Raw genomic sequence first — 115343 nt, forward strand, 5'->3', positions numbered from 1 at the left:
ACATGTCTTGCGGAAGTAGTTCAGTGGTAGAATACAACCTTGCCAAGGTTGGGGTCGCGGGTTCGAATCCCGTCTTCCGCTCCAATTTTCAATATGACATGCCGGGGTGGCGGAACAGGCAGACGCACAGGACTTAAAATCCTGCGGTGGGTGACCACCGTGCGGGTTCGACCCCCGCCCTCGGCACCATATGCGCCCGTAGCTCAATTGGATAGAGCGTTTGACTACGGATCAAGAGGTTAGGGGTTCGACTCCTCTCGGGCGCGCTTTTATTAACGGGAAGTGGCTCAGCTTGGTAGAGCACCTGGTTTGGGACCAGGGGGTCGCAGGTTCAAATCCTGTCTTCCCGATATTCCCAAAAAACATGGGGCCTTAGCTCAGCTGGGAGAGCGCCTGCCTTGCACGCAGGAGGTCAGCGGTTCGATCCCGCTAGGCTCCACTTTATTTAATATATGTCTCGGAGGTATACCCAAGTTCGGCTGAAGGGATCGGTCTTGAAAACCGACAGGCGGTGAGAATCGCGCGGGGGTTCGAATCCCTCTACCTCCTCCATTTTTTCTTTAATGGTTTAGACATATAATAAAATATTTTTTCCTTCATGGAGGTATACCCAAGTTCGGCTGAAGGGATCGGTCTTGAAAACCGACAGGCGGCGAGAGTCGCGCGGGGGTTCGAATCCCTCTACCTCCTCCATTTTTTAAAACTTTATATTGTCGTGGGGTGGAGCAGCACGGTAGCTCGTCGGGCTCATAACCCGAAGGTCGCAGGTTCAAATCCTGTCCCCGCAACCAAATGGTCCCGTGGTGTAGTGGTTAACATGCCTGCCTGTCACGCAGGAGATCGCCGGTTCGACCCCGGTCGGGACCGCCATTTATGTTGGCTCGGTAGCTCAGTCGGTAGAGCAGAGGACTGAAAATCCTCGTGTCGGCGGTTCGATTCCGTCCCGAGCCACCATTTTTTTATGCCGGCTTAGCTCAATTGNGGGGGTTCAAGTCCTCTAGCCGGCATCATTTAGGGGCATAGTTTAAAGGTAGAACTGAGGTCTCCAAAACCTCCAGTGTGGGTTCGATTCCTACTGCCCCTGTAAAGTATATGGGCCTATAGCTCAGCTGGTTAGAGCGCACGCCTGATAAGCGTGAGGTCGATGGTTCGAGTCCATTTAGGCCCACCATATATTATTCCGCAGTAGCTCAGTGGTAGAGCTATCGGCTGTTAACCGATCGGTCGTAGGTTCGAGTCCTACCTGCGGAGCCATGGCCCGTTGGTCAAGTGGTTAAGACACCGCCCTTTCACGGCGGTAACACGGGTTCGAATCCCGTACGGGTCATACAAAAAAGAGTCAGCATTATGCTGGCTCTTTTTTATTTTGTTAATCCTTTTTATTACGTTACTTTCCAGAAATAAATAAAGGGATTTTGGAAAAGCTATGGTATGTATAAAAAGGAGGAAATAAATAATGACACGAGTTAGAGACTTAATGAGTACCCATATTGTACATTGTACACCGCTAGACAATGTATATGAGGCAGCTGTTAAAATGAAGGAAGAATCAGTTGGATTAATCCCAGTTGTTGAAAATGAGCAAGTTGTTGGGCTTGTTACTGATCGAGATTTAGTCGTTCGAGGGATTGCTGAAAAACATCCTGGATCTAATAAAATTACAAATGTGATGACAACAAATATTATCTCAGTTTCTCCAAATGATTCTATTGAAAAAGCTACAGAGCTAATGGCACAGCATCAAATTAGACGATTACCAGTAGTTGATAGTGGTCAACTTATTGGCATGTTAGCACTAGGAGATTTAGCTATAAGGGAATCAGCAGATGATCAAGCTGGATTTGCCTTGAGCGAAATCTCAGAGCATACAGAGTAAATTGAAACTTTCATTAACCGAGAGTCTGATGGTCACTCATAAAGAGCTAAATTATATATAAAGTTCAGATACATTATTCTAGCATATATGGATTAAACTAATATGTTAGCGTGATGTATCTGAGACATTATATAATAAGTATGTGGTTAATAATTTCGACAGTTTTTTAAAATTTGTTATTCTTCATTTTTAATAAGAGAAAAGATGATATACTGATAGATATAAGTATTATGAGAGATTTTGAATATAACAATATTAATTTTTAGTGGCGCGATAATAAATTAATATTTCCTACATAGATGAAAAGGGAAGGGGAATTATATGAAGGCTGTACAGGGCGATCCAAATTGGAATTTGGTTACAGATACATATATAGAACCAAATAATTTCGCTGAATTATTTTCTTTGCTTGTACCTTGTCACCCAAAAGGTGAGGGGAAAGAACGAACTATATTAGTATGGAAAGAGAAAGAATTTTATAAAGAAGAAAATTTAGCGTCATTTATCGTATATGGCATGAATAAAGCAAAGAAATTACCGCAGTTTCATAAAGATGAAATTCCAACTTTAGTGCGTATTCTTCGCTTATGCCAAGAGATTGGTTGGTATGAAGAGGCAAATGATTTTATGATAGCGCAAGGATTAGCTGAGTTTGTTCATACTTCATTGGAATATGAAACATGGGATCTTTTGACGCAATCAGTTGCTTTAAATTATTTAATTATTAAATATCGTATAGGTGAATTGACAGATAGGGATATTGAAATTTGGGATAGAGTTAAATTTAATGAGAAGTGTATAACCGATTGTAAACATTTATTATCTCATAAAGAAGTATTGGAATTTACATTCTTTTATATGTGCAAGAGAGCGAAATCATTATCAAAAGAGCAATTAAATAGTGATATGATGAGTTTAGCGATGTATTGTAATACTTTTGTATATGATTTGTATACACATGATTTATTACGGAAATATCGTAAGTGTACAGATTTCCTATCATATTATGGACCTAGTCAGGCAGTTTTAGCATGTCAAAGAGCTGTATTATCTCAAATTTCCGATCGCTTAGACCCATTAAAGACAACGCATGTAGATGATTATTTATATGTGATGAAAGAAATGATGGAGCATATGACGATAGGAGTAATGGATCGATACGGTCATTTTATTGGAAAGCTACTATCTTATGTGCCATTTTTCGAAATGATACAAGTTCCACAGCATGCATATTATTGTGAAGAATTACTGTATATTTGTAAGGGCATTGAATATAAAGAAGAAATACTACGCAATTATATATTTATACAATTACATGATTGTTTACCATCATTCTTTAGGCTATTTCTTAAAAATAAGCGTTACGCAACGATTCATGATATTCTTTTCTATTGGTGCGATGACGAACAACGAATGAGTTTAGAGAAAAAATATAATCTGAGCTTTATTTATGAAAAATATGCTTGTGGATAAACAATATTTTCGATATGAAAAATTCATATAAATTAAAAAGGATCTCCAGTTTATGTGAGATCCTTTTTTGTTAGTAAAACAAGGAGAAAGTGATTAAGACAAGAAAAAGCATTCCATATAGGAGGAGTTGTGCAGTATAACTTCCTTGTATACCAAAAAAAGTATTGGTTTTCTTATACAAATTCAATATGTATTTTATTGGAGTATCTTTGAAAGATTGGTACACAGTGTCTCCTTTTTCTAAGCTTCTTGTTTTTGTTTTTGGTTATAAGGGACATTAATATATCTAGCTACAAATAATAAAACAGCCATAAAGAATACTGGAAATACAGTAGATAAATAAAAGCCATTACTAATTATATTTGTTATGAGAGCACTTAAAAGAAAAATAGCATTATAAATATGGGCAATTTTTTGTTTTAGTTGCACTTGAAATGATTCCATCATAATTTCTAATGCAACAAAAGCAATAATAATAGATAAAAATACAATGTTTGTATTGTAAATGATTAAACAACAGATTAAACCTAAAAAGGCTACGTATTCAATTATAAGAGGTATATTGCGTGGCATACAATTTACCTAACTAAATATGGCAGTGGATTTACTGCATTTGTTTTTTCAAAATTCCATTCTCCATTATGTAATTCAAAATGAAGATGTTGCCCGTATGAATGACCTGTGTTTCCCATATGACCTATTAATTGTCCAGTTTGTACTTGATCACCAGCTTGTACAGTGCGATCCTTCATATGAGCATAAACAGTTGTATATAATTTCCCATTGATTTGATGCGCAATGAAAACAACATTGCCATAGCTAGCTGAATAATAAGATTTCACAACTTTACCTGCAGCAGCAGCTTGGATAGAGACGTTTCCTGGAGCGGCAATATCTATACCATAATGCATTTGTTCCCAGCGTATATCAAAGGTTGAGCTAATTCTTCCTTGAGCGGGGAATTTGAAAGCAGCTGGAATTGATGAAGGCTGATCTGTTTTAGCTTGTGGTTGATTTTGTACTACATAGTGTTTTGCTACATATCCGTATCCTGTGCCAAAACGAATTTTATACCAAGTTCCTACAGTTTCTACTACTTGTACTTGTGTACCGTTTTGTAATGAACCGAGTAGAGCGCTACTTGTACTAGCGTTGCTACGTACATTTAGATTAGGTGTTGCAACGGTATATTTTGTATTATTTTGAACGGTGATTCCTTTTACTAAGGGTTGTGAACCATTAGAGATGAATGCTTTTTGTACGTAACCTGTTTGGCCATTATGTGAGATTTTATACCATTCGCCTTGATCTTCTTGAACGGTAATAAACTTGCCATTTGGTAATACATCTAAAATGGAAGATTCTAAATTAGGTTCAGAGCGAACGTTTAATGCATTAGCATTAACGATGTATTGATCATTAGATTGAAGTTTGTTTTTTAGTAAAATAGCATCTTTTTGTACATAACCTACTTTATTATGAACAGATACTTTATACCAACCATTAGTTGTTTCAAGGATGTTCACTTTTGTATTAAAGCGAATTGTATCAATTGATGTGCTTTTTACGTTATCTTCTGTATGTAATGCTACTTGATCGACTTTGACATACCCAGTTTTAATATTAGATAATTGTTCAGCGTTTGCTTTTTGTACATTTGTTTCACCCATAGAAGGAAGTAAAGAAGCAATCGCTACAGTAGTTGCTGTTAAAGCAGTAGCTTTCATATTCATGGAATAGAGACCTCCTCTAGTTGTATAGTTGTAATTTTATTATAGTATAAAGATATAATATAGTGGGTGTATTCACATAAATGTAATATGAAATCAATATAAAAATAAATTTTTTGAGGATAATGATTCCTTTTTATACAATTAATTGGTGTTTTATTTTCTAAAATAGAATGTATGTATTGTATAACTTTGATATTATGTTGATAATTAAGAAAATTAAAAAAGTTGATGATGTCTTATTACGGTGTTATACTGACAGTGATAATTTTATAGTTTGCTAGGAGAGCTGGTGTTGCCAGCTGAGAGTAAGACCTTAAGTCTTTGATCCTTTTTATTACCTGATCTAGATTATGCTAGCGTAGGGAAGCAATTCGGACACTAATAATGAGTCCCCGTTTCTTTGCGTATAGAAACGGGGCTTTTTTATTTGAAAATTTCATATTGAAACCACTAGGGGTGCTTGTTGTGCTGAGAGAGGAATAATCCTTAACCCTTATAACACCTGATCTAGGTAATACTAGCGAAGGGAAGTGGAACAACGAATAAATTATAATTTTATTGGCTGTAACCACTTCTTATATAGAGAAGTGGTTTTTTATTTATATACACATACTGGAAGGGGATAGAGAAATGAAATTTTGCGATAGATTATTAGAAACTGTACAACCAGTTTGGGAGATGAGTCATAATCATCCATTTGTAGTAGGTATGGGGGATGGTACGTTAGAAAAAGATAAGTTTCAGTATTACATTATTCAAGATTATTTATACTTGTTAGATTATGCAAAGTTATATGCTATCGGTGTTGTAAAGGCAACGAATCCACAAGTTATGGGGAAATTTGCTGAACAAATTGATGGAATATTAAATGGAGAAATGACAATCCATAAACAGTATGCAAAAAGACTTGGAATTTCTATAGAGGAGATAGAGTCTGCAAAGCCATCTGCTAAAAATTTAGCTTATACAAATTACATGATGTCTGTATCTCAAAATGGCACACTTGCAGAATTAATAGCAGCACTTCTTCCGTGTATGTGGAGCTATTGGGAGATTGGAAAGCGTTTAAATGATATTCCGGGAGCAAGGGATCATGAATTCTTTGGTGAGTGGATTCAAGGATATAGTTCTGAAGAATACGGCAAACTCTGTATTTGGTTAATAGATTTATTAAATGAAATGGCAGTTGGAAAGTCTGAAAAAGAGCTTGACCGATTAGAGGAGATTTTCCTATATTCCAGTCGATTTGAATATTTATTCTGGGATATGTCCTATCGTAAGGAGATGTGGGGATTTGAGGAGCAAGAACATACTACAATTTCATAATGTTTGTTTTCATTATGATGAGAAACCAATCATCAATGAATTAAATGCTTCTATACAAGATAAAGAGTTTGTAAGTATTATCGGACCGAGTGGATGTGGGAAAAGTACTTTATTTCGCCTTATTACAGGTTTAGAAGAAGTAAGTATTGGTCAGATAGAGCTGATAGAAACAAAGAGCCATCCTGTAGGGTATATGCCTCAAAAAGATATGCTCTTGCCGTGGAGAACGATTATTGAGAATGCTGCTTTGCCATTAGAATGCCAAGGCGTGCCGAAGAAAGAAGCACAAGTAAAGGCAAAGGAACTATTGCATAAATTTGGTTTACAAGGGTATGAGACAAAATATCCGAAAGATTTATCTGGGGGTATGAGACAACGTGTATCTTTTATTCGAACTTTATTAACAGGCGGGGAGATATTGTTATTAGATGAGCCGTTTAGCGCGTTGGATGCTTTAACGAAGGCATCTTTGCAAGAATGGCTGTTTGAACAATGGAAAGAGTGGGAAAAAACAATTTTATTTATTACTCATGATGTGGAAGAAGCATTGTTTCTTTCTAATCGAATTTTAGTAGTGGAGCAGCAGCCGATAACTACTTTGACTGAGCGGATAGTGCCGCTTGATCATAACAGAACACGAAAAGATTTATATAAACCGGAAGTATTGGCGCTGAAAGATGAGCTTCTTAGTATGTTACAAAGGCAGGTACTCGTATGATGAACCGGTTGAAGGAGCTATTACCTGCTCTTACACTTTCTAGTATCTTACTTGCCCTTTGGGAAGTAGGAGCAATAATTGTAGATGAAATGTACATTTTACCGTCACCGTCTGCAATTGTAATGAAGATATGGAAACTAAAAGATATATTATTTACGGTTCATTTGCCGGCAACATTATATGTCGTTTTAATAGGTGTGGCAATTTCTATCGTACTTGGGGTAGGGCTAGCGATGTTAATGAATGCGAGTACATGGATGGAGAGAGCATTTTATCCATTATTAGTCGCTTCACAAACGATTCCTATTACAGCGCTTGCTCCGCTCTTCGTTTTATGGTTTGGATATACGATTTGGAGTAAAGTCGTTGTTACGGTTTTAATTACGTTTTTCCCGATTGCGGTCAATACGTATGATGGACTACGCAGTACGAAAAAAGAATGGGAAGAGCTTTTAGTTACATACGGGGCAACGAAAAAAGATGTTTTTCTTAAATTAAAATTGCCGTCTGCTCTTCCTTATTTTTTCTCAGCTTTAAAAATCGCAGTTCCGCTTAGTGTAATTGGGGCAGCAATTGGTGAATGGCTCGGTGCACAAGCTGGGCTAGGATATTTCAGTAAAAGAATGATGACGCAGTTAGACGGAGCAGGTGTATTTGCACCCATTGTATTGTTATCGTTATTAGCTATTTTCTTCGTCATACTTATTTCGATATTAGAAAAGAAATTCATTAGTTGGAGGAAGCATTCATGAAATTATTAAAACGCATCTTTGTGTTTACATTATTAGTTGCAATGATTGCTGGATGTTCTAGTAATTCAGCATCAGATAAGAGTAAAAAAGAAAAAGAAAAAGAAATAACGGTCATGCTTGATTGGTACCCAAATGCGGTACATAGCTTTATTTATGCAGCAATTGAAAAAGGCTACTTTAAAGAAGAAGGTGTAAAGGTGAATATTAAATTCCCTTCCAATCCGACTGACCCATTAACTTTAGCAGCTACAGGAAAAGTAACGGTTGGCCTATATTATCAACCAGATGTTGTTATGGCAAAAGCAAACGAACAAATTCCAGTGAAATCAATTGGAGCTGTCGTACGTTCCCCATTAAATCATGTTGTATCACTGAAGTCAGCAGGCATTCAATCGCCAAAAGATTTAGAGGGGAAAACAGTGGGATATTCTGGAACACCTTTAAGTGAGATGTATTTAAAAACGATGGTAAAAGAAGCTGGTGGTAATCCAGATACAGTGAAAGTAGTCGATGTTGGCTTTGATTTAGTACCAGCATTAATTACGAAAAAAGTGGATGCGGTAACAGGGGCATACATTAACCATGAAGTACCTGTTATGCGTCATGAAGGTCATGAACCAGCGTACTTTAATCCAGCAGATTATGGTGTACCGAATTATCATGAGCTTGTATTTGTAACAGGTGATAAAACGTTGAAAAAAGATAAAGAAGCGTTGCAAGCCTTCTTACGTGGTACGAAAAAAGGCTATGATTTCATGAAGAAAAATCCAGATGAAGCATTAAATATTTTATTAAATCATCAAGAAAAAGAAAACTTCCCACTTGTGCCAGAAGTTGAAAAGGAAAGTATGAAAATTTTATTAGAGAAGATGGAAACGAAAGATGAGCCATTCTTATCAGATTCAAAAGAGTCTTGGGAGAAACAAAATAAGTGGCTGAAGGACAAAGGAATGACAAAAGAAACCGTCCCAGCCGATGAACTATTCGAAAATATTTTAAAGTAGGCGAATGAATATGAAAAATGAGCTCCACGTAATCTCAAATGGCCATATGCCATTCGAAGAGTTAGTGAATGTAGCGATGCAAATTGAGAGTGAGATTGATTATTTGCATATTCGTGAGCGTGAGAAGAGTACAAAGGAATTATATGAAGGTGTGGAAATTCTGTTAATGGAGGGCTTTCCGGCTTCTAAAATTGTCATAAACGATCGAATTGATATTGCAATTTTATTAAATATTCCTCGTGTTCAACTAGGATATCGAAGCACAGATGTAAAGTCAGTGAAAGAAAAGTTTTCTTATTTGCATGTCGGTTATTCTGTGCATTCGCTAGATGAAGCGATAGTAGCATTTAAAAATGGAGCGGATTCACTCGTTTATGGCCATGTATTTCCGACAGATTGTAAAAAAGGTGTGCCAGCGAGAGGGCTTGAAGAAATTTCGGACATTGCAAGGAGCTTATCGATACCAATTATAGCTATTGGAGGGATTACTCCTGAGAATACAAAGGATATTCTGGCAAGTGAAGTAAGTGGAATTGCTGTTATGTCTGGAATTTTAAGTAGTAGTAACCCGTATAGCAAAGCGAAGTCTTATAAGGAATCAATAAGAAAGTGGGCGGAAAAACATGTGTGAGAAGTATGATGTAGCGATTATTGGTGGTGGTGTAATTGGTAGTTCAGTTGCACATTTTCTAGCAGAAAGAGGACATAAAGTAGCGATTGTAGAAAAGCAAAGAATTGCATCGGAAGCTTCGAAAGCAGCTGCTGGTTTACTTGGTGTTCAAGCAGAATGGGATGCGTATGATCCGCTATTTGAACTTGCTAGAGAAAGCCGAGCTATATTTCCACAACTTGCAGCAGTTTTACGTGAAAAGACGGGTATTGATATTGGATATGAAGAAAAAGGAATTTATCGTATTGCTCAAAATGCAGATGAGAAGGAAAGAATTCTTCACATTATGGATTGGCAGCAGAAAACAGGTGAAGATTCTTATTTTCTAACGGGAGACCATGTGCGGGAAAAAGAGCCATATCTATCCGAATCTATTATAGGAGCAGTATATTATCCGAAAGACGGTCATGTTATTGCACCAGAGCTTACGAAAGCATTTGCACATTCTGCGACAATTTCCGGTGCGGATATATATGAGCAAACAGAAGTATTTGATATCCGTATTGAAAATAATAAAGTGACTGGAGTTATTACAAGTGAAGGTATTGTCACATGTGAGAAAGTCGTTATTGCAGGAGGTTCATGGAGTACGCAGTTACTCAGTTATTTTCACCGTGATTGGGGTACATATCCAGTTAAAGGAGAAGTGGTTGCGGTAAAAAGTAGAAAACAACTTTTAAAAGCACCTATTTTTCAAGAAAGATTTTACATTACTCCAAAGCGCGGTGGACGTTACGTAATTGGGGCAACAATGAAGCCACATACGTTCAATAAAACTGTGCAGCCAGAAAGTATAACTTCTATATTAGAGCGTGCTTATACAATATTGCCAGCTTTAAAAGAAGCAGAATGGGAAAGCACGTGGGCAGGATTACGACCACAATCGAATCATGAAGCTCCTTATATGGGAGAGCATGAAGAAATAAAAGGTTTATATGCTTGCACGGGCCATTATCGAAACGGTATTTTATTAAGTCCTGTTTCTGGCCAATATATGGCTGATTTAATAGAAGGAAAGCAAGAGAATTATTTGCTAGATTCATTGCTTTCTAAAACGGTTTAGAAAGGGGATGGAAGTTTGAATTTGAAAATTAATGGTAATCAAATTGAAGTGCCAGAGAGTGTAAAAACAGTAGCCGAGCTACTTATACATTTAGAGCTAGATAACAGAATTGTTGTAGTAGAGCGTAATAAAGATATTTTACAAAAAGATGATCATACAGATACATCTGTTTTTGATGGAGACCAAATTGAGATTGTAACTTTTGTAGGAGGCGGTTGATTATGTTAAACATTGGACCATTTTCATTTCATTCTAGACTTTTATTAGGAACAGGTAAATTCCCTGATTTTGACGTGCAGCAAAAGGCAATTGACGTTTCTGAAGCTGAAATTTTAACGTTTGCAGTACGTCGTATGGATATCTTTGATGCAAAGCAACCTAATTTATTAGAGAAACTTGATGTGAAAAAATATACGTTATTACCAAATACAGCAGGGGCAAAAAACGCTGAAGAGGCTGTTCGTATTGCAAAATTAGCAAAAGCCTCTGGGCTTTGTGACATGATAAAGGTAGAAGTTATTGGTGATGATAGAACGTTATTACCTGATCCGGTAGAAACGTTAAAGGCATCTGAAATGTTACTAGAAGAAGGATTTATCGTACTTCCGTATACATCTGATGATGTTGTATTAGCACGTAAATTACAAGAGCTTGGCGTGCATGCGATTATGCCAGGAGCATCACCAATCGGTTCAGGGCTTGGTATTGTAAATCCATTAAATTTGAGCTTCATTATTGAACAAGCGACAGTACCAGTTATCGTTGATGCCGGTATTGGTAGTCCAGCTGATGCGGCATTTGCAATGGAATTAGGAGCGGATGGTGTGTTATTAAATACGGCTGTGTCAGGAGCAAAAGATCCTATTAAAATGGCACAAGCAATGAAATTAAGTATTGAGGCAGGACGTTTAGGCTTTGAAGCAGGTCGTATTGCACGTAAGCGTTGTGCAACTGCAAGTAGTCCTTTAGAAGGAATGAGCGTAGTTGAATAATCGATATTCTCGCCAAGAACTATTTTCTCCAATTGGAGAAGAAGGACAGCAAAAGATAAGAGAAAAGCATGTGCTTATTATCGGTGCAGGTGCATTAGGTAGTGCAAATGCAGAGATGTTTGTAAGAGCAGGTGTTGGCAAGATAACAATTGTTGACCGTGATTATGTAGATTGGAGTAATTTACAAAGACAACAATTGTATGCAGAGAGCGACGTAAAGAATAATCTTCCAAAAGCTATAGCGGCTAAAAAACGTTTAGAAGAGATCAATAGTGATGTAACAATAGAAGCTCTCGTTCAAGATGTAACAGCTGAAGAGCTAGAAGAACTTGTTACAAATGTTGATGTAATTATTGATGCGACTGATAATTTTGAAACACGCTTTATTGTGAATGATATAGCACAAAAATATTCTATTCCATGGATTTACGGTGCATGTGTAGGTAGTTACGGTCTTTCTTACACAATCCTTCCTAGTAAAACACCATGTTTATCATGTTTATTACAGTCGATTCCGCTTGGCGGGGCAACATGTGATACAGCGGGTATTATATCACCTGCTGTATCTCTCGTCGTTTCTCATCAAGTAACAGAAGCTCTTAAACTGTTAGTAGAAGATTACGAATCACTGCGAGATGGACTTGTGTCATTTGATGTATGGAAGAATGAATATTCATGTATGAATGTGCAAAAGCTTCGTAAACACAATTGTCCTTCGTGCGGAGAGAATGCGATATACCCGTATTTAAATAAAGAAAACACATCGAAAACAGCAGTTTTATGCGGGAGAAATACAGTTCAAATTAGACCACCTCATAAAGAGGAAATAGATTTTGAAAGATATAAAGAGCTGCTGAATGATCGTGTGCAGGATTTAAATGTAAATCCATATTTATTATCATTTTCTGTGGAAGAAAAGAGATTAGTTGCTTTTAAAGATGGTCGTGTACTTGTACATGGAACGAAAGATATAAGCGAAGCAAAAACAATTTATCATCGCTATTTTGGATAGAAAAGGATGAGTGGGATGAAAATAAATAAAGCTGTAACAATTGCAGGATCTGATAGTGGCGGCGGTGCCGGCATTCAAGCAGATTTAAAAACATTCCAAGAGCTTGGTGTGTATGGAATGACGGCTATTACGGCAATTACTGCTCAAAACACGCTTGGCGTTCAAGGGGTATATCCAGTTTCGTTAGAAGGTATTACGGAACAGTTGAATTCAATTGGTACGGATTTAACACCAGATGCTGTGAAACTAGGAATGTTATTTAGCAGCGAAGTTATTCAAATTGTAGCAGAACATATTAATAAATTTGGCTGGAATAATATTGTACTAGATCCTGTTATGATTGCTAAGGGCGGTGCATCATTATTACAACAAGAAGCAGTGCAAGCATTAAAAGAATATTTATTACCAGTAGCAACTGTTATAACACCGAATGTCCCAGAAGCAGAAGTGTTAACTGGGATGGAGATTCATAATGTTGAAGATAGTAAGGAAGCTGCAAAAGTATTGCACGAATTAGGTGCTAAATATGTGCTTATGAAGGGCGGACATGCAGAATATCAAGGTAATGAAGTAATTGATTTCCTCTTTGATGGAGAAAAATTTATTGAGTTTAGAAGCGAGCGAATTCCTTCAAAGCAAACGCACGGAAGTGGGTGTACATTTGCTTCAGCGGTTACAGCAGGACTTGCGAAAGGATACTCAATTGAAGATGCTGTTCAAGAAGCAAAACGATTTATTAGTATAGCAATTGAAGAGCCATTGAATATTGGTAGTGGTCATGGACCGACGAATCATTTTGCATATAAAGTGAATAGAACGCGTGCATAGGTAAGTGAAAAGCCAGTTTTATAACTGGCTTTTTTTCTGTTTACTTTTTCAAAATACAGGAGTAATATATCAGCCAGAATACATTTTTTTGTAAACGCTGAGTCCAATTATATGGAGCGGAGGAACCAATTTGTGCAGTGTCACTCGGGGTGAATCTTTCAAGTTTGAAAGTAGGGCTACTCTCAAAGTCCGAATCCGACAGCTAACTTCGTAAGCGTCTTGAGAGAGGACGGTGCCATGATGGATACATCACTTCATCGATCAGATTAGTATAGGGGAATATCAATCTATGTTTGATTTCTTTTATACTAAGGAGGATGAGGTACATGGAACTAACACTTATTTGTGTTGGAGAAGAAAGTAAGGTAGATAGTTTAAGAGATCTAGTATCATTTCAACATGAGTTAATTATTTTTACAGCAAATGAAGAGATAGCGGCTGAAGTTAGGAATTGTGGGTTTGATTGGACTTATAGCTGCAGTAAGGAGCAGGACTTTACTAGTATTTTTGAGTGTATTAAGAAGGTGATTTTACTAGGGGATGAGCTTCCAATCGTTAGTTTTTTCACAGAACACATTCGCTTTTCTTTTCAAGCACCTATTACTGTTGTTACAAGGAATAAACGATATCCAGCGAGGCTCTATGAAACAATTGGAGCTAAGTTTGTCGTGTTTACAAATTGTGATAATATTTCTTTTTTATTTTTTGAATAGGGCGGGGGAAGAAATGATGAAGGTACTATTACTTGGAGATATAGCAAATCGTTGGGCAGTATCGGTAGAGCGAGTTCAAGAATTGGTTAAGATCGATCCCCTTTTTCCAGGGCCGTATATTATATTACCATCAAAAGATGCTTTGTATTTAGAGGTGGATATTACCGAGTATGAGCAGCTACATGCAGAATTGACACAAGTTTATATTCGTGGGAGAAATTTACGTGCATTTTTACGAGGAGAATAAAGGTTGAATAAAAAAGAGCGAATGCTGAGTGCAACAAGCTATGCACTTCATCTCATTCGCTCTTTTTATTTCATATTTAAAAGGTCATTTTTAAGAAAAGAGAAGAGAAATAAAGAAAATAGATGAAATAATAGTAATAATCTTCAATGTAAGCGTTTAAATGGATGTAAATATTATTATTTTCAGTAATTTAACCCTTTACAAGTGAAATATAGAGGAGTATATTTACTCTCATAAATCATTCATAAAATTTCCAAAAAAACCTAAAATCGCTGAGTTCCAGAAATGGAGCGGGGGAACCAATTTTGTGCATCGTCACTTGGGGTGAATCTTTCAGTTTTGAAAGTAGGGCTACTCTTTAGGCCCGAATCCGACAGCTAACCTCGTAAGCGTTTAGAGAGGAGGTTTACTTTTTGTTGTTCATTTTTTGAACACTGAGTAGAGCTCAGTGTTCTTTTTTAATATTAAAATGGTAAATTTTAACAAAAAGCAAAGCGAGGGATAGCTATGTTAGATGTTGTAATGGTCGGGATTTTTATTTTATTAGTTGCATCAATGGCAAGTCTTGCAAGTTGGTCAGATAAAGTTGTGAAAGAAGGAAAGCAATCATGATGATTGTCTTATCGGTTATTGTCGCAGCAATTACAGTGTATTTAGTGTATGCATTATTAAATCCAGAGAAGTTTTAATTAGGGGGAATCATTCATTATGATTTGGGTTGCAGTCATTATTACAATGCTCTTGTTTATTTTAGTAGCAAAGCCAATGGGGATTTATTTAGAAAAAGCTTTTCAAGGTAGCAAAATGCTAGATAAAGTATTCGGGCCTTTTGAAAAACTTATTTTTAAAATTACGGGTGTAAAAGAATACAATCAAACGTGGAAACAGTACGCATTATCATTAGTTTTACTCAACGGATTTATGATTGTTATTGTATATTTCATTTTCAGATTACAAGGTGTGTTGCCGCTAAATCCAGCGCATATTGAAGGGATGGAGCCTACGCTCGCTTTTAATACAGCGATTAGTTTTATGGCTGATACAAACTTACAGCATTATAGCGGTGAAAATGGTTTATCCTATTTATCACAATTAATCGGGATTACATTTTTAATGTTTGCGGCACCAGCAACGACATTGGCGCTCGTTATGGCTTTTATAAGAGGACTTGCTGGAAAAGAACTTGGTAACTTTTTCGTTGATTTTACGAGAGCGTTAACGAGAGTGTTTCTTCCTATCGCATTTATTGCGGCACTAGTTTTTGTCGCACTTGGCGTACCGCAAACGTTAGATGGAGCGGTTACAGCACAAACGATTGATGGGGCAAAACAAAGTATATTACGTGGACCTGTTGCATCATTCGTTTCCATTAAGGAACTTGGAAATAACGGCGGTGGATTTTTCGGAGCAAACTCTACGCATCCTTTTGAAAATCCAGGACAAATGAGTAATATTTTGCAAATGATGCTTATGATGTTATTACCAACAGCACTTCCATTTACGTACGGACGAATGGTAGGAAATAAAAAACAAGGTCGCATCCTTTTCGTTTCACTTTTTATGGTGTTTTTACTAGGATTTATAACAATTACGACATCTGAACTAAACGGGAATCCGGCATTAAATGGAATGGGTATCGAACATGTACAAGGAAGTACAGAAGGGAAAGAAGTACGATTTGGAACAGTATTTTCTTCACTATACGCAACGGTAACGACAGCTGCTGAAACAGGCGCCGTTAATACGATGCATGATACGTTAACACCAATTGGCGGTTTAGTTCCACTTGTAAATATGATGTTAAACACAGTATATGGCGGCGTTGGAGCAGGTTTTGTAAATATTATTATGTATGCAATTATTGCAGTGTTTATATCTGGGTTAATGGTTGGACGGACACCAGAGTTTTTAGGTAAAAAGATTGAAGGTAAGGAAATGAAATTAATTGCGGTCACGATTTTATTTCATCCATTGCTCATTTTAGGCTTTTCGGCATTAGCTCTTTCAACAAATTTAGGGACGGATGCTATTTCTCATTCCGGTTTCCACGGTTTAACGCAAGTTGTATATGAATATACATCGTCAGCTGCGAATAACGGATCTGGATTTGAAGGATTAGGAGATAATACACCGTTTTGGAATATTACGACTGGTTTAGTTATGTTTTTAGGACGTTACTTCAGTTTAATTACGATGCTAGCTGTGGCAGCTTCGTTGAAAGAAAAAACGGTAGTGCCAGAAACAGTCGGAACGTTCCGTACAGATAATAGTTTATTTGGTGGTATCTTTATCGGAACAATTGTAATTGTTGGTGCATTAACATTCTTCCCGATGTTAGTACTCGGACCAATTGCAGAATTTCTTACATTGAAGTAATGGAGGGTAAATGATGAGACCGGTAGTAGTAAAAGAAAAACAATTAAATGAGTCACAAATACATGCTGTAGAAGATGAAGTTAGACAAGCGAAAACGATGGATCGTGATATCGTAACACATGCGATGAAGCAATCCATTGCGAAATTGAATCCGAAAGTCATGATAAAGAATCCGATTATGTTCGTTGTGGAAATTGGATTTATCATTACGTTCATTTTATCTTTTCTTCCAAGTAGTTCTAGTAGTATACCAGGTTGGTTTAATATAACAGTTTCTCTCATTCTATTATTTACAGTTTTATTTGCGAATTTTGCAGAAGCATTAGCAGAAGGTCGTGGTAAAGCGCAAGCCGATTCTTTAAAGCAGTCGAAGAAAGATGTGTTTGCAAATGTTGTAAAAGAAAATGGAGACATTGTCCAAGTTTCAGCAACTGATCTTACAAAAGGTGACGTTGTTATCGTAAAACAAGGAGAAATGATTCCAAGTGATGGTGAAGTAATCAAAGGGTTAGCATCTGTAGATGAATCTGCAATTACAGGGGAATCAGCTCCTGTTATAAAAGAAGCAGGCGGTGATTTTTGTTCCGTAACAGGTGGAACGATGGTCGTAAGTGATGAAATTACAATTGTCATTACGAGTAATCCTGGTGAATCATTTATCGACAAAATGATTTCTTTAGTAGAAGGAGCTGCTCGTCAAAAAACGCCGAATGAGATTGCTTTAAATACAGTATTAACGAGCTTAACTCTTATTTTCTTGATCGTCGTTGTGACGTTGCCGATTTTTACAAATTATTTAGGTTTTCAAATTGATACTGCTGTGCTAGTTGCATTATTAGTTTGTTTAATTCCAACGACAATTGGTGGGCTATTATCGGCAATTGGTATTGCTGGGATGGACCGGGTAACAAAATTTAACGTGTTAGCGATGTCAGGGAAAGCAGTAGAAGCTGCGGGCGATATTAATACAATTATTTTAGATAAAACAGGTACGATTACTTTTGGGAACCGAATGGCTCATACATTATTACCTGTAGGAAATGAAACGATTGAGCAAGTTGGAAAGTGGGCTGCTATTAGTTCTGTTTTAGATGAAACACCAGAAGGCCGATCTGTTATCGAGTATGTGCAGGGAAAATCTATATCATATAATAGAGAACTTGCAGAACAAGGTGAGTTTGTTCCGTTTAAAGCAGAAACGAGAATGAGTGGTGTTGATTTACAAGACGGAACGAAAGTGAGAAAAGGTGCTGTAGGTGCCGTTATTGAATGGGTTGAGTCACAAGGCGGAACAATTCCGAAAGATGTAAATCAAAAAGCAGACTTAATTTCAAAAGAGGGCGGAACACCACTTGTAGTTGCAGTAGATAATCGTATTTATGGCTTAATTTATTTAAAGGATACAGTAAAACCGGGTATGCGTGATCGTTTTGAACAGTTGCGCCAAATGGGGATTAAAACGGTTATGTGTACAGGTGATAATCCGTTAACAGCAGCAACGATTGCAAAAGAAGCAGGAGTAGATGAATTCGTTGCCGAGTGTAAACCAGAAGATAAGATTGCTGTTATTAAAGCAGAGCAAGATAAAGGGAAACTTGTAGCGATGACAGGTGATGGTACAAATGATGCGCCGGCATTAGCACAGGCGGACGTTGGATTAGCGATGAATAGTGGTACGACAGCAGCGAAAGAAGCGGCGAACATGATTGATCTAGACTCGAATCCGACGAAAATTATTGAGGTTGTAGGAATCGGTAAGCAATTGTTAATGACGCGAGGTGCGTTAACGACGTTTAGTATTGCGAATGATATAGCGAAATATTTTGCAATCATTCCAGCAATGTTTACACTTGCGATTCCGCAAATGGAGGCATTGAACATTATGAAATTAACATCACCACTGTCAGCGATTTTATCAGCATTAATATTTAACGCTGTTATTATTCCATTACTCATTCCGTTAGCGATGAAAGGTATTGCATATAAACCGATGAGTTCTAATGCATTGCTTAGCCGAAACTTACTTATTTATGGGCTTGGCGGAGTTATCGTTCCGTTCATTGGAATTAAGGTAATTGATATGATTGTCGGCTTGTTTATATAAGGAAGAGGGGAAAAAGATGGAGAAGAAACAAAGTATACTATCACCAATTATCCGTATTACTTTTACATTTCTAGTGTTGTGTGGACTTGTATACCCACTTATTGTTACTGGTATTGCACAAGCAGTGATGAAGGATAATGCGGATGGAAGTCTAATATATAATGATAAAAATGAAGTGATTGGTTCTAAATTAATTGGTCAAAACTTCACGGATCCACGTTATTTTCAAGGGCGTGTTTCTAGTATTGAATATAAGGCTGAAGCATCTGGTTCAAATAACTATGCACCATCTAATCCAGATTTAGCAAAGCGAGTAGAGAAAAGTATTGAGGACTGGAAGGAAAAAAATCCAGCTGTTCCAGTTACAGAAGTACCGATAGATTTAGTGACAAATTCAGGTTCAGGGCTTGATCCTGATATTAGTCCAAAGGCGGCCTCGGTGCAAGTGGATCGCATCTCGAAATTAACGAATATTCCGAAAGAAAAACTTAATCAATTGATTAAAGATCAAACAGAAGGTGCTGCGTTTGGTTTATTTGGAGAAGATCGAGTGAACGTCTTAAAGCTAAATTTGGCATTACAGAAATTAATGAAATAGTAACAGTGCTACCTCAATCTAATGGATTGAGGTAGCGTTGTTTCGAATGAAAGGTAGTGTTTATTTTGTATGCAGATGATTATGAACCGAAGTTTCAAAGGCGAACGCCAGAGGAATATTTAGAATATATTCGTCAGCAAAATCGCGGAAAGTTAAAGCTATATGTAGGAGCAGCTCCAGGCGTAGGAAAAAGTTATAAAATGCTCTATGATGCTAGAGAGATGAAAAAGGATGGTACGGATATTGTAATTGGTTTAATTGAAACGCACGGGAGAAAAGAGACAGAAGACGCAATTGCTGATTTAGAACAAGTTTCTTTAAAAGAAATAGATTATAAAGGGAAAGTGTTTTATGAACTCGATGTGGAAGGAATTATAAAACGGGCACCGCAAGTCGTTGTTGTGGATGAACTTGCGCATAGTAATGTTCCTGGTTCTAAACATAAGAAACGTTATATGGATGTGCAGGAATTGTTAGAGGCTGGTATATCGGTATTATCAGCTTTTAATATTCAACATTTAGAAAGTGTTCATGATATTGTAGCTCAAATTACGAATGTAAAAGTAAGAGAACGAATTCCAGATTTTATTTTACAAAAAGCAAATGAAATTCAGCTCGTTGATGCAACGCCTGAGGTATTAAGGAAGAGACTAATAGACGGAAAGATATATAAAGAAGAAAAAATTCAGCAAAGCTTACAAAACTTCTTTACACTTAATAATTTAGGAGCACTTAGGGAATTATCACTTCGAGAAGTTGCCGATGATATGGACGAGAAAATTAGCCAAACAGTAATAGAACCAATTGGCGTAAAAGAAAAAATTCTCGTTTGTGTACAATACAGTTCAACAGCGGAGAAATTAATAAGACGGGGATGGCGCATGGCTGATCGGTTAAATGCTGAATTGTACGTATTAAACGTTGAGAGGGAAAATATAGATTCTATTTCAGCTGGAAAAAAGCAGACGATTGAAGAGTGGAAGTTGCTAACGAATCAATTTGATGCAAGCTTTGTATTAGAAGAAGCAAAAGGAAGAAAGCCAGCAGATGTTATTATTGAAGTGGCAAAAAGATTACAGGTGACGCAAATTTTACTTGGACAATCGGCAAGAACAAGGTGGGAAGAAATACGAAAAGGCTCTATTGTAAATGAAATTATGAGACAAACAAAATTTATTGATATTCATATTGTTGCGGATCAAAGAGGGTAAAATAGAGCTGACCTTTTTGGGGCCCTATTTTACTTTTTGTACAGCATGAAAGCGTAGCATTTTCATTGCATATAAGATTACAAGTAAAAACATAATTGCGCCTAGGAAGAAAATCCAAAAGTATTTTTGGTTAAATAAAAGAAATCCACCTATAAGTGGCCCTGTACCCATACCAAGATAGCGGATGAAGTTGTACATACCGATAGCTGTTGCGCGTTCTTGTACAAATTCTTCTGTTAATAAAGTAGTATGAGTTGGCATAGAAAGTCCCATACTAAAACCGTACAAAGATGTAACGATAATGATGAACGTGATATTGATGTTATATGTGAAAGAGAATAAAGTGACACATATAATATTGAAGAAACTTGTAATGAATAAAGCTTGCTTTGTTGTGAGGCGTTTTTGCAAAAACTTGTAGCAATAACTTCCTAGCATAATAGAAAGAGACATCGGTACAAACATAAGACCAATTTCACTTGCAGTTAAGTGAAATGAATTTGTTAAAATGCTCGGTAAAAAAACGAGGAAGCAAAAGTAAATACAAAATTGAATGAAGCTAATAAGAGTAATAGAAAATCCAGTTTTATTTTTTAAGATACGCCAGTAATTCTTTTTTGCTTGCGGTTGTTTACTTACAGTTGGTTTTGTTTCTGGAAGTAGTGAAATATTTATCGTTAATAAGAGAATGCCAAGTATAGATAAAAAGAGAAATACGGATACGTGGCCATTTATACTGCCTAGATAACCACCAATGAGAGGGCCGATCGCAGGTGCAAGAGCAAGTAACATTTGATACAGGCTCATTGCTTCTCCTCGTTCTTTTCCTTCAAATAAATCGCCGATAATCGTTGCTGCTACTACAGGTATAGCTGCTATTCCTATAGCTTGAACAGCTCTGAAAAATAGAAATACATATATGTTCGCTGAAAAAGCACATCCGATTGAACCAATTGTACTAATGATCAAACTAGGGATAAGGACAGATTTTCTCCCTTTTGTATCAATGAAAGGTCCATATATGAGCTGCATAATCGCAAGAACGAATGTGAAAAGGGAAACTGTTACATTTACAAGATAAAGAGAAGTGTGAAAAGAACCTTGAATCATGGGCAAGATAGGCGTGTAAATATTTTGAGCGAAGGAACCGAGTAAGGCACTCATACAGACGACATATAAAATGAAATGTATTTTGGATTTTTTCATTATGTTAACCTCCTTGTCATTTAGTTTCCTTGGAAACTAAATTTATTTTAACATGATTTTCTCACTTGTAAATATGAAAAAATGATTTTAAAATGGTATATAGTTAATTTGTTTCTTTAGAAACTCAGGAGGCGAACGGATTGGATTATGCAACGAAACAAATGGAAATACTTTCGGACATTCGTACACTTTTGCATAAAAAAGAAGAACATTTGAAAGGGCAAAATGAGAAATTTCTTCGTGAGACAGGTATAAGTGGTATGTCTTTATCTGAGTTACATGTGATCGAGTGTATCGGGAAAAATGGTTTGATGAATGTAACTGCTATTACGACAGAAATGGGAATGACGAAGGGTGCAATCTCTAAAATTTGTACAAAGTTGTTTCAAAAGAAATTCGTTGAGAAGATGCAAATGTTAGATAATCAAAAAGAAATCTTCTTCCGTTTAACGGAAAGCGGAAATGAAATATATAAAGCTCATGATAAATTACATAAACAAGCTGAAGAAAAGTGGCTGTTATTTTTAGATAGATATACGAAAGAAGAGCAAGATTTTATTCAAAGATTTATAAAGGATGTCTCCAACCATTTGGAAATATAATTGGAAGAAAAAACTCCTTTTTCTCAAGTCTTTTGAATATAATTTCTGAAAGAACTCATATATAATAGAAAAAGATACTTAACATGGTGAATAATTAAAGAGTCAATATATATAGAGGAGAGAGTAACATGCTTGAAAATACGGGGTTAGTATTAGAAGGCGGCGGTATGCGTGGTGTGTACACGGGCGGGATATTAGAATACTTTATGGAACAAGATTTATATTTTCCATATGTAATCGGTGTATCAGCTGGTGCTTGTCATGCAGCGTCGTATCTTTCCAGACAAAGAAATAGAAATAAAACAGTAAATATTGATTATGCATCACACCCAAAATACTTATCGTATAAAAATTTATGGAGAAAACGCCAGTTATTCGATATGGAGTTCATTTTTCATGAGATTCCAGAAAAGCATGTTCCGTTTGATTTTGAAACATACTTTAATAGCCAAGAGCGTTTCCTTGTAGGAACGACAGATTGTGAAACAGGACAGTCTATTTATTTTGAAAAAGAAGGAACGAATGATGATGCACTAAATTTATTACAAGCATCTAGTTCATTGCCTTTCATTGCACCTGTAGTAAATTACCGTGGTAAGCAATTATTAGATGGCGGGATTTCGGATCCAATTCCAGTTCGTAAAGCACAGGAAGATGGTTTTAAAAAATCAGTCGTTATTTTAACGAGAAATCATGGTTACGCGAAGAAAAAATCAAAGTTTGGATGGGTTGCAGCGAAAGCTTATAAAAAATATCCGAACCTTGTTAACACGATGCTGAATCGTTATGAAGTGTATAATGAAACACTTCACTACATTGAAAAAGAAGAACAAGCTGGGAATTTATTTGTTATTCGTCCAGAAGTGCCGCTTCAAGTAGATCGTATGGAAAAAGATACAGCAAAACTACAAAATCTATATGAGCAAGGCTATGAAGATGCAAAGAGACAGTTTGCAGATTTGCAGGCGTTTTTGCAAAAATAATAATTAGGCTGTGGAGATGGAGTTCTCTGCAGTCTTTTTATTATTGGTTTCAATACCGAATGTTGGTTATACACGTTTTTAGATTATGGTATAATATGGATAAAAGTATGTGAAGAGGTGATACATATGGAAAATGTATATAAAGGACTTAGACATACTGGATTTATTATGATGTTTATTTTTGGTAGCGTATTTTTACTTCGCTGGTTTATTCATGATGAAATGTTATTAGATCAACTTATTAGTTTTAGTGTGGGCATAGTAATGGTTATTTCATCAGTTTTCATTCAAAAGTATAGTAAAGAATTACAGGTAGAAGAGAAATATTAAAAGGTTATAAGCTCCTTCATATTTTGGAGGGACCGTTATAGTTTGAATGATTGTTATAAAAGAAAAGTAGAGCATCGGATTTCGATGCTCTACTTTTTTAATGTGGTAAGAATATTAATTGATAAGCAAACAAAATTCCAAATACATATACAAGTGGGTGAACAGCACGGAATTTACCTTTTGCTACTTTCATAAGTGGGTATGAAATAAATCCAAGTGCGATACCTGTTGCGATACTTGATGTAAGTGGCATGCTTAATATTACTAAGAATGCTGGGAATGCTTCATCAAATGCGTCCCAATCGATGTGGCGAACTGAACCCATCATAAGACTACCAACGATAATTAATGATGGGGCAGTAATAGCTGATACACCAGAAACGGCACTTACTAATGGTCCAAAGAATGCTGCTAGTGCGAATAGAACAGCTACTGTAACAGTTGTTAAACCAGTACGACCACCAGCTGCAACGCCAGCAGAAGATTCAATGTAAGCTGTTGATGGTGTTGTTCCGAACATAGAACCGATTGTTGCCGAGAATGAGTCAGATAGAAGAGCTCGTCCAGCTTTTGGAAGTTTCCCATCTTTCATAAATCCACCTTGTTGAGCTACCCCAAGTAATGTACCTGTTGTATCGAACAATGTAACAAGGAAGAATGAAAATACAACGCCGTACAATCCGTAGTTAATTACATCAGATACAGCAGTAATTGGATTTGAAACGATAATTCCTTCTGGTAATCCAGGCATTGATGTAACACCATTTGAGAATGTTAATTGTCCTGTGAAGAAAGCGATAATACCAGTTAATAGCATGCCGATAAATAGTGCGCCATTTACATTTAAAGACATAAGGATAATAGTAATTCCAAGTCCAGCTAATGCTAGTAGAACTGGAGCAGAGTGAAGATCACCAAGTCCAACTAAGTTTGCATCATTTTTTGTAACGATACCTGTTAAACGTAAACCGATAAAGGCGATAAATAGCCCGATACCAGCAGTAATTGCATGTTTTAAGTTTTCAGGAATTGCTTCCATTAATTTTGTACGGAAAGATGTAAATGATAGCAAAATTAAAATCATACCTGCTACGAATACAGCAGAGAATGCAATTGCGAAAGTCATGCCTTCATGTGCTTTTACAACAGAGTAAGAGAAGTAAGCATTTAATCCCATACCTGGCGCGATTGCGATTGGTAAGTTTGTAAAGATTGCCATAAATAATGTTCCGACAACAGCAGCAATAATTGTTGCTGTAAATGCTTGTTCAAATGGAACACCTGCATCCCCAAGGATGACAGGGTTTACGACAATGATATATGCCATTGTTAAGAAGGTAATAATACCTGCCATAATTTCAGTTTTAATAGAAGTTTTATGTTTTGAAAGGTTAAACATATAAACATCCTTTCTGTTTACGAATAATTTTCACAACAGTTATATATAATATTCGTTTTTTAACTATTTTGCAATAGTTTTGCATAAAAAGTTTACAACAATTCATATTTTGTGTCTTAAATTCGAATATTAATCGTAATATGATGTGCGAATTCCAGTTTTTATTATGCACATTATAAGAAAAAGGAGTTGAAAGAAGCTATGCCACAGCAAAAAAACTTTGTAACAATGCCGGCGCAACATCAAAATAAACAGCCTGGCATTGAATCATTAATGAATCCTCTACCGCAGTTTGAAGATCCCAATTATAAAGGAAGCGAAAAGTTAAAAGGAAAGAATGTATTAATTACAGGTGGAGATAGCGGAATTGGACGAGCTGTTTCCATCGCTTTTGCGAAAGAGGGAGCAAATATTGCGATTGCGTATTTAGATGAGGAGGGGGATGCTAATGAGACGAAGCAATATGTTGAGAAAGAAGGTGTAAAGTGTGTATTGTTGCCGGGTGATTTAAGTGATGAACAGCATTGTAAAGATGTTGTTCAAGAGACCGTCCAGCAGTTAGGTAGTTTACAGGTTTTGGTAAATAATGTCGCGCAGCAATATCCGCAGCAAGGCTTAGAGTATATTACAGCAGAACAGCTAGAGAAGACTTTTCGTATTAATATTTTTTCTTATTTTCACGTTGCGAAAGCCGCACTTTCTCATTTAAAGCAAGGTGATGTCATTATAAATACAGCGTCTATCGTTGCATACGAAGGAAATGAAACTTTAATTGATTATTCCGCAACGAAAGGGGCAATCGTAGCTTTTACAAGATCACTTTCCCAATCGTTAGTGCAAAAAGGGATTCGTGTAAATGGTGTTGCGCCAGGACCAATTTGGACACCACTTATTCCATCAAGCTTTGATGAGAAAAAAGTATCACAGTTTGGGAGCAATGTTCCGATGCAAAGACCTGGTCAACCATATGAATTAGCGCCAGCATATGTATATTTAGCGTCTAGTGATTCATCCTATGTTAGCGGACAAATGATACATGTAAATGGGGGAGTTATTGTAAATGGATAGTTTTCATTTATAAGAGCAAAGTAATGTTAATTCCACTTATTATAGTGAGCACTAGGGGGGATATAGCTGAAAAAGTCATGTTTCGTCATACTATTATTTTTCATCCTACCGGTTAGTGCTTTTGCTAATACAGATCATTTAATATTAGTAAATCTTGCGACAAACCAGTTGTCTTTTTTTGAAAATGGAAATTACACAAAAACATTTCCAGTAACGACTGGAAGAGAGCGTACACCTACGCCTGAAGGTAACTTTTGTATTATAACTAAATTTAAAAATAAAGAATACCATCGAAAAAAAATACCTGGGGGTGCACCGAATAACCCTCTCGGTACGAGGTGGCTGGGACTAGATAAGAATGAATATGCGATTCACGGGACAAATCGGGAATGGACGATTGGAAGTAGGGAATCAAATGGTTGTATTCGCATGCATGACAGGGATATACAATGGTTATATGACCGAGTACAATTACAAACAAAAGTAATCATTTCTCGTTTTCATACGAGTCCCGAATATGAAGCGAATAAGCTTGGTTATCGCGTTGTGAGCTGGAATGGTCGAAAAATAGAAGAAGAACAAATTGGAGTACTTACGCTAGTAGACCGCGCGGATATATATTGGCAAGAACCAAATGGACAGTTAACGAAAGTGAAAACGGTATTGCCAAATGAAAGATATCCAGTGTACTCAAAACGAAAAGATGGAATATATTATATAGGAAACAATTCGTATATTATAGATGAAACAGGAGAGAAAATTCGTTACGAGCAAATTCCTTCTTCGATTTTAAGTAATATATATAAACGGAAATACAATGTTCCGTAATGGCTACCGTATTATAGACGGTAGCTTATTTATACTTGGAGTTTAACTGCAACTATTGTATTTTGCTGAATATAATACAGTACAGATAGGGGGCGGTTATATTATGAAAAGTGAATTTGCGTTTAAAGTTTTCTTAGTAACGACCTGTTTATTTATCGTGTATTTATATGCGTTTCTCGTCTTTTCTTTTTATGTTCCATATGTTGATTTAATATTGTTCTTCGGATTTATTTGGGCGTTTGTGAAAGCAAGGGAAGGAGAGAAGAGTATATATCGGCGCATTACCCTATGCGGGACGGCCGTTCTCGTTATTTTGTACTTTTTTATTATGCATGATTTTTGGAGAGGAATGTAAAAAAAGCATACGATTAATCGTATGCTTTTATATCTGTTAATGATGGAAGAGAGGCAATTGCACCGTAATTTGTACATGTGATAGCGCCTACTTTATTTGCAAAGGAGATAAACGCTGTTAAGTCTTTGAAATGATACGAAAGTGTATGTTCACTTTGGGCAATCTGATATAACATTGCTCCAACGAAAGCATCACCAGCACCAGTTGTATCGACTTGTTGAATGGAAATAGAAGAGACAATGGTTTGACCTTCATTTGTCGCAAGAAGGGTACCGTCTTTTCCAAGTGTAATAGCTACTACTTTTGCGCCATAATTTAATAATTTGAGTGCAGCTTGTTGTAAATCACTTTCTTTAGAGAGCATAGTAGCTTCCTCTTGACTTACTTTTACGAAGTGTGCATGTTTTATAAAGGTTAGACAATCTTGAGAGAATTGTTCTGTATTTGTAATGAGTGCACTTCGATAATTTGGATCAAAAGAAATAAAATGGCCGTTATCTTTCGCATATTGTAACAACTGGAAATACGTTTCTTTTAATGGGCTTGATAGTAAAGCTGTCGCTGAACCGAAATGTATTAAATCATTTGTTTGTATTTTTGATAAATCAATGCTATTGAATTGATATTCACCATCTGCACCACGCATAAAAGTAAAATCACGTTCGCCATCTTGATCGATGGATACGAATGCAAGTGTTGTTTGTTTATCTTTTATGAGCATGGATGTATCGACTTGCGCACGCTGTAAAGTTTGTTCAAGAAACTCACCAAATGGGTCGTTTCCTACTTGCCCCATAAATGTAGCGTGTCCACCTAATTTTGTAATCGCAGCAGCAACGTTAGCGGGTGCTCCACCAGCTTTTTTTTCGAAATCTGAACCGTTTACTAAAGAAACGTTAGTATTTCGGCACACAAAATCAATTAATAGTTCACCTATACAAAAGACATTTCTCATACAATCCCTCTTTTCAGCTTATATTGTGTGATGGTAAAGTTTAGTTTTGCATCTGAAAAGATTGCGATATGATGTTTCATGTCTTTTCGAGGAAAAACTCGGGACGTAAAGACTGTTGAACCATCGTATAAGAAAATTTCCACGATGCTTTTATCTACAAATATTTGTAGTTCTATCGTATCTTGAATATCGATTTTTTTACAGCGTTCAAATCCATATTCTCCGCCAAATTGATGGTAGAAGTTGCCCCTGTCTATAGAAATAGTACCTTGTTCCCGATTAAATGTAATGGGGAAACATTCCTCCTCATTGTGGAAGAGAGAAAGCCCAAAACGCTTTGCATCTTCTGTTTTAAGTGTAACAATTAATTCATAGGAGCCTTCATCATCAAGCGTTGATAATACATTTAATCCAGCTGTTATATCTCCTGAAATGTCTTTTTTTGTTGTTCGTAGTTTTGTTAATTCTGAAACTGGTTTTTGTTTTATGATGTTATCTTCTAATGTTAATTCACGTGGAAGTGTTAGGCAATGAGCCCACATATAATCATCAGAAGGATATGTGATTTCACTTGATCCTGCCCAAGCAAATAATAGGCGACGACTAGTAGCGTCTTCTAAAGTTTGAGGGGCATAAAAATCGAATCCTTTATCAGCTTCGTAATAGGAATCAATATGGAAATATAAATTTTTAATATCGAAATGACCTATAGCATAAACGACATTGTATACATTGTGAAAGTTTTCTCCGTCTTTTTCAATTCCTTGCGGTGAAAAGAGAAGTACATCTTTCCCTGATAATTGGAAGTAATCGGGGCATTCCCACATAAATCCAAATTCTTTTAAATTTGTTGTAATTTCGCCTTGGAAATGCCAATTGTATAGGTCTTGTGATTTGTATAGTAATAGAGTTCCTGTTGTATTTTCACGTTGGGCACCGAGTAACATATAGTACATATCATTATGTTTCCAGACTTTTGGATCACGTACATGTTTTGTATATCCGTCAGGAATTATATCAATAACAGGATTATTACTATATTTCGTCATCGTATATTGTGAATCCATTGTTGCCATACATTGTTTTGCATCACGGGAATCATCAGGATTTTTTATATTCCCTGTATAAAGTAAATGAAGAAGGCCATCTTTTACGATAGCACTACCAGAATATGCACCGTGTGATTCATAGCTTTCAGTAGGGATGATGGCTACAGGCATACGCTCCCAGTTAATAAGGTCTTTTGACTTCACATGTCCCCAATGCTTCATTCCATGAATGGGACCAAATGGATACCATTGATAAAAAACGTGATATTCATCATTGTAGTATGATACACCGTTAGGATCATTCATTAATCCAAATGGTGGATGGATATGATAAATTGGTTTCCATGAATCTTGGTTTGCAATTTCATATAAAGAATGTAATTCGTCTTTATTAGATTGCAGTATTGTTTTATATTTTGACATAGGTTTTCACCCCGTTATTATTTACTTTCTTTATATAAAATGAATGTGGCAACAAAAGCAGTGATAACTGCAATAGCGAAGCCAATTATATAGTGAATCATGTTCATCATGCCAAGAGGTGCAACAATTGTAAGCATCGGAATACCTGTTAAACCGTATGCGTTAGCTGCTACTTGCATCCAAACAACGTAAGCGCCTCCAATTGCGCCGCCAATAGCTGCTGCAATAAATGGTTTACCTAGTTTTAAATTGACACCAAAAATAGCTGGTTCTGTAATTCCTAAAAATGCTGAAGCTGCTGCCGGAATTGCAATTTCTTTCGTTTTTTTGTTTTTTGTTTTGAAATAGACAGCTAAAGTAGCGCCGCCCTGTGCAACGTTCGCCATTGACCAAATAGGGAGTAAGAAATTGACACCGATATCTTTATTTGCGAGTAAGCCTGCTTCAATAGCATGGAAGCTATGATGTAAGCCAGTAAGAACAATTGTTGAATATAGACCACCGAATATAAGACCAGCTACTGGTCCTGCAAATTGATAAATTGTATTTAAAAGGTACGTAATACCGTCACCGATTTTATATCCAATTGGTCCAATAATAATAAGTGATAAAAAGCCAGTTATAATAATTGTTAAGAATGGTGTAACTAATAAATCTAAAGAGTTCGGAACACGTTTTCGAAGTTCTTTTTCAATTGTACTCATAACGTATACGCATAATAAAATAGGTAAAACAGTACCTTGATAGCCAATCATATCAATATCCATGCCAAGGAAATGTAAAACAGTTGGTTTTGCATTTGAAAGAGTCCAAGGATTTGTTAAGCTTGGGTGAGTTAATATACCACCAACAACTGCCCCTAAGAAAATATTTCCACCAAATTCTTTAGCGGCACTTACTCCAATTAAAATAGGTAAAATAATGAAAGCTGCACTTGAGAACATATCAAGTAATTGGATAAGTGAGTGATCTCCAGGAACTAATTTAAACGCTTTCAACATTCCGAGTAGACCCATAAGTAAACCGCTTGCGACGATAGCTGGAATAATTGGAACGAAAATATTGGATAGTGTCTTTGCTAGGCGGGCGATAGGATTCATTTTTTTCTTAGGTATATCGTTTGATGTTGTAGAATCTAGTTCTGCTATTCCAATTAGTTTTGAGAATTCATCATATACTTTGTTTACTATGCCAGTTCCAAAAATAATTTGATATTGCTCGGTCGTTGCGAAAGCACCTTTTACTCCATCGATGTTTTCGATTTCTGCAGCGTTTATTTTCGTATCATCCTTTAATATAAGACGAAGGCGAGTCGCGCAATGTGTGGCACGAACAATGTTTTCCTTTCCACCAATGTTCTGTAATACTTGATTTGCAATTTGTTTCATATCCATAAAAATTCCCCCTTACTATAAATTTCTCTTGTGGAACCGGTTCCGCAATAAGTTAAAATAAAAAACAGGGAAATGATGTTGAAAATCCTGTTTTTAAAATGTGGAACCGGTTTTAATTTTATTATAGAGCGCCTTTATATTTTGTCAACGCTTTCTTGGATTTTTAATGTATAACGAGAGTGTAATATTTTTGGTATAGTTTTGTTTTCAACAAGCTGTGAAAGAGAAGTGGCAGCAAGCTTTCCAGCATACTCATAGTCAAACGCAATTGTCGTTAAGCTAGGGTGTACCATTTCTGAAATATCATATCCACCGAATCCTGTTACAGAAATATCACCTGGTACAGAAAGGGAGTGGGAGTGAATCACTTTCATTGCGCCAAGAGCGATGTTATCTGTAGCACATACGATAAGAGTTGGGCGATTATTATCTAAAATATGTTGTACTTGTTTCATGGCATCTTCTATGCGGAAAGTTGTTTCGTAATATGAAACGTTGCAAGCCGGTTCTAAATTTTCAATTGCTTTTTGAAAACCATTTTTTCGATTTATTCCAACAGAAATATCATCTTTTTCTATCCCTAAATAGGCAATATGTCGATGACCTTGTGATAACACGTATGCCCCTAACTCATAAGCTGCATCATAATCATCGTGAACGAGGCAATATTGATCTTTATATTCTTGCCCGACGAATAAAATAGGGATGTTTGAATTAGCCATAATTTTTTGATGTTCATTCGTTAATGTTTTTGTTAATAAAATAATGCCAGCTACTCTTTGTTTTATAAAGTTTTCCATAGCTTGTATTTCAGTTTCGGTTGTTTGATTTGCATTTGCTACAAGCATTTGATAGTTATTTTCCTGTAATGTTTTATCAATCCCGATAAGTGTTTTCATTGTAGCGAAGGAGTCTAATCGGGGGATGATGACACCAATTAAATTTGTTGTTTTTGCTTTTAAACTTTGAGCAAATGTATTGGGAGAGAAATTTGTTTCCTGAATAATACCTTCGATTTTAAGTTTTGTTTTATCACTTACATATCCGCCGTTTAAGTAACGAGAGACTGTGCTTTTTGCAACTCCAGCCAATTTGGCGATATCTGCAATTGTTTTAGCCATAGTATTTCACCTTCGTATTCATAAAAATGTTAACTTTATTATAGGGAGAATTAGAGATGACGTAAACAAGAAGAGGGAAAGAAAAAACCACCTCACGTATATGAGGTGGAATAATTGTTAATATCTAGGCTTAAATGTATGACAACAAGTCTCTACACTCGTTGCTACAGAACTTTCTAGCGTCTCGTTTGTTAAAACAGCAGCTGTATATGAATCATTTTCAGTTTGACCAGTTTCATCTGCATCAGGCTGAACGATGATTGCACTTGCTTGACAAAAGTTACCTTGTCCCCAAAAAGAACAGTTGGAAACAGAACATCTTACTTCTGGCATAAAACCCCCTCCTTATACATTAGTTTGGGATTTTACGCCCATTTCATGTGTAGAAGGAGTTTCCTTTTCTCGTTACTTTTTCGTTTGCTCAAGCCATTCTTTTAATTTGTCTTTCGGCTGTTCACCGCTAATACGGCTCACTTCTTTGCCATCTTTAAAATGAATGATTGTTGGTGTACCTTGAATTTTATATTCATCCCAAGGAGCATCTAATTTTTCAATATCCATAACTTTCATATCAACGTTCAAGTCTTTAGCCATTGGTACTACGACAGGAGATAATTTTTGACAATGAACGCAAGATGTTTGATAAAAGTATACTGTTTCTTCTTTTTTCTCTTTTAAGTTCTTTTGAAGATCTGAAAGAGAAATTTTATTTGTGTAGTAGTCAGAACCGTTTGTCTTACTTTCAGTAGGATTATCAATTTTTTGGCTAGTAGCATTTTTTTCTTCCATTTGTGTTACTGCAAAAATTGCCACGAACAAGGCGATAATAATACCACCAAATATAAGCATTTTTTTCATTCTTTCATCTCCTTATTTGTTTTTGATGACAATAAAGCTACAAACAGCGATTGTAATAAAGCCGATAAGTGCTAAAAACGGGATTGTCACAAAGCCGAACCAGTTTATGTATTCTCCCGTACATGGTACACGTCCACAAGCTGCCCCAGCAGATGAAAATGCTGCGACTTTTTGAATTGCATAGTGATATAAAGAAATACAAGCGCCAATAGTTGCGATTGGTAAAGAATAACTTGCGATGCGATAGTCTTTTTTTGCTACAGCAATACCAAGCCATAAAACGAATGGATACATAAAAATGCGTTGATACCAACAAAGGACACAAGGCTCAAATTTCATGATTTCGGAAAAGTACAGACTTCCTAGTGTAGCAATAAAAGAAGCTCCCCATGCGGTAAGTAAAGCATATTCTTGCTTTTTTTCTCGTCCCATATTTTATACCTCTCTTATAATAGTTACATACTAAATTATAGTATGAAGTGGTATAGAAAAGAAAGAAAAAATATGTTTATCAATAAAAGTTTTATAAGAGGAAACATTTATTAGTATTAATATTTTAAAAAAGCGCCATTCTCTGGAAGAGAATAGCGCTATATTTTACATTTGAATTTGTTCTACTTCTTCTACATGCGACTTTTGGGATGCGTGGTCAATATATTGAAATAGGAGCTGCAATTGTTTATCAACTTCTGGCAGTTCTTTACTGTATTGATAAGCGTGTAAAAAATGCTCAATACGCTTAGAAAATAATTGATCGTTCGTTTGAACCATGAGAACGAGTAATTTATCCCAATTACAGCAATACGTGTAATAGAGAGCTTTATCATAGTCGTTGTATGTTTGCACTGTGTACCCTCCTTACCGAGAGTTATATATAGTGTGTGATAAGTAAGGGGAAATACACTTGAAAGAATTTGTTAAGAAAAAAAGTGAATGAAAAGAAAAAACGAGGAGTTTCCTCGTTTTTTAAGCTTTTGGCATTGGCGTAGGTGTTGGTTTGCCATAACCTTCTTTGTATTTATTATCGATATAGTTACGAATTTCAAGCGTTGATTTTCCTTTTTGTTTCATGGAAGCAGATTCAACTGCGATTTCTAGGCAATTGACGCAAGTCGTTGCGTGGGAATCCCAAACAACTTCACCATTCTTTTTAATTTCACGAATAAAGCAGTTTTTATTATTTTTATGTCCTACACTTTCACCGCAACCACAATAGCATGGAATCCAATCTAATAGCTCTGCATTTTGTCCAGCGACGGTGTAGATATCTTTCATTTGTGGATCAAGCTTATCTAGGAAGGCCGGAAGTGTGTCGACTCCTTTTGTTTTCTCTTGAATGTCAGCTTGCTGAGTGTGCGATGCATGGTCATGTTCTTCTTTTTTTGATTCAGAAGATTTTTGGTCATTTGTACCAGTACTTCCGCATCCAGCAAGAATTAAACTTAGTACTGCAAGTAAAGAAAATACATACTTTTTCATTCGCTTGTCCCCTTTACAAATGTATTAATCAAATTGTATCAGAGATTACGGTGTATCAGTTGAAGATTTTTTTGACTGATTTTTGAAGCGCCATCTTAGCGAATGAAATAGAAATAAAATTGGGATATAAGCGTATACAATATATAAACCAGCTTGAGATAGTATGGTATTTAATGTGTTGATACTTTCACGGTTTGTGAAAAGCAGAGAAGCTGAAAATATGATGAAAATAAAAAACGGTAATGTAAATTTAAATGAAATATGAAAGGAGCGCTTCATCGTTTGACATGATGACCAAATAGTTAAGCAAAGGTTTGGTAAAATAATTAAAAACCAAACGAAAATAATAATATATTCAAAACGCTGAATAAAAGGAACTTTAATTATTTTTAACATCGTTAAAGTAGGCCAAATAGTACGGTTTAATTGTCCCTCGCTATAATACATAAAAGATACGATAGCTAAAATTACATAAATTAAGGTGCTAAAAGCAATTCCAGCATGGGCCCATCTTTTTAAGGATTTTCCTTTTTTAATAAATGGATAGAAGATTAAGATTGTCTCGAAACCAAGAAACTCTAACGCAGAGTGTTTTGCTGATATAAGCATGTCAAAAGGTGAATGTGTAAAAATAGGTAAAATATTGCGGAAATGTGCATATTTCATTGGATAAATTAAAAAGAATACAACGAAAATAGGTAGAACGACTCCCCAAAAACATATTCCGGTTACAGAGCGAAATCCACCCTTTATAATATAGCAAGTCACTAATAAAAACATAAAGGTTAGTTTCCATAACTTAATGGTAGGGAAAATCCAAACTTGTATTACTTCCATATATGTACGAAGAACAGTAAGGCAAAATAATAAGCAATAAAGAGTGAAAATTACAGAAAATATAGAGCCAATCCATTTTCCAAAGGTGGTTGTATGAATGCTAATTAAATCTCCGTCTTTTTCAAGCATTTTTAACATACAAAACAGTACAATATGAGTTGCAATCCCCGCAATAATAAGAGAAATCCAAGCATCATAACCTGCATTTTTCAAAATTACACGTTGATAGCCGAGAATTCCTATGCCGATTTGGAGAGAATGCAATAAAATAAATGCAAAATATGGAGAGACAGTTTTTGTCTTATTCATTGTATTCATTGCTCATTTCACCTCACTATTCCCCGATTCCAGATTGTACAATATTAAGATCTAAATTTATATCCACCGCTACGTTTTTATACATATTTCGAATTTGTTTTATATTCCATTTTCTCGTATGGCTTCTAATTTCATCTCGTATTCCTAAAGGGTCAATTTCCTTTTCTTGAAATTGTTTTATTAAATCTTCACAGTCTTTTTTAACATTTTGTTCAATTTGTTTTTTTATATAATTGATATTTGTTTTTTTTCTTAGATCAATCCAATTAGGAGAGTTTTTAATTAATCCATTTAATTTTAAATGAATTTTTACTTTTGGTATGTCGCCAGTTTGATCTATATCATACTTATTTTCTCCAGCTAAGTTTTGTATAACAACCATACCTTTATGCTTATCCTTTTTTATTACTGCTTCGTAACGTCCATTTTTCGTAGGATTAATAAGTAATTTTGCTAAAACAGAATGTCTTTTATCTGTATACATGACTACTTTATCGCCTTTTAAAAAGGCAAGTCCTTTGACAGCGATAGAATGATTATCGTCCATTTTAATATAAGGAACATAGGCATCACATACAGAAGAGTAATAATTATATAAAAAAATGTTTAATGTGGTTTGTGGGATGTTCTCATTTCTTATATTTTGCTCGAGTAAATCAGCGATATATAAAGACCCATTTTTTTTTCCGTAATTTAAAAGCTCTTCAGCCGATCCATCTACAATTGCTAGTTGTACATCACGCCCGATATTTGGGTCACGTTGTAAGTTAGTAATAATCTCTCCCATTCCGCGTTCTCCTAGAGCCTTTCCAAATAGGACAACACGCATTTGACCTACAACAACATTGTGAGGAGATTTCGCATTCAATCGTGAAGCAATTGTTTCAAGTGAACGGGCAGATGTTGTTTGAGTCTCTGGCTTAGACTTTACACCATGTGTGTACTCTGGGAATAGAATAGTTCCTTGGAATCTTTTGTTTTTTGTGATATCAAATCCAGCAATATGAATAATACGCTGTGCATCTACTATATACGTTTGTGTACAGCCAGTTTGTAAAACGAAGAAGATAATGATAAGGTGCAATAAAATTTTCTTCATTCATTCTCACCATCATGTTTTTGCTTCGATTTGTTTGGATTATAGCGCCATTTTGATTTTGGTCTCAGAAAAGAAGGTCTTTGAGCCGTTTGGCTAAATGGTAATCGAAGAAAACCTTCTGCTGTACCTAAACCACGAAATGGATATAAAGGTAATAAATAAGGTGATCCAAGTGATTTTAATTTAATTAAATGAGCTAAAATAAATACAAATCCGACAATAAGGCCTAATCCTCCGAATGCACCGGCTAAAAGAATAAGCGGAAAGCGTAATAAACGGATAGTAGAAGACATCTTTACAGTCGGTGTTGTGAAAGATGCAAGTGCGGATAAAGCAACTGCAATTAATAAAATTGTACTTGTTAAAGCTGCTTCAACAGATGCTTGTCCAATTACAATCCCCCCAACAATCCCAATCGTTTGTCCGACTTTCGTTGGTAAACGTGCTCCTGCTTCACGAAGCAATTCAATTGTAATTTCTAAAAAGAGTGCTTCTAGAATAGGAGGGAAAGGTACGTTAGCTCTCGAGAAAATAATAGGACCTAGTAAATCAGCAGGAATCATTTGATAATGATATGTTAAAGCCGCTGTATAAATAGCGGAGGAAAAAAGAGAAAATATAGCTCCGAAAAAACGAATAACACGAAAAAAAGATCCAATCATCCACGGTAAATAATAATCTTCTGGTGAAATGAAAAAATCCAGTAACGTTGTTGGTCCTGATAAAGCATATGGAGAGCCATCTGTTAAAATTAAAACTTCTCCGTTAATTAATGCAAATACAGCTCGATCTAATCGTTCTGTAGGTAATAGAACGGGAAAAGGTGAATTGCTATTATCACTAATAAATTGCTCAATCATAGTTGCATCAAATGGGACATCAAAATCAATGTCTTCTAGCCGTTGTATTGCGGTGTTGATAAATTGTTCATTTGTAATTCCTTCTATATAAGCAACTGCTACTTTCGTTTTTGATATAGATCCGACGGTAACTTCTTTAAAAATGAGTTGCTCCGTTACGATATTTCGGCGCAATAAGTGGATATTTGTATCAAGGTTTTCAACGAAACCGATTTTAGGCCCGATTACACTATACTCATTTTCTGTATCGTTATATAATCGTTTTCCTAAAACAGTACTTTCGGCACGAATTAAAGCATATTGATCAGGATTCGCATTGTTTTTTAAGCGTATTAAAATATATCCACCTAATAATTTTTCACGAATATCATCAATAGAAGGGGAGGTAATAATGTCTTCAATAGAGATGATATTACATAAATCAGAGATGTTTTGGATTTGTTCCGATTCCTTTTTTATAGGAGTTAAAATGAATTGTTTAATAATAAGTGCTTCCACGACAGATTTATAATAAAACAAGCACAACGTTTCATCTTTAAGTATGTTATAAGAGACAAAATCGCTTGATTCTTTCATGGTTTGTATAAATTCTGGAATAGAACAAAGTGTTTTTGTATTAGTCTTTTTTGATTTCTTAGATGATAAACCGAACATTTTCTCACCCCTAACTTACATCATTTACTTGTGTTAGTTTTTGGGAAAGACGGGAATTTATACTTAAAAATTGAAAGTTCATAAAGAAAAGGAAGAGTAGTGAATGTCTCTTCCTTTTTAGCTGTTTAATTTGTTTTTTGTTCTTTAATAGACTTCACTAATTTCATCATTTCCGCTCGTATATCTTCTCTTTTTACATTTAATTTTTCGGCAATTTGTTTCATGTCCATTCCATCTTTTTTCATCTTTAACACATCATCAAGAGGGGTATTGCTTTTTTGAGAGATGATTGTTAACACAGTAAGATGACGCAATTTGATGTTATATTCTTTCATTTTTTGCTTTAGCTGATCCGGTGTGGATTTTTGCATAGTTGCTAACTGTTGTAGCAGCGCTTGCTTTGTTTCTTTATTTATATGATGCTTTTTCAGCTTACTTGGATCTACACCGAAATGCTCGGCTGTTTTCTCCCAAGATTTATTTTGCTTATAGTAAGCTAAAACATCTTTAATTTCTTTTTTACTCATTCTTGCAATGTGAGCAGCTTTCCAAATTTCATGTTTGTTATAGCCGAGTTTTTCGAGCGACTGCATTTCTTCTTCTGAAATTGGTTTATGTTGATGGAATGTTACTTCTTTTGGCGTGGCAGCGGAAGCGGGGAAAGTAGATATCCCACATAATAATGCTGTCATAGTCATGCTTAATGCAATTTTTTTGTACATATAAATTCCTCCTAGATGGATAATGTGGAAAACTGTACATATATCATTTCCATAAAATGTGAAATACTTGTGAACAAGTTAAGTTTTTTTATTCACAGTATGGAATGACGTTTTTAGAAGTTTTCCAACATAAAACATTGATTAATAGTAAAAAACTAAGGTATAATCGAAATTGAAAATCAATATCAATACTAACGATAAACTTATACATATAGATAAAAATAAGGGAGAGAAAAATATGACTACATATACTTCCATCGCAAATGTGATTAAAGAAAGACGCTCTGTTCGTACATTTACAGACAAAGCAGTAGAAAAAGATTTATTAATTGAACTATTAAACGATGCAACATGGGCACCTAATCATAAGCACCGTGAACCATGGAATTGTAAACTATACATCGGAGAAGGCCGCAAGAAATTAGTAGATGCAGTATTAAACTCTTTCACAGAAGAAGAAAGAGCGAAACGCGGTAAAATTTTATCAGATCGTTTCTTAAGCACACCTGCACAAATCGTTGTGTATATAAATGAAGATCCACGTCAAATTCAGCGTGATGAAGATTACGCTGCAACATGTGCATTTATGCAAAATTTCCAACTTCTTGCTTGGGAACGCGGATTAGGATGTGTTTGGAAATCAGGCGGATTAAACTATAATCCATTATTTATAGAAGGAATCGGTTTAACAAGAGGCCAACGTATCGTTGGAATTCTTCATATCGGTTATTTTGATAAAGCGCCTGAAGGAAAAGCGCGTACTCCGATTACGGAGAAGATGGAGATTATTGAAGGTTAATAGATGAGACATTCTCGTTTTTGCGGGGGTGTCTTTTTATTATGCAATCAATCCTCATGAAAGCTTGTTCTCCATCATACACTTTCTTAAGGGAAAGTGTAAGGAGGGAAAATAATGAGAGCAAGTGACGATAAAGCACTGCAATATGCGATTGCGGAAATTACGGAAATTGCGACTGGATTTGGGCTTGATTTTTATCCGATGCGTTATGAAATATGTCCAGCGGAAATTATTTATACATTTGGTGCATATGGGATGCCAACAAGGTTTTCACATTGGAGTTTTGGAAAACAATTTTTCAGAATGAAATTACAATACGATTTAGGACTTAGTAAAATATACGAACTCGTTATTAACTCTGATCCATGTTACGCCTTTTTATTAGATACGAACTCGTTAATTCAAAACAAATTAATTGTAGCGCACGTTTTAGCACACTGTGATTTCTTCAAAAATAATATTCGTTTTTCAAATACGAAGCGGGATATGGTAGAAAGTATGTCGGCGACAGCTGAACGGGTGAAAGCATATGAGCATAAGTACGGAAAAGAAGAGGTAGAAACATTTTTAGATGCCGTACTTGCCATTCAAGAGCATATTGATCCCTCGCTTATGCGTCCGAAACTCACATGGAGTATCGATGATTTAGAAGAGGAAGAAATAGAAAAGAAAAAGGTGTCGCAATACGATGACTTATGGAATTTAGATAATCGCAATAAAAAACAGGAACGTTCCAATGTGCGTAAAAAGAAGAAAATCCCACCAAAGCCAGAGAAAGATTTACTTCTCTTTATTGAAGAATATAGCCGTGAGTTAGAAGATTGGCAGCGAGACATATTAACGATGATGCGTGAAGAAATGTTATATTTCTGGCCGCAGCTTGAAACAAAGATCATGAACGAAGGCTGGGCGTCCTTCTGGCATCAACGCATACTTCGCGAAATGGACTTAACATCTGATGAAGCCATCGAATTTGCGAAATTAAATGCAGGTGTTGTACAGCCATCAAAAACGAGCATTAATCCATACTACCTCGGTATTAAAATGTTTGAAGATATTGAAGAACGCTACAACAACCCGACAGAAGAAATGAAACGAAGAGGCGTCAAACCAGGATCTGGTCGTGACAAAATCTTTGAAGTGCGCGAAATCGAATGGGACGTATCGTTCTTAAGAAACTACTTAAATAAAGATCTCGTAATGAGAGAAGATATGTACTTATTCCAGCGCCAAGGAAAAGAATATAAAGTAATAGATAAAGAGTGGGAACATGTACGTGATCAGCTCGTAAATATGCGTACAAATGGCGGCTTCCCGTACTTAGTAGTAGAAGATGGAGACTACTTAAAGAACGGGGAATTATACATTAAACATAGTTACGAAGGAATCGAGCTTGATTTAAAATACTTAGAAAAGGTATTACCATACCTTCATCAGCTGTGGGGAAGAACAGTGCATATGGAGTCGATTGTGGAGAGTAAGGGCGTTGTGTTTTCTTATGATGGGAAGATGGTGCATCGGAAGTATGTGTGATGGAAAGAACGGACATAGGATACTGTGTCCGTTCTGTTTATTTGTTTCAAATTTGTGAAAGAAAGCCATATATATTGAAATTAGTTTTTTTATATTCTATTATATACCCATACAGGTATAGGTTATTTGTGATGTGTTAGAAAATTAAATAATCAATAAGATGGAGGTTTGAAATATGTTCAGAAAAATAGTTGTAGTAGGCGGAGTTGCAGGCGGGGCATCAGTAGCTGCAAGGCTTCGTCGTTTAAGTGAGGAAGATGAAATTATTATGGTTGAGCGCGGTGAATACATTTCATTTGCAAACTGTGGATTGCCATATTATATTGGCGGTGTCATTACAGAAAGACAAAAGTTATTAGTACAAACTGTTGAAAGGATGTCAAAGCGTTTTAATTTAGATATACGTGTATTGAGTGAAGTGGTAAAGGTTAATAAAGAAGAGAAAACAATTACGATAAAGAATGTAACTACAAATGAAACATATAACGAGGAATATGATGTTTTGATTCTTTCACCAGGGGCGAAACCAATTGTTCCACCTATTCCGGGCATTGAAGAAGCGAAGGCGTTGTTTACGTTACGAAATGTACCTGATACAGATCGTATAAAAGCGTATATTGATGAGAAGAAACCACGTCATGCGACGGTTATTGGTGGAGGATTTATTGGAGTGGAAATGGTTGAGAATTTAAGAGAACGCGGGATTGAGGTTACTCTTGTAGAGATGGCAAATCAAGTGATGCCACCAATTGATTACGAAATGGCGGCATATGTACATGAGCATATGAAGGTGCACAATGTTGAGCTTGTTTTTGAAGATGGTGTAGATGCGTTAGAGGAGAATGGGACTGTTGTACGTTTAAAAAGTGGCTCAGTTATAAAAACAGATATGATTATTTTAGCAATTGGTGTACAACCAGAGAGTAGTTTAGCGAAAGATGCAGGATTAGCATTAGGAGTTAGAGGAACGATAAAGGTAAATGAGAAATTTCAAACATCTGACCCATATGTATATGCAATTGGTGATGCGATTGAAGTGAAAGATTTTGTTATAGAAACAGAAACGATGATTCCTTTAGCTTGGCCAGCTAATCGTCAAGGTCGCATGTTAGCAGATATTATTCATGGTCATACAGATTCTTTATATAAAGGTACGATGGGAACTTCTGTGGCTAAAGTTTTTGATTTAACAGTTGCTTCGACTGGAGTAAATGAGAAAATATTAAAACGATTAAATATACCCTATGAGGTAGTACATGTACAGGCAAATTCTCATGCAGGATACTATCCAAATGCTACGCCAGTGCTAATAAAATTAATTTTTAATAAAGATAGCGGAAAAATTTACGGAGCACAGGCTTTAGGACGTGACGGGGTAGATAAGCGTATAGATGTTATCGCGACGGCAATGAAGGCAAACTTAACAGTAATCGATTTACCGGATTTAGAATTATCATATGCCCCGCCGTATTCTTCTGCAAAAGATCCAGTAAACATGGTGGGGTATGCTGCAAGTAATATAGTAGATGGTTTTGTGGACACAGTGCAATGGCATGAAATAGATCACATTGTTGAAAATGGTGGGTACCTTATTGATGTTCGAGAGCCTAATGAACTAAAACAGGGAATGATTAAAGGCACTATTAATATTCCATTAGATGAATTACGTGATCGATTGGATGAAGTGCCAATGGACAAAGAAATATATATCACTTGTCAACTTGGTATGAGAGGGTATGTTGCAGCGCGTATGTTAATGGAAAAAGGATATAAGGTAAAGAATGTAGATGGTGGTTTTAAATTGTATGGGACAGTATTGCCAGAACGTGTTGTATATTGATATTTTTCATTTTCTACTTCAAGATTTAGTGGAAGATGAAAACCTATAGATTAAGGTTTTACTTTTTGTTTTGTGAACATATAAGGTGAAAATTAAAAATAGGGTTTACAAAATACCCTATAGGGTATAATATATTGTCATAGGTTATGAATAGTGACATAATGGTAATGAGGTGATTATACAATGGAATATAATCAAGACATGAAAAATAGATTAAAACGTATTGAAGGGCAAGTTCGCGGTGTGCTTCGTATGATGGAAGAAGGAAAAGATTGCCGAGAGGTTATTACACAGTTAACGGCATCTCGTTCTGCACTTGATCGTACAATTGGACTTGTTGTTGGGACAAATTTAGAGCAATGTTTGCGTGAGCAGTTTGAAAGCGGTAATGGTTCAAATGAAGAATTAATTAAAGAAGCTGTTCAATTACTTGTAAAAAGCCGATAATCTGTCAAACATAATTGTTGACAGATTTTCAAAAACACTTTAATATACCCGTACGGGTATATGTATGTAAATTATGGAGGAATCGACTATGAGTATAAAAGTGGATATGAATCTAGATTGTAAAGGTTTGGCTTGTCCGACGCCGATTGTAAAGACGAAGAAGGCGATGGAAGGATTGACGTCAGGGCAAGTGATTGAGGTTCAGGCAACAGATAAAGGGTCTATTGTGGATATACAAAGTTGGGCGAGTAAAGTAGGTCATCAATATATCGGGACGAAACATGAAGGTGATGTATTGATGCATTACGTTAGAAAAGCAAATGAGCATGAAATGAATGAAATAGTGAAATATCCTCATACAATTACGAATTCGGAAGTGGAAGAGATAGTATTAAGTGGTGAAGAGTGTATTGTAGTAGATGTTCGTGAAGCGGCGGAATTCGCTTTTGGTCATATTCCATCGGCTGTTTCCATACCGTTAGGAGAATTAGACGGTGCAGTGTTAGATCAAACGAAGCAAATTTATGTTGTTTGCCGAACTGGCAACCGTAGTGATGTAGCTTGCCACATGTTGAAAGAGAAAGGTTATGCAAATGTGAAAAATGTCATTCCAGGCATGTTAGAGTGGCAAGGGAATGTGGAAAAATAAAGTGAAACTTTAATCAGTGGGGTCTTACTGCCCATTAAAGCGGGATAAAATTTTTTAAACAAAAACATACCTATGGGGGTAATTAGATGAGTGTTAAAGCATTACAAGCAAAAGATGTTGCAGAGAAAGTTTTATTCGGGGAGTTGTTTATTTTAGATGTTCGTAATGAGACGGATTATGAAGATTGGAAAATTGAAGGAAAAGAAGTTACTTCAATAAATGTACCGTACTTTGATTTATTAGAGGGGGTAGATCATATTATCGGTGAACTACCTAAAGATAAAGATGTTTTAGTAGTATGTGCAAAAGAAGGGTCTTCTATATTTGTGGCAGAGCAATTAACAGAGGCTGGATTAGAAAATATTTATTATTTAGCTGGTGGCATGAAGGCTTGGAGTGAATATGTAAAGCCTATAAAAGTGGGAGATTTAAAAAATGGTGGAAGTATGTATCAGTTTAACCGCCTTGGAAAAGGCTGTTTATCTTATATGGTCGTTTCAAATGGTGAAGCAGCAGTTATTGATGCAGTAAGAACAGCCGAGGCATATGAAGAATTTGCGAAAGAGCATGGCGTTACGATTACGACTGTAATGGATACACATTTACATGCAGACCATATTTCCGGAGGACGTAAGTTAGCGGAAAAGGTAGGTGGTACGTATTGGTTACCACCAAAAGATGCAGAGGAAGTTGTTTTCTCATACGAACCGCTTGTTGAAGGATCTGTTATTACGGTGGGGGGTACTAAAATTGTAATTGACGCATTATACTCACCAGGGCATACGATTGGAAGTACGTCATTCATTGTAGATGATTCTTATTTATTATCAGGCGATATTTTATTTGTAGATTCAATTGGGCGTCCTGATCTTGCTGGTAAGGCTGAAGATTGGGTGAGTGATTTACGTAATACTTTGTATAGCCGATATAAAGAGCTATCTCAAAATTTAGTTGTGTTACCGGCTCATTATTCAAAAATAAGTGAAATGAACGAAAGTGGTATTGTTAGTGCAAAATTAAAAGATTTATTTGAGCATAATGCAGGATTAAATATTGAGGATGAGGGGGAGTTCCGTAAAGTTGTAACAGAAAACTTACCACCTCAGCCAAATGCATATGAAGAAATTCGTCAAACCAATATGGGTAAAATTCACCCAAGTGTGGATAAAGAGCGTGAAATGGAGATTGGTCCAAATCGTTGTGCAGTGCATGAATAATGAAATAAATAAAAAATGGAGGAATTGATGATGAATATAAAACAAGTGTTAGATGCGAAAGGTTTAGCATGTCCAATGCCGATTGTAAGAACGAAGAAAGCGATGGATACTTTACAAACTGGAGAAGTGTTAGAAATACAGGTAACGGATAAAGGATCAGTGAAAGATATTCCAGCGTGGGCAAATAAATGTGGCCATGACATCGTAAAGCTTGAAGAAGAAGGCGATGTGCTGAAGTTTTGGATTATGAAGGCGTAGTGAAGCAATAGTTTTGTAAATATAGAGAGGTTGGTTATATGAACACAATATTAAGTACACTTTTCATTGTACTTGCTGCATGGTTTGTTATTTCACGATTTTTACCAGTGAAAGGTGTTCAAAATATAAATGGCAAAGAATTGAAAAGTATAGTGGGGAAAAAGGGGAAGTATTTTATTGATGTCCGTACAGTAGGTGAATATAGAGGGAATCATATGAAAGGCTTTCAAAATATCCCCCTAAATGATCTGGCAAGTAAGGCGAATCAATTAGATAAGAATAAGGAAGTAATCGTTATTTGCCAAAGTGGAATGAGAAGTAAGCAAGCAGCAAAGATATTGAAAAAACTAGGGTTTCAGCAAGTAATAAACGTTTCAGGTGGTATGAATAGTTTGTGAGGAGGGACTTTAAAATGAAAGAAATGACTACAAAAGAATTAGAAGAAAAATTGTTGTGTAAAGAAGTGGTAAATATTGTGGACGTACGTGAAGTAGAAGAAGTAGCTGAAGGGAAAATTCCAGAAGCATGTAATATTCCACTAGGACTATTAGAGTTTCGTATGCATGAATTAAATAAAAATCAGGAATATATTATCGTTTGTCGTTCAGGCGGGAGAAGTGCAAGAGCTGTTCAATTTTTAGAAAGTTACGGTTTTCGAGTAATCAATATGGTAGGCGGTATGTTAGCTTGGGAAGGAAAAGTAGAATAGGGAGAAACAATTTTTTATAAATAAAAAAATACCCCTATAGGTAATTGAAGGGAGAACAATATGGAACAACAGAAGAAAACGACAATCGTGTTATTTAGCGGAGATTACGATAAAGCAATGGCTGCTTATATTATTGCAAATGGTGCAGCGGCGTATGATCAAGAGGTAACTATTTTTCATACTTTCTGGGGATTAAATGCTTTAAGGAAAGATGAACATGTGAATGTAAAGAAAACATTTATAGAAAAAGTATTTGGAAAAATGATGCCACGCGGTGCTGATAAGATGGGGTTATCTAAAATGAATTTTGCTGGTATGGGACCAAAGATGATTAAAGGCATTATGAAAAAACATAATGCAATGCCTTTGCCAGATTTAATTGATTTGGCAAAGGAACAGGGGATTAAACTTGTAGCTTGTCAAATGACAGTAGATTTATTAGGGTTAAAAGAGGAAGAGATTATGGAAGGGGTAGAGTTTGCAGGTGTAGGGGCATATTTAGCAGATGCTTCGGATGGGAATGTGAACTTATTCATTTAAATCACCTTCTTTTTAGAAGGAGGGGGATGTAAGGTGAGTTTAGTATTATTACTTTTTATAATTGGGTTTATAGGATCGTTTATATCAGGAATGGTTGGAATTGGCGGTGCAATTATTAACTATCCAATGATTTTATACATTCCAGTACTGTTAGGATTTACTGGCTATACGTCTCATGAAGTGAGCGGTATTACAGCGGTACAAGTATTCTTTGCAACTTTTGCAGGTGCGTGGGCATATCGGAAAAGTACTGATATGAATAAAACGTTAGTTGTGTATATGGGAGCTAGTATATTAATAGGAAGTTTTATAGGAAGTTTTAGTGCAAATCTATTAGATGAACATGCTGTAAATGTTGTTTATACAGTATTAGCGACCATTGCAGCTATGATGATGTTTGTACCGAAGAAAAATAATAGCGGAGCAATTAATTATAATAAATGGTTAGCAAGTGTGTTAGCGTTTATTGTAGGAGGTGTTTCGGGCATTATTGGAGCTGGCGGTGCATTTCTTTTAGTTCCTATTATGCTAGTTATTTTAAAATTACCATTGCGCATGACGATAGCAACATCTATCGCTATTACGTTTATTTCTTCAGTAGGGATTACGACTGGAAAAATGATTACTGGACAAGTAGTTGTGATTCCAGCTCTAATTATTGCGGTTGCAAGTATATTTGCTGCGCCACTTGGAGCACGAGTCGGGAAGAGGATAAATCAAAAAGCACTACAATATATGTTATCGATTTTAATTGTAGGCACCGCTGTTAAAATGTGGGTCGATATGCTATCAAAATAAAAGGATGGTGCTGCTTACAGCCCATCCTTTTATTTATTACCCGTAAACCCCACGGATTATAGTTTTAATTTATGCCCAAATAACTTTCATTAAGTTTTTATACTCGTCATTTGCTAATTTATATAGCATTCTTGTATGTTCAAAGACAAGTGCTGGATTAAAATTTGGTTCTGAGAATGCAAGAGATGTTGAAATATCAATTGCATTTTGCTTGTTTAATGTGAATTTTGCAAAGCGATAAGATGTATTTAATTCATTGATGACATGTAAAATATCATTTGTTGATGTTGCATCAGGCACGTGAGCAACATTGAAGCAGTATATATCCACCGTAGGATGTTCGTTTTGGAAAGCAGCGATAAGTTGAATTTTTGCGCCAGCTTCAGTCTCTAATCCTACTGAAAAATGAACAGAGCCATCATTTTCATCTATATTTTCTTCCATGTATATATCGTTGGATTTTAAGTAGTCTTTAAAATCTGAGATGTTATGTTTTACTGCAGCTTTCATATGTATGAGCCCCCTGATAATTGGAATAGATTGCTACTATTTATTATAATTTAAAAATATTAAAAAAGATAGTTAGAAAGTTCTGATTTTTGTATTTGGAAGAATAAAAAGAAGCGGTTCTCTACCTCCATAGAGAACCGCTTCTATATTATTCATTGTCATTAGACGATGTTTCTGTACCTTCACTACTATTTTCATTTTTGCTTGATTTGTGCTCGTTCTTATTTTCAGACTTAGATTCTTTTGTCTTTTTCGAATCAGAGTCTGAGTCAGACTTTGTATATGCAGGTAGTCCAAGATGAGTACGAAGTTCATTTGTAACATTAGCTAATTCTTTTTTATCTGGATTGTAATAGTAAGTTCGACCACCACCAGCAGATTTGCTACAAGTATCGTCACCTTTTGCCATATAGCAATCATCACCTTGGATTTGTAATTTCTCAATTTCCGAATCCGATCCATATTTATAGAATGAAAGCATATCATCAAATGTTAAGTTTGTAACGAATTGTCCGTTAATATCATCAATGATGCTGCCAACTTTTGTTACAGAACCAACACTTGTTAGTTTCTTTAAAATAGCCTCGATAACGAGTTGTTGACGTTGTCCACGCATTGCATCACTATCGATGTGTCTTGTTCTAGCAAGAGCAAGAGCTTCTTCGCCATTTAACTTTTGAACACCTTTTTCTAGGTGAATTGCCTCAGCATTATCATTGCTATCTTGCTCAGTAAATTCAACTGGTACATCAACTTCAACACCGCCCAAGTCATCGACGATTTTTATAAATGATTTAAAGTTAAATTTCACAAAATAATCAACAGGAACATTCATTAATTTTTCAACTGCATCAATGCTTGCTTGTGGTCCACCATTTTTTCCATTTTTAGCAGAACCGAATGCATGAGCGTGTGTAATTTTATCTTTTTTCTTTTCTATTGGAATATAAGTATATGTGTCACGTGGGATACTTAATAGTTTAACAGTTTTGCTATCTTTATTAAATGTTGCAAGTAAAAGCGCGTCTGTTCTTATAGCTTCACCATATTCTTTTCCACGGACATCGCTTTCATCAACACCCATTATTAAAACAGAGACATTGTTTGTAATAGGTTTTACAGCCTTATCACGTAAATCAGATTTATCACCGCGTGCTAAATCGTGTGCGGCATTTCGAACAGCAGAAGATGCTTTATTTACTAAAAACCAAGTATAACCGCCGCCTATTAATAAAACGAATAGTATAGCGCTTATAATAATTTTTATTTTTTTCTTATTTTTTTTCGGTTTATTGCGTGTATTTTCTTGCAAAGATGGGTTTTGCTCCATTTCCTGTACTCCTTCATTTGGATTGAAATACGACACTCATATCCACTTATTATAATGAAATTTAGCGAAAAAAAACATTACAAATCATTTACATTTCGTAAAAATTCAATTTATTTATAAAAAGTCAGATTTTCTATATGTTATTTTTTAGATGTAGAATAAGTATAAGGGCTTTTAGTAGAAATGAAAATATATATTATGAGAAAGTGATAGGGAAGTAAGATTTGTTGAAATATAGCCAAGAAGAAATGAGTAAGCTTACTTATTTCTTCTATATAATAAAGAAGAATTTGACGGATAAAGGAGAGAGCATAATGAATCATACATCATTCCGAGCAATCATTGTGAACGAAAAGGAAAATCATCAGTTTGTAAGAAAAGTTGTTGAGAGAGAAGTAAGTAGTTTACCTGAGGGAGACGTATTCATACAAGTTCATTATTCTTCATTAAATTATAAAGATGCTCTTTCAGCTACTGGTAATAAAGGTGTTACGAGAACATATCCTCATACGCCAGGAATTGATGCAGCAGGAGTGGTTGTAAGTAGTAAAGATGCTACCATTAAGGCAGGAGATCAAGTCATTGTAACGGGATATGATTTAGGGATGAATACTTCTGGTGGTTTCGGAGAGTATATTCGCGTGCCATCATCTTGGATTGTCCCTTTACCAGAGGGAATGTCATTAAAGGAAAGTATGATGTACGGAACAGCAGGTTTTACAGCGGCTTTATCAGTATATAAGCTTATGAGAGCAGGTATAACCCCTAGTATGGGGGATGTTTTAGTAACGGGTGCTACAGGCGGCGTAGGGAGTGTAGCTGTAAGCATTTTAAGTAAGTTAGGGTTTAACGTAGTAGGAGCGACAGGGAAAATGGAAGAGGAAGATATGCTACTACGTCTAGGCGCGAAAAAAGTGATTCATCGCGCGGAATTGAATGATGAATCAGGAAGACCAATGTTAAAAGGGATATACGCGGGGGTTATCGATACTGTAGGTGGACGTATGTTAGAAACAGCTTTAAAAACAGTAAAGTATGGTGGTTGTGTAACGACATGCGGTAATGTGGCAGGTCAGCAATTACAAACAACGGTATATCCGTTTATTTTACGAGGCATAAGCCTTTTAGGGATAGATTCTGTGCAATGTCCAGCAGATGTGAGAAGTGATGTGTGGACGCTTTTAGCGAATGAATGGGGAAATAAAGAGTTACTATCTTATACAGAGGAATGTACATTAGAAGAACTAGAGAAGAAGTTTGCAATTATATTGCAAGGAAAGTTAAAAGGAAGAACAGTTGTTAAAATATAATGAAAAAAGAGACGCTTAAGTTAGCGTCTCTTTCTTATCATAATGATTGTTTTAAATTGATTTTACCTTGTTCACCTAAAACACCATCAGCAATATTTACAGCGTGATCACCAATGCGCTCTAAGTTACTTACCATATCAACGAAGATGATACTTGCATCACCTGAACAGCTACGTTCGTTCAGACGTAATACGTGACGTTTACGAAGAACACGTTCCATTTGATCGATTTTACGTTCTTTTGCAATAACAGTTTGAGCTAGTTCAGTATCGAAGTTTGTTAAAGCTTCAACTGAGTCTTGCAGTGTTGAAATAGTTAATTCTAGCATTTCGTTTAATTCAGCTAATGCTTCATCTGATAGTGAAACACGGTTTGAAATTTGGAAATCTACAAGTTCTACAAGGTTTTCTACATGATCACCCACACGTTCAATATCTCCAACAACACCTGCTAAAACGGAATGTTTTTCAGAATCCGTAGGTGAAAGTGGCTTTTCTGATAGTAAAACTAAATACTCGGTAATTTTTTTATCTAAATTGTTAATAGCTCCTTCTAATTGAGTAGCCATGTCAGCGTGTTTTTTATCTTGTGTGTTCAAAAATTGGTTTGCTTCTTTTAATCCATGTAATGAAAACTCAGCCATACGAATAATCTCTTTTTGTGCTTCTGTTAATGCGATAGCAGGAGATTGTTCAATAAAGATTGGATTTAAATGTTGCGGTTTGAAGTCAATAGCTGCATCTTCCCCGCGAATAATTTTTGTTACAATCCATGCTAATACTGCAATAAACGGAAATTGAATAATAGTATTCGTTACGTTAAACGTTCCATGTGCAAATGCAATTGTCATTTCTGGATTCAAGTTTAATGACGTTTGGAAGTATAGAATTAAATTTGTAAAAGGTATTAATAAAATTGTAAAGATGATTGTACCGACGATATTAAAGATAACGTGAACTAATGCTGCGCGTCTTGCAGCAATTGAAGTACCGATTGCTGCTAATACAGCTGTAATTGTTGTACCGATGTTATCACCAAACAATACAGGAAGGGCAGCTTGTAAATCGATTGCACCTTGACCGAATAGTTCTTGTAAAATACCGATTGTTGCACTTGAACTTTGTACAATTAAAGTAAAGACTGTACCAACAACAATACCTAAAATTGGATTATCACTCATGCTAACTGTTAATTCTTGGAATGATTCTAAAGAGCGAAGAGGTTTCATGCCTGTGCTCATTAATTCTAAACCGAAGAATAACATACCAAAACCGAATATAACTTGACCTAAAGAATGTACTTTTTTATTTTTAAAGAAGAATAGTAAGATTGCTCCAACTGCCATAATTGGAAGAGCATATTCTCCGATTTTAATTCCGATAATAAATGCAGTAACCGTCGTACCGATGTTTGCACCCATAATAACACCGATTGCTTGTCTTAATGTCATAAATCCGGCACTTACAAGTCCGACTGTTAAAGCGGTTGTTCCTGAACTGGATTGGATTAATACAGTAACTAACATACCAGCTAGTACACCCATTAGTGGGTTTGTTGTAAAGCGATCTAGAATATCGCGAAGACGATCTCCAGCTGCTTGTTGCAGTCCATCGCCCATGTATTTAATCCCGAATAAGAAAATACCTAATCCACCAATGAACTGGAAGATCATATCTTGAACATTATATTCCACGCATTCCACTCCTTAAATTTCATGTACGATGTAATTATTAACTGAACCTTGAGTTACTGTAAACGGTTTGCTAGTAAAATTTACACTAAATTTACAAAGAGAAGAAAAGTTTACAATCCCTTAAAGAAACAGCTGTATTTTATTGGTTTACATCTTATTTAAATCTTAATTTTGTAAAGAAATCACACTTTTTAGAATAATATTGTTCAGTCGAATATCAAGGAAAGCGTCTGCGAGTTCATCGTATATTTTTTGAGGAAAGTTAAAAAAATATGTAGGAAAATGCATGTAGTTTTATAATAGCAAAGCGAGGAAAAACAATTTTTTTAACACGATAAAAAAGCCACTGAATTATCCAGCAGCTTTTTCCGTGTTTTTATCGCCATGCTTTTGTTTTCTTATGCTTGTAATGTAAATGAAGAGAAAAGCAATAAGTAATAGAGAGGAGTAACGATATACAGTTGCATAGTTTGTAAAGTGAGCAATAAATCCAAATATAATTGCTCCAGCGCCTATTCCAAGGTCAAATGCGGAGAAAAATGTAGCAGTTGCTACGCCGCGTCGATGGGGTGCTACGCCGTCAATCATCCATGCTTGTAGTGCAGGTTGGATCGCTCCAAAACCACTTCCGTAACATGCTGCAGCAATAATTAAGCTCGGAATTGTCGTCGTATACGACAATAAAATAATGCCTGTAAACGTTATAATAACTCCCGGAATGATGACGAATGTATGCCCTTTCGCATCATATAGCTTTCCAGAGAATGGACGAGTCACAGCGATTGCTAGTGCGTTACATAAAAAGAAGAGACTAATATCAGCTATGCCGACTTCTGTAGCAAATAGTGTGATAAAACTTCCGATTCCTCCGTACATTAATGTAATACATAATATTAATAATGAAGGAAGTAAAGCTTTACGCTCAATAAATCCATCGAGAAAAGTACTAGATGATTGTTGTGGCGGCTGTTTCGTTTTTTGGATTTGAAGTAGCTTCGTTAATATTAATGAAACAATTGTGCACGATAATGCACATAAAAAAAGAATTGTGAAATTATATGTTTGCATAAGCCATAGTCCGATAAGTGGACCGAGGGCCATTGCAATTGTTCCAGAAAGGCCAAAATATCCCATGCCTTCTCCGCGGCGAGCTGAGGGAATTAAATCAGAAACGACAGTTCCATATGTAGTCGTTGTAATACCGAAACCAGCTCCGTGTAAAATACGAACAGCAAGCAAGAGAAAGATTGTTGAGGCGAAAAGGTAACTGCCCATAGCGAGTAAACAAATAGCAGTACCGATCATTAAAATGATTTTTTTATTAAATTTTTGCAAGGCGTTCCCAGTTAGCGGTCTAACAAAAAGTGCCGCAACGGTAAACATGCCGACAACAAATCCGATATTGGAACTTGTGCCACCAATTTCTTTCACATAAACAGGTAAGGTTGGAATTAACATTTGAAACCCTAAAAACATACATAAGTTTGCAAAAATTAAAGCAACAAACTCTTTTGTCCATAACGGCTCTCGTTTTACGAGTATTGCTTCTCCCATATATTCATCCCCTATATAAAATTTTTCCGCTATTAACGGGCAGTAAAACTCCCACCTCAAAATCGGACTGGAGCAAAGAAGTTAGGTGGGAGATCAACTGCCCGTAAAAGCCCGATTGGTTCAACTAATAATCAGTGGGGGATGAACACCCCCCTCACTGATTAAAGTTTCACTTTATCTCTTTTCTTTCGAGTATATGTATTGGCCAATGAAACAGTCAAGGAAGGTGTCTTGAAAACGGATAACAATTTTTAAGATGAAAAACTGACAAATTTGTGTAAAAGCTACACAACTAAGAAAAAAAGATGTAAAGTATAGATGTATAGACTTGTAGGTGTTAAGAACGATAGAAATTATTTTTTCTTTAAAGAAAGCGGATTCAAAAGAGTAGTGAACAAGAAGGGGATATATACTTTTTCACTACATATATTTGAAAAGGTTTACAATATGATGAAGAAAGAGGCGTGTACATATGAGACGATTAGGTATTTCTATTTATCCAGAACATTCAACAGTAGAGAAAGATAAGGAGTATTTAACATTAGCAAGTAAATATGGATTTACACGTGTGTTCACATGTTTATTATCTGTGGATGGAGAAAAAGAGAAAATTATAGAAGAATTTAAAGAAACGATCTCTCATGCGAATGCATTAGGGTTCCAAGTATTAGTTGATATTAGTCCATCTGTTTTTGAACAATTAGGTATTTCGTATAATGATTTATCATTCTTCCATGAATTAGGTGCGTACGGTATTCGTTTAGATGTCGGTTTCTCAGGATTAGAAGAATCAATTATGACTTATAATGCATATGGTTTGAAAATTGAGATTAATATGAGTAATGGTACGAAGTATGTAGATAACATTATGAGTCATAGACCAAATCGTGAAAATTTAATTGGTTGTCATAATTTTTATCCGCATCGTTATTCAGGGTTATCATACGATCATTTCATTAAATGCTCGAAACAATTTAAAGATTACGGTATGAGAACGGCTGCTTTTATTTCATCATTTGATGCAACATACGGACCTTGGCCAGTAACAGAAGGGTTATGTACATTAGAGCAGCATCGTGAATTACCGATGACAACACAGGCGAAGCATTTATTCGCGACGGAATTAATTGATGATGTTATTATTGCAAACGCATATGCGTCAGAAGAAGAATTACAAGCACTAGGTGCATTAAATAAAGAAAAACAAGCATTTGATATAGAACTATATGATACAACGACAGAACTAGAAAGAATTATCGTATTAGACGAACCACATTTTTATCGAGGAGATGTATCTGAATATATGATTCGTTCTACACAAAGTCGTGTGAAATATAAAAAAGAAGAGTTTAAACCTCATAATACGCGCGAAATTAAGCGTGGAGATTTATTAATTGACAATGAGCAATATGGCCAGTATAAAGGTGAATTACAAATTGCATTAAAAGATATGGTGAATACAGGAAAAACAAATGTAGTTGGTCGAATTGTAGAAGAAGAGATTTTCTTACTAGACTATTTACAAGCATGGGATAAATTCGGATTCACATTAAAGAAATAGAGAGAATATAAAGGGGAAAAACTACTGATTTCAGCAGCGTTTCCCCCTTTATATATAAAGAGCGAGAGGAAGAGCTATGACAAAGGTGCATCAGCGATTAATTTCTATTTTAGAGGAATTTTTAGAAGAGAAATCGATGTTAAATCGAGCTTTTTTAGCGGGCCGTTTACATGTATCAACGAAGACGATTCAAAAGGATATAAAATTATTAAATGATATATTGGAAGAAAACGGAGCGAAAATCGAATCGCAAAGAGGGAATGGGTACGAATTAGAAATTATACAAAAGAAGAAATTTGAAGACTTTTGTGTGAGTCTATTTCAAAAACAGACGGAAAAGATCCCAACTTCTTATGAAGAAAGAATAGCGTACATTCTGCAGCGTGTTTTAATGACAGAGGAATATGTGAAGCTTTCAGAATTAGCGGAAGAGATGTATGTGAGCAAATCAACGGTCAATTTAATTATGAAAGATGTTACAGATATATGTGGTCGCTATAAATTACAAATTGAGAAGAGACCGTATTATGGTATACGTATTGTTGGAGAGGAATTTAATATTCGTTCTTGTTTATCACAATATGGTTTCCCGCGTTATGACCATACTCCGTTTCATGAGCAATTTGAGCAGACGGAGACATATTTATCGCTACCTCATATATCACTCATTCGTTCAATTATATTAAAGTATATTGAAGGCGGAACAATATATTTATCTGATATAGAAATTGATAATTTAGTCATTCATATTGCAATTGCATTAAAGCGTTGTCAAAGTCAACATTATATGAAAGGACTACATGCGGAGCAATCAGAACTTATAATAAAGAAAGAATATACAATTGCGAAGCAGATTTTAGGAGATTTAGAGAAAGAGTTAAAATTTTCATTTCCAGAAGAAGAAGTATTATATGTGACGATGCATTTATTAAGTACTGCTGTTACAACGAGAGGTCGCTATGAAAATGTAGAAGAGCTATTAGGGAAAGATATATATGCATTTATGCAACATATTCTTTTTAAAGTAGCGGAAGAACGGAATCTTATTTTTTATTATGATGAAGAATTATTATTTGGATTTGGTATTCATTTAAAAACGTTATTAAATCGTTTGAAGTATAAGTTAAATACGAGGAATCCTCTTTTGGCAGAAGTGAAAAAGAATTATCCGTATGCTTTTGAAGTTGCGGTTCTTGTTGGAGATATCATTGGTGAATATATGGGTGAATCGATTCCTGAAAGTGAAATTGGTTATATTGCAATTCACTTCGGCGGAGCGATGAGCCGTTTGCAGGAGCAGAATCAAAAGAAAAGATGCTTATTAGTTTGTGCGACTGGTCAAGGAAGTGCACAACTATTAAAATATAAAATTTTATCACAGTTCCGAGATAAATTAGAGATTGTAGGTATTACAGGCTATTATCAATTGAAAGTAGAAGATCTTTATAAAGAAAAAATAGATTGTATTATTAGTACGATTCATATACCGAGTGGCTTGCCTGTTCCAGTTATAAAAGTGAATTCAATATTTGATGATAAAGAGATTAAATCGATTGGTCAGCGATTGTTTACGCATGTGAATACTAGTGTGCAGCCTTATATTAAGGAAGATTTAATCTTTTTAAATCATAGTGCTTCTACGAAAGAGGATGTTATTCAGTTTTTATGTGAGAAAGCTGCTGAGAAACGCTATGTACCAAAAAACTTTTATGCTTCTGTTATGGAAAGAGAAAATACGTCTCCGACAGCGGTTGGGAATTCAGTTGCAATCCCGCATCCGATGCAGTTATTAAGTGAGGAAACTTTTTTGATGTTTTGCACACTTGAAAAGGCTGTTGATTGGGGAGATAAAAAAGTACAAGTAATTATTTTATTTAGTGTAAAGCGCAATAATAATGAAGATTTGCAAAGGCTTTATGATTTTTTATATGATATTATGTCTAGTCAAACTACGATAGAGAAACTTACTCAGACCGAGTTAATTGAAGATTTTCAAGAGATTTTATTATCATTTTGAAAAAGTATATAAAAACTTCCGTTACATAACGGAAGTTTTTTATGTTTAATTGTATGCGTTTTCATAATAAGATAAAAACATAGAAAACATATAGCTTGGGGGAATTTAAAATGGCTGATATGCAAACTCCATTTGCATTAATTTTACATGGTGGCAATGCGAGAAGTGCGGCGCTTGAAGCAATTGCTTTTGCAAGACAAGGAGATTTCGGGAATGCCAGTGAAAAGATGAAACTTGCTAGTGAGGAAATTTCATCAGCTCATCGCATTCAAACGGATTTAATTCAAGAAGAGGCAAGAGGAAATCATGCAGAAATCAGTTTACTGTTAGTGCATGCGCAAGATCATTTAATGAATGCAATTACAGTAAAAGAACTGGCTGAAGAATTTATTGCTCTTCATAAACGAGTAGAAGAGAAAGTGACAGTATAAGATGTACATTTTATTATGTTGTGCAGCAGGTATGTCAACGAGTATGGTCGTAAGAAAAATGCAAGAAGAGGCAAAGAAACAGGGGAAGAATTATAAAATTAAGGCAGTTGATTCAGAACTAGTGAAGCTTGAAATTAAGGAAGCCGATGTCGTTTTAATTGGCCCACAGGTGAAATATTTATTTCCAGCTGTAGAGTTTCTTGCAAATTCATACAATATACCAGTTGCGATCATAGACCAACGAGATTATGGAATGTGTGATGGTTTGAAAGTGCTTAAGCAAGCGGAACAATTAGTTTTAGCATAATTATATCTTTTTAAATATAAACATTATAATGTTATAAAGTTTATTTCATTCTTTTATAGTAGAGAGGAAGAGGAGGGCTATTGATGAATGGGTTTATGAGTTTTATGGAACAAAAGATTATGCCAACAACGCAAAAAATTGCAGGACAACGACATTTATTAGCAATTCGAAATGGGGTTATTTCTACATTACCGTTAACGATCGTCGGATCATTTTTCGTCATCTTTTTAAATTTACCGATTGATGCATATATGGAATGGATCGCACCGTTTCGCCATATTTTAGATATTCCATTCCGATTTACAGTAGGACTAATGGCATTATACGCAGCGTTTGGTGTAGGGGCTTCGCTCGCGAACTTTTATCAGCTCAATCAGTTAAGTGCAGGGTTATTATCTGTACTCGCCTTTTTACTAGCATCAGTTGAACCAATTCAAATTACGAAAGCTGTACCAGGTGTTATTGATGCAGGTAGATACATTTCAATAGGAACATTAAGTGCAACGTCTTTATTCGGCGCAATCGTTACAGCTTTAATTGCAGTAGAAATTTATCATTTTATGATTAAGCATAATATCTCGATTAAATTACCAGATAGTGTACCACCAGCAGTTTCAAATTCGTTTGCAGCATTAATTCCAACATTAGTAGTTATTCTTTTATTCTGGGGCATTCGCTACGGTTTGAAATTTGATGTAAATACAACAATTACATATTTAATCGCACCATTAAAATCAGTATTAGTAGGAAATAATTTATTCGGCGGTTTATTAACAGTATTCTTAATCGTGTTCTTCTGGTCATTCGGTATACATGGCCCTGCGATTTTAGGACCGATTATTCGTCCAATGTGGGATTCAGCAATTCTTGAAAATATGGAAGTGTTCACGGCTACAGGAAATGCACATCAGTTACCAAACTTATTTACAGAGCAATTCATTCAATGGTTCGTATGGATTGGCGGATCAGGTTCAACGTTAGCTTTAGTCATTATGTTTATGTTCTCTAAATCTAAGTTCCTAAAAGAGTTAGGGAGATTATCATTCGTACCAGGTTTATTCAATATTAACGAACCAATTATTTTCGGGGCACCAATTGTAATGAACCCAATCTTAATTATTCCGTTCGTTATTACACCGTTAGTGACAACGACAGTATCATATTTCGCAGTTGTTTCAGGTATGATTCCACTTATGATGGCGAAACTGCCATTTACGATGTTAGCACCGATTGCAGCGGTGATTAGTACGGACTGGACAATTATGGCTGGTGTACTTGTACTTGTTAACTTTGTTATCTCATTCGTTATTTACTATCCATTCTTCAAAATGTATGAGAAACAACAATTAGCAGGAGAGGAGAAAACAGAATGCTCGGAGCAATTATCATCTTAATTACATTCGTGGTCGGACAGTGTATTGCCCATTATTCGAAATGGGTACAAAGTAAATCTTTATTAGTGTTACTACTCGTATCAGTTTTATTTATCGGTTGTTCAATGGGTGCATATGTAATGTTAGGATTGCAATCACCGTACGTAATTATTGTACCAACGATTTTATGTGCAACTTGTTTATCTGCAAAATATAGATTTACGAGCATAGCATTAATACAACGTGTGAAGGAGATGCAAAAGCATGGAGCGTAAATTAGGAATTTCACTTTATCCAGAACATTCAACGAAAGAAAAAGATATGGCTTATATTTCCGTAGCGGCACGACATGGTTTTTCAAGAATATTTACTTGTTTGTTATCTGTGAATCGTCCGAAAGAAGAAATTATAGCTGAATTTAAAGAGATTATTAATCACGCAAAAGATAACAATATGGAAGTTATTTTAGATGTAGCTCCGGCGGTATTTGATCAACTTGGTATTAGTTATAGCGATCTATCATTCTTCGCAGAGTTAGGTGCAGACGGTATTCGATTAGATTTAGGTTTTGACGGACTAACTGAAGCGAAAATGACGAATAATCCGTACGGTTTAAAAATCGAGTTAAATGTAAGTAACGATATTGCTTACTTAGAAAATATTCTTTCGCATCAAGCGAATAAATCAACTTTAATTGGTTGCCATAACTTTTATCCGCAAAAATTTACTGGTCTTCCGTATGATTATTTCATTCGCTGTAGTGAACGCTTTAAAAAACACGGTATTCGCACGGCAGCATTTATTACGTCACATGCAGCTAACATCGGTCCATGGGATATTAATGACGGATTATGTACGCTAGAAGAGCATCGTAACTTGCCGATTGAAGTACAAGCGAAACACTTATGGGCGACAGGGCTTATTGATGACGTTATTATCGGAAATACCTATGCGAGTGAAGAAGAGTTAGAGAAACTAGGAAACTTAAATCGTTACATGTTACAGCTAAAGGTAAACTTTGTAGACGAAGCGACTGAAGTAGAGAAGAAAGCGACACTGCAAGAATTACATGTAAGACGCGGCGACATAACAGAATATATGGTGCGTTCTACAGAAGTACGTAAAAAGTATAAAGACTATGACTTCCCAGTGCGAGAAAGTGTATTACAGGAAAGAGGGCAAGTTGTAATTGGAAACAACTCATTTGGTAAGTATAAAGGTGAACTTCAAATCATTCTAAAAGAAATGCCGATAGATGAACGGAAAAATATTGTCGGTACAATTGCAGAAGAAGAGTTATTCTTACTAGATTATGTAGGAGCTTGGACACAGTTTACTTGTGTGGAATAGGGTAGGGCAGGAGAGGATGCTATGACATCCTCTTTTTTCTGTTGAAATAGTAATCTATCGTATATAGAATGCAAAGAGATAGATTTAATTTGGACGGGAGAGAAGGAGATGGAAGGGTATATAGATGATTTATTAAGGCGGATGGCTATAGATATATGGCATCGTGCGTATGATGAAGCAAAAGCGTTAAATGACTTATTAATTTTTCCTTATTTACAGGGGAAGTTAAGCAAAGCAAAAAAGGTATCTATGAAGAAAGATATTTATTATTTAATGACGAAACTTGCTATTAATACGAAAGAAATTTGTATTGCAGATTATCTTATAGATTGTTTGGAATATGAAGACAGTCCGACTTTGTTAAGTGAATTGCTTAGTAATATTTATACATTACCAGTAGTAAGTAGTACAAATAAAATTATTCCTTATATTTATCATAAAAACGATAGTGTTCGTTTTTTACATAAGTTTGTTGATCGTGAAGAAGTTTTAAAGACATTTGATAAAGTGTACAAAAAACGAGGGAATTTATTTATGTCAGAGCGAAAGTGGCTTCGAGACAACATTGCTTACTTTCAAGAGAAAGATAGAATGTGAGAATCATAAAAAAAGAGTCAGCCTCAATAATAAGACTGACTCTTTTTTATATGCTAACTAGTTTAATACTTTAACTGTAACTGTTTTACGTCCCCAGTTACTAGATGTGCCTTTATCTGGCATTAAAACATCGATTTTATTTCCTTTAATAGCTCCACCAGTATCACCAGCGATTGCTACTCCGTAACCTTCAACCCATACTTTTGAACCTAATGGAATGACACTTGGGTCAACTGCAATAAGTTTCATGTTTGGATTAGCTGTTAAGTTGTGACCTAAAGCTGATTTTACTTGGTCGCCTGCTTTATAACCATTTTCAAGTGGATCTGCTGTGTAAGCAGTTGCTACAACGCGTAGTTCACGAGAAGATGATGGTGCACTTGTTTCAGTTTCTTTTGCAACAGGTTGTTGTGTAGCAGGTTTTTGAGCTTTAGCCGCTTCACGAGCTTTAGTTGCCTCTTGAGCTTTAGCTGCCTCACGAGCTTCAGCTGCTTCTTGAGCTTTAGCTGCTTCACGAGCTTTAGCTGCCTCTTGAGCTTTAGCCGCTGCTTGAGCTTCAGCTGCTTCTTGAGCTTTAGCTGCTTCACGAGCTTTAGCTGCTTCTTGAGCTTTAGCTTCTGCTTGAGCTTCAGCTGCTGCCTGAGCTTTAGCTGCTTCTTGAGCTTTAGCTGCTTCACGAGCTTTAGCTGCTTCTTGAGCCTTAGCTTCTGCTTGAGCTTCTGCCGCTTCACGAGCTTTAGTTGCTTCTACTGCTTTAGCTTTTGCTTGAGTTTCAGCTACTTCCTGAGCTTTAACTGCTTCACGAACTTTAGCTGTATCTTGAACTTGAGTTGTTTTTTCAACTTTAGCTACTGGTTGAACTTTAACTGGTGCTTTACCTGTTAAGTAAGGAACATGAACATAAGCTGTTTTTCCGTTATATTCAAATTGAATCCAATCATTTTGTACTTGGTGTGTTGTTTCAATTACATCATCTTTTTTCAACTTACCAAGAATCTCTGAGTCTGTGTTTGCTCCAGCACGTACGTTTAATACGTTTGCTGTTACGTAGTAAGTGTCTTTTGTATAGTCAGCGCTTATGAAAGCTTCTTTACCGCTATTCAATTGAACTTTTGACCAACCATTTTCTGTATGTAAAACATTTACTTTATATCCATCTAATAATTTTCCTACAACTTTTGATTCAGTAGTTGGGTTTTCTCGTACGTTTAGTACGTCAGTCGTTACGATTGTTTCTGCTTTAGCAGATGTTGTGAAAATCCCAAGACCAAAAACCGCTGCTGTTGCTATACCCATAAATTTTTTCATAATAGCCTCCATTGCATTTGTTTTCGTTGACCTCATTATAGCAACCATTATTTTCTTATTTGCGAAAAACATAAAATTACAAAGCTTTCGTAACGGGGCATTAATATTCTGTAACAATTCCATAAATATCCTGATAGCGCTTCCTTGTTGTTTTTTGGCGTATTAAGGCATATGAAACACAAAATGAGTAGCATTTCAATTACTGTAACGTTAATAATGTTACAGTAATATTTCTTGATGATATCTATGGTGTTACAAAAGTAGCGTATTTTACTGTTTGAATGGAAATTTAGTTATGAAACGATAATCTTTTTAGGCATGAAAATATATAAATGAGGTGAAATTTAATAAAATATCGATATAATTGTTACAAAATCAGTCGAAGTATGGAAAAAATTACGCCTTGATTTTCGTCTGTTACATAGTATTTTTGCAATAATAGAATTAGATAATAGCCTTAGTATCTATAAATAATGAAGAGTATTAGAATGATAGTTGTAACGTGAAACATATATAATAGAAGAAACTCAATTTAGTAGATGAATAAAAAACGCAGGAGTGTAAACTCCTACGTTTTTTATTCATATCGTAAACATTCAATTGGATCCAGTTTTGCAGCTTTGTTAGCTGGTAGTAGACCGAATATAATACCAATTAACATAGAGATACCTACTGCAAGAAGTCCAAGTTCTTTTGAGACAACGAGTGGCCATCCGGCAAAGATGGAGACGATCCAAGCGAAGAAGATGCCGAGCGTGAATCCGATGAAACCACCTAGTCCTGTTAAAATACAAGATTCAATTAAGAATTGTGTTAATACTTTACCACGCGTTGCACCAAGTGCTTTACGAATACCAATTTCACGTGTACGTTCTGTTACAGATACAAGCATGATGTTCATTACACCGATACCACCAACAAGTAAGGAGATAGCAGCAATACCACCGAATACCATTTTCATCATACCGATAGATTCGTCTAATTGCTTCGTAAATTCACCTAAGTCCTGTGCTTTGAATTTATTTTCAAATTTAGGAGATTTCATTTCGTTTAAAACAGAAACGGCTTGTTTTTCTACACTTTTACGCTCTGTTGGGGAGGTCATTGTTAATTTTACAGAGTCATACTCAGTTACTCCTGAAATGACAGGGACATTTTCAAGTGACGTATACCCTTCAGCCATAGCCATTCCGAATTCATTTTTCGTTTCGTACACACCGACTACCTTATACGGCTTTCCTTTTATATCAGTGTATAAATTTGATTCCCAACCATTAAATAATTTATTGAAAGCTTCTTCATTTAATATAACAGCAGGAATTGCTTGTGTTAATTCGCTGTCGTTTAATTCGCGACCGTGAACTAATTTTATTTTCGAATCTGTCATGAAGTCGCCTGTTCCACCTATTAAATCAAGCGAGACATCTTTTGAACCAGAAGCTGCTTTTACTTTCATACGTACATCTGGATACACATCCTTAACGCCTGGAACAGTTTGAAGACGTTTTAGCATATCAGCTGTAATTTTGGCAATATCTGTTCCATAGTCAGAGTTATCGTAGTAAATCGTTATTTCATTATCTTTTCCTTGGCCTAATTCTTTTTTAAACTTTGCGTTTGTACCATCACCCATTGAAATGATAGTAATGATAGCGCTAATACCGATAATAATACCTAACATCGTTAAGATAGAACGCATTTTATGAGCAAAGATAGAGGAAAGGGCCATGCGTATATTTTCACTCGTGTTCAAAATTAACCTCTCCAATCTTGGACGATATTTCCGTCACGAATTACAATTTGACGTGCTGCAGCTTCTCCAATTTCACGATCGTGGGTAATCATAATGATTGTTGAGCCTTGTTTGTTTAATTCGTAAAAGAGGTCCATAATTTGTGTACTCGTTTTCGTATCAAGTGCTCCCGTCGGTTCATCGGCTAAAATGAACTTTGGATTATTTACGATTGCACGTGCAACTGCGACACGCTGTTTTTGTCCACCTGATAATTCGTTCGGTAAGTGAGTAGCACGATCAGCTAAACCTACTTTTGTTAAAGCTGCTAGTGAGCGTTCACGTCGCTCTTTTTTATCAACACCTGCATAAATAAGAGGCAATTCAACATTTTGCATTGCTGTAAGTCTCGGTAATAACATAAAGTTTTGGAATACGAATCCGATTTCTTTATTACGGACATGTGCAAGTTCTGTTTCAGACATGTTTGAAATGTTTTGTCCAGCCAGCTCGTACGTACCTGTCGTCGGTTTATCTAAGCAACCGATAATGTTCATTAATGTTGATTTACCAGAACCAGAAGGTCCCATAATAGAAGTGAATTCTCCTTGGTTCAGTGTTACGTCAATTCCATGTAATATTTGAACGGATTCTGTACCATTTTGGAAGGATTTCGTGATGCCTTTTAAGTTAATCACTGGGCGACAACCTCCATACCATCTTTTAAGTCTTTTTCAGGTTTAGAGATAATTTCCTCGCCTTTTTTCACTCCAGAAACTTTTGCTTCGCTATCAGTTTCGAATTCAACAGTAACTGCTTGTTCTTTCGCTTTACCGTCTTTTACAACGAAGACAACATTTTTATCACCTTTTTTCACGATACTGCTTTTCGGAACAATTGTACCAGTTGCTTCGCCAGATTTACTTGTTACGTAAACGTGGAAGCCGTTTTGTAGTTCGTCACTATTATCTAATGTGACAGTGAATTGATAGTTAGAAACAGTTTTATTTTCATCCATGCTCTTTAAAGGTGTAGAACCGATTTCTGTTACTTTTCCTGTCCAAGTCTTACCAGCGACAGTTTTTGATGAAACAGTTACTTCTTGCCCAACTTTCATACTAGCAAGCTCATATTCAGAAAGTTGACCTTTTACTTTAAATTGACCAGCGTGACGAAGAGTAATTCCGCTCATACCTGTTTTTTCGTCAGCAGTTTTTACGATATCATCAATTACGCCATCAGCAGGACTTGTTACAGAAAGAGTGTTTACTTTCTCTTTTGCTGCTTTAATCATTTCATCAGCTTTTTCAACTTCAAACTTTTTCATTTCAAGTTGTGATTCTAATTGCCCAACTTCAACTTCTGATGCTTTTAATGCTTCAGCAGGAAGGCCTGCATTTTTATCTTTTTGTAATTTTTGTTTCGCTGCATCAATTTGTTTTTGGAACAATGTTACTTCTTTTTGTGCGATTTTCTTTTGCATTTCTGCTTCTGTTATACCTTGTTTCGCAGTCGGATCATTGTATTTAAATAGAAGCTGACCCTTTTTCACTTCATCGCCTTTTTTAACAGCTAATTCATATGTTCCTTTTGTTGGATCGAATGAAATAGTTTCAATTCCATTTGGAATAACTTCGCCACCAAATTTTTGCGCGTTTTGGATTTGTTTTTCAGTTACTTTATATCCGCTATATGCCATTGCTACTTCTGAACCGCCACCAGCAAATGCAAAGTATGATCCAGCTGCAATTCCGATTGCTACTACACTAGTAATTAACACTTTATTTTTCTTCTTCATCTATTTATCACCTTTTCGTTCGTTTTAGTATCTACATTAAGTATAGAAGAGGTAAAGAATCTGACAAATCGTTTTAGCTTACAATAACCTTACAGTTTTGTAAGGTATGAATATGTAAATGTAAGGTAGAGGTTGTCCTAGTGTAAGCAAATGAATTGACTCGTCGTTTCTTTCTTACAATAATATTGTATGGAGGAAAGGAGGAAGGAAGATGGAAGCTTATTTTAGCGCGCATCCATTAAAACCGTTTATTCCCTATTCAAGGCAACATGCCATTATATTATTTATTATGTTGGTGGGGATATTTTTCCTATATCAATACCAAGATGTATTACGTCAAAATGAGTGGAATATAACGGTTCGATATGCGATTGCATTTCTATTTATAGGGAGTGAAATTGGACTGCATATGTGGGAGTGGAAAGCAGGGATTTTTGAGCTAGCCACTTCATTACCATTCGAGTTATGTACGATTAGTTTGTTGTTAGCATCGATTATGATTGTAACGAAAAGTTACCGTATATATGAGATTGTATTTTTTACGGGAATTATTGGTGCATCACAAGCCATTTTAACACCAAATTTGCAATATGCTTTTCCGCATTTTCGTTTCATTGAATATTTTATCGCGCATGTATTGCTCATTTGGGCACCACTCTTTATGACTTGGGTGGAAGGCTATAGACCGACCTTGCAATCTATTAAGCGTACGATGATATTTTTAAACATATTAATTCCGCTTGTTTCGTTTGTAAATTACAAAACAGGCGGTAATTATATGTTTTTAGCTCATAAGCCAGAGACTGCTTCATTACTCGATATGTTAGGACCGCATCCTTACTATATTATTTCATTAGAGCTTGCAGCGCTTATTGGATGTTTCATTTTATATATGCCGTTTGCGAAAAGAGAAGGGCATACGCATAAAGAATCACTAGGATCATAGCCTAGTGATTTTTCGTCTTTAAAATATTTACAATTCAGAAAATTAAGAATAGAATTAAGGGGTAAATTATATATAGAGAGAAGGGAAAACGTGGTCAAAAAAGTTTTTCTAAATGGAATGGAAGTGACGATTCAATTTCTTATTTCGATTTTGGGGATTATTATGTTAGGGGCTCTGCCGAAATTGTTTTATGGATTTAAGCTGGATGTATCAAAGTACATACAGAGTTTAAAAGAAGTGTTTGTGAACTTAATGGATATTTCCAATTTGCAATATGTGAGAGGTAAATTTTTATTTCCGCAGCTGTTCGTCCATTATAAAGAAACGATTATTATTTTTTTAGCTGCTTTTTTTATTTCATTATTTGTAGCATTTTGTATTGTTTATGTAATTATGAATAGTTCACCGCGTATACAACATCGAATTAAATCATTTCTTATCTTCCTAGAATCCATTCCAGATATCCTTCTTATTTTAGTATCACAAATTTTAGTTGTATGGTTTTTTAAACAAACAGGTTTTTTACCTTTTCAAATTGCTTCAATTGGAGGCGAGTCGATTAGGGGGTTGCCAATACTTTGTTTGAGCATTCCGACTACGATTATGTTTGTAAAAATGGTCGTGCTTCGTTTTGAAAATGAACTAGAAAAAGATTATGTACTATTTGCTAAGGCGAAAGGGCTGGGGCGCTTTCATATTTTAAATCGTCATATTTTACGAAATGTGTTGCTTAGTACATTATTCTTTGCGAAAACGAACATCTTTTTTATGTTATCTAATTTATATATTATAGAATGGATTTTTAATACGGGTGGTATTTTTATGTTTTTGAAATCGTATTTCGGTATTAGAGTTGAGGTTTTCATCGTTAGTGTGCTTCTTATATATATTCCGATTTTTATTTTATTTAAATTGTTTCATTATCTCATTCCGGCTGCGATGAAGGAGAGATTATAATATGTGGACGTATATAAAACGTGATAAAAGATTTTGGATAAGCATTGGGTTTCTTCTCTTATTAGTTCTTTTGAGCATCGGAAATACGTTATGGAATGATGGACATATTAGACAAGTTACATTGCAATATGATGCGGATGAAAATCCACAAGTGCCACCGTTTCCACCTTCATTACAATTTTTACTCGGGACAGACCGGAAAGGGTATGACCTGTTACATTTAGTCATTGAGGGCGCGAAGTGGACGATTGGTATATCTATTTTAATTGCGGCACTTAGAATGGTAATAGGTGTGTTTTTCGGTGTCGTACTCGGAACGTATATAAAAAGAGGATTTTCAAAAATTGAGGCTTTCTTTGATAGTTTTACAGTTATTCCGACAGTTATGATTGCGTATTTTTTTCTTCAATCTGCAAATTCATTTGGAAGCGGAGAGGAGACAACAACCTTTTTTGAAAGGGCTTCGTTTCAAGTGGTATTACTTGTACTGCTTGTAATGCCAGTTATTGCACTGTATGTTGCGAAGGAAGTTCGTAAATTGCGAACGGAAGAATTTGTTGATGCCGCGCGCATATTAGGTGGATCGAGAAGACATATTGTTATAAAACATATTTTTCCGCATCTCTATATGCCATTTATACTCGTATTTCTTCAGCAGTTTACGCAGACTCTTACTATTTTACTGCACTTAGGATTACTTGAAGTGTTCTTTGGTGGGACTGTTACGTTTGGTGGACCTATAAAAGAGGTGGAATCTTATACGCATGAATGGTCAGGTTTAATTGGAGTATACTTTAGATCATTAACAGTGCATCCATGGATTCCTCTCGTCCCAATTACATTTTTCGGGCTTACTATTTTTTCAGGAAATATGATTGTAAAAAGTATAGAAGAGGCGATGTTGAAGGTAAGGTTAGGAGGAGAGCTAAAGAAGGATGTTGTAGAAGAGGAACAATCTGTTGTGCAGTCGAAAGAAGAGTTATTTACTTTTAAGCATACGATGTGAAAATAAAGAAAAGAAGCAAGCATGAAATACATGCTTGCTTCTTTTCTTTATTTTGTAGAAACTTCGCCTTCAGCTTCTGTTTGCGGAATAAAGTATCCAATTATACCACCGATGATTGCTGGAACGATCCAGCCGATCCCTAAGTTATAAAAAGGAATCGTGTGTACGATATTAGCGATAAAACTTGGTATCATTCCCACATTATCAAGTGCATGAATACAGCTAATAATAAATGCTGCGATCATCGCTCCGATGTAGACAGAAGGTTTACGTTTCGTATATTTATCGATAAATGATACGAAAATTAAAATGATTGTAATTGGGTACAAAATAATTAATACAGGTAGTGTGATTTTAATTAATAAGCTTAATCCTAAGTTTGAAATAACGAAGCTAAAGATACAAACGTATAGTACAAGCTTTTTGTATGAAACATTTGTTAGCACTGTTGTGAAGTAATTTGCAAATGCACTTACAACACCAATTGCCGTTGTTAAACAAGCGAAGATAATGGCGATACTTAATAAAATATTACCGCTTGTCCCAAAGAATTGATACATAACAGTAGCTAATAGTTGACCACCGTTTTCGAATTGCCCTAAGTTTCCGTTTGAAGCTCCGATATAACCGAGTAAGAAGTAAACAATTGTTAAGAATAGAGCAGCGATGCTTCCGCAAATGATTGTATATTTTGCGATAGATTTCTTCTCTTGTATACCGTTTTGACGAATTGCATTTACAACAATTGTTGATAGAACGAGAGCGCCAATTGCATCTAACGTTAAAAATCCTTCAAGAAATCCTTTGAAAAACGGGATGTCTTTATAGTCACCGATAGGCTCTGCAAACGTTCCTGGTGAAAGAATCGCTTTTGTTGCCATAATTGCAATAATTACAAGTAAAATTGGCGTTAATATTTTACCGATATGATCTACTAGCTTGGATGGATTTAATGATAAGAAGTAAACGACTGTAAAGAAAATCGCACTAAAAACTAACATAGAATACCATTGATCTGTGAAAAGTGGTACAATCCCAATTTCATAAGATACAGATCCAGTTCGTGGAATAACAAATAGTGGGCCGATTGAAAGATAAATAATGATAGCGAATACTGCTGCGAATTTTGGATGAACACGGCTCGCTAAAGTGTTAAAACTACCACCAGCAAGGGCAACAGCAACGATAGCAAGTAAAGATAAACCGACGTCTGTAATAATAAATCCTGTAATGGAAACCCACATATTTTCTCCGGAAGAAAGACCAAGAAGGGGTGGGAAAATCATATTACCAGCACCGAAGAAAACTGCGAATAGTAATAAACTAATCGAAAGTATTTGCGCTGGTTTCAAAGTTGTACGCATATAAAGAAAATCCTCCTAATGAGTATTTTTGTCGAAAATTCAAATAATTTGTCGAGTAACTGTTATTATTTTAAAGGTCTGATGACTAGAAAGCAATAGGGAATTTTGAAAAAATTAAAAAATAATGCATTAAATCGAATAAATATACTATTTGTATGTTTAATAGGAAGGATTTAACTTTTAACGTGAAAAAAACACATATCGCTAGGATACGTGTATTAAAAATATATTTTTCTATCGCGTTCTTCTTTTAAAATTTCAACGGCTTCTCGGAAGCGTTGGGAATGGACAATTTCTCGTTCGCGTAAAAAGCGTAAGCTGTCATTTATGTCGGGATCGTCAGATTGGTTGATAAGCCACTGATATGTGGCACGCGCTTTTTCTTCAGCTGCAATATCTTCGTATAGGTCGGCAATTGGATCACCTTTAGCTTGTATATAGGTTGCAGTAAATGGAACACCAGCTGCGTTATGGTAATGAAGTGCGCTGTCATGATCGACGTAATGAGGGTCGAGACCAGCTGCCTTCATCTGTTCAGGAGTCGCATCTTTTGTCAGCTTATAAACCATCGTAGCAATCATTTCAAGATGCGCAAATTCTTCTGTACCAATATCGGTAAGGAGGCCAATGACTTTATCAGGAATGGTATAACGCTGGTTTAAGTAACGTAGTGCAGCAGCTAATTCTCCATCTGCACCACCGTATTGCTCAATTAATAATTTGGCAAGTGCTGGATTACAAGTTCCTACTTTAACAGGGTATTGTAATTTTTTTTCATAAATCCACATAGTTTCTCTCCTTTATATTTGCCATGGCCAAGGACCTTTACTCCATTCCCAAGGGGCATTAGAATAGCTATTTCCATACTGTTGAAGCGGTCCATATTTTTCTTCCATCTGTTGTTTTAATACTCTTCGTTTATAGGAAAAATCATTAAATTGGTTAATAGCTGCTGTATCGTCTGGGTGGGTGTCTAAGTAAAGAGTTAGTTCAACTAATACAAAGTCTAATTCTTGGAGATTCTCTAAAAGTCGATAATACTCTTCTGGTAGTGGTTGATTCACGTCAGTAGTCACCGCCCTTTTTTATAAGGATTTTCGTAATAATCATAAAAAACAGGCCATAAAGTTCCTTTTTGTAGTGCTTCTTTCGGTGAGAATTGTGGTAAATTTGGCGGTTGAAAACCTAAATATAAATTAGGAGGGGTAGAGTAATATTTTTTCCCAATAGGAGGGCAAGGATCTTGAGGGCTATGATATGGCACATATGATTTCATGTATTTATCCATTAATAAACCTCCCTATATCTTCATCACTACGTATTGTATTCAGACATAATGAGCATTTATGACACATATAAAAAAGTAATAAGTACAGGGGGAATGAATGTGGAGAATGTAAAGAATTTAATCGTGTTAGAAGTAAAAAACTTAAAGGAAACTCTGTATTTTTACGAAGGGATTTTAGGAATAACACCTAGTTCATTGAGGCCGCAATTAGATGTTACAGGGGTTTGGTATGATATCGATTCAACGAGAATTAGTTTTGTTATGAATCGCATGTTAGGAGGAAGAGAAAAGAGTGTTACGAATTTATGCGAGGTTATAACATTTTCAATTTCTAACATAGAGAAGTTAAAAAAGAAGCTAACGTTTTATGAAATTTTATATATAGAAAACAAAAGTGAGAAGAGTATTGTAGTACAAGACCCAGATGGATATAAACTTCAAGTGATAGAGAAGGATGAATAAACGGAGGGGATTTAGTGGAGAGAAGTTATGAAGAAAGTGCGTTGTTTGAGCATCAATTTTGGCTAAAGGTACTTACTGATCATGCACAATTTTTACTGGATGCATTAGCTCCGAAGGAAAAAGAGGATATAAAGAAAGCTACTTACTTTGTTGAAACATTTACGAATCTGTTAAATAAAGTTCGCAATGTGAATCTGATGGTATTCTCCAAAGAGGCAGAACAAGCCGCTAAGGAGATTCGGGCGTTTAAATTAGATACTATACAGAAACAGCTGGAAGGGAAAATTACTATTCATTTTACGCCAACTTTTATTAATCATATGGTAAACGAAGTGGAAGAGTATATAACGGTTTTAGAGTTTTTGAAGAAAGGGGAAGTTCCGCCTGTTTTTCATGAATTACATTATCATCTCGTTTGGTTAACAGATGCGGCTGGTCATGCAGGTTCTATTTCTGGTGGGCTAGATCTTGTTGAAAAAAAATTGAAAGAGAAAAGCGAAGAATTTACGAAGCATTTTGAACAATTTTACTTAAAGGCAGTTGAGATGACTGGATATTTACGAACGGAGCTTCATCATTTTCCAGCATTAAAGAAGTTTACGAAAGATGTTTCACTTGAATTGAAATTATTTTCGCATTTTTTACATGAAGTGGAAGAGCTCGAGTTATCGAATGAAGTATTAAGTGTATTATCAGCTAGAATGGCAGATCATATGGCAAGAGAGGAATGTTACTACTTATTAAAACTAGCTCAATCGTCTGGACTTGAAATGCCAAAATGTAATCCGCTTTAAAGACAAAGAGGCCAATTTTATTTGGCCTCTTTGTCTGTTTTATTGTCTCTTTTTATTTTTGCTTGTTCAATGCTTGCCTGTAATGTCTCCATAATATTAATGATGTTCGGAGCTGGAGAGATTGTTTCAGTTTTTTCCTGTTGTTCAATTTTATTCTCGATTAATTCGGTAAGGGCTTCTTTATATTCATCTGTATACATTTCTTGTTCAAAAGGATTTGTAAGATGGTGGATTAAATTAATTGCTGCGGTGAGTTCTTGTTTTTGTATAGGATAATTTTCGTTACTTGGTAAGTTAGGTGTATTTGTTATTTCGCGAATTTCATTAGGGTAGTGGATGGTTTGTAACATTAGCCCATCTTCAAAGTTACGGATAATAGCTAAATGTTGTTTTTTTCTAATAGAAATATGAATAAGCCCAAGTTTATTTGTACGTTCAAGAGCTTCTTTTAATAATAAATAGGATTTTTCATGTCCTGGGGTAGGACCTATAAAATAAGAACGGTCATAAAGAACAGAATCGATTTCGTTATTTTGGACAAAAGATATAATCCGAATGGATCGTGGTTCGTGAGCTTTTTGCAACTCAGCTAATTCTTTTTCATCCATAATAATGTATTTATGAGGTGCATATTCATAGGCTTTTACAATATCTGTATCATCAATTTCTTCATCCGTACAATCAGGAGCAAATTTTTTATATTTAATAGGTGTTAAGCATTCTTTATGGAGACTTAAAAATTTTATATCGTTTTCTTCTACGGCACTGTATAGTTTAATTCCTATATTTAATAGTCCAAGTGAAAGTGCACCTTTCCAGACGGTATGCAAATGAAACATCTCCTTTCGTTCAAAAATGGTTATGTATATTATGAGATAGTAAGAAATTTCCTATACGTTTTTTGTTTTTTACGGAAGGGATTGGGATATAAAATATATTGACAAGCTCTCTGAAATATTTTAATGTGATTGTATAAAATTGTGTATAAAGGGGAGTAACTTATTACAGTAAAGTCGTCATTACAGGGAGAAACCCTCGGCTTTATTGGCAACGTTTCGTTGTTAGTGAGACCTTTACCAGCAATGGTAAAGGCCCCTTATTGTCTTTTTGAGGACCCTTACCATATTTGGTAGGGTCCTTTTCGTATACAAAGAGAGGAGAAATAAAAATGAAAAAACTTATTAGTAGATTAAGAGTTGTATTTCATGTTCGCCGATTTGTTCCATTCCTATTTGACTTTTTCACTTCAAAAGAGGTTTCAATAAAGAAGAAAATTTTATCTATCGCTTTTTTAGTTGGTTATGTAGCGATGCCGCTTGATTTAATTCCAGACTTTTTACCGTTTATCGGTATTTTAGATGATATTGGAATTGTGTTATTTATTTTGAACCGAATTGTAAAAATGGCGCCAGTTCAATTACAAGAAAAGCATAACGTAAACGTAGGATAGGAGTTAAAAATATGGAGCAAATGATTTTAGATATAATCGAGTTTTTAAAGCAGTTTTCTTATTTTGGAGTTGTGTTAGCATTAACGTTTGAATTTATTCCAGCAGAAGTAGTTTTGCCCATGGTTGGGTATTGGGTGTACGAGGGAGATATGAATTTTTGGCTCGCTGTATTAGCTGGAACACTGGGCGGAACGACAGGACCTTTAACGTTATATGCACTCGGTTATTACGGCGGTCGTCCTCTATTAATAAAATACGGGAAATACTTCTTTATTAAAGAAGAACAAATTCAAAAAGCGGATGATTTCTTTGAGAAATATGGACCAGTTGTAGCATTTGTTGGACGCTTTGTACCGGGAGTTAGAACGCTTATTTCGGTTCCGTGTGGTATGGCGAAAATGAATATATGGAAATTTAGCATATATACATTTATAGCAATGTTCCCGTTAACGACTTTGTATGTTTATTTTGGAATGAAATTAGGTCCGCATTGGGAAAAAGCAGCAGATGTTGTTGGGCAATATATGCTACCGATATTAGGGGGCGTTATTCTTATCGTTGCTAGTATCTTTGTCTATAAATATATGAAGAAAAGAAACAAAACGGAATCTATCTAGTCATTTGAATATTTTTTGAAAATAGATGAATAGTACAGGCAAAAGACTCTGAGGGACATACACATATAGGGAATATAAAAGAGAGAGGGGAAACAACTATGTCTTGTGAGTGCTCAGGGTCAGCATTAACTTGTTGTCCAGATAAAAATTATGTGCAAGATAAAGTGTGTAGTCCGTGGTCTGCTACTGTAGTTGCAACAGCAATTGATAATGTTCTCTATACAAATAATATTAACCAAAACGTAATTGGTACTGGTTTTGTTAAATATGATGTTGGACCAGGCCCAATTACTGTAGAGGTACTTGATTCTGCTGGTACTGTAATAGATACACAAACATTAAATCCAGGAACGAGTATCGGGTTTACGTATCGTCGTTTTGATATTATACAAGTTGTGTTACCTGCAACACCTGCTGGAACGTATCAGGGAGAATTTTGTATTACAACACGTTATCCACTTTCATAGCAGAATAGGAGAGGATCGAAATGGGAATGAGAAGTTCCAGTTTGTCTTGTTGTTCTAATAAAACACTTGTGCAAGATCAAGTATGTACAGACTGGTCTATTACAGGTGCTGGTACTCAAATTGTATATACAAATAATATCACGCAAGAAGTATATGGTTCAGGTTATGTGAAATATGATGTAGGTGCCAACCCGATTACAGTTGATTTTTTAGTAGGTGCAACAGTAGTTGATACAATTACTGTACAACCACAAAGTAGTGGTACTTTCACTGTCCGATATTTTACTACTGTCCGAATTACTACGACAGGAACGACTGTTAATCAAGGAGAGTTTTGTATTACAGTACGTTATCCAATCTCATAAAAAGCATACCGTGAACGGTATGCTTTTTATATTAAGGAAATAATGAAATTGGTATTCTATAAGCAACATGTAAATTCGCAACAGTACTTGCCTTCTAAATATAGTGAAAGATTACTTGTTATATTGATAATATTGATCGACTGTAGGTCTTTTCCTGTGTACGATATTGTATTACCAGGAAACACAGTGAAAATATTGGTTACTGTTCCAATGATTTGAATTGTAATTGCTTCGGTGCTGCTAGTACTATTGTAAACCGAGACAGTACCTGATATAAGTAGTATCCCATCACTTTGCCATAGTATCATTGATTGTGATGCATCTTTGGCAGAGGGGATGGTGTTATTAGTTATGAGGAAATTCCCTGCAAATTCATTTTTTACTCGCTCGCAATTTGGATTTGGAGGAGGGGACGGTGGACAAGGGTCTGGACAAATAATAGATAAAGGAGCGAAACAGCCAATATTTTTTTTATTCTTCAATACAACCCCTCCTTTTAAGTTGTCTTTTACTACTATTAAATGTAAAAGTATGGCCGATGTGTTAAAAAAAGAAGGAAATATTAAAAATTAAGATTGTCTAATAGGCTTAAACCTTAACTTATCATTAGTGTTATAGAAAAGATTATATGTGAATAGTCATAGGAAAAGAATGATCAGACTCTTTTAGACAAAAGGTGGTTGTATACAATGGTACGAGGGATGTTGGACTTGATTTATAATTAACTGTATATTTACAAAAATCTAATAAAGTTCATTTGTTATTTAAACAACATTAACATGTATTAGATAAAATAGCCCTTGTAATGAATCAATTATTATGAGGAGGATTCACGTGGAAAGAATTGCTTTACGAAAAGTAAAAGGTCTTATTGGATTATTGGTGGTTTTTGTATTAGCGTTTGTATCATTTCCGTGGAGTACATCAGTCAAAGCGGAAGAGAAAAAGCAAGAAAAGGAATCAAGTGAGAAGAAAATCGTTTTCCCGGTTGTAAGTGATGTGCATATTAAAGATAATAAAACGGATGATATGTTCCGCTGGAAACGAGCGATTGAGCAATTTAATTCAATTGCACCAAAGCAAGATGCTTTTGTTATTGTAGGTGATTTTACTGATTCAGGGTCTGTGCAGCAATATGATCGTTTCATGCAAGTGTATAATGACAATGCAAATAAAGATGCGGTACGAATGAATTCTCTAGGTAACCATGATTATTGGAACGGTTTATCCGTAGAGGGAGCACAGAAGCGTTTCTTAGAAAAAACAGGTATGGAATCAATTTATTATCATAAAGTGGTGAAAGGATATCACTTCCTTGTTATGTCGCCAGAAAATGGGACAACACATGGATATTATTCAGATAAACAAATTAATTGGTTAAAAGAAGAGATGGCAAAGGCGCAAAAAGATGACCCGGAAAAACCGATTTTCGTATTTTTACATCAACATATTAAAGATACAGTGTACGGTAGCCAAGAATGGGGAACGAAGGATAGTGCAAAAATTAATGCAGTATTAAAAGAATACCCACAAGTCATTACGTTTTCAGGTCATTCACATTATCCATTAGATGATCCAAGGTCGATTCATCAAAAAGACTTTACATCTGTTGGTACGTCTTCTGTAAGCTATATGGAGGTAGAGGGCGGTAAAGTGCAAGGGAATATTCCTTTAGAATCGCGTGCATTAAGCCAAGGTTTATTAGTAGAAGTAGACGATAAAGAAGTAACGATTAATCGTCGTGATTTCCATACAAATTCTTGGACAGGTGAGCCTTGGAAAATTAAATTACCAGCAAAGAAAGAAACTTTTACACATGTAGAAGATCGTGATAAAGAAAAACCATCTTTTTCGACAGATGCGAAGTTATCAGTATCAAATGTAACAGAAAATGCAGCAACAGTAACATTCCCACAAGCATTGGACAACCTTCTCGTTCATTCGTATCGCGTACAAGCGAAGGATAAACAAACGGGAGAGATTAAAAACAAGTTATTAGCATTCTCAGAGTTTTATCGTGATCCAGTACCAAAAGATCTTACGTTTACGCTTGCTGGGTTAGAGGATGGGAAAACATATACACTTGAAGTAGTTGCGATTGATTCATTTGGCAATGAAACCGCGCAGCCGTTAACAGCAGAAATTACTACAAAAAAAGATAATATTGACCCGAATGTGAAAGTACCAAAAGCGGATGTTTTTGATGTAAACTTTGCAGATGGTACATTTAAAGACAATTCACCATTTGGTACAAAAGGTGAATTGAAGGGTAATGTGACTATTGAATATGATAAAGCATTGAAAAAGAATGCTATGAAGTTAAACGGAAAAGCAAATACATTTGGATATCTTCCATTTTCAGCAGCACAAAAAGAGAAAATAGCAAATACGTTTACGTTAGAAACTGTGTTTTCAATGAATGAAATTCGCGGGCAAGGTATTTTGCAAAATACAGAGAGCGGCGGAATTGGTTTTGAGTCTACAGGAAGTGGATATGTTGAATTATGGGCTCACATTGGCGGTAGCTACAAACGTGTTGGCGCTCAATTGGAAGCGAACAAAACGTATCATTTAACAGGAACATATAATGGAAGCGAAGTGGCAATTTACGTAGATGGTAAAAAAGTAAATAGTCAGTCAGCTCAAGGAAAAGTTTATAACCCGAACGTACCATTTGCATTTGGAGCGGATCCTGATAGTAACGGAAATGGTGGTATTCCGTTAAATGGACAAATCGCGCTTGCGAAATTATATAGTAAAGCGTTAAGTTCTTCAGAAGTATTAGCAGCGTACAATGAGTTTTCTAACCGTACGAAGTTAGAGCAAGTAAATGCGCTATTTGAAGAGCTTGGAAAAGTAAAAGAAGTGTTAGCTGGTACGTATGAGTTTGGTGACAAGCCAGGTCAATATTCAAAAGAAGCATTTCAAGAATTAGAGAAAAGCTTTAACATAGCAAAGCAAGCATTTGAAAATGTAGGGAGTACGGGAGAGCAAATCGTTCAAACGTATAACGAATTAAAAACAGCTAATGTAACATTTGTACAATCTAAAGTAGTAGAACAACCGAAAACACCGAAAGAAAAATTACAAATTAATATTGAATCTGCAAAAGCAGTAGTGAAAAAAGCGCAAGCTGCAAATGTAACGGACGGTTCAATGAAATCATTGAGCCAAAAAATTACAGTGGCAGAATCTGTGTTAAAAGATGCGAAAGTAAAAGATACACAAGTAGAAACGATGAATCGTACGATGGAATATGCGATTTCACTCGTTGAAAAAAGTATGAACAAATAAGAGAGAAGAAAAGAAGCTTATCATGATAGGCTTCTTTTTTGTTATACTAAAAGTAGCATAGAAAGAAGGAGCGAATAATTTGGAACAGAAAAAGCTAAAAAGAATTCTTGAATATGTATGGATCGCGGTTGTGCTCCTTGTAGGATATTATTTATTAAAAGATAAAAGTATTTGGGTTTTATTCTTAATGACGTTTTTATTAGCAGGATTAGGAACGTTATTTATTAACTTCTTCTTTGATAGTTTGAATGCCTGGAAGAAGAAAAAGAAGGGGACGAAGTAAAGGAGGGAATATATGCAAAAGTGGAAGCTCATATATCAGGTGATTATTTTCTTAGTGCTTGTGGGTATTGGAATGGTCAAATATTCGACACCAATAGGAAATTGGGCATGGTTTACAGCTTGCATCGGCATATTTTTCATTTTACAATCGTTAACGAAAAAATATAATAGTACAGAAAGATAGCTCGCCGTTTTATCGGCGAGCTATTTTGTTATGCTTTTTTCTGTTCATCATCTGTTTTTTCGTTAGCTAAATGACTATGTTTCCTAGAGTAGAAGAAATAGAAGCATAAGCCGACTATAAGCCAAACTGCAAAGCTAATCCATGTTTTTTTAGACAAATTGATCATTAAATATAAGCAGCAAAGAATCGCGACAACTGGTAGTACAGGTACGAAAGGTGTACGGAATCCACGTTTTAAGTCAGGATGTGTTTTTCGTAAAATAAGTACAGCGCAGCAAACGAATGTAAAGGCTGTTAATGTACCGATATTTACTAAATTCGCTAGCAAATGTAAGTCTAAAAGGCCTGCTAATAAAGCGGCAATGACGCCAGTAATCCATGTATTTAATAAAGGGATTTTTACTCTTTTATTTACACGTGCTAACGCTTTTGGAAGTAGACCGTCACGGCTCATCGCATATGAAACGCGAACTTGTCCATACATCACGACTAGGAGGACGGTCGTCATTCCAGTCATCGCTCCAACAGCGAGTAGTCCTGCAATTGCATCTTCACCAACGAAGTGCAATGCAAATGCAACTGGATCAGAAACGTCTAATTGTGTATAAGGAACCATACCTGTTAAAACGAAAGATACAATCATATATAAAATAGTACAAATAAGAAGGGAACCAATAATACCAATTGGTAAATCACGCTGTGGTTTTTTCGTTTCTTCCGCAGCGGTTGCGATTGCATCAAAACCTAAAAAGGCGAAAAACACAGTGGCAGCGCCAGTAATAATACCGTCGTATCCGAATGGAATGAACGGTGTCCAGTTTTCAGGTTTTACATATTTTGCGCCTGCTACGATAAAAGCGATAATAACGGCTAACTTGATAAGAACCATAATATTATTAATGCGTGCGCTTTCGCGTATACCAAAACTTAAAAGGGCAGTAATGATGAGTAAAATACAAACAGCTGGTAAATCGATGAGACCACCTTTTCCTACGCCGGGGGCTGAGGCGATTATGGCGGGCAGGTGTATATTGAACCCTTGTAGTAAAGATTGCAAATAACCAGACCAACCGACAGCTACTGCTGCAACGGCAAGTAAATATTCGAGCATTAAACACCATCCGACGATGAAGGCGACAACTTCTCCGACTGTCATGTATGCGTAAGTATACACACTTCCTGAGACAGGAATAGAAGAAGCAAATTCAGCATAACAAAAGGCTACACAAGCACAAGTAAATGCAGCAATAAGGAATGATAGCATAATACCAGGACCAGAATGTTTTGCTGCAACAATACCTGTTAATACAAAGATCCCTGTCCCAATTACGGCGCCGATTCCTAAAAATGTTAAATCGAGTGCAGTTAATGTTCTATCTAGCTGCTTTGGTGATTCAGTACTAAGCGCTTTTTTTCGTAATAATGACTTCACTTTGGACTCTCCCCCCATTTTTTTATTTCCATAACTGCGACTATAGTATGAGCCCATTAAAAAAGAGTAAGTAAGGAAGTGGAGGTGCAGTTATGGTATGTAGTTTTTTTTAAAATTGCTGGATTAATCTTAATATAATTCAGAATATTTTGTCAAATAAAAATATGACAAATAAAATGCGGATCAATAGGGGAAACTACTTGCAGAAATGGACGGGGATTAATAATCTACTTGGATGGAGAACCCCACTGATTAAAGTTAAAGTAGGAGCAGATGCTATGTTATTTTATTTTGAACTTGTCGTCATTTTACTTTGTACGAAATTAGCTGGTGACATTAGTGTGAGACTTGGTCAGCCTTCTGTACTTGGTAAGTTAATTGTCGGTATTATTATCGGTCCGGCTGTACTTGGTATTATTAATAGTTCTGAACTGATCGATGAACTGAGTGAGATTGGTGTTTTGTTACTTATGTTTATGGCGGGACTTGAAACAGATTTAGAAGAGTTAAATCGGAATTTGAAATCGTCGTTTGCAGTAGCGGCCGGTGGAATTATTTTTCCTTTCATCGGTGGTTATGTAACAGGATTGCTGTTTGGATTAATACAGTCCCATGCCATTTTTTTAGGGTTATTACTTTGCGCAACATCGGTTAGTATTACGGTCCAGACGCTACGTGATCTAGGAAAAATGAATACGAGAGAAAGTACAACAATTTTAGGTGCTGCCGTATTTGATGATGTCATTGTCGTTATTTTATTGGCATTTGTAATGAGTTTTTTAGGAACACAAGATGTGAATATAACACTTGTCATTGTAAAGAAAATTATTTTCTTTGTAAGTATTGTTTTTATTGCTTGGAAAGTCGTTCCTTGGATTATGAAAATGCTTGTACCGCTTCGTGTAACAGAAGCGTTAATTAGCGCGGCTCTTATTATTTGTTTCTCTTTTTCTTATTACAGTGAAATGATGGGAATTGCAGGTATTATTGGAGCGTTTGCAGCGGGAATTGCTATTTCTCAAACAGAGTATAAGCATGAAGTGGAACATAAAATTGAACCGATTGCTTATGCAATATTTGTTCCAGTATTCTTCGTAAGTATCGGAATGGAAATTACATTTCAAGGTATTGGAAGCCAGCTTTGGTTCATTATTATTATGACTCTCATTGCGATTTTCACAAAGTTAATCGGATCAGGTTTAGGAGCAAGGCTGACAGGATTTAATCTCCAATCTTCTATTAGTATTGGCGCGGGGATGGTATCACGTGGTGAAGTAGCGCTTATCATCGCTGCAAATGGACTTACGGCGAATTTATTAGCGAAAGAAAATTTCACAGCGATTGTTATTGTTGTTATATTGACGACGATTATTACACCGCCACTTTTGAAGAAATATTTTGTATAGAGAGGAAGGGCTTATCTGATGTAGGTAAGCTCTTTTTTTATTCCCAAAAGCAATGATCATATAGCATGAAGGGTTTGTAATTATGGTAAAATCTATGTATGTGATATGACAAGGAGAGGGAAGTGTGAAGATTACGAAGGAGAAGGTTATTGGTGTAATCGTACTTATTGCAGTATGTATACCATTTACTGCATGGAAAGAATCAAAAGTGAAAGATTTTCCGGTTTCTATTTTTTCGGAAGAAGCAGATGGTGAGTACGGTCAGAAGCTGAAATATACTGCTTTTTTACCTGATGTTGCGATTTGGATGAACGGTTGGGAAAAGAAGTGGACAGAAGGGGAAAGAACTGTTTATCAAAAAGGGAATCGCATTGTAAATGTGTTTCATCCTCCTGGCGATGATGGTTATTACCTTCTTGAAGCAAGAGAAAATAAGTGAACGCAACCGTAAGAAGTGGAGGTTAAATAGTGAAAGCTTCAACATTACTATTTAAAATTGAAAGTAATATGGATCAATTTTCACCAGCTGAGAAGAAGGTTGCCATGTACATAATGGAGAATGCAGAGATTGTACCGAATTTAACGACGAAAGAAGTGTCAACGAATGCAGGCGCAAGTGAAGCGAGTGTCGTTCGCTTTTGTAAATCGATTGGAATCGGAAGTTTTAAAGCATTTAAGATAGCACTCGTTCGTGAATTAACGATTGCTGATTATAATATTAACGATTTTTCAGTGATGAATACAGAAGATGGACCGTATGATTTACTTAATAAAGTTACTTATGTGAATAAAGCTGCAATTGAGGCGAGCGTGACGGCGATAGATAAAAAAGAACTTGAAAAAGCTGCAGATCGTATTGTAAATGCCGATAAAATTATCTTTTATGGAGTAGGCGGATCAGCTACTCCGGCGATGGACGGAGCTTATAAATTTACAAGGCTTGGATTTACAGCGATGATGCTATCTGATTTTCATATGATGTTGCCGCTTGTGACGAATTTAAAAGAAGGCGATATATTTGTTGCGATTTCAACATCTGGTCGAACGAAAGATGTGCTTGAAATGGCGCAGTATGCAAAGAGACAAGGTGCAACTGTTATTGGAATTACGAAACTAGATCAATCATCACCGTTATATAAAGAAGCGGATATTCGCCTTTGTATGCCAGATGTAGAACAAGATCATCGTATTGCGAGTATTGCTTCGAGAATGACGCAATTGAATATGATCGATGCTTTATATGTGATTACTTTCAATCGAATTGGTAATAAAGTATTGAATCAATTTATGGAGACACGAGAAGAAGCGTTGCGGTTACGGAAGTTAAAGTAGAAGAAAAGATGAGGAGACTCATCTTTTTTTATCCCCCTATTTGCCGGGCAGTAAGATCCTCACTTCAAAATTCAGCGGAAGCAAAGAAAGTTAGGTGGGGATCAACTGCCCGTAAATGCCCGATTGGTGCGGGCTAATAATCAGTGGGGATGAACAAAACCCACACTGATTAAAGTTTCACTTTATTATCTTTGACAAAAATATGTCATGTCGTGAAATTTTATTTCATAAAATAAGAAAGAGTAATTAATTTTTAGTTTCTTAAAGTTATAATAAAAGTGTGAAATATAATTTCAAAGAGGGTGGCAATATGTTAGAAAATTTATCGACAGAACATCGTAATGAGAAAACAATGAATTTGGATGAGATGAGCATAAAAGAAGTGTTGCAAAGTATGAATGAAGAAGATCGAACTGTTGCGTTAGCAGTTGAAAAAGAGATAGAACAAATTGAAAAGGTTGTACAGACTGTTATTAAATCTTTTGAAGAAGAGGGACGTTTAATTTACATTGGTGCTGGTACGAGTGGTCGTTTAGGTATTCTAGATGCAGTGGAATGTCCGCCGACATTTGGCACGGATGATAAAATGGTGCAAGGATTTATAGCAGGTGGATTGAAAGCGTTTACTAAAGCGGTGGAAGGTGCCGAAGATCGCGAAGAGTTAGCAGAAGAAGATTTAAAAAGTATTGGATTAAATGAGAAAGATACAGTGATTGGAATTGCTGCAAGTGGCAGAACTCCTTACGTAATTGGCGGCTTGAAATACGCACAGAGCGTAGGAGCGAGTACAGCGAGTATTTCTTGTAATAAAAATGCTGAAATAAGTAAATATGCAAAGTTAAATGTGGAAGTAGAGACAGGTGCAGAAATATTAACAGGATCAACACGTTTAAAAGCTGGTACAGCACAAAAATTAGTGTTGAATATGATTTCAACAGCTTCGATGATTGGTGTAGGAAAAGTATATAAAAACTTAATGGTAGATGTTCAATCCACAAATGAAAAGTTAGTAGAACGGTCAAAACGAATTATTGTGGAAGCAACAGGCGCTAGTTATGAAGTAGCGGCAGAGTATTATGAAAAAGCAGAACGTAACGTAAAAGCTGCCATTGTTATGGTGTTGTTGCAGTGTGAGTATGGGGAAGCACTGGAGAAACTAAAATGCGCAAAAGGGTTTGTGAAGAAAGCACTATAAAATAATAGGGAGGGGGATTCTATTATGAAGAAAGAAGAGAGAATGGCCAAGGAAATTTCGGAGCAACTTGGAGGAATAAAAAATATTCGTAGTATTGCTCATTGTATGACGAGACTACGTTTAACGCTTCATGATGAAAGTAAAGTAAACATGGACCTTTTGAAAAAAGTTGAAGGTGTTATGGGTGTTATAGAAGATGAGACGCTTCAAGTTGTCGTTGGTCCAGGAACAGTAAATAAAGTAGCAGCTGAAATGGAAGGCTTAACAGGACTACGAATTGGTGAGGTAGCAGATCATCACCTTGAAGATATTGGGCAAGAGATGAAATCAGAGATTAAGAAGAAAAATAATACACCGGTGAAAAACTTTTTACGAAAAATAGGAAGTATTTTCATTCCGTTAATTCCAGGACTTGTTGCGTCAGGAATTATAAACGGGGTTGCTAACTTTGCGAAAAATGCTGGTGCTGATCCAAATGCAACGTGGTTACAAATGTTACTACTCATTGGCGGCGGTATCTTTACATTCTTAGGAATTTTAGTTGGTTGGAATACAGCGAAAGAGTTCGGCGGGACACCGGTTCTTGGGGCAATTGCTGGTATTTTAATTTTCAACCCAGCGATGGCAAACGTAAAATTGTTTGGTGAAGCATTAGTGCCCGGACGGGGCGGATTATTCGCAGTTATTTTTGCAGCATGGCTTATGGTTGTAGTGGAAAGACAAGTTCGAAAAGCAGTGCCGAATGCAGTTGATATTATCGTGACACCACTCATTACTGTATTAGTTGTAAGTATCGTAACGATGTTAGCCATTCAGCCATTAGCAGGTTTCTTATCAGATGGTATTACGAGCGGAATTAATGCTATTTTAAATATTGGCGGAGCATTTGCTGGCGCAGTACTTGCGGGAACATTTTTACCTCTCGTTATGGTCGGATTGCATCACGGTTTAACACCAATTCATATGGAATTTATTAATCAAACACACGTAACACCTTTATTACCAGTACTCGCAATGGCTGGTGCTGGCCAAGTGGGCGCAGCAATTGCGATTTATGTGAAAACAAAAAACAAACGACTTCGAAATGTAATTAAAGGTGGATTGCCAGTTGGCTTTTTAGGAATTGGTGAGCCGTTATTATACGGGGTTACATTACCACTTGGGAAACCGTTTATTACTGCTTGTTTAGGAGCGGCTGTCGGTGGTGCATTCCAAGCAGTTATGCAAACGGCTTCACTTGGAATTGGCGTATCAGGGCTATCTTTAATTCCGTTAATTGCTGACAATAAATATTTACTATATTTCTTAGGTTTAGTAATTGCATATACTTTCGGATTTATCTTTACGTACTTCTTCGGATTTAAAGAAGAAATGGCAGAAAACATATAGAGAAAGGGATTCCTTTCTCTTTTTCTATTAATAGAAAGGGAGATTTATATGATCGGAGTTTCCATTTATCTTTCAAAAGAACGAGTAGAGAAACAAGAAGAGTGGCTAAAAGTGGCGAAGGAAAATGGATTTTTGTCTATTTTTACATCACTTCATATACCAGAGGATGATCCTGGTACGTATAAAGAGTTAATTCAGATACTTGGGAAGCAGGCTCTTGAAAATGAAATGGAGTTAATGGTTGATGTTTCTCCAAAATCGTTACACCATTTAGGGCTAACATATGAAAATGTGGAAGAGTTATTGAACTGGGGCATTACCGGTTTAAGAATGGACTATGGCATCACGCCAAAAGAAATCGCCCGCGTATCTCACAAGATGAAAGTAGCTTTAAATGCGAGTACGATTACAAAGTCATTTTGGAAAGAGTTACTTGCAGAACATATAAGAGTAGAGAATGTAGAAGCGTGGCATAATTTTTACCCACGTCCAGAGACGGGACTAGCAAAGTCCTTCTTACAAAAACAAAATCAATATTTACAGAAGTGCGGAATAAAGACGATGGCATTTATTCCAGGAGATGCGGAAAAACGTGGTCCGTTATATGAGGGGTTACCAACGTTAGAAAAACATCGCAATATGCGCCCGCTTGAAGCGTACTTAGAACTTGTTCAAGATTGTGGTGTTGATAAAGTATTGATTGGAGATATAAGCGCAAGTTTGGAAAGTATGCAAGAAGTAGCTAGTGCGAGTAGAGGGATTATTCCATTGCGTTACAAATCATTTATAACTGATAAAGAAGTATTAAAAGTGGTGGAGCAAGTGCATACAAATAGACTAGATCCGGCTCGTGATGTTATTCGATCTGTAGAATCAAGGGAAGGAAATAGAGTGGTGATAAAGCCGATGCATACAATTGTAAGAAAGAAAGGCAGCATTACAATTGATAATGAATTGTACGGTAGATATGCAGGAGAGATGCAAGTTGCCACACATGATTTACCTGTAGATGAGAAAGTGAATGTTGTTGGAATGGTTGTAGAAGAGGATATTTCTTTATTGCCGTATGTTGGCGCTGGAAAAATGTTTCAACTTTTTTGTGCGATAGAGTAAAAGCTTGAATTAGCGCTATTTTGTAAGAAAACATTATCCGTAAAAGGGATAATGTTTTTTGTTTTCTTTAAAAAAGTATTTGACGAATGAATTGAAATACCGTATTGTTTTGACTTGTAAATAAAAGTTCACTATAACAAAACGAAAAGGAGAGTTCAAAATGAACCAATATATTGGGAATTTAATTATTCGTATCGTGTTAGGAGTAACGTTCTTTGCGCACGGTTTAGCGAAGTTTCAATCAGGTATCGATAACGTAGCAGGATGGTTTACAAGCATCGGCTTACCAGGTGGCCTTGCATACGGCGTAGCAACAGTTGAATTAGTTGGTGGTATATTATTAATTATCGGTTTAGGTGTACGATATGTAGGATTGTTATTCGCTCTTATTTTAGCTGGAGCTATCGTAAAGGTAAATGGAGCAGCAGGTTTATTAGGAGATGGAAAGAATCCAGGATATGAATTAGATCTTGCATTATTATCAATGGGTGCGTATTTATTCGTAGTAAAAGCAGAAGGATACGTAGATCGTTTCTTAAAAGAGAAAGTAATGAAAACGAAGTAAATTTTATTTATAAATGTTGACTTGAAGAAATATTGTAACTATAATGATTACAACTAATGAATTACGAATGAAACAATTTAAATATTTTTTTACACAAGATGTAACTACATTGGTTACGTCTTGTGTGAAAATAAATAAACGGGAGGAAGTAATATGCCTAAATCAAATTTAGAAATTATTAAAAGCACGTATGAAGGATCAGCTTCTTCAAATGCAAAGCATTTAGCAGAAGCCTTCTCTGAAAAAGTGGAATGGACAGAGGCAGAAGGGTTCCCGTATGGCGGAACATATAAAGGCGTAGAAGCTATAATGGAAAATGTATTTAGCCGTTTAGGATCAGAATGGGATGATTATAAAGCAAGTGTAAATACGTATCATGAAGTAAACGGAAAAGATGTAATTATTGCTGAAGGTGTTTATTCAGGAATTTATAAAGAAACGGGAAAATCATTTGAAGCAGAATTTGTTCATGTATGGCAACTTGAGAACGGAAAAATTGTGAAGTTTAAGCAATATGTAGATAGTCATATTGTTAGGGAAGCGATGAAGAGATAATGCTTTTTAAATGGATCGTAGGTATATGCATTACAATTATAGTAATTTTCTCGTCTATAGTTGGCGGAAAGAAATTGCTTGCATATGTGGAAAAAGAAAATAAAAATATTCAAATCGAGCGAGCGGCAAACGAAAAAGAGAAAAAAGCTGCAGAAGAAGCTCCGCAAATTAGTGAAGGTGAAATTATTTCTACTATGCATAAAATGGTGCACCAAAAGGTAAAATCCTCTGAAAAATGGGGATTTGTAGAGATGACAAAAAAGGAGATTTCTAATGTAAAAAGAGATATTGAAAATAGTACAGGTTTTCAATATAAAATGAAGTTATTTTCTATTATAAATAGATGGGAAAAAGGAGATTTTTCTCAAACTGTTGAGGAGCATAACTTTTTATGGAGCCTTCAAGGTGGAGATACTGGCAAGGCGACGGAACGTTTATCGCCAGAAGAGGAAAAGCAGTATATAAAAGAAATGAAGAGTAAATAAAAACATCGCCAACCCAGATGACGATGTTTTTTCATTAAGAATGTTTTCGTATTAAAGGTCTAGTTGGCTGAACGGCAACAGTTTTGAAATGAGAAAATAAATAACATCCTGTTACAACGACAATTGTCCCTAAAATTTGTATCCACGTTAATTCTTCTCCGAGGAATATGAATGCTAAAATGGCTGTGAAAATTGGATTGAAGTTTAGAAAAATACCTGATGTAGTTGCGCCTAATTTTTGTACACCAATATTCCAAAATACCATACAAAGAACTGTCGAAATAAGCCCAGTATATAAAAGTGATGTGATGAAAGAAGTATTTATATTTGAAACAGTGAAGCTACCTATGTTAAACGGTAGTAATAAAATAACGCCGAAAATACCAGAGTACAACGTTGCCATAAGTGGTGTAGTTGTTTTTGTTGCCCATTTACTACAAACAGAATAGATTCCCCAAATACAAACTGCTGCAATCATCCATAAATCGCCACTATTAAAATGTAGTGAAAATAAAAGCGAGAAATCACCTTTTAATAGGACGAGGATAACCCCGAAGAATGAAAGAATCATGGATAGGATTTGGAGTGTATTTACTTTTTCTTTTAGAAATAATACTGAAAATAATGCGATTGAAATTGCATTCAAAGTAGAGATAAGACCTACATTTGTAGCGGATGTTTTTTCTAATGCTAAAAATTGAAAGATGTTAAAAAGAGCGACCCCTGAAATTCCCATCAATATTAACGGAAGTATTGCGGTACGTGGTGGAAGGATTTTCTTTTCTTTAAACCATACCATTGGTAATAAACAAACAATCGCAATCATCCATCTTAAATTTGTCAGTGTCATCGGCGATGCATGATCGACGAGTGATTTTCCAACGACAAAATTTCCTCCCCATAATAAGCTCGTTAGTAATAGTAAAAAGACGTAAAAATAAGGCATGCTAAAATCCCCTTTTTTGTAATCAATACGAATTGTAAATAATTTTAGCATTTTTCTTTATTGTGTAATATATTCTTTTGTATAATGGTTAAAACTCGATAAAATATTTAGTTATGAATGATATTTACGGAATAATATTCAGTTTTGTGTAAGGTATAAGGTATTTTTTCGAATAATCATCGGTAAGAAAAAAGGGGGAATTGTAATGGAGTCGTCTGTTATTAAAGTGTTGGATGATTTGGATGTACAAATTTTAGATATATTGCAGAAGGAGTCACAAGTAAGTAATGCAGAGCTGGCACGTCGCGTTAATTTATCACCGGCTGCGATGCATGCAAGAATAAAAAGATTGGATGGGGAAGGTTTCATCGATAAGCAAGTTGCGATTTTAAATCAAGAAAAGCTTGGATTTGATTTATTATGTTTTATTTTTATGAGTACAAATATTCATCAATTTGACAAGCTGGAAGTGTTGGAGAAAGAATTAGAATCGATGCCGGAAGTGTTAGAATGTCACTGTTTAACAGGAGAGTACGATTATTTATTAAAGGTTGCAAATCGTGATCGTAAAGAACTGGAGCAGTTTATTAGAAAGCTGAATAAGCTTGGTATTACACGTATACAGACAAGTTTAGCCCTTCGTGAAATTAAATATTCAACAGTATTGCCGATACGAGATGAGGAACCGAGCATCGATTAGATTGCTTGGTTTTTTGTTTGCATAAAGTGATTGACGAGGAGAAAAGAGAGAGGTATTATTATATAAAATTATGAATTAAAATTCATTTTAAGTTATAAATATTAATATTGAGGGGCAAGGGGATGTAATATGAAAATCTGTAATGCGGTGACGAGTGATGTGAAAGAAATTTATAGTCTTATTGAGGTTTATGCAAAAGAGGGAGTTGTTTTACCACGTTCTCTTTTGTCTCTTTATCAATATTTGCAATGTTTATATGTTATGAAAGAAGACGAGAGAATTGTTGGAGTTGCTGGATTGCATGTATTAGGAGAAGATCTTGCAGAAATACGATCGTTAGTAGTTTCGCATACATATGCAGGGAAAGGGATAGGGCGTATGCTCGTAAATCATGTAATGGAGGAAGCTACGAAAATAAATGTAAGAAGAGTAATTTCCTTAACATATGAAACAGTATTTTTTCAAAAGTGTGGATTTGATTTTGTGAATAGAGATGCGCTACCAGAGAAAGTATGGGTTGATTGTAGACATTGTCCAAAGGTTGATTATTGTGATGAGGTGGCGATGATTCGATATGTTGGATGAAATAAAAGGAAAAAAGAGCAGCTAGCAAAAGCTAACTGCTCCATTCAAGGGATCTCTCCAAGGGGGAGTGGAGAAAATATTATGTTACTAGCAGTATTGACAGATTATTAAGAAATATACAAATCAGATGAAAGAAATTTTAAATAAACTTTCGGCATTGACAGTTTTTAAAATGTTCATGTACAATATATATGAATGACATTCAGTCATTTTCATGTGACAGGATGCAGTTAGCTTAGAAATGGAACAAATACAATGGTAAATGAGGATGATAGTTGTTTTTATATAGTATTGATGAAAGAGTATATTTTTTTAAAACAAAAATGACTGATAGTCAGTCATAAGAGGTGAGAGGTATGAAAAATAAAGCTTGGTTATATGTCATATTAACATGTATCTTTGAAATTTTTTGGGTGTTTGGTTTTAATACAGCCAATACTTGGTGGCATTGGATTATTATTTTAGGAGTTATCGCTGTTGATTTTCACTTCCTTTCTAAAGCGTGTGAACATCTTGCAACAGGAACTGTATATGCTGTTTTCGCCGGAGCTGGTACGGTAGGTACTTTCTTAATGGATGTATTTCTTTTCGGTGGAAGTTTCAGCGCAGGCAAACTATTCTTCATTCTTATGGTAGTAGCAGGCGTTATCGGTTTAAAGTTAGCTGACAATAAAGAAGAAACTGTGGAAGGAGCTGCTTAAAAATGGGGTGGTTTTTCGTATTGTGTGCTGCAATTAGTGAAATAGTCGGTGTGATAGGACTTAAAATGTATAGTAAAGATAAGACATTAGCCAATGGTGCGATTTATATAGGTGGGTTTGCTACATCCTTCGCATTCTTGTATACATCTTTCTTATTCTTACAAGTAAGTGTCGCGTATGCGGTTTGGATTGGTATTGGAACAGCGGGAGCCGTTTTATTAAACATGTTCTTGTTTGGTGAGTCGAAAAGTAAAGCACGTATCATTAGTGTGGCTCTTATTGTATGCGGAGTGACAGGATTAAAGGCACTTTCTTAAAGATATATTGTATTTTTATCTCCTAATTGTTTATTAGGAGATTTTATTATAAAAAAATGACTTCCTCTTAGAGTTCACTATCATTGACAGTACAATCGATTATCTTATAAAATGAGTGACAGTCATTCAATATGCGTGTGAAAGGGTTTAGATGATGAATAAAAAAGAGAAAATTGTCTATGCAGCTATTGAAGTGTTTCAGGAGAAGGGCGTCGAAAAAACGAAGATTTCTGATATCGTGAAATTAGCTGGCATTGCGCAAGGAACTTTCTATTTATATTTTCCTTCTAAGCTATCTGTTATGCCTGCAATAGCAGAAGTGATGGTTGAAAAGATGATACTTGCAGTGAAAGAAAAAGTACAAAAAGATGTACCTTTTTCAAGTAAAGTGGCCCAAGTAATTGATGCGGTGTTTCACTTTATAGAGGAATACCGTGAAATACAAGCTTTAATGTATGCGGGTCTTGCATCTACTGAACATATAAAAGAGTGGGAAGCTGTATATGAGCCTCTTTATATGTGGTTAAGCGAATTTTTAAGTGAGGCGAAAGAAGCCGGTGAAATTCGTGATTCGGTTCACGCAGAACGAACAGCGAAGTTATTTATCGCTCTTGTTGAATCAGCAGCGGAACAAGTGTATTTATATGATCATAAAGATGATGAGCAGGTGGATTTGCAAAAGGCAGAAGTACTAGATTTTTTAACACATGCACTACATATAAAGAAATAGTGAGATGAACCTGTCTGAAAAGGTAGGTTCATTTTTGAGGAAAACTGAATGATAGTCATTCACCTAATGCGTATGTATGTGTGGAAGGATAGTGTGAAATTCTAACGAGTAGGGGGCATCTCTACTCATGATTAGCCCACAAATAGCAGGATAAAGAAAAAGCTTCTTGGGCATTATTTTTTGAGAGGAGCTTACGGGAAGAGGTGTTAAAAGTGAAGAAACCGATAAAAGAACAAAAGATGGTACTGGTCATTCTTTTGAGTAATATATTTATCGCTTTTCTAGGGATTGGATTAATCATTCCGGTTATGCCGTCCTTTATGAATGACATGCATTTAACAGGGAAGACGATGGGGTATCTCGTTGCAGTGTTTGCAATGGCTCAGCTTATTGCTTCACCTATTACAGGCCGGTGGGTTGATCTTTACGGTAGGAAGAAAATGATAATCATTGGATTATTTATTTTTGGTGTTTCAGAGCTTCTTTTTGGATTAGGAAAAGATGTGTGGATGCTTTATGTAGCGAGGGTGTTAGGCGGAATTAGTGCTGCTTTTATTATGCCTGGTGTTACGGCATATGTTGCGGATATTACATCTATTCAGGAACGTCCAAAGGCGATGGGATACTTATCTGCGGCTATTAGTACTGGATTCATTATAGGGCCTGGAATCGGCGGATTTATTGCAGAATACGGTATACGTGTGCCGTTTTTTGTTGCAGCAGCAATTGCCTTTATAGCATGTGTGATTTCGATATTTATTTTAAAAGAACCGTTAACGAAAGAAGAGCTTGCAGAGATTTCTTCTAATACGAAAGAATCAAGCTTTATTGGTGATTTAAAGAAATCATTACATCCAATGTATGCAATTGCATTTATTATCGTATTTGTACTCGCATTCGGATTATCAGCATATGAAACTGTGTTTAGTCTGTTCTCTGATCATAAATTTGGATTCACACCGAAAGATATCGCAGCAATTATTACAATTAGTTCAATCTTTGGGGTAGTTGTGCAAGTATTTATGTTTGGCAAATTGGTAGACATGTTCGGTGAGAAAGTATTAATTCAAATATGTTTAATTGTAGGTGCAGTGTTAGCATTCGTCTCAACTGTAGTCTTTAATTATTGGATTGTACTTCTCGTTACGTGCTTTATTTTCCTTGCATTTGATTTACTTCGTCCAGCTTTAACGACGTTTTTATCAAAAGCAGCTGGAAAAGAGCAAGGATTCGTTGCTGGGATGAACTCGACTTATACGAGTTTAGGAAATATCGCAGGACCAGCGATGGGCGGAATATTATTTGATATGAATATTCATTATCCATATGCATTTTCAGGCGTTGTTTTAATAGTTGGTCTCGGCATTACATTTATGTGGAGAGAGAAACAGTTGGCTGAAAGTTTTGCGAAGTAATGAGAATAAAGAATGATTGGAAAGCCCCTTTTTGTAAGGGGCTTTTTTGCATGTTAATACATGGATGGCTGTATCCATAACTTCGCAAAATTTGCCCAGCCGAATGAATCAATTGTTACGTTTTTTAAAGAAGAAGGGTATGTTTTTCTTTTTAAAACGTGATAGTTAAATAAAATGATGTGCTCTACTTGTAAAAATTCTTCGATTTCATACATGAGCTCATAGCGTTCTTCTTTATTTGCCTCTAATAAAAATGTATCAAGTAAACAGTTAATTTGTTTTTCATAGTGCGGATCCATGAACCGATTTACGAAGCAACTTTTATTTTTAAACACATTTAAGAATGCGAGTTCATGGTCAGCAGCAAATACTTCTCCCATGAAAATAATATCGGCATGTGTATCGATAGAACGATCCATATAATCTGAAACGAGAAATGGGTGAAGTTCTACATGTATGCCTAATTGTTCGCAACGTTCTTTTAGGAAATATGCGTCATTTGCACTGTCTTTAAATGCGAAGAAATAAATATGAATCGTTTCTCCGTTATAGGTGCTCTTTTTTAAATACTCTTTCGCTTTTTCTAAAGAGTAGGACCTTTTAGTAGCTTGGCGGCTTCTATCAGGGAAGAAGCTTGATGCAGCAATTGTTCGTCTACCCTCTATGTTACGAAGTATCATTTCAACATCATATAGTTCTCTCCAAGCTTTTCGAAAGTAAATGTCGTGATGAGGACCAGGTTTTGTAAAGTTGAAGCCAGCATAAATACAGCCTATTTCTTCTATTTGTATATCATGCCTTTCATTTTCCTCTTCGTTTGGTAGTTCATAATCAGCATCTATTTGCACATGGTCAGGAATACCCCAAAATTCAATACGGTCTAATAACGCGCGCTCTTTAAAATAATGGGTGAACGCTTCGAGTACGATATTATCTTCAGAGTAATGAGCAAGTTTGAAAGGTCCAGTACCTATATAATGATTATTTTGAATACTAGCATCACGCGGTAAAATTGCGAGCTGCATTGAACTTACATAGTGTAAGAAAAATAGATTTGGTTTTGCTAAATGGAATTGAATTTGCAGTGGTGATGGTGTTTCAATTTGAATAATTTCTTCTGTTAACCATTCGAAAGGGGATTGAACTTGTTTTAGTCTTTCAAATGAAAATTGTACATCTTTAGAAGTTAAAATTGTTTCGTTATGAAAATATATATCTTTTCGTAAATAAAAGGTCCACGTAAGTCCATCTTCACTTAATTCCCACGTATGCGCAATGTGTGGTTCCATTTTTTCAGTAACATCGTTATAAACGACTAACGTATCAAAAATTTGACTCGTAAGATGGCTTTCTGTAGTTACAGCTACAAAAGCTGGATCTAATGGAAATATCTTTCTCGATATAGGAATCTTTAATATGTCGTACATATCATTTGAAGGTTCGTATCCAAAATGATGATGTAGTTTATTTTCTATCTTTTTTTGAAGTGCAAGGGGGAGGGGGCCTTTTAAAAGAAGAAAAACGTCTTTTAATTTTTCTTTCGCTAACAGTTCATCTGTATAGGACTCAATCGCTTCTACGAAATTATGTATAAATAGAATTTCCGTTTTATTTCCGCGGCCTCGCCCTGGAGTCCAGCTAATTAATTGCTCCTCGCTCATTTTCTTTAATAAAATCTTTACGTTTTTCGTACTGCAATATAAAACATCTGCTAATTCTTGTAAGCTATTTCGTATATGTTGTTGATCTTGTGCATGTAATCTTAATCGAATGTAATAGTCCATAATTTTCATATATACACTTCCTTCTATCATAAAAGGGGAAACTCTTTAGAATATTCTAACCTTTTTCTTCCTTTTTTTCAAAGTAAAATAAGTAAGCATAAGGAGGGGAAACAATGGGATTTTGGAGTATGCATCGAAATATAAAAATTAGAATTATAACATCATTTTTAACACGTACTGTGTCCACGATGATTTTTCCATTTATGGCGATTTATTTTTCAATAAAGTTAGGTAGTGCGATTGCTGGTGCGTTACTACTCATTAATGTCATAGCTTCATTAGTAATTGGTTTATACGGTGGATATGTTGGAGACCGGCTTGGGCGTAAAAAGGTTATGATTATCGGTCAAAGTATACAAGTCATTTCCATTGCTTGTATGGGAGTTGCGAATTCGGATTACATTGACTCACCATGGCTAACATTTGTGTTTATGTTAGTGAATAGTTTAGGGTCTGGACTTATGAATCCTGCGACAGAGGCGATGTTAATTGATGTGAGTACACCTGAAAATCGAAAAGTGATGTACAGCATTAGTTACTGGGCCATTAATTTATCGATTGCCATTGGAGCGATATTTGGAGGATTACTATTTGAAAACTATAGACTACAATTGTTTATCGTATTAACGCTTGTTGCCATTATGACTTTATATGTGATGGCTGTGTATATGGAAGAAGTGTATGTAGCACGAAAAACGGTGGAGAAGAAAAATGTATTAAAAGATATGGTAGATAGTTATAAAGTCGTGATGAAAGATAAAGCATTTTTAATTTTTTGTGCAGCGAGTATATGTACATTATCGTTAGAGTTTCAAATTAATAATTATTTAGGGGTACGTTTGCAGAAGGAATTTGAAACGGTGCACTTTTTATTCGGGGATGGTTTTACGTTTGATTTAACAGGTATTCGCATGTTGAGCTGGATTTCTGCAGAGAATACAATTTTAGTTGTGTTATGTTCAGCACTTCTTATTAAAATGCTGAAAAGCTTCAATGATTTGAAAATCTTATATGTAGGCTTATTCATTTACACGATTGGATTTACAATACTCGGAACAAGCAATAGTTTATGGATTTTATTAATTGCAGGGCTGTTCCAAACGGTAGGCGAGATGATGTATGTGCCAGTACGTCAATCTATTATGGCAGATATGGTGCCAAATGAGGCAAGAGGCTCATACATGGCGATTAACGGAATGGTCTTTCAAGTGGCAAAAATGAACGGAGCATTAGGTGTTATGCTAGGTTCATTTCTTGCATCTTGGGGCATGAGTGCTCTGTACTTTATCGTGGGTATGAGCAGTATTTTATTATTTATGAAGGCGATTGGGAGAGAGAAGTATGAGGGGGAGGCTTCTCAGATTGGATAAAATGATATGAAAAGCGATGCTAGAAATCGCTTTTCACATGGCTTTTAAAACGGATCAACTTCAGCTAAATCAGGATTGCTATTTGGGTTCGTTAATAAGACTTTCAGCTCACCTACTTCAGAGAGAGCGACGAGGATATAACCACTAATAAGGACGACGAGTCTGATGACTCTTAATGTTTGCAGTGTAATGTCACGGCTATTGTTTTCGGAGTTGTCTTGGGGCGTTGAAGGGGGATTGTTGTTCATAGTTAGGCTCCCATCTCTTGTATTTATATATGTGTAAAATCATTATTTAACTTATGGATAGGAATCGTATAGTCATTTTCACTATATGAGAAATGCCTATGAAAAGTGATTAGAAATTTTGGGACAAAGAAAGGGGGAATTCGCAGGCCATTAAAAATGACATTCCTTTTTATTTTTCATACAAATAAAAAGGTTAACCAAAGTAGCTAAACAGCTATTTTGGTTAACCTATAATAACTATCCTAATATACGCAATGATTCTTCAATAAACGCCGGTATATCTTCTGGTTGTCTACTTGTGACTAGCTGGTTTTGGCATACGACAACCTCTGTGTCATGAAAGTTTCCGCCGGCGTTTTTTAAATCGACTTCAATAGATTTATATCCAGTGACATCACGTCCTTCAAGTGTTTGTGCAGTGATGAGTAGCTGAGGTCCGTGACAAATAGCGAAAACAGGTTTTTTTGCATCCATAAATGCTTTACTAAAGCGAACGAAACGCTCATCTGCACGAAGTATATCTGGAGAAAATCCGCCGGGTATGAAGAGTGCATCAAAGTTTTCTGGAGAAACACCATCAATATTTTTATCAATTACGACTTCGCTTTTTTCTTGTTTACCGTGTACCGTTTTACCTTTTTCCATTTCAATAGTTGTTAATTCATATCCCTTCTGTTTAAAAGCTTCTACTGGCTCTGTGTATTCTGTGTCCTCGAAATAATCCGTTATTAAAATAGCAATTTTTTTACTCATTCTAATCCGCTCCTTACATTATATTATCGGTTCCAGAATCGTCCTTGGGCAATGCCTTCTATAAATGACTCAATTGAAGTGTTTGTTAAGTTGTAAACTCCTGCTCCATCCAGTTTCACCTTACTATGGTCTAAAGCATGAGGGTCACTAAGGACATGAGCTATCGGTTTAAAATGTTTAAAAGTAGTTTCTGCAAATTCTAAAACAGGGGGTTGAATGACAGATTTACTACTAAACACTAATACTGCATCAAAAAGTGAGGAGTCTGCTGTTGTATAAGTATCCGTTACTTTAATGGAATTATTGAAATGATAAATTTTATTATCTATGATGCTATAGTTAATTCGATGCTGTGCAAAAGCTTGAATCCATTCGGACAGAAGAGAGATGCTTGGGTCACCATTTAATAGAATTGCAACATTTTTGGAATCAGCTTTAAAAATAGTATTGGACATGCTGAGTGCAGGTGATTTTGCATCTGAATTTACTTCGTGATTTTCCTTAGGTAAAGGAGCTCCAATAATGTTAGCGACTTCTTGTGCTAATTGACGATCGACGTGGTTTAAAAGAGCAATTACATTTGCCTTCACCATGTCTGATTTGCACTTCCCAACTTCAAAGCAAAAAGCTTCTTTTATATGTTGCTTTTCAATAGGGCTCATACTATTATAGAAAAGTTTAGCCTGAGAATAAAAGTTAAGGAAGCTTTTACTGCGCCCTCTAATTTTATATCCATCAATCTTTTCTTGATAATGCTCATATCCTCCTTGTTCTGCTTGGACGGTTGCGGGTTGATTGTCATTTAAGCCATTAGGATGATAGCTTGTTTGACCACGATGAATTTGCATTTGATGCATACCATCACGTTGATTATTATGAAAAGGACATACAGGCTGATTAATAGGGATTTGATGGAAATTAGGTCCTCCTAAACGAGATAATTGTGTATCTGTATAGGAGAATAATCTTCCTTGCAGAAGAGGGTCATTTGAAAAATCAATACCTGGTACGACATGACCAGGGTGGAAAGCTACCTGCTCCGTTTCCGCAAAGAAGTTATCAACATTTTTGTTCAATGTCATTTTACCAACTATTTTTACAGGAACTTCTTCTTCCGGCCATAATTTCGTTGGATCTAAAATATCAAAATCAAATGCATGCTCATCTTCTTCTGTAATTAACTGTAATCCAAGCTCCCATTCCGGATAATCGCCTTTTTCAATTGCTTCGTATAAATCTTGACGATGGAAATCAGGATTTTTCCCAGCAATCTTTTGAGCTTCATCCCATACTAATGAATGAACCCCAAGGGCAGGTTTCCAGTGAAACTTTACGAAATGGGCTTTTCCTTCTGCGTTAATGAGTCGAAATGTGTGAACTCCAAAACCTTCCATCATTCGTAAACTACGCGGAATAGCACGGTCGCTCATTTGCCACATGACCATATGCGTGGACTCAGGGTTATGTGCAACAAAATCCCAAAAGGTATCATGAGCGCTAGCTCCTTGAGGAATATCATTATGTGGTTCTGGTTTAACTGCATGGACAAAATCAGGGAATTTAATAGCATCTTGGATAAAGAATACTGGCATATTATTGCCTACTAAATCATAGTTTCCTTCATCTGTATAAAATTTTGTAGCGAATCCGCGTACATCTCTTACTGTGTCGTTGGATCCTTTAGAACCTTGAACGGTTGAGAAACGTACAAATACAGGTGTTTTCTTTGAAGGATTTGTAAGAAAATCAGCTCTCGTATATGCTTCTAAAGATTCATAAAGTTGAAAATAACCATGAGCGCCAACCCCGCGTGCATGAACAATCCTTTCGGGAATTCGTTCGTGATCAAAATGGGTCATTTTCTCGCGAAAGTGGAAATCCTCCATTAAGGTTGGGCCTCTTAAGCCCATCTTTAAAGAAAATTCATCTTCAGCTATTTTTACCCCTTGATTTGTTGTTAAAGCATGTTTGTATTGATTGTCAGTAACGTGATGCTTCAATTGTTCCGTTTTTTTATTCACAATATAGGCCCCTCCTTTACTCTGTTAATTTAATAGATACCCTTTTTATTAGGACGTAAACATGTATTATCATTTTTGTATGTAAAATCATAAAATATCGGTTGTTCCGGTGATTCTTGTTTGAGGAAAAAAATAAAACGCCAAGGAGAAAATTTATTTTCTCCTTGGCGTTTAAGATAATTCTTTTCGTTAAAACGAGGAAACACGTTGCTTCGTTTTTGGTACAATAATAAATTTGATCCAGAGTAACCCGATAATCATAATGATAAGGCTATGTAAAATTTCTCCTGTAGCAAGGAGTATAACAATTGAAAATACAATGAGCTGAATGCTTAACAATATAAAGATTAAGTGAAGAAATTGATTCAGTCGTTTTTCAGTATCAATTGGATATAATGCTACAATAATATTTCCCGAAAAATATTTCCATAGGGAACGGAGCTGCATAGAAATCATATATAGGACGATGTAAGCGATAGCGCCCTTTACGTATATGTTTGGTATAAAATATAAGGCGAAGGCACCAATCAGCCCTAAGCGAATATATATACCGAAATAATCATTCCCGCGTAAAAATGCGAGTGTATGTAAATAGAAGAAAGTTGCTCGTTTTTTATGTAATAAAGGTTCAATCCAAGTTGTAAGCCATTTTCTTTTATTTACTTGCTTGTTTAGTTGCGGAACATCGGTGAAGATGCTAGCAAATTGATAGAAACGAACGTTCATTTTTTCTTCTTGCTCAATTATGTAATCCCACGGTATTCGTTTTGTAGGCTGTTTTTTCGTATATAGAAGTAGGAAAGCAAGTAGTAAGAGTAGTCCGCCCAATATGAGAACATTTGCGGAATAAAACAGCATGTAAATGATTAGGGCGTTACAAGTAATACGAATGATCAGCCATATATTTTTTTCGTGACTATCACGCCACATCCAATGTATGTACATGTTCCAGGCTTTCGTAATCATTAACACGATAAAGATTGTACATAAAAAAGGTACAGTTAATTGTAATGATTGCATAGCAAGTGGAACGAGAATAAGGAACGTAAATAACAATGGGAAAAGCTGAATGATGTAATTGTATAGAAGAGATTTTTTGAAATAAGATGTTAATTTCTCTTCTAGTGCTAGTAAATAGACAGCATCAGGTTTTTGAATAAATGTACGGATAGGGCATCTCGTTATAAGGAATGTAAGTACAATCGTTATAATTATTAAAGATATTCCTTTAGAAGGAGATGCTTTTAGAAACTGAGCATAATAATATGCGCCAACGCATGAAATAAAGATAAAGCTATATAGTAAACCGTTAATCATACGTGCAAAGTATGTAATGATATTTTGAATATGTTGTTGGAAGCGACTGCTCCATAGCGATTCGATTGACATGTTTTTCACCTCTTTGTTCTATTATATATGTTTTACAAAAGAAAAAACGAGCAAATTGCGTTATGCAACTTGCCCGTTTTTCTTTTCGTTATTTTTTTTCTGATCACGATTCATTAATGGATAGAAAGCAAATCCAATTACGAATAAACCAATTCCGAGAAGGAACGTTTTTATATCGGATGCGCCAGTTTTAATAACCCATAGTGCGTAGCAAAGTGCGATAACTGCGACTATGCCATCTGTAATTCTTGCCCGCATTTCATTTTTATATGTTTCACCAGTTGCGACTAGTTTTAACTGGAAGATTGGTGAAACGAGATATGGAATGAGGTAGGCCAGTGTTGATACGGTAATAACGAATGTATAAGCTTCCGCAATGGTTCCTGATAATGTTGAGAATAGGAATACTTGAGACATAATGTTTGTTAATCGTAATGAGTAAATTGGACTTCCTTTTTTATTTGTTTTCGTGAAGAAGGAAGGGAAGAAACCTTCTTTTGCTGCTTGATAAGGTACTTCTGAGCTTAATAAAATCCAGCCTAAGATAGAACCGAACAGGGAAGTAAGAGCAAGTAATGCCATCAGTTTCCCGCCGCCGTGACCCATTGCAGCATTTAGTGCATCTGCTAATGGACGTTCAGAAGCTTGTAATGTATCAACGTGAAGTACACCCATTGTTAAAATTGTAATTCCTAAGTAAATCGCAACTGTAATAAGTAATCCCGCAACTGTTGCACGTTTTACCGTTTTTGGAGAAACAGCACGGTTTGATAAAAGAACGGCTGATTCAATTCCGATAAACGCCCAAAGCGTTGTAAGAGCAGCTAAATTTACTTGTGAAAGAAGACCGTGTGATGCACCTGATTTATCAATCATCGGTGTGTACCATTGTCCAAACTTAGAAGCTTCGAATGCAAATAACGTAACGACGATGAATAAAAGGAATCCAGTTACTTTCGTTGTTGTTGCTAAAAAGTTTAGCTTTCCAGCTCCGCTTACACCGTTTGTTAATATAATATGAGTTCCCCAAAGTAAGATGGAACAAATCGTAAATGTAATTAGTTTTCCGACTTCTACGTTAAACGAACCGATTGAAAATAGTAGTCGCGTATCTTTCATAATTGGGAAGAAGAGTGATAAATATCCCGCAAATGATGTAATGATGGCAACGTTACTTGCCCAGTTTGCAACCCAATATCCCCATACCATACTGAAACCAGCCATTTTTTTCTTTTTTGGTGTTGAGAATAAAGCATATGCATGACTTTGTGGCCCTGTCGTTAAATCAGGACGACGAATTGCTAAATTACCGAAAACAAGAGCTAGCATTAAAACACCAAACCCTGTAGTTAACCAAGCTAAAGTGACACCGAGTGGGCTTGCTGTTTGTGCCAACGTACTTGGCACCATGAAAATACCAGCGCCAACCATGTTACCGACAACGAAAGCTGTTAGTACCCAAAAGCCCCATTTTTTTTGTTGCATAGAAAATACCTCCAAAGTTAGTATAACCAAGTCAAGCGAGGAGATATGTATGTCTTCCTGAGTCAGGAAGAGAAGTCCCAAACAAAACAAAAAAAGCACGTAATTTGCCGCTACATGCTTTCTATCTTATAAGAAACCCACGACATACCTCTCGATAGCTCTCCACAAACGAAACGTTTGTGACAGTTCTGCACTTATTAAATGCAGACCCAGCAAGCGTGCATGGTGGACACGACTTACTTCGGCAACCATTCCTTTCTCATTCCTTCATCAATGCCACTACATCTCCTGAAATGATACTCTTAATGATTGCAACCTCTACCTCACCGAGATACGAATGAGGATTTAAATATTAAATTAACGTCTTTAAGAGTAACAAATGAATTTTTATACGTCAATGGATATAGTAATAATCAGATTATAGAGAAGAGTTTGTGATTAAAAGTGAGTTAGGAGAAGATGTAACGATTATTAGTTCTGCAGAAGAAACAGCGATAGAGTTAAGTACCATTTTACAGCACAAAGGAATTTTGTCTGACAATCTGAATCCGAAGCATCGTTTTTTACGACGGGATCTGTTTTATCATTTGAACATATTGCTGAGCAATGGCTAGGGTATCAAATTTCTGTAGAATGTGTACATTTGCCTATGCAAAATGCGTGTATGCATAATTAAGATTTAGTAAATTACGTTTTTAAATAAATAAGGTTCGTTTCATAAGAAGGAAAGACTAAGCTTTTAATTGAATTGATTAAGGTCATTTCAATTAAAGGGGAGATTGGATTATGGAATTATCAAGATCTCAATTATTTGCTTTAGAGTATATTTCAAAATATGCAGAGAACGAAAAACGAGAGGCTAAAGCAACAATTAATCATATACTTAAAATGTCTAATATTACAGATGAAATATTTGAAGAAGCTGTCGCTAATTTAAAATCTCATGCACGGATTGCTTTACACTTTCATCCAGACAGACTAGATTCGAGTATGAAAAGTGTTGCTGAAGCACTGTTTGAGCAAGGAATATATAAAAGTCAGTTTGAAACATTGCTATCTAATGGAAGCGTATCTGCTTACCCTGGTGGTGAACGTGACCTTTGGGAAAAGAGAATATTTGGAGGAGCATATCAATTAGAAGGCGTAACGAATGATCAACGGCCAAAATATGGAGCGCTAAATTTAATGTTACATCCAGATGGGCCGGCTCCACGTTTTGGTTCATGTTATTTTCTCTTATCTCCAAAAGTTTCTTCGCGCTCTACATATACGTATTTAGATTCGCATCAAGATCCGAAAGAAAAGGGGACTTATGAGGAGTTTGATATGATTTTAGCTGCTCTTTTGGAAGAGACATTTGTAAGAGACTTTGCAATTGGTGAAGGGAATTTGACTCCGACAATATTAATTAATCATTTACTGGGTAATCTGAAAAGGCCGTTTATAGATTTAGTAAGCAAAGAGCCAGCCCGTAATCTTAATCATTATATTGAAGCGCAAATTCATGGAGAGATTTCTCTTAAAGAAGACGTAGAGGTGCTTGTTGTAGATCCTTCATTTAAGGGTACGGATATAGGAAAAGTTTTAGAAGAAATTTGCCTGAAGTATGCGATTGATTTGTATTGGCACATCGGTTTTGTACTTATGGTAGACGAAGTTCCGATGGATTTTAGAGGTTCAAAAATGCCATCTTTAGCAAGACGCATTGCAAGGAATCATTGTATCGATGCAAATATAATTGGCTCTGTTGTAGTGGATTTGAAACGCAATCCATTATCTTGGAGTGATCGTGGTACTTATGAAGAAGTGCTTCAGGAATTAAAATTATTATGGCATGTTTTAGTTCGATTTGGAAAACCAAATCGGAAGTAGAACTAACTACTCTGTTTTTTGGAAGTATATATAGAAAAGAAGCTGATCTAAAAATAGATCAGCTTCTTTTTATAAGATTAAACTAAGTTTAATACAGTTACTTTTTCACGTGTCATAGACTCAAGGCTCTTACGAATACCTTGTGCGCCCATACCTGAACCTTTTACACCGATGAATGGGAAGTGGTCAGGGCCGCGCTCTGTGCGTCCGTTAATTTGAACAGAACCAGTTTCGATTTTGTTAGCAATTGCAAATGCTTTGTTAATGTCTTTTGTGAAGACACTTGCTTGCAGACCGAACTCTGATTTGTTAGCAATCTCAATTGCTTGCTCATCTGAAGAAACACGGATGATTGGAAGGATTGGGCCGAATGGCTCTTCCCAAGCAACTTTCATTTCTTCTGTTACGTGGTCGATTAATGTTGGGTAAATTAAGTTACGCTCACGTTTGTTACCGATAACGATTGTAGCACCTTTTTCAACAGCATCGTCAACTAAGCCTTGAACGAAGTCAGCAGACTTGTCGTCGATTAATGGAACGATTGTGCTGTCTTGTTCTGGAGATCCAACTGATAGTTCAGCTACTTGCGCTTTTAATAAGCTAACAAGCTCGTCCGCTACGTTTTCGTGTACAAGTACACGTTTAATAGCTGTACAACGTTGACCAGAGTAAGAGAATGCACCGCTTACGATATGGTTTGCAGCATCTTGTAAGTCAGCATCTTCACGAACGATACCAGGATCTTTACCACCAAGTTCTAATACAAGTGGAATCATTGAAGCTTTTTTCGCTAAATGTTTACCTGTGTTTGTACCACCTGTGAACGATACCATATTGATGCCTTCGTGTTCTACTAAGTAGTCACCAATTACAGAACCGCGTCCTGTAGCTACGTTTACAAGACCTTTTGGAAGGCCAGCTTTGTGAAGTGCTTCCACCATTTTAATACCACTAATTGCACCTTGAGTTGCTGGTTTGAAAATAACAGCGTTACCCATAATTAATGCTGGTGCAAGTTTTGCAGCAGATAAGTTTACTGGGTAGTTAAACGGTGCGATTGCTAATACAACACCAAGTGGTGCGCGTTGGATAATCGCAAGTTTAGATTTTGTACCGCCCGGGAAGCTATCGCCCATCATGCTTTCTCCGTGCATGTGTAAAGCTTCTTCGATCGTGTAACGAATGAAGTCAGCTGTACGAACAACTTCTTTCTTCGCATCTTTATATCCTTTACCGACTTCTTTCATAATGATATCGGCAATTTCATCTTGCATATTTACGAGCTCATCAGCCCATTTATATAAATATTTTGCGCGATCTTGTAGAGAAGCTTCTGCCCATGATTTTTGAGCTTCTTTTGCAGATGCAATTGCTTCATCTACTTCTCCGCGAGTAATTGCTTGTACTTGTCCAATTACTTCGTGTAAGTATGGAGATGGAATTTCGATTGTTTCTCCTGAAGAGCTTTCTCTCCATTCTCCATTTAAATAAAATTTGTACGTATTGCTAGTTGTCATGATTAGTCCTCCTAAAATAGCAACTTGTAAGAGTGAGTATAAGGTGATTGTAGGGGGTTTGATAACATTTTTCAAATGAAATGTTTGTGAAAACGATTTCTTATTATTTTTTTATTTTGTATGCCCTTTCTTACAGAACATTCCCTTATTTCAAAATGATGTATCGTATATTTTCATTCGATCTGTAAAAAAAAAAATTGACAGAATACTCAATAAAGTTGTAAGATTATAAATGGAAAATAAATGAAAGGGGTGTGCGTAATGATTGTAATCGTAAATGTAATGGGTTTAGCTCTGTTAAATGGCAGAAAACATTCATATCATTACGCAACCCGTGCGGATATATAAGGCATTCTCTGTCTTATAAAAAGCGTACGTTGCGTATATCGTAACGTACGCTTTTTATGCATTTTTGTGCATATCGTCAAGCGGCGGTATGCTTTTTTTTGTTTATTTTCCATATTCCTATATAAAACTTTGGAAGGTGGACAAATGTGATGAGATTGTATGGGTTACGAAATGTAAATGTAATGGGTTTGGATAGTGGATAAAGAAATGAGAAGTAAACGAGAACGAGAAGGGAGAGGTTACATTGTTATCAGTATTACTAAAGTTAAAATGGTTTTTTAAAGAGCACTGGAAGAGATATAGTATTGCCATTGGAGCTCTTTTAATTGTGAATATAGTTGAAGTGATTCCCCCGAAAGTGTTAGGGGTTACGATAGATAACATAAAAACAGGAACGTTATCAAACGAAGCTATTATACAGTCTATTCTTATTTTAATAGGGGTTACAATCGTTGGGTATGGTCTTACTTTCGTATGGCAACATCAATTGTTTGGAGGTGCATTCGTACTTGAGAAAACGATGCGCTCTAAATTTATGGGGCATTTACTTAAGATGACGCCGACTTTTTATCAAAAAAATCGTACTGGTGATTTAATGGCGAGAGCGACAAATGATTTGAAAGCAATCGCTATGACAGCTGGTTTTGGTATATTAACGCTCGTGGATTCGAGTTTATATATGCTTACGATTGTCTTTATGATGGGATTTACAATTAGTTGGGAGCTTACATTTGCGGCGCTTATCCCGCTTCCAATTATGGCGTATGCGATGAATATATATGGAAAGAAATTGCATGAAAGATTTACAGTTGCGCAAGATGCGTTTGGTGATATGAACGATAAAGTGCTTGAATCAATCGCTGGTGTGCGCGTTATTCGTGCATACGTACAAGAGAATGCAGACGAGGAAAGATTTCATCACTTAGGAGATGACGTCTACGAAAAAAATATGAAAGTAGCGAGAATTGACGCATTATTCCAACCAACTGTGAAAATGCTTGTTGGCCTTAGTTATTTAATCGGTTTAGTGTACGGCGCATATCTTGTATTTCAATCAAAGGTAACACTTGGTGAACTTGTTTCATTTAACGTGTATTTAGGGATGATGATTTGGCCGATGTTTGCAATTGGTGAATTAATTAATGTTATGCAAAGAGGAAATGCTTCATTAGACCGTGTAAATGAAACATTAGCGTATGAACCAGATGTAAAGAATCCGAAACATCCAAAGCTTGTGCAAGAGCCGGATTATATTCAGTTTGATGATGTGTCTTTCTCATATCCTTCATCAACTGAAACAAATTTAAAAAAGGTTTCTTTCACATTAAAGCAAGGAGAAACGCTAGGGGTTGTCGGAAAAACAGGAAGCGGGAAAACGACGCTTGTACGTCAGCTTCTTCGCCAATATCCGCTTGGAGATGGAGATATTGCAGTTTCTGATGTGACATTAGATAAAATGACGAATGAAAATGTACTCGGCTGGATTGGTTATGTACCACAGGAGCATATTTTGTTCTCAAAAACAGCGCGAGAAAATATTTTATTCGGAAATAGGGAAGCGACGGAAGAAGAACTAGAGAAAGCAATTGAAATTGCTGCGTTTAAAAAGGATTTAGAGTTTTTACCAGAAGGGTTAGAAACGCTCGTTGGAGAGAAAGGTGTTTCTTTATCAGGAGGGCAAAAACAAAGGATTTCGATCGCAAGAGCTGTTATTCAAAATCCAGAAATTTTAATTTTGGATGATTCTTTATCAGCTGTAGATGCTCGTACGGAAGCAGCGATCATTGAAAATATAAGAACGGAAAGAAGCGGAAAGACGACGATTATTACGACGCATCGTTTATCTGCCGTACAACATGCGGATTGGATTCTCGTTATGGATGAAGGCGCAGTTATAGAAGAAGGTACGCATGCTCAGCTTATCCAAAAGGGAGGCTGGTATGCTGAGCAGTTTGAAAGACAACAAGGAGAAAGTGAAAGTGCGGATAGTGGGGTGAAAATATGAGCGTTTCAAAACGATTATTTCAATACGCGATGAAAGTGAAAGGGACGATTTTTGCAGCGATGTTAATGTTATTTATTTTCGTCATCGCAGAGCTTGCCGGTCCTTTCGTCGCTAAAACGATGATTGACGATCATATCGTCGGGATAGAGAAACCTTGGTATGAAACAGAACAGAGTGAAGAGGCTGTTTCGTATAATGGCGCCTTTTATAAGCGAAGCGATCGCTTCCAGCAAGGCGAGACAAAAGGTAAAGAAGTACGTGTGATGCAAGTTGGTTTTCAATATTATTTTGTACCGAATAAAGTGAATATTGAAGGATCACGTACTGTAAAAGGGGGGATGATTACCGTTCAAAATGGTAAGGCGGTGCAAGTGTATAAAGCGAAAGCATTAACGAAAGAAGAAGTGTTTGCGTTTTATAAACCGGAAATAAACCGTCTATTATTGCTTGGTGGTGGCTATTTCGCTTTACTAGTAGTCGTATCATTATTTGCATACGGAAAGCAATTTTTCTTACAGAAGGCAGCGAACAAAATTATTCAAATTATGAGGGAAGATGTGTTTTCTCATATTCAAACGTTGCCAATTCGGTACTTTGATCATTTACCGGCGGGGAAAATCGTTTCGCGTGTGACGAATGATACAGAGGCCATTCGTGATTTATATGTAACGGTGCTGGCAACATTCGTTTCTAGTATCATTTATATTATTGGGATATTCGCTGCGCTATTTTTACTAGATGTGAAGCTCGCTTCATTATGTTTGTTAATTATCCCGATTTTAATTGTTTGGGCCATTTTATATAGAAAATATGCGTCTGTATACAATCATAAAATGCGTTCGCGTTTATCTGATATTAACGGAACAGTGAATGAATCCATTCAAGGGATGCCAATTATTCAAGCGTTCCGTCAAGAGCGTGAAACGAAAAAAGAGTTTGAAGAATTAAATGGCGATTATTTTAAGTATCAAAATAAAATTTTAAATTTAAATGCAGCAACTTCGCATAACTTAGTAGCCGTATTAAGAAATATCGCTTTCACAGGAGTAATTTGGTATTTCGGCGGTGCGTCATTAAGTGCTACAGGTATTATTTCACTTGGGGTACTGTATGCGTTCGTCGATTATTTAACACGATTATTCTCGCCAATTACGAATATGGTGAACCAGCTTGCAAACTTAGAGCAAGCGCGCGTTGCATCAGAACGTGTCTTTGAATTGTTAGAGGAAAAAGGAGAAGCGGTAGAAGAAGAACGTATGCCTCGTTTAAAAGGAAATGTAAAATTTGATAATGTATCATTTTCTTATAATGGAAAAGATGAAGTGTTAAAAAATATTTCTTTTGAAGCGAAACAAGGCGAGACAGTGGCACTTGTCGGTCATACTGGATCAGGAAAAAGTTCCATCATGAATGTACTCTTTCAATTTTATGAGTTTGAAAAAGGGAAACTTACGATTGATGGTCACGATGTAAAAGAAATGCCGAAACAAGCAACTCGTGAGCATATGGGAATCGTACTGCAAGACCCGTTTCTTTTCAGCGGAACGGTTGCTTCCAATGTAAGCTTAGAAAACGAAAAAATTTCAAAAGAGCGTATCATAAAAGCATTGCATGATGTCGGTGCTGAAAGATTTGCGAACAATATAAATGAAGAAATTACAGAAAAGGGAAGTACACTTTCAACCGGAGAACGTCAGCTTATATCGTTTGCTAGGGCGCTTGCTTTTGATCCCGCTATTTTAATTTTAGATGAAGCAACGTCTAGTATTGATACAGAAACAGAGGCGATGATTCAACAAGCATTGGAAGTTGTAAAAAAAGGAAGAACGACATTTATTATTGCTCATCGTCTTTCAACGATTAAAAGCGCAGATCAAATTATTGTGCTCGATAGAGGGACGATTTTAGAAAAAGGGTCTCATGATGAACTAATGAAAAAGCGCGGGCGTTATTACGATATGTATAAAACGCAAATGGAAGGTAATCAGAGTGCTTAATATGTACGGGGGAGAACTTGTGATTTTCACAAGTTCTTTTTTATTGATGAACATGTCGACTCTTTAGCAAATTACTACAGTTGAATAAGAAGTATTGTTTTACCTTTTTCTTTATAAATGCTATATTAAAAAATGTTACTTATTTTTTGTATGTAGCGTTATTTTTCCCTTTTGTTTGATTATGAAGAAAAAGGATAAACTAAATAAGAACATTTTCATTGAAAAATTGTTCAAGATTGCATACAATCAATATAGTTTTTAAATTCCTATCAGAATACTTGGAGGATTACTATCATGAAGAAATTATTTTCAGTGCTTGCAGTAACTACATTAGCGATCGGGATTGTAGCCGGCTGCGGTAAAGAAGAGAAAAAAGATACAGCTAGTCAAGACGCGTTACAAAAGATTAAACAAAGCGGTGAACTTGTAATTGGTACAGAAGGTACATATCCACCATTTACGTTCCACGATTCAAGCAATAAATTAACTGGATTTGACGTTGAACTATCGGAAGAAGTTGCAAAACGTTTAGGTGTAAAACCTGTATTTAAAGAAACACAATGGGATAGCTTACTTGCTGGCCTAGATGCAAAACGTTTCGATATGGTTGCAAACGAAGTTGGTATTCGTGAAGATCGTCAAAAGAAATACGATTTCTCTAAACCATACATTTCATCTTCAGCGGCATTAGTTATCGCAAAAGATAAAGATAAGCCTGCTACATTTGCTGATGTAAAAGGGTTAAAAGGAGCACAATCTTTAACGAGTAACTATGCAGATATCGCTAAGAAAAATGGTGCGGAAATTATTGGTGTAGAAGGATTTAGCCAAGCGGCAGAATTATTAGCTTCAGGACGCGTTGATTTTACAATTAATGATAAGTTATCAGTATTAAATTATTTAGAAACGAAAAAAGATGCAAAAATTAAAATTGTAGATACTGAAAAAGAAGCTTCAGAAAGTGGATTCTTATTCCGTAAAGGTAGCACTAAGCTTGTACAAGAAGTAGATAAAGCGTTAGAAGATATGAAAAAAGACGGTACGTATGACAAAATAACGAAAAAATGGTTCGGTGAAAATGTATCTAAGTAGTGCATTGGTTTCAGATCGATTGTCTACTTGGACAGATATTATGCAGTCTTCCTTCATGCCTATGCTGAAGGAAGCTGTTTTTACGACAATTCCATTAACGCTTATTACATTTATTATCGGGATTATACTGGCAACGTTAACAGCACTCGCACGTATTTCTGGTAGTCGTATTTTACAATGGATTGCTCGTATCTATGTATCTATCATTCGCGGAACGCCACTTCTTGTACAGTTATTTATTATTTTCTATGGTCTTCCAACTCTTAATATTGAAGTTGAGCCATATACAGCAGCAGTTGTTGGATTTTCATTAAATGTCGGTGCATATGCATCTGAAATTATTCGTGCTTCTATCCTTTCCATCCCGAAAGGGCAGTGGGAAGCAGCTTACACAATTGGGATGACATATCCACAAGCATTAAAACGTGTTATTTTACCACAAGCAACGCGCGTATCAATCCCGCCGCTTTCGAATACATTTATTAGCTTAGTGAAGGATACTTCATTAGCATCGTTAATTTTAGTAACAGAAATGTTCCGAAAAGCGCAGGAAATTGCGGCGATGAACTACGAGTTTTTAATTGTTTATTTTGAGGCAGGTCTTATTTATTGGGTTATTTGTTTCTTATTATCAATCGTACAACAGATGTTAGAAAAGCGTTCAGAACGCTACACATTAAAATAATCCTTTTACAAAAGGAGTTTTTGTTTTTATGATTTCAATTCAGCACTTACAAAAAAGTTTCGGAGATAATACCGTACTAAAGCATATAGATTTAACAGTTGAGAAGGGCGAGGTTGTTGTTATTATCGGGCCATCTGGATCTGGTAAAACGACATTCTTACGTTGTCTCAACGTGTTAGAAACGCCGAACGCTGGTAGTATTCGCATCGGTAATAAAGAACTCGACTTCTCTGAAAAAGTAACGAAGAAAGATATTGTCAATCTTCGTACGCAAACAGGTATGGTATTCCAGCACCATAACTTATTCCCGCATTTAACAGCACTTCAAAATGTAATGGAAGGGCTCGTTACAGTGAAAAAGATGGGGAAAGAAGAAGCGAAGAAAAAAGCAAACTATTTCCTTGAAAAAGTTGGTCTTGCGGATAAAGTAGACTTATATCCGTTCCAATTATCAGGCGGACAGCAACAGCGCGTTGGAATTGCGCGCGCGCTTGCGATGGAGCCGGAAGTGTTACTATTTGATGAGCCGACGTCAGCACTTGATCCTGAACTCGTTCAAGAAGTTCTAAAAGTAATGAAGGAACTTGCTAAAGAAGGCATGACGATGGTAATTGTAACGCACGAAATGCGTTTTGCACATCAAATTGCGAACCGTGTTATCTTCATGGATGGTGGTGTCGTTGTCGAACAAGGTACACCAGAAGAAGTATTTACAAATCCAAAAGAAGAACGTACGAAGAAGTTTTTACAAATGTTGCAATAAATTAAGGAAGGTCTCAAGGCATATGCCTTGAGACCTTTTTGCCATATATATTTATTTGTGGAATCCGCCAAGGCTTTGCTCAGCCATTGCAACTAGACGTTTTGTGATTTCTCCACCAACTGAACCGTTAGCGCGAGCCGTAGAATCTGCTCCTAATTGTACACCAAATTCTTGAGCGATTTCGTACTTCATTTGATCGATTGCAGCTGTTGCACCTGGTACTACTAATTGATTTGAAGAATTTTGGTTTGCCATAGGAATATATCCTCCTTAGAGTTATAAAAGTTTTTTTGGTTGGACTAGCTGGAGTTGAACCAGATTATCGCCCCGGTTGGCGCTAATCCATCGGTAATTAAGTTTGTACTCATAGTATGGATGTTACCTAGAAAGATATACAAAATAATAATTTGTAAATTTTGTCAAAAAAACTTATTGATTTCGTAAATTATGAAATAAGAGTAATCGTTGTATTTTTAAGAAAACAGGCCAAACTAAGAGGGGTATTAAATATATTTTTCTCTTTGTAGCCTATTACTTGTAGGCTAATCATTAGCTTCTTATTTATGATTTATTGAAAAAAAATGAAATCGGTAGCAACTTTATAGTTCTATTTTTAAGTAGTGGTGGAGTGACCGCTCCTATGCCTGGATAGGTTGCTTTCTTTCTTCACTCTAAAAAAGAGAGGCTTTAAACGATAATGTATGGAGGAATCATGATGGGGATTTGCCCGCTTTGCAACGCATTAGAATCACAAACATATTCTTGTCAAAATTGC

General features: G+C 35.9%; 123 protein-coding genes, 14 tRNA genes, 1 pseudogene and 5 riboswitches (1 of these 143 only partly in view). Of the genes and pseudogenes, 97 read left to right on the plus strand and 41 right to left on the minus strand.

The annotated features are described in order from the left end of the window. Positions 1–9 precede the first annotated feature (9 nt). The 16 genes from BAQ53_RS03365 (at position 10) to BAQ53_RS03440 (ending at position 3349) form a co-directional block, all read left to right on the plus strand. Positions 10–84 (plus strand) — tRNA-Gly (locus tag BAQ53_RS03365). A gap of 16 nt (positions 85–100) precedes the next feature. After that, positions 101–189, plus strand: a tRNA-Leu gene (locus tag BAQ53_RS03370). Positions 190–192: 3 nt separating this feature from the next. Beyond that, positions 193–266, plus strand: a tRNA-Arg gene (locus tag BAQ53_RS03375). Positions 267–276: 10 nt separating this feature from the next. Beyond that, positions 277–350: transfer RNA gene (locus tag BAQ53_RS03380), tRNA-Pro, on the plus strand. A 16-nt stretch (positions 351–366) separates the two neighbouring features. After that, positions 367–439: transfer RNA gene (locus BAQ53_RS03385), tRNA-Ala, on the plus strand. Positions 440–459: 20 nt separating this feature from the next. Next, positions 460–552: transfer RNA gene (locus tag BAQ53_RS03390), tRNA-Ser, on the plus strand. 48 nt (positions 553–600) lie between these two features. Next, positions 601–693, plus strand: a tRNA-Ser gene (locus tag BAQ53_RS03395). A 21-nt stretch (positions 694–714) separates the two neighbouring features. Beyond that, positions 715–791 (plus strand) — tRNA-Met (locus BAQ53_RS03400). A gap of 3 nt (positions 792–794) precedes the next feature. Continuing rightward, positions 795–870: transfer RNA gene (locus BAQ53_RS03405), tRNA-Asp, on the plus strand. 8 nt (positions 871–878) lie between these two features. Further along, positions 879–954 (plus strand) — tRNA-Phe (locus tag BAQ53_RS03410). A 59-nt stretch (positions 955–1013) separates the two neighbouring features. After that, positions 1014–1084 (plus strand) — tRNA-Trp (locus BAQ53_RS03415). A gap of 10 nt (positions 1085–1094) precedes the next feature. Further along, positions 1095–1171, plus strand: a tRNA-Ile gene (locus BAQ53_RS03420). Positions 1172–1179: 8 nt separating this feature from the next. Then, positions 1180–1254: transfer RNA gene (locus BAQ53_RS03425), tRNA-Asn, on the plus strand. Position 1255: 1 nt separating this feature from the next. Then, positions 1256–1327, plus strand: a tRNA-Glu gene (locus BAQ53_RS03430). A 129-nt stretch (positions 1328–1456) separates the two neighbouring features. After that, positions 1457–1876: a CBS domain-containing protein gene (locus tag BAQ53_RS03435; RefSeq protein WP_000199010.1), complete on the plus strand. Its 420-nt coding sequence runs from the start codon at positions 1457–1459 to the stop codon at positions 1874–1876. A gap of 321 nt (positions 1877–2197) precedes the next feature. After that, positions 2198–3349 (plus strand): DUF3965 domain-containing protein, encoded by a 1152-nt coding sequence (locus tag BAQ53_RS03440; RefSeq protein WP_046946538.1) that lies wholly within the window; start codon positions 2198–2200, stop codon positions 3347–3349. 240 nt (positions 3350–3589) lie between these two features. Here BAQ53_RS03440 and BAQ53_RS03445 read toward each other — a convergent pair whose 3' ends face one another. Continuing rightward, positions 3590–3922: a hypothetical protein gene (locus BAQ53_RS03445; protein WP_001137823.1), complete on the minus strand. Its 333-nt coding sequence runs from the start codon at positions 3920–3922 to the stop codon at positions 3590–3592. A gap of 5 nt (positions 3923–3927) precedes the next feature. Further along, positions 3928–5082 carry an SH3 domain-containing protein gene (locus BAQ53_RS03450; RefSeq protein WP_001056036.1) on the minus strand — a complete coding sequence of 385 codons (1155 nt, stop codon included), beginning with the start codon at positions 5080–5082 and terminating at the stop codon, positions 3928–3930. 269 nt (positions 5083–5351) lie between these two features. Next, a riboswitch (TPP riboswitch) is annotated at positions 5352–5464 on the plus strand. Positions 5465–5524: 60 nt separating this feature from the next. After that, positions 5525–5628, plus strand: a riboswitch (TPP riboswitch). Between the two features lie 84 nt (positions 5629–5712). On the opposite strand from BAQ53_RS03450, the gene tenA reads away from it, so the two are divergent. The 18 genes from tenA (at position 5713) to kdpDN (ending at position 20696) form a co-directional block, all read left to right on the plus strand. After that, positions 5713–6408: a thiaminase II gene (gene tenA, locus BAQ53_RS03455; RefSeq protein ID WP_151522922.1), complete on the plus strand. Its 696-nt coding sequence runs from the start codon at positions 5713–5715 to the stop codon at positions 6406–6408. Next, positions 6377–7126: an ABC transporter ATP-binding protein gene (locus tag BAQ53_RS03460; protein ID WP_151522921.1), complete on the plus strand. Its 750-nt coding sequence runs from the start codon at positions 6377–6379 to the stop codon at positions 7124–7126. Before tenA ends, BAQ53_RS03460 begins: the two co-directional genes overlap by 32 nt. Next, the gene (locus BAQ53_RS03465) at positions 7126–7878 is read left to right on the plus strand and encodes an ABC transporter permease (RefSeq protein WP_002163847.1); all 753 of its coding nucleotides are present in this window, start codon (positions 7126–7128) and stop codon (positions 7876–7878) included. The genes BAQ53_RS03460 and BAQ53_RS03465 overlap by 1 nt, the downstream gene beginning before the upstream one ends. After that, the gene (locus BAQ53_RS03470) at positions 7875–8882 is read left to right on the plus strand and encodes an ABC transporter substrate-binding protein (RefSeq protein WP_208906483.1); all 1008 of its coding nucleotides are present in this window, start codon (positions 7875–7877) and stop codon (positions 8880–8882) included. Before BAQ53_RS03465 ends, BAQ53_RS03470 begins: the two co-directional genes overlap by 4 nt. Before the next feature lie 10 nt (positions 8883–8892). After that, positions 8893–9513: a thiazole tautomerase TenI gene (gene tenI / locus BAQ53_RS03475; protein WP_000787159.1), complete on the plus strand. Its 621-nt coding sequence runs from the start codon at positions 8893–8895 to the stop codon at positions 9511–9513. Then, on the plus strand, positions 9506–10615 hold the full coding sequence (thiO, locus tag BAQ53_RS03480; RefSeq protein ID WP_000333301.1) for a glycine oxidase ThiO: 1110 nt from the start codon (positions 9506–9508) through the stop codon (positions 10613–10615). The genes tenI and thiO overlap by 8 nt, the downstream gene beginning before the upstream one ends. Positions 10616–10630: 15 nt before the next feature. Next, entirely contained in the window at positions 10631–10834 is a 204-nt protein-coding gene (gene thiS / locus BAQ53_RS03485; RefSeq protein WP_001049504.1) for a sulfur carrier protein ThiS, read from the plus strand. Positions 10835–10836: 2 nt separating this feature from the next. After that, a complete protein-coding gene (gene thiG, locus BAQ53_RS03490) occupies positions 10837–11607 on the plus strand; it encodes a thiazole synthase (protein WP_000931981.1) in 771 nt (256 codons plus the stop codon). Continuing rightward, a complete protein-coding gene (gene thiF, locus BAQ53_RS03495) occupies positions 11600–12619 on the plus strand; it encodes a thiazole biosynthesis adenylyltransferase ThiF (RefSeq protein WP_074594513.1) in 1020 nt (339 codons plus the stop codon). The genes thiG and thiF overlap by 8 nt, the downstream gene beginning before the upstream one ends. A 6-nt stretch (positions 12620–12625) precedes the next feature. Next, a complete protein-coding gene (thiD, locus tag BAQ53_RS03500; protein ID WP_142238029.1) occupies positions 12626–13447 on the plus strand; it encodes a bifunctional hydroxymethylpyrimidine kinase/phosphomethylpyrimidine kinase in 822 nt (273 codons plus the stop codon). A gap of 85 nt (positions 13448–13532) precedes the next feature. After that, positions 13533–13680, plus strand: a riboswitch (cyclic di-AMP (ydaO/yuaA leader). Positions 13681–13773: 93 nt separating this feature from the next. Continuing rightward, on the plus strand, positions 13774–14160 hold the full coding sequence (locus tag BAQ53_RS03505; protein ID WP_000424070.1) for a hypothetical protein: 387 nt from the start codon (positions 13774–13776) through the stop codon (positions 14158–14160). Between the two features lie 13 nt (positions 14161–14173). After that, a complete protein-coding gene (locus tag BAQ53_RS03510) occupies positions 14174–14407 on the plus strand; it encodes a hypothetical protein (RefSeq protein WP_002163849.1) in 234 nt (77 codons plus the stop codon). Between the two features lie 260 nt (positions 14408–14667). After that, a riboswitch (cyclic di-AMP (ydaO/yuaA leader) is annotated at positions 14668–14813 on the plus strand. Between the two features lie 101 nt (positions 14814–14914). Continuing rightward, positions 14915–15019, plus strand: a complete 105-nt coding sequence (locus tag BAQ53_RS03515) for a SipW-dependent-type signal peptide-containing protein (protein WP_000887894.1) — start codon at positions 14915–14917, stop codon at positions 15017–15019. Then, positions 15019–15096, plus strand: coding sequence for a K(+)-transporting ATPase subunit F (gene kdpF, locus BAQ53_RS03520; protein WP_223153441.1), 78 nt, complete (start codon positions 15019–15021; stop codon positions 15094–15096). The genes BAQ53_RS03515 and kdpF overlap by 1 nt, the downstream gene beginning before the upstream one ends. Before the next feature lie 19 nt (positions 15097–15115). After that, entirely contained in the window at positions 15116–16783 is a 1668-nt protein-coding gene (kdpA, locus tag BAQ53_RS03525) for a potassium-transporting ATPase subunit KdpA (protein ID WP_000638318.1), read from the plus strand. A 13-nt stretch (positions 16784–16796) separates the two neighbouring features. Further along, positions 16797–18887 (plus strand): potassium-transporting ATPase subunit KdpB, encoded by a 2091-nt coding sequence (gene kdpB / locus BAQ53_RS03530; protein ID WP_001247995.1) that lies wholly within the window; start codon positions 16797–16799, stop codon positions 18885–18887. Between the two features lie 16 nt (positions 18888–18903). After that, positions 18904–19485 carry a K(+)-transporting ATPase subunit C gene (kdpC, locus tag BAQ53_RS03535; RefSeq protein WP_000412598.1) on the plus strand — a complete coding sequence of 194 codons (582 nt, stop codon included), beginning with the start codon at positions 18904–18906 and terminating at the stop codon, positions 19483–19485. A 56-nt stretch (positions 19486–19541) separates the two neighbouring features. After that, positions 19542–20696, plus strand: coding sequence for a KdpD-like non-kinase potassium sensor (gene kdpDN, locus BAQ53_RS03540; protein ID WP_003300067.1), 1155 nt, complete (start codon positions 19542–19544; stop codon positions 20694–20696). A gap of 24 nt (positions 20697–20720) precedes the next feature. Here kdpDN and BAQ53_RS03545 read toward each other — a convergent pair whose 3' ends face one another. Further along, positions 20721–21902, minus strand: coding sequence for an MFS transporter (locus BAQ53_RS03545; RefSeq protein WP_000748584.1), 1182 nt, complete (start codon positions 21900–21902; stop codon positions 20721–20723). A 140-nt stretch (positions 21903–22042) separates the two neighbouring features. On the opposite strand from BAQ53_RS03545, the gene BAQ53_RS03550 reads away from it, so the two are divergent. The 3 genes from BAQ53_RS03550 to BAQ53_RS03560 all read left to right on the plus strand — a co-directional run bounded on the left by BAQ53_RS03550 (position 22043) and on the right by BAQ53_RS03560 (position 23817). Beyond that, on the plus strand, positions 22043–22504 hold the full coding sequence (locus BAQ53_RS03550) for a MarR family transcriptional regulator (protein ID WP_000384217.1): 462 nt from the start codon (positions 22043–22045) through the stop codon (positions 22502–22504). 128 nt (positions 22505–22632) lie between these two features. After that, positions 22633–23487, plus strand: a complete 855-nt coding sequence (locus BAQ53_RS03555; protein ID WP_000892694.1) for a patatin-like phospholipase family protein — start codon at positions 22633–22635, stop codon at positions 23485–23487. A gap of 126 nt (positions 23488–23613) precedes the next feature. Beyond that, on the plus strand, positions 23614–23817 hold the full coding sequence (locus BAQ53_RS03560) for a hypothetical protein (RefSeq protein WP_000432808.1): 204 nt from the start codon (positions 23614–23616) through the stop codon (positions 23815–23817). A 97-nt stretch (positions 23818–23914) separates the two neighbouring features. Here the strand turns inward: BAQ53_RS03560 and BAQ53_RS03565 are convergent, their stop codons facing one another. Further along, positions 23915–25216, minus strand: coding sequence for an NCS2 family permease (locus tag BAQ53_RS03565; RefSeq protein WP_000482710.1), 1302 nt, complete (start codon positions 25214–25216; stop codon positions 23915–23917). Between the two features lie 201 nt (positions 25217–25417). On the opposite strand from BAQ53_RS03565, the gene BAQ53_RS03570 reads away from it, so the two are divergent. The 3 genes from BAQ53_RS03570 to BAQ53_RS03580 all read left to right on the plus strand — a co-directional run bounded on the left by BAQ53_RS03570 (position 25418) and on the right by BAQ53_RS03580 (position 27467). Then, positions 25418–26284, plus strand: a complete 867-nt coding sequence (locus BAQ53_RS03570; RefSeq protein ID WP_001136284.1) for an SDR family oxidoreductase — start codon at positions 25418–25420, stop codon at positions 26282–26284. Positions 26285–26350: 66 nt separating this feature from the next. Further along, positions 26351–27112, plus strand: a complete 762-nt coding sequence (locus BAQ53_RS03575; RefSeq protein ID WP_208906933.1) for a L,D-transpeptidase — start codon at positions 26351–26353, stop codon at positions 27110–27112. Between the two features lie 103 nt (positions 27113–27215). Continuing rightward, positions 27216–27467, plus strand: coding sequence for a hypothetical protein (locus BAQ53_RS03580; protein WP_000834195.1), 252 nt, complete (start codon positions 27216–27218; stop codon positions 27465–27467). Positions 27468–27480: 13 nt separating this feature from the next. Here the strand turns inward: BAQ53_RS03580 and BAQ53_RS03585 are convergent, their stop codons facing one another. The 13 genes from BAQ53_RS03585 to BAQ53_RS03645 form a co-directional block, all read right to left on the minus strand. Further along, complete coding sequence (locus BAQ53_RS03585; protein WP_001246642.1) at positions 27481–28422, minus strand: carbohydrate kinase family protein; 942 nt, start codon at positions 28420–28422, stop codon at positions 27481–27483. Continuing rightward, positions 28419–29894 carry a beta-fructofuranosidase gene (scrB, locus tag BAQ53_RS03590; RefSeq protein ID WP_000049745.1) on the minus strand — a complete coding sequence of 492 codons (1476 nt, stop codon included), beginning with the start codon at positions 29892–29894 and terminating at the stop codon, positions 28419–28421. The genes BAQ53_RS03585 and scrB overlap by 4 nt, the downstream gene beginning before the upstream one ends. A gap of 17 nt (positions 29895–29911) precedes the next feature. Continuing rightward, positions 29912–31288, minus strand: a complete 1377-nt coding sequence (locus BAQ53_RS03595; RefSeq protein WP_000367316.1) for a sucrose-specific PTS transporter subunit IIBC — start codon at positions 31286–31288, stop codon at positions 29912–29914. 134 nt (positions 31289–31422) lie between these two features. Next, the gene (locus BAQ53_RS03600) at positions 31423–32409 is read right to left on the minus strand and encodes a LacI family DNA-binding transcriptional regulator (RefSeq protein ID WP_001140399.1); all 987 of its coding nucleotides are present in this window, start codon (positions 32407–32409) and stop codon (positions 31423–31425) included. A gap of 117 nt (positions 32410–32526) precedes the next feature. Further along, a complete protein-coding gene (locus BAQ53_RS03605) occupies positions 32527–32742 on the minus strand; it encodes a DUF1540 domain-containing protein (protein ID WP_001115482.1) in 216 nt (71 codons plus the stop codon). 72 nt (positions 32743–32814) lie between these two features. Continuing rightward, complete coding sequence (locus BAQ53_RS03610) at positions 32815–33267, minus strand: thioredoxin family protein (protein WP_000738451.1); 453 nt, start codon at positions 33265–33267, stop codon at positions 32815–32817. Between the two features lie 12 nt (positions 33268–33279). Next, the gene (locus BAQ53_RS03615) at positions 33280–33699 is read right to left on the minus strand and encodes a disulfide formation protein C (RefSeq protein WP_000532266.1); all 420 of its coding nucleotides are present in this window, start codon (positions 33697–33699) and stop codon (positions 33280–33282) included. Between the two features lie 165 nt (positions 33700–33864). Then, on the minus strand, positions 33865–34113 hold the full coding sequence (locus BAQ53_RS03620; RefSeq protein WP_001195459.1) for a YhdB family protein: 249 nt from the start codon (positions 34111–34113) through the stop codon (positions 33865–33867). A 120-nt stretch (positions 34114–34233) separates the two neighbouring features. After that, entirely contained in the window at positions 34234–34746 is a 513-nt protein-coding gene (locus BAQ53_RS03625; RefSeq protein WP_000761025.1) for a PCYCGC domain-containing protein, read from the minus strand. Between the two features lie 45 nt (positions 34747–34791). Further along, positions 34792–35901, minus strand: a complete 1110-nt coding sequence (locus BAQ53_RS03630) for a GerAB/ArcD/ProY family transporter (protein WP_001095033.1) — start codon at positions 35899–35901, stop codon at positions 34792–34794. A 16-nt stretch (positions 35902–35917) separates the two neighbouring features. Continuing rightward, positions 35918–37000: a Ger(x)C family spore germination protein gene (locus tag BAQ53_RS03635; protein ID WP_208906484.1), complete on the minus strand. Its 1083-nt coding sequence runs from the start codon at positions 36998–37000 to the stop codon at positions 35918–35920. Continuing rightward, on the minus strand, positions 36997–38514 hold the full coding sequence (locus BAQ53_RS03640) for a spore germination protein (protein ID WP_046946548.1): 1518 nt from the start codon (positions 38512–38514) through the stop codon (positions 36997–36999). Before BAQ53_RS03640 ends, BAQ53_RS03635 begins: the two co-directional genes overlap by 4 nt. A 125-nt stretch (positions 38515–38639) precedes the next feature. Further along, positions 38640–39236, minus strand: coding sequence for a hypothetical protein (locus tag BAQ53_RS03645; RefSeq protein ID WP_089149618.1), 597 nt, complete (start codon positions 39234–39236; stop codon positions 38640–38642). 238 nt (positions 39237–39474) lie between these two features. On the opposite strand from BAQ53_RS03645, the gene BAQ53_RS03650 reads away from it, so the two are divergent. From BAQ53_RS03650 to BAQ53_RS03700, 11 genes are all read left to right on the plus strand, one after another. Continuing rightward, on the plus strand, positions 39475–40035 hold the full coding sequence (locus BAQ53_RS03650) for a nitroreductase family protein (RefSeq protein WP_000214819.1): 561 nt from the start codon (positions 39475–39477) through the stop codon (positions 40033–40035). A 114-nt stretch (positions 40036–40149) separates the two neighbouring features. After that, positions 40150–41568: a stage V sporulation protein SpoVR gene (gene spoVR, locus BAQ53_RS03655; protein ID WP_001202720.1), complete on the plus strand. Its 1419-nt coding sequence runs from the start codon at positions 40150–40152 to the stop codon at positions 41566–41568. Positions 41569–41743: 175 nt separating this feature from the next. Beyond that, entirely contained in the window at positions 41744–43408 is a 1665-nt protein-coding gene (gene cdr, locus BAQ53_RS03660; protein ID WP_000488696.1) for a CoA-disulfide reductase, read from the plus strand. A 183-nt stretch (positions 43409–43591) separates the two neighbouring features. Next, positions 43592–43855 (plus strand): metal-sensitive transcriptional regulator, encoded by a 264-nt coding sequence (locus BAQ53_RS03665; protein ID WP_000456206.1) that lies wholly within the window; start codon positions 43592–43594, stop codon positions 43853–43855. A gap of 73 nt (positions 43856–43928) precedes the next feature. Next, positions 43929–44504: a sulfurtransferase TusA family protein gene (locus BAQ53_RS03670; RefSeq protein ID WP_208906485.1), complete on the plus strand. Its 576-nt coding sequence runs from the start codon at positions 43929–43931 to the stop codon at positions 44502–44504. Positions 44505–44590: 86 nt separating this feature from the next. Continuing rightward, positions 44591–45721: an MBL fold metallo-hydrolase gene (locus BAQ53_RS03675; protein WP_074594499.1), complete on the plus strand. Its 1131-nt coding sequence runs from the start codon at positions 44591–44593 to the stop codon at positions 45719–45721. Positions 45722–45748: 27 nt separating this feature from the next. Further along, positions 45749–45979, plus strand: coding sequence for a sulfurtransferase TusA family protein (locus BAQ53_RS03680; RefSeq protein WP_074594497.1), 231 nt, complete (start codon positions 45749–45751; stop codon positions 45977–45979). Between the two features lie 38 nt (positions 45980–46017). After that, the gene (locus tag BAQ53_RS03685) at positions 46018–46377 is read left to right on the plus strand and encodes a rhodanese-like domain-containing protein (RefSeq protein WP_074594496.1); all 360 of its coding nucleotides are present in this window, start codon (positions 46018–46020) and stop codon (positions 46375–46377) included. A 14-nt stretch (positions 46378–46391) separates the two neighbouring features. After that, entirely contained in the window at positions 46392–46688 is a 297-nt protein-coding gene (locus BAQ53_RS03690; protein ID WP_074594494.1) for a rhodanese-like domain-containing protein, read from the plus strand. A gap of 60 nt (positions 46689–46748) precedes the next feature. Beyond that, positions 46749–47228, plus strand: a complete 480-nt coding sequence (locus BAQ53_RS03695; RefSeq protein WP_000437741.1) for a DsrE/DsrF/DrsH-like family protein — start codon at positions 46749–46751, stop codon at positions 47226–47228. 33 nt (positions 47229–47261) lie between these two features. Beyond that, complete coding sequence (locus BAQ53_RS03700; RefSeq protein WP_000060623.1) at positions 47262–48026, plus strand: sulfite exporter TauE/SafE family protein; 765 nt, start codon at positions 47262–47264, stop codon at positions 48024–48026. A 69-nt stretch (positions 48027–48095) separates the two neighbouring features. On the opposite strand, the gene BAQ53_RS03705 is transcribed toward BAQ53_RS03700, so the two are convergent. Together BAQ53_RS03705 and BAQ53_RS03710 are read right to left on the minus strand one after the other, a co-directional pair. Further along, entirely contained in the window at positions 48096–48536 is a 441-nt protein-coding gene (locus BAQ53_RS03705) for a hypothetical protein (protein WP_000642362.1), read from the minus strand. Positions 48537–48684: 148 nt separating this feature from the next. Then, positions 48685–49866: an LCP family protein gene (locus BAQ53_RS03710; protein ID WP_000437394.1), complete on the minus strand. Its 1182-nt coding sequence runs from the start codon at positions 49864–49866 to the stop codon at positions 48685–48687. 314 nt (positions 49867–50180) lie between these two features. Between BAQ53_RS03710 and BAQ53_RS03715 the strand changes: the two genes are divergently transcribed. Further along, positions 50181–51176 (plus strand): YhdH/YhfP family quinone oxidoreductase, encoded by a 996-nt coding sequence (locus BAQ53_RS03715; protein ID WP_208906486.1) that lies wholly within the window; start codon positions 50181–50183, stop codon positions 51174–51176. A 37-nt stretch (positions 51177–51213) separates the two neighbouring features. Here the strand turns inward: BAQ53_RS03715 and BAQ53_RS03720 are convergent, their stop codons facing one another. Together BAQ53_RS03720 and BAQ53_RS03725 are read right to left on the minus strand one after the other, a co-directional pair. After that, entirely contained in the window at positions 51214–52869 is a 1656-nt protein-coding gene (locus BAQ53_RS03720) for a Na/Pi cotransporter family protein (RefSeq protein WP_000456252.1), read from the minus strand. Between the two features lie 351 nt (positions 52870–53220). After that, positions 53221–54423: an MFS transporter gene (locus tag BAQ53_RS03725; RefSeq protein ID WP_208906487.1), complete on the minus strand. Its 1203-nt coding sequence runs from the start codon at positions 54421–54423 to the stop codon at positions 53221–53223. A 472-nt stretch (positions 54424–54895) separates the two neighbouring features. Here BAQ53_RS03725 and BAQ53_RS03730 point away from each other — a divergent pair, with 472 nt between their 5' ends. From BAQ53_RS03730 to BAQ53_RS03765, 8 genes are all read left to right on the plus strand, one after another. After that, positions 54896–55984: a DUF871 domain-containing protein gene (locus BAQ53_RS03730; protein WP_001253345.1), complete on the plus strand. Its 1089-nt coding sequence runs from the start codon at positions 54896–54898 to the stop codon at positions 55982–55984. A gap of 76 nt (positions 55985–56060) precedes the next feature. Further along, on the plus strand, positions 56061–58001 hold the full coding sequence (locus BAQ53_RS03735) for a BglG family transcription antiterminator (RefSeq protein ID WP_000169787.1): 1941 nt from the start codon (positions 56061–56063) through the stop codon (positions 57999–58001). 110 nt (positions 58002–58111) lie between these two features. Next, positions 58112–58432, plus strand: coding sequence for a PTS lactose/cellobiose transporter subunit IIA (locus tag BAQ53_RS03740; RefSeq protein WP_000774633.1), 321 nt, complete (start codon positions 58112–58114; stop codon positions 58430–58432). Position 58433: 1 nt separating this feature from the next. Then, a complete protein-coding gene (locus tag BAQ53_RS03745) occupies positions 58434–58739 on the plus strand; it encodes a PTS sugar transporter subunit IIB (protein ID WP_000275642.1) in 306 nt (101 codons plus the stop codon). A gap of 83 nt (positions 58740–58822) precedes the next feature. Beyond that, positions 58823–60133: a PTS sugar transporter subunit IIC gene (locus BAQ53_RS03750; protein WP_208906488.1), complete on the plus strand. Its 1311-nt coding sequence runs from the start codon at positions 58823–58825 to the stop codon at positions 60131–60133. Next, complete coding sequence (locus BAQ53_RS03755) at positions 60109–60387, plus strand: hypothetical protein (protein WP_061883800.1); 279 nt, start codon at positions 60109–60111, stop codon at positions 60385–60387. The genes BAQ53_RS03750 and BAQ53_RS03755 overlap by 25 nt, the downstream gene beginning before the upstream one ends. Beyond that, on the plus strand, positions 60377–61462 hold the full coding sequence (locus BAQ53_RS03760) for a DUF871 domain-containing protein (protein ID WP_208906489.1): 1086 nt from the start codon (positions 60377–60379) through the stop codon (positions 61460–61462). The genes BAQ53_RS03755 and BAQ53_RS03760 overlap by 11 nt, the downstream gene beginning before the upstream one ends. Positions 61463–61570: 108 nt before the next feature. Continuing rightward, positions 61571–62059, plus strand: a complete 489-nt coding sequence (locus BAQ53_RS03765; RefSeq protein ID WP_208906490.1) for a hypothetical protein — start codon at positions 61571–61573, stop codon at positions 62057–62059. Between the two features lie 57 nt (positions 62060–62116). Here the strand turns inward: BAQ53_RS03765 and entC are convergent, their stop codons facing one another. From entC to BAQ53_RS03785, 4 genes are all read right to left on the minus strand, one after another. Next, positions 62117–63490, minus strand: a complete 1374-nt coding sequence (gene entC, locus BAQ53_RS03770; RefSeq protein WP_208906491.1) for a cell wall-binding protein EntC — start codon at positions 63488–63490, stop codon at positions 62117–62119. Between the two features lie 454 nt (positions 63491–63944). Beyond that, the gene (locus BAQ53_RS03775) at positions 63945–65096 is read right to left on the minus strand and encodes an ABC transporter permease (protein ID WP_481747222.1); all 1152 of its coding nucleotides are present in this window, start codon (positions 65094–65096) and stop codon (positions 63945–63947) included. A 26-nt stretch (positions 65097–65122) separates the two neighbouring features. Further along, positions 65123–65797, minus strand: coding sequence for an ABC transporter ATP-binding protein (locus tag BAQ53_RS03780; protein ID WP_000609108.1), 675 nt, complete (start codon positions 65795–65797; stop codon positions 65123–65125). Beyond that, positions 65794–66897: an efflux RND transporter periplasmic adaptor subunit gene (locus BAQ53_RS03785; protein WP_000728827.1), complete on the minus strand. Its 1104-nt coding sequence runs from the start codon at positions 66895–66897 to the stop codon at positions 65794–65796. Before BAQ53_RS03785 ends, BAQ53_RS03780 begins: the two co-directional genes overlap by 4 nt. Positions 66898–67108: 211 nt before the next feature. Between BAQ53_RS03785 and BAQ53_RS03790 the strand changes: the two genes are divergently transcribed. From BAQ53_RS03790 to BAQ53_RS03800, 3 genes are all read left to right on the plus strand, one after another. Beyond that, positions 67109–67843 carry a YwaF family protein gene (locus tag BAQ53_RS03790; RefSeq protein ID WP_000388683.1) on the plus strand — a complete coding sequence of 245 codons (735 nt, stop codon included), beginning with the start codon at positions 67109–67111 and terminating at the stop codon, positions 67841–67843. A gap of 90 nt (positions 67844–67933) precedes the next feature. After that, positions 67934–68800: an ABC transporter permease subunit gene (locus BAQ53_RS03795; RefSeq protein ID WP_000239696.1), complete on the plus strand. Its 867-nt coding sequence runs from the start codon at positions 67934–67936 to the stop codon at positions 68798–68800. 1 nt (position 68801) lies between these two features. Further along, positions 68802–69806 carry an ABC transporter permease gene (locus BAQ53_RS03800; protein ID WP_000269956.1) on the plus strand — a complete coding sequence of 335 codons (1005 nt, stop codon included), beginning with the start codon at positions 68802–68804 and terminating at the stop codon, positions 69804–69806. Between the two features lie 47 nt (positions 69807–69853). Here the strand turns inward: BAQ53_RS03800 and brnQ2 are convergent, their stop codons facing one another. The 4 genes from brnQ2 to BAQ53_RS03820 all read right to left on the minus strand — a co-directional run bounded on the left by brnQ2 (position 69854) and on the right by BAQ53_RS03820 (position 72458). Beyond that, on the minus strand, positions 69854–71170 hold the full coding sequence (gene brnQ2 / locus BAQ53_RS03805) for a branched-chain amino acid transport system II carrier protein BrnQ2 (protein ID WP_001260942.1): 1317 nt from the start codon (positions 71168–71170) through the stop codon (positions 69854–69856). 218 nt (positions 71171–71388) lie between these two features. Then, positions 71389–71958: a spore coat protein CotJC gene (gene cotJC / locus BAQ53_RS03810; RefSeq protein WP_000265278.1), complete on the minus strand. Its 570-nt coding sequence runs from the start codon at positions 71956–71958 to the stop codon at positions 71389–71391. Between the two features lie 12 nt (positions 71959–71970). Next, on the minus strand, positions 71971–72234 hold the full coding sequence (cotJB, locus tag BAQ53_RS03815) for a spore coat protein CotJB (protein ID WP_001075543.1): 264 nt from the start codon (positions 72232–72234) through the stop codon (positions 71971–71973). A gap of 8 nt (positions 72235–72242) precedes the next feature. Next, a complete protein-coding gene (locus BAQ53_RS03820; protein ID WP_000362188.1) occupies positions 72243–72458 on the minus strand; it encodes a spore coat associated protein CotJA in 216 nt (71 codons plus the stop codon). A gap of 33 nt (positions 72459–72491) precedes the next feature. Here BAQ53_RS03820 and BAQ53_RS03825 point away from each other — a divergent pair, with 33 nt between their 5' ends. Next, complete coding sequence (locus BAQ53_RS03825; RefSeq protein ID WP_165498028.1) at positions 72492–72920, plus strand: VOC family protein; 429 nt, start codon at positions 72492–72494, stop codon at positions 72918–72920. Between the two features lie 14 nt (positions 72921–72934). Then, positions 72935–73714, plus strand: a complete 780-nt coding sequence (locus tag BAQ53_RS03830; RefSeq protein WP_000442439.1) for a DUF2935 domain-containing protein — start codon at positions 72935–72937, stop codon at positions 73712–73714. A gap of 17 nt (positions 73715–73731) precedes the next feature. Here BAQ53_RS03830 and ku read toward each other — a convergent pair whose 3' ends face one another. Then, a complete protein-coding gene (ku, locus tag BAQ53_RS03835) occupies positions 73732–74544 on the minus strand; it encodes a non-homologous end joining protein Ku (RefSeq protein ID WP_000557753.1) in 813 nt (270 codons plus the stop codon). Positions 74545–74882: 338 nt separating this feature from the next. On the opposite strand from ku, the gene BAQ53_RS03840 reads away from it, so the two are divergent. The 4 genes from BAQ53_RS03840 to BAQ53_RS03855 all read left to right on the plus strand — a co-directional run bounded on the left by BAQ53_RS03840 (position 74883) and on the right by BAQ53_RS03855 (position 76613). After that, positions 74883–75164, plus strand: a complete 282-nt coding sequence (locus BAQ53_RS03840) for a YkvA family protein (RefSeq protein WP_000733844.1) — start codon at positions 74883–74885, stop codon at positions 75162–75164. A gap of 11 nt (positions 75165–75175) precedes the next feature. Further along, positions 75176–75781 carry a DedA family protein gene (locus BAQ53_RS03845; RefSeq protein WP_000437063.1) on the plus strand — a complete coding sequence of 202 codons (606 nt, stop codon included), beginning with the start codon at positions 75176–75178 and terminating at the stop codon, positions 75779–75781. A gap of 98 nt (positions 75782–75879) precedes the next feature. Next, positions 75880–76248, plus strand: coding sequence for a DUF3992 domain-containing protein (locus tag BAQ53_RS03850; protein ID WP_001277538.1), 369 nt, complete (start codon positions 75880–75882; stop codon positions 76246–76248). Positions 76249–76268: 20 nt separating this feature from the next. After that, a complete protein-coding gene (locus BAQ53_RS03855) occupies positions 76269–76613 on the plus strand; it encodes a DUF3992 domain-containing protein (protein ID WP_000525819.1) in 345 nt (114 codons plus the stop codon). Positions 76614–76669: 56 nt separating this feature from the next. Here the strand turns inward: BAQ53_RS03855 and BAQ53_RS03860 are convergent, their stop codons facing one another. Next, positions 76670–77053, minus strand: coding sequence for an S-Ena type endospore appendage (locus tag BAQ53_RS03860; RefSeq protein WP_231122449.1), 384 nt, complete (start codon positions 77051–77053; stop codon positions 76670–76672). Here BAQ53_RS03860 and BAQ53_RS26140 point away from each other — a divergent pair. From BAQ53_RS26140 to BAQ53_RS03875, 4 genes are all read left to right on the plus strand, one after another. After that, on the plus strand, positions 76938–77186 hold the full coding sequence (locus BAQ53_RS26140) for a hypothetical protein (protein ID WP_003300113.1): 249 nt from the start codon (positions 76938–76940) through the stop codon (positions 77184–77186). The two genes, BAQ53_RS03860 and BAQ53_RS26140, sit on opposite strands and share 116 nt — an antisense overlap. Before the next feature lie 261 nt (positions 77187–77447). Further along, a complete protein-coding gene (locus tag BAQ53_RS03865; protein WP_208906493.1) occupies positions 77448–79907 on the plus strand; it encodes a LamG-like jellyroll fold domain-containing protein in 2460 nt (819 codons plus the stop codon). 79 nt (positions 79908–79986) lie between these two features. Continuing rightward, entirely contained in the window at positions 79987–80190 is a 204-nt protein-coding gene (locus BAQ53_RS03870) for a hypothetical protein (protein WP_000435800.1), read from the plus strand. Between the two features lie 12 nt (positions 80191–80202). Further along, on the plus strand, positions 80203–80373 hold the full coding sequence (locus tag BAQ53_RS03875) for a hypothetical protein (protein WP_001174854.1): 171 nt from the start codon (positions 80203–80205) through the stop codon (positions 80371–80373). 28 nt (positions 80374–80401) lie between these two features. Here BAQ53_RS03875 and bcaP read toward each other — a convergent pair whose 3' ends face one another. Then, a complete protein-coding gene (gene bcaP, locus BAQ53_RS03880; RefSeq protein WP_208906494.1) occupies positions 80402–81805 on the minus strand; it encodes a branched-chain amino acid transporter BcaP in 1404 nt (467 codons plus the stop codon). Between the two features lie 200 nt (positions 81806–82005). Between bcaP and BAQ53_RS03885 the strand changes: the two genes are divergently transcribed. From BAQ53_RS03885 to BAQ53_RS03925, 9 genes are all read left to right on the plus strand, one after another. After that, complete coding sequence (locus BAQ53_RS03885; RefSeq protein WP_208906495.1) at positions 82006–83211, plus strand: cation:proton antiporter; 1206 nt, start codon at positions 82006–82008, stop codon at positions 83209–83211. 124 nt (positions 83212–83335) lie between these two features. Further along, complete coding sequence (locus BAQ53_RS03890; RefSeq protein ID WP_000704958.1) at positions 83336–83650, plus strand: hypothetical protein; 315 nt, start codon at positions 83336–83338, stop codon at positions 83648–83650. 29 nt (positions 83651–83679) lie between these two features. Continuing rightward, positions 83680–84543 carry a MurR/RpiR family transcriptional regulator gene (locus BAQ53_RS03895; protein ID WP_208906496.1) on the plus strand — a complete coding sequence of 288 codons (864 nt, stop codon included), beginning with the start codon at positions 83680–83682 and terminating at the stop codon, positions 84541–84543. A gap of 310 nt (positions 84544–84853) precedes the next feature. After that, the gene (gene murQ / locus BAQ53_RS03900) at positions 84854–85738 is read left to right on the plus strand and encodes an N-acetylmuramic acid 6-phosphate etherase (protein ID WP_000892344.1); all 885 of its coding nucleotides are present in this window, start codon (positions 84854–84856) and stop codon (positions 85736–85738) included. A 24-nt stretch (positions 85739–85762) separates the two neighbouring features. Then, entirely contained in the window at positions 85763–87127 is a 1365-nt protein-coding gene (locus BAQ53_RS03905; RefSeq protein ID WP_000711295.1) for a PTS transporter subunit EIIC, read from the plus strand. Positions 87128–87175: 48 nt separating this feature from the next. Continuing rightward, positions 87176–88240, plus strand: a complete 1065-nt coding sequence (locus BAQ53_RS03910) for a DUF871 domain-containing protein (protein WP_208906497.1) — start codon at positions 87176–87178, stop codon at positions 88238–88240. Positions 88241–88400: 160 nt separating this feature from the next. Further along, a complete protein-coding gene (locus tag BAQ53_RS03915) occupies positions 88401–88805 on the plus strand; it encodes a DoxX family protein (protein ID WP_001077751.1) in 405 nt (134 codons plus the stop codon). Between the two features lie 153 nt (positions 88806–88958). Then, positions 88959–89360, plus strand: a complete 402-nt coding sequence (locus BAQ53_RS03920) for a nuclear transport factor 2 family protein (RefSeq protein ID WP_001126687.1) — start codon at positions 88959–88961, stop codon at positions 89358–89360. Continuing rightward, entirely contained in the window at positions 89360–89845 is a 486-nt protein-coding gene (locus BAQ53_RS03925; protein WP_000897978.1) for a PRK06770 family protein, read from the plus strand. The genes BAQ53_RS03920 and BAQ53_RS03925 overlap by 1 nt, the downstream gene beginning before the upstream one ends. Positions 89846–89879: 34 nt before the next feature. On the opposite strand, the gene BAQ53_RS03930 is transcribed toward BAQ53_RS03925, so the two are convergent. Beyond that, positions 89880–90791: a DMT family transporter gene (locus BAQ53_RS03930; RefSeq protein ID WP_001146239.1), complete on the minus strand. Its 912-nt coding sequence runs from the start codon at positions 90789–90791 to the stop codon at positions 89880–89882. Positions 90792–90996: 205 nt separating this feature from the next. Here BAQ53_RS03930 and BAQ53_RS03935 point away from each other — a divergent pair, with 205 nt between their 5' ends. The 6 genes from BAQ53_RS03935 (at position 90997) to BAQ53_RS03960 (ending at position 95239) form a co-directional block, all read left to right on the plus strand. Then, positions 90997–91491, plus strand: coding sequence for an Lrp/AsnC family transcriptional regulator (locus tag BAQ53_RS03935; protein ID WP_000446095.1), 495 nt, complete (start codon positions 90997–90999; stop codon positions 91489–91491). Between the two features lie 129 nt (positions 91492–91620). Then, positions 91621–92076, plus strand: coding sequence for an N-acetyltransferase (locus BAQ53_RS03940; protein WP_000686668.1), 456 nt, complete (start codon positions 91621–91623; stop codon positions 92074–92076). Between the two features lie 356 nt (positions 92077–92432). Further along, positions 92433–92777, plus strand: coding sequence for a DMT family transporter (locus tag BAQ53_RS03945; RefSeq protein ID WP_208906498.1), 345 nt, complete (start codon positions 92433–92435; stop codon positions 92775–92777). Between the two features lie 2 nt (positions 92778–92779). Further along, positions 92780–93094: a DMT family transporter gene (locus BAQ53_RS03950; protein ID WP_046946562.1), complete on the plus strand. Its 315-nt coding sequence runs from the start codon at positions 92780–92782 to the stop codon at positions 93092–93094. Between the two features lie 151 nt (positions 93095–93245). Further along, positions 93246–93824 carry a TetR/AcrR family transcriptional regulator gene (locus BAQ53_RS03955; protein ID WP_208906499.1) on the plus strand — a complete coding sequence of 193 codons (579 nt, stop codon included), beginning with the start codon at positions 93246–93248 and terminating at the stop codon, positions 93822–93824. Between the two features lie 212 nt (positions 93825–94036). Next, a complete protein-coding gene (locus tag BAQ53_RS03960) occupies positions 94037–95239 on the plus strand; it encodes an MFS transporter (protein WP_061883805.1) in 1203 nt (400 codons plus the stop codon). 53 nt (positions 95240–95292) lie between these two features. Here BAQ53_RS03960 and BAQ53_RS03965 read toward each other — a convergent pair whose 3' ends face one another. Beyond that, positions 95293–97053 carry an SgrR family transcriptional regulator gene (locus BAQ53_RS03965; RefSeq protein ID WP_208906500.1) on the minus strand — a complete coding sequence of 587 codons (1761 nt, stop codon included), beginning with the start codon at positions 97051–97053 and terminating at the stop codon, positions 95293–95295. An 83-nt stretch (positions 97054–97136) separates the two neighbouring features. Here BAQ53_RS03965 and BAQ53_RS03970 point away from each other — a divergent pair, with 83 nt between their 5' ends. Then, entirely contained in the window at positions 97137–98393 is a 1257-nt protein-coding gene (locus tag BAQ53_RS03970; RefSeq protein ID WP_000508200.1) for an MDR family MFS transporter, read from the plus strand. 44 nt (positions 98394–98437) lie between these two features. Here BAQ53_RS03970 and BAQ53_RS03975 read toward each other — a convergent pair whose 3' ends face one another. The 5 genes from BAQ53_RS03975 to BAQ53_RS03995 all read right to left on the minus strand — a co-directional run bounded on the left by BAQ53_RS03975 (position 98438) and on the right by BAQ53_RS03995 (position 104289). After that, a complete protein-coding gene (locus BAQ53_RS03975; RefSeq protein WP_002163857.1) occupies positions 98438–98641 on the minus strand; it encodes a hypothetical protein in 204 nt (67 codons plus the stop codon). A gap of 237 nt (positions 98642–98878) precedes the next feature. Next, a complete protein-coding gene (locus tag BAQ53_RS03980; protein WP_000037535.1) occupies positions 98879–99394 on the minus strand; it encodes a type 1 glutamine amidotransferase domain-containing protein in 516 nt (171 codons plus the stop codon). A 23-nt stretch (positions 99395–99417) separates the two neighbouring features. Continuing rightward, positions 99418–101415: a catalase gene (locus tag BAQ53_RS03985; protein WP_001036545.1), complete on the minus strand. Its 1998-nt coding sequence runs from the start codon at positions 101413–101415 to the stop codon at positions 99418–99420. Positions 101416–101604: 189 nt separating this feature from the next. Beyond that, entirely contained in the window at positions 101605–102804 is a 1200-nt protein-coding gene (locus BAQ53_RS03990; protein ID WP_000021376.1) for an ABC transporter permease, read from the minus strand. A gap of 60 nt (positions 102805–102864) precedes the next feature. Beyond that, on the minus strand, positions 102865–104289 hold the full coding sequence (locus BAQ53_RS03995) for an amino acid permease (protein WP_001186308.1): 1425 nt from the start codon (positions 104287–104289) through the stop codon (positions 102865–102867). Positions 104290–104436: 147 nt separating this feature from the next. Next, positions 104437–104618: riboswitch (Lysine riboswitch) on the minus strand. 99 nt (positions 104619–104717) lie between these two features. On the opposite strand from BAQ53_RS03995, the pseudogene BAQ53_RS04000 reads away from it, so the two are divergent. Both BAQ53_RS04000 and BAQ53_RS04005 read left to right on the plus strand, forming a co-directional pair. Further along, a pseudogene (locus BAQ53_RS04000) lies at positions 104718–104965 on the plus strand (glutamate racemase); the annotation flags it as partial. Positions 104966–105075: 110 nt separating this feature from the next. Beyond that, a complete protein-coding gene (locus BAQ53_RS04005) occupies positions 105076–106161 on the plus strand; it encodes a DUF3626 domain-containing protein (RefSeq protein ID WP_208906501.1) in 1086 nt (361 codons plus the stop codon). Positions 106162–106238: 77 nt separating this feature from the next. Here the strand turns inward: BAQ53_RS04005 and gapN are convergent, their stop codons facing one another. Next, positions 106239–107678 carry an NADP-dependent glyceraldehyde-3-phosphate dehydrogenase gene (gene gapN, locus BAQ53_RS04010; RefSeq protein WP_000213634.1) on the minus strand — a complete coding sequence of 480 codons (1440 nt, stop codon included), beginning with the start codon at positions 107676–107678 and terminating at the stop codon, positions 106239–106241. A gap of 592 nt (positions 107679–108270) precedes the next feature. Here gapN and BAQ53_RS04015 point away from each other — a divergent pair. From BAQ53_RS04015 to BAQ53_RS04035, 5 genes are all read left to right on the plus strand, one after another. Continuing rightward, positions 108271–110031 (plus strand): ABC transporter ATP-binding protein, encoded by a 1761-nt coding sequence (locus BAQ53_RS04015; protein ID WP_208906502.1) that lies wholly within the window; start codon positions 108271–108273, stop codon positions 110029–110031. After that, the gene (locus BAQ53_RS04020; protein ID WP_000116656.1) at positions 110028–112028 is read left to right on the plus strand and encodes an ABC transporter ATP-binding protein; all 2001 of its coding nucleotides are present in this window, start codon (positions 110028–110030) and stop codon (positions 112026–112028) included. Before BAQ53_RS04015 ends, BAQ53_RS04020 begins: the two co-directional genes overlap by 4 nt. A gap of 294 nt (positions 112029–112322) precedes the next feature. After that, positions 112323–113120: an amino acid ABC transporter substrate-binding protein gene (locus tag BAQ53_RS04025; RefSeq protein ID WP_046946570.1), complete on the plus strand. Its 798-nt coding sequence runs from the start codon at positions 112323–112325 to the stop codon at positions 113118–113120. Beyond that, entirely contained in the window at positions 113107–113805 is a 699-nt protein-coding gene (locus BAQ53_RS04030; protein WP_000281502.1) for an amino acid ABC transporter permease, read from the plus strand. Before BAQ53_RS04025 ends, BAQ53_RS04030 begins: the two co-directional genes overlap by 14 nt. 28 nt (positions 113806–113833) lie before the next feature. Next, a complete protein-coding gene (locus BAQ53_RS04035; RefSeq protein WP_000623612.1) occupies positions 113834–114568 on the plus strand; it encodes an amino acid ABC transporter ATP-binding protein in 735 nt (244 codons plus the stop codon). Positions 114569–114619: 51 nt separating this feature from the next. Here BAQ53_RS04035 and sasP read toward each other — a convergent pair whose 3' ends face one another. Then, positions 114620–114823 carry a small acid-soluble spore protein, SasP family gene (sasP, locus tag BAQ53_RS04040; RefSeq protein ID WP_000013338.1) on the minus strand — a complete coding sequence of 68 codons (204 nt, stop codon included), beginning with the start codon at positions 114821–114823 and terminating at the stop codon, positions 114620–114622. Positions 114824–115283: 460 nt separating this feature from the next. Here sasP and BAQ53_RS04045 point away from each other — a divergent pair, with 460 nt between their 5' ends. Further along, positions 115284–115343 carry the start of a hypothetical protein gene (locus BAQ53_RS04045; RefSeq protein WP_000510474.1) on the plus strand. The gene runs 186 nt beyond the window's last position, so the window shows 60 of its 246 coding nt (coding positions 1–60); the start codon lies at positions 115284–115286; its stop codon lies off the right edge, out of view.

It is taken from the genome of Bacillus sp. B25(2016b), from assembly GCF_001679765.1.
In the GTDB taxonomy this organism is placed as follows: domain Bacteria; phylum Bacillota; class Bacilli; order Bacillales; family Bacillaceae_G; genus Bacillus_A; species Bacillus_A thuringiensis_K.

Bases quoted from the DNA above. Each gene is read 5' to 3' on its own strand.
- BAQ53_RS03920 (WP_001126687.1), top strand. From the start codon at position 88,959: ATGCCTAAATCAAATTTAGAAATTATTAAAAGCACGTATGAAGGATCA.
- BAQ53_RS03610 (WP_000738451.1), bottom strand. From the start codon at position 33,267: ATGAAAAAAATGCTTATATTTGGTGGTATTATTATCGCCTTGTTCGTG.
- BAQ53_RS03645 (WP_089149618.1), bottom strand. From the start codon at position 39,236: ATGTACAAAAAAATTGCATTAAGCATGACTATGACAGCATTATTATGT.
- BAQ53_RS04025 (WP_046946570.1), top strand. From the start codon at position 112,323: ATGAAGAAATTATTTTCAGTGCTTGCAGTAACTACATTAGCGATCGGG.
- thiG (WP_000931981.1), top strand. From the start codon at position 10,837: ATGTTAAACATTGGACCATTTTCATTTCATTCTAGACTTTTATTAGGA.
- BAQ53_RS03555 (WP_000892694.1), top strand. From the start codon at position 22,633: ATGCTTGAAAATACGGGGTTAGTATTAGAAGGCGGCGGTATGCGTGGT.
- BAQ53_RS03515 (WP_000887894.1), top strand. From the start codon at position 14,915: ATGTTAGATGTTGTAATGGTCGGGATTTTTATTTTATTAGTTGCATCA.
- BAQ53_RS03965 (WP_208906500.1), bottom strand. From the start codon at position 97,053: ATGATAGAAGGAAGTGTATATATGAAAATTATGGACTATTACATTCGA.
- BAQ53_RS04035 (WP_000623612.1), top strand. From the start codon at position 113,834: ATGATTTCAATTCAGCACTTACAAAAAAGTTTCGGAGATAATACCGTA.
- BAQ53_RS03970 (WP_000508200.1), top strand. From the start codon at position 97,137: ATGGGATTTTGGAGTATGCATCGAAATATAAAAATTAGAATTATAACA.
- BAQ53_RS03740 (WP_000774633.1), top strand. From the start codon at position 58,112: ATGGCTGATATGCAAACTCCATTTGCATTAATTTTACATGGTGGCAAT.
- BAQ53_RS03910 (WP_208906497.1), top strand. From the start codon at position 87,176: ATGATCGGAGTTTCCATTTATCTTTCAAAAGAACGAGTAGAGAAACAA.
- tenI (WP_000787159.1), top strand. From the start codon at position 8,893: ATGAAAAATGAGCTCCACGTAATCTCAAATGGCCATATGCCATTCGAA.
- BAQ53_RS03840 (WP_000733844.1), top strand. From the start codon at position 74,883: ATGAAAAAACTTATTAGTAGATTAAGAGTTGTATTTCATGTTCGCCGA.
- BAQ53_RS03760 (WP_208906489.1), top strand. From the start codon at position 60,377: ATGGAGCGTAAATTAGGAATTTCACTTTATCCAGAACATTCAACGAAA.
- thiO (WP_000333301.1), top strand. From the start codon at position 9,506: ATGTGTGAGAAGTATGATGTAGCGATTATTGGTGGTGGTGTAATTGGT.
- brnQ2 (WP_001260942.1), bottom strand. From the start codon at position 71,170: ATGCGTACAACTTTGAAACCAGCGCAAATACTTTCGATTAGTTTATTA.
- entC (WP_208906491.1), bottom strand. From the start codon at position 63,490: ATGGAATTGTTACAGAATATTAATGCCCCGTTACGAAAGCTTTGTAAT.
- BAQ53_RS03855 (WP_000525819.1), top strand. From the start codon at position 76,269: ATGGGAATGAGAAGTTCCAGTTTGTCTTGTTGTTCTAATAAAACACTT.
- BAQ53_RS03750 (WP_208906488.1), top strand. From the start codon at position 58,823: ATGAATGGGTTTATGAGTTTTATGGAACAAAAGATTATGCCAACAACG.
- BAQ53_RS03875 (WP_001174854.1), top strand. From the start codon at position 80,203: ATGCAAAAGTGGAAGCTCATATATCAGGTGATTATTTTCTTAGTGCTT.
- BAQ53_RS03545 (WP_000748584.1), bottom strand. From the start codon at position 21,902: ATGAAAAAATCCAAAATACATTTCATTTTATATGTCGTCTGTATGAGT.
- sasP (WP_000013338.1), bottom strand. From the start codon at position 114,823: ATGGCAAACCAAAATTCTTCAAATCAATTAGTAGTACCAGGTGCAACA.
- BAQ53_RS03765 (WP_208906490.1), top strand. From the start codon at position 61,571: ATGGAAGGGTATATAGATGATTTATTAAGGCGGATGGCTATAGATATA.
- BAQ53_RS03905 (WP_000711295.1), top strand. From the start codon at position 85,763: ATGAAGAAAGAAGAGAGAATGGCCAAGGAAATTTCGGAGCAACTTGGA.
- BAQ53_RS03755 (WP_061883800.1), top strand. From the start codon at position 60,109: ATGCTCGGAGCAATTATCATCTTAATTACATTCGTGGTCGGACAGTGT.
- BAQ53_RS03715 (WP_208906486.1), top strand. From the start codon at position 50,181: ATGAATCATACATCATTCCGAGCAATCATTGTGAACGAAAAGGAAAAT.
- BAQ53_RS03930 (WP_001146239.1), bottom strand. From the start codon at position 90,791: ATGCCTTATTTTTACGTCTTTTTACTATTACTAACGAGCTTATTATGG.
- BAQ53_RS03600 (WP_001140399.1), bottom strand. From the start codon at position 32,409: ATGGCTAAAACAATTGCAGATATCGCCAAATTGGCTGGAGTTGCAAAA.
- BAQ53_RS03630 (WP_001095033.1), bottom strand. From the start codon at position 35,901: ATGAATACAATGAATAAGACAAAAACTGTCTCTCCATATTTTGCATTT.
- BAQ53_RS03675 (WP_074594499.1), top strand. From the start codon at position 44,591: ATGAGTGTTAAAGCATTACAAGCAAAAGATGTTGCAGAGAAAGTTTTA.
- BAQ53_RS03685 (WP_074594496.1), top strand. From the start codon at position 46,018: ATGAACACAATATTAAGTACACTTTTCATTGTACTTGCTGCATGGTTT.
- BAQ53_RS03980 (WP_000037535.1), bottom strand. From the start codon at position 99,394: ATGAGTAAAAAAATTGCTATTTTAATAACGGATTATTTCGAGGACACA.
- BAQ53_RS03945 (WP_208906498.1), top strand. From the start codon at position 92,433: ATGAAAAATAAAGCTTGGTTATATGTCATATTAACATGTATCTTTGAA.
- BAQ53_RS03465 (WP_002163847.1), top strand. From the start codon at position 7,126: ATGAACCGGTTGAAGGAGCTATTACCTGCTCTTACACTTTCTAGTATC.
- BAQ53_RS03665 (WP_000456206.1), top strand. From the start codon at position 43,592: ATGGAATATAATCAAGACATGAAAAATAGATTAAAACGTATTGAAGGG.
- cdr (WP_000488696.1), top strand. From the start codon at position 41,744: ATGTTCAGAAAAATAGTTGTAGTAGGCGGAGTTGCAGGCGGGGCATCA.
- BAQ53_RS03845 (WP_000437063.1), top strand. From the start codon at position 75,176: ATGGAGCAAATGATTTTAGATATAATCGAGTTTTTAAAGCAGTTTTCT.
- BAQ53_RS03635 (WP_208906484.1), bottom strand. From the start codon at position 37,000: ATGAAGAAAATTTTATTGCACCTTATCATTATCTTCTTCGTTTTACAA.
- BAQ53_RS03580 (WP_000834195.1), top strand. From the start codon at position 27,216: ATGAAAAGTGAATTTGCGTTTAAAGTTTTCTTAGTAACGACCTGTTTA.
- BAQ53_RS03725 (WP_208906487.1), bottom strand. From the start codon at position 54,423: ATGGGAGAAGCAATACTCGTAAAACGAGAGCCGTTATGGACAAAAGAG.
- BAQ53_RS03670 (WP_208906485.1), top strand. From the start codon at position 43,929: ATGGAGGAATCGACTATGAGTATAAAAGTGGATATGAATCTAGATTGT.
- BAQ53_RS03925 (WP_000897978.1), top strand. From the start codon at position 89,360: ATGCTTTTTAAATGGATCGTAGGTATATGCATTACAATTATAGTAATT.
- kdpB (WP_001247995.1), top strand. From the start codon at position 16,797: ATGAGACCGGTAGTAGTAAAAGAAAAACAATTAAATGAGTCACAAATA.
- BAQ53_RS03440 (WP_046946538.1), top strand. From the start codon at position 2,198: ATGAAGGCTGTACAGGGCGATCCAAATTGGAATTTGGTTACAGATACA.
- BAQ53_RS03800 (WP_000269956.1), top strand. From the start codon at position 68,802: ATGTGGACGTATATAAAACGTGATAAAAGATTTTGGATAAGCATTGGG.
- BAQ53_RS03605 (WP_001115482.1), bottom strand. From the start codon at position 32,742: ATGCCAGAAGTAAGATGTTCTGTTTCCAACTGTTCTTTTTGGGGACAA.
- BAQ53_RS03775 (WP_481747222.1), bottom strand. From the start codon at position 65,096: ATGGCCCTTTCCTCTATCTTTGCTCATAAAATGCGTTCTATCTTAACG.
- BAQ53_RS03570 (WP_001136284.1), top strand. From the start codon at position 25,418: ATGCCACAGCAAAAAAACTTTGTAACAATGCCGGCGCAACATCAAAAT.
- BAQ53_RS03975 (WP_002163857.1), bottom strand. From the start codon at position 98,641: ATGAACAACAATCCCCCTTCAACGCCCCAAGACAACTCCGAAAACAAT.
- BAQ53_RS03680 (WP_074594497.1), top strand. From the start codon at position 45,749: ATGATGAATATAAAACAAGTGTTAGATGCGAAAGGTTTAGCATGTCCA.
- BAQ53_RS03790 (WP_000388683.1), top strand. From the start codon at position 67,109: ATGGAAGCTTATTTTAGCGCGCATCCATTAAAACCGTTTATTCCCTAT.
- BAQ53_RS03710 (WP_000437394.1), bottom strand. From the start codon at position 49,866: ATGGAGCAAAACCCATCTTTGCAAGAAAATACACGCAATAAACCGAAA.
- thiD (WP_142238029.1), top strand. From the start codon at position 12,626: ATGAGTGGGATGAAAATAAATAAAGCTGTAACAATTGCAGGATCTGAT.
- BAQ53_RS03615 (WP_000532266.1), bottom strand. From the start codon at position 33,699: ATGGGACGAGAAAAAAAGCAAGAATATGCTTTACTTACCGCATGGGGA.
- BAQ53_RS03705 (WP_000642362.1), bottom strand. From the start codon at position 48,536: ATGAAAGCTGCAGTAAAACATAACATCTCAGATTTTAAAGACTACTTA.
- scrB (WP_000049745.1), bottom strand. From the start codon at position 29,894: ATGTCAAAATATAAAACAATACTGCAATCTAATAAAGACGAATTACAT.
- BAQ53_RS04020 (WP_000116656.1), top strand. From the start codon at position 110,028: ATGAGCGTTTCAAAACGATTATTTCAATACGCGATGAAAGTGAAAGGG.
- BAQ53_RS03450 (WP_001056036.1), bottom strand. From the start codon at position 5,082: ATGAATATGAAAGCTACTGCTTTAACAGCAACTACTGTAGCGATTGCT.
- BAQ53_RS03935 (WP_000446095.1), top strand. From the start codon at position 90,997: ATGGAGTCGTCTGTTATTAAAGTGTTGGATGATTTGGATGTACAAATT.
- gapN (WP_000213634.1), bottom strand. From the start codon at position 107,678: ATGACAACTAGCAATACGTACAAATTTTATTTAAATGGAGAATGGAGA.
- BAQ53_RS03445 (WP_001137823.1), bottom strand. From the start codon at position 3,922: ATGCCACGCAATATACCTCTTATAATTGAATACGTAGCCTTTTTAGGT.
- BAQ53_RS03850 (WP_001277538.1), top strand. From the start codon at position 75,880: ATGTCTTGTGAGTGCTCAGGGTCAGCATTAACTTGTTGTCCAGATAAA.
- kdpC (WP_000412598.1), top strand. From the start codon at position 18,904: ATGGAGAAGAAACAAAGTATACTATCACCAATTATCCGTATTACTTTT.
- spoVR (WP_001202720.1), top strand. From the start codon at position 40,150: ATGAGAGCAAGTGACGATAAAGCACTGCAATATGCGATTGCGGAAATT.
- BAQ53_RS03995 (WP_001186308.1), bottom strand. From the start codon at position 104,289: ATGCAACAAAAAAAATGGGGCTTTTGGGTACTAACAGCTTTCGTTGTC.
- BAQ53_RS03560 (WP_000432808.1), top strand. From the start codon at position 23,614: ATGGAAAATGTATATAAAGGACTTAGACATACTGGATTTATTATGATG.
- BAQ53_RS03565 (WP_000482710.1), bottom strand. From the start codon at position 25,216: ATGTTTAACCTTTCAAAACATAAAACTTCTATTAAAACTGAAATTATG.
- BAQ53_RS03435 (WP_000199010.1), top strand. From the start codon at position 1,457: ATGACACGAGTTAGAGACTTAATGAGTACCCATATTGTACATTGTACA.
- BAQ53_RS03745 (WP_000275642.1), top strand. From the start codon at position 58,434: ATGTACATTTTATTATGTTGTGCAGCAGGTATGTCAACGAGTATGGTC.
- kdpF (WP_223153441.1), top strand. From the start codon at position 15,019: ATGATTGTCTTATCGGTTATTGTCGCAGCAATTACAGTGTATTTAGTG.
- murQ (WP_000892344.1), top strand. From the start codon at position 84,854: ATGTTAGAAAATTTATCGACAGAACATCGTAATGAGAAAACAATGAAT.
- BAQ53_RS03510 (WP_002163849.1), top strand. From the start codon at position 14,174: ATGATGAAGGTACTATTACTTGGAGATATAGCAAATCGTTGGGCAGTA.
- BAQ53_RS03585 (WP_001246642.1), bottom strand. From the start codon at position 28,422: ATGAGAAATGTCTTTTGTATAGGTGAACTATTAATTGATTTTGTGTGC.
- BAQ53_RS03690 (WP_074594494.1), top strand. From the start codon at position 46,392: ATGAAAGAAATGACTACAAAAGAATTAGAAGAAAAATTGTTGTGTAAA.
- BAQ53_RS03785 (WP_000728827.1), bottom strand. From the start codon at position 66,897: ATGAAGAAGAAAAATAAAGTGTTAATTACTAGTGTAGTAGCAATCGGA.
- BAQ53_RS04005 (WP_208906501.1), top strand. From the start codon at position 105,076: ATGGAATTATCAAGATCTCAATTATTTGCTTTAGAGTATATTTCAAAA.
- BAQ53_RS03470 (WP_208906483.1), top strand. From the start codon at position 7,875: ATGAAATTATTAAAACGCATCTTTGTGTTTACATTATTAGTTGCAATG.
- BAQ53_RS03940 (WP_000686668.1), top strand. From the start codon at position 91,621: ATGAAAATCTGTAATGCGGTGACGAGTGATGTGAAAGAAATTTATAGT.
- tenA (WP_151522922.1), top strand. From the start codon at position 5,713: ATGAAATTTTGCGATAGATTATTAGAAACTGTACAACCAGTTTGGGAG.
- BAQ53_RS03650 (WP_000214819.1), top strand. From the start codon at position 39,475: ATGACTACATATACTTCCATCGCAAATGTGATTAAAGAAAGACGCTCT.
- BAQ53_RS03595 (WP_000367316.1), bottom strand. From the start codon at position 31,288: ATGGATATGAAACAAATTGCAAATCAAGTATTACAGAACATTGGTGGA.
- BAQ53_RS03950 (WP_046946562.1), top strand. From the start codon at position 92,780: ATGGGGTGGTTTTTCGTATTGTGTGCTGCAATTAGTGAAATAGTCGGT.
- BAQ53_RS03990 (WP_000021376.1), bottom strand. From the start codon at position 102,804: ATGTCAATCGAATCGCTATGGAGCAGTCGCTTCCAACAACATATTCAA.
- BAQ53_RS03695 (WP_000437741.1), top strand. From the start codon at position 46,749: ATGGAACAACAGAAGAAAACGACAATCGTGTTATTTAGCGGAGATTAC.
- cotJC (WP_000265278.1), bottom strand. From the start codon at position 71,958: ATGTGGATTTATGAAAAAAAATTACAATACCCTGTTAAAGTAGGAACT.
- BAQ53_RS03640 (WP_046946548.1), bottom strand. From the start codon at position 38,514: ATGTTCGGTTTATCATCTAAGAAATCAAAAAAGACTAATACAAAAACA.
- BAQ53_RS04030 (WP_000281502.1), top strand. From the start codon at position 113,107: ATGTATCTAAGTAGTGCATTGGTTTCAGATCGATTGTCTACTTGGACA.
- BAQ53_RS03625 (WP_000761025.1), bottom strand. From the start codon at position 34,746: ATGAAAAAGTATGTATTTTCTTTACTTGCAGTACTAAGTTTAATTCTT.
- BAQ53_RS03730 (WP_001253345.1), top strand. From the start codon at position 54,896: ATGAGACGATTAGGTATTTCTATTTATCCAGAACATTCAACAGTAGAG.
- BAQ53_RS03505 (WP_000424070.1), top strand. From the start codon at position 13,774: ATGGAACTAACACTTATTTGTGTTGGAGAAGAAAGTAAGGTAGATAGT.
- BAQ53_RS03915 (WP_001077751.1), top strand. From the start codon at position 88,401: ATGAACCAATATATTGGGAATTTAATTATTCGTATCGTGTTAGGAGTA.
- BAQ53_RS03820 (WP_000362188.1), bottom strand. From the start codon at position 72,458: ATGGATAAATACATGAAATCATATGTGCCATATCATAGCCCTCAAGAT.
- kdpA (WP_000638318.1), top strand. From the start codon at position 15,116: ATGATTTGGGTTGCAGTCATTATTACAATGCTCTTGTTTATTTTAGTA.
- BAQ53_RS03955 (WP_208906499.1), top strand. From the start codon at position 93,246: ATGATGAATAAAAAAGAGAAAATTGTCTATGCAGCTATTGAAGTGTTT.
- BAQ53_RS03735 (WP_000169787.1), top strand. From the start codon at position 56,061: ATGACAAAGGTGCATCAGCGATTAATTTCTATTTTAGAGGAATTTTTA.